This window comes from Streptomyces kunmingensis, from assembly GCF_039533535.1.
Classification (GTDB): Bacteria; Actinomycetota; Actinomycetes; order Streptomycetales; family Streptomycetaceae; genus Streptomyces; species Streptomyces kunmingensis.
The window spans coordinates 66,814-158,936 of the sequence record NZ_BAAATS010000001.1; the positions used below are offsets into that span (position 1 = coordinate 66,814).

Here is a 92,123-nt window from a genome sequence, read left to right on the forward strand (position 1 = left end):
GGGGGGGCCCGACCCTTTGCGGGGGACTGCAGCGGGCGCCTGCTGTCACGGTGCCCCGGGCTGTGGGCTGTGCCCACGCGCTCCGCCGCGCGGGACGCCTGCCCACAGCGGGCGATCGAGCCGGCTACGCCTTGCGGAGGCGGAAGACCAGGCTCAGGCCCTCGTCCGTGAACGGGTCCCCGTACGTGTCGTCCGCCTCGCCCTGGGCGAAGTCCGGGCTGAGGACCTCGTCGGCGATCAGGCCGGAGTGCTCGGACAGGGCCGAGATCACCGCCGGGTCCGTCGACGTCCAGCGCAGGGCGATCCGGTCCGCGACGTCCAGGCCGCTGTTCTTGCGGGCCTCCTGGATCAGGCGGATCGCGTCACGGGCCAGGCCCGCCTGCCGCAGCTCCTCCGTCAGCTCCAGGTCCAGCGCCACGGTCGCACCCGAGTCGGAGGCCACCGACCAGCCCTCGCGCGGGGTCTCCGTGATGATGACCTCGTCCGGGGCGAGCGTGACGGTCTCGCCGTCGACCTCGACCGACGCCGTGCCCTCGCGCAGGGCGAGGGAGAGCGCTGCGGCGTCCGCGTCGGCGACCGCCTTCGCGACGTCCTGGACACGCTTGCCGAAGCGCTTGCCGAGCGCCCGGAAGTTCGCCTTCGCCGTCGTGTCGACCAGGGAGCCGCCGACCTCGGAGAGCGAGGCCAGCGAGGAAACGTTCAGCTCCTCGGTGATCTGCGAGTGCAGCTCCGGGTTGAGGGTCTCGAAGCCCGACGCCGCGACCAGCGCGCGCGAGAGCGGCTGGCGGGTCTTGACGCCCGACTCCGCGCGCGTGGCGCGGCCCAGCTCCACCAGGCGGCGCACGAGGTCCATCTGGACCGACAGGTTCGGGTCGATCGCCGAGCGGTCGGCCTCCGGCCACGACGACAGGTGCACCGACTCCGGGGCGTCCGGGGAGACCGGGACGACCAGGTCCTGCCAGACCCGCTCCGTGATGAACGGCGTGAGCGGCGCCATCAGCTGCGTGACCGTCACCACCACGTCGTGCAGGGTGCGCAGCGCGGCCTTGTCGCCCTGCCAGAAGCGGCGGCGCGAACGGCGCACGTACCAGTTCGACAGGTCGTCGACGAACGCCGAGAGGAGCTTGCCGGCGCGCTGGGTGTCGTACGTCTCCAGGGCCTTGGTGACCTCGTCCGTGAGCTGGTGCAGCTCGGACAGCAGCCAGCGGTCCAGGACCGTGCGCTCGGCCGGGGCCGGGTCCGCCGCGCTGGGCGCCCAGTCCGACGTACGCGCATACAGGGCCTGGAAGGCGACCGTGTTCCAGTACGTGAGGAGCGTCTTGCGGACGACCTCCTGGATCGTGCCGTGGCCCACGCGACGGGCCGCCCACGGGGAGCCGCCGGCCGCCATGAACCAGCGCACCGCGTCGGCGCCGTGCCGGTCCATCAGCGGGATCGGCTCCAGGGTGTTGCCCAGGTGCTTGGACATCTTGCGGCCGTCCTCGGCGAGGATGTGGCCCAGACAGACCACGTTCTCGTACGACGACTTGTCGAAGACCAGGGTGCCGACGGCCATCAGCGTGTAGAACCAGCCGCGGGTCTGGTCGATGGCCTCGGAGATGAACTGCGCGGGGTAGCGGGACTCGAACAGTTCCTTGTTCTTGTACGGGTAGCCCCACTGCGCGAACGGCATCGAACCCGAGTCGTACCAGGCGTCGATGACCTCCGGGACGCGCACCGCCGTCTCCGTGCAGCCCTCGTGGGTGCAGGTGAAGGTGAGGTCGTCGATGTAGGGGCGGTGCGGGTCGAGCGAGGACTGGTCCGTGCCCGTCAGCTCCGTCAGCTCCGCGCGGGAGCCGACGCACGTGAGGTGGTTCTCTTCGCAGCGCCAGATCGGCAGCGGGGTGCCCCAGTAGCGGTTGCGGGAGAGCGCCCAGTCGATGTTGTTGCTCAGCCAGTCGCCGAAACGGCCGTTCTTGACGGTCTCCGGGAACCAGTTCGTTTTCTCGTTCTCCTCGAGGAGACGGTCCTTGACGGCCGTGGTGCGGATGTACCAGGACGGCTGCGCGTAGTACAGCAGCGCCGTGTGGCAGCGCCAGCAGTGCGGGTAGCTGTGCTCGTACGGGAGGTGCTTGAAGAGGAGGCCGCGGTTGCCGAGGTCCTCGGTGAGCGCCTCGTCGGCCTTCTTGAAGAAGACGCCGCCGACGAGCGGGACGTCCTCCTCGAAGGTGCCGTCGGGACGGACCGGGTTCACGACCGGCAGACCGTACGCGCGGCAGACCTTGAGGTCGTCCTCACCGAACGCGGGGGACTGGTGGACCAGACCCGTACCGTCCTCGGTCGTCACGTACTCGGCGTTCACCACATAGTGCGCCTCGGCCGGGCTGGGCCCATTGGTTCCCTCGCTGACGCTCGGGAACTCAACCAGCTCGAACGGGCGCTGGTACTTCCAGCGCTCCATCTCGGCGCCCGAGAAGGACTCGCCGGTCGGCTCCCAGCCCTCGCCGAGCGACTTCTCGACGAGCGGCTCGGCGACGACGAGCTGCTCCTCGCCGTTCGTCACCACGACGTAGCGGACCTCGGGGTGCGCGGCGACCGCCGTGTTCGACACCAGGGTCCACGGTGTCGTCGTCCAGACCAGGAGCGCGGCCCGGCCCGCCAGCGGACCGGAGGTGAGCGGGAAACGGACGTAGACCGAGGGGTCGACGACCGTCTCGTACCCCTGCGCCAGCTCGTGGTCGGAGAGGCCGGTGCCGCAGCGCGGGCACCAGGGGGCGACGCGGTGGTCCTGGGTCAGCAGCCCCTTGTTGAAGATCTCCTTCAGCGACCACCAGACCGACTCGATGTACTCGGGGTCCATCGTGACGTAGGGGTCGTCGAGGTCGGTCCAGTACCCCATGCGGGTCGTCAGCTCGGCGAAGGCGTCGGTGTGCCGCAGCACGGACTCGCGGCACTTGTCGTTGAACGCGGCGATGCCGTACGCCTCGATGTCCTTCTTGCCGCTGAAGCCGAGCTCCTTCTCGACCGCCAGCTCCACCGGGAGGCCGTGGCAGTCCCAGCCCGCCTTACGCGCCACGTGGTAGCCGCGCATGGTGCGGAAGCGGGGGAAGACGTCCTTGAAGACGCGGGCCTCGATGTGGTGGGCGCCCGGCATGCCGTTGGCCGTGGGCGGGCCCTCGTAGAACACCCACTCGGGGCGCCCCTCGGACTGCTCCAGGGTCTTGGCGAAGATCTTCTGCTCGCGCCAGAAGTCGAGCACGGCGTGCTCGAGGGCGGGCAGATCGACCTGGGCGGGCACCTGGCGGTACTGCGTCATCAGTCTTCCTCCGGCGGACGTGCTTCTCTCCGTCGGAGGGACGAGAGGCTGCTGCGCCGTGTGCGGCGCGCTCCCGCGGTACCACCCTCCTTGGCCCTCCGGTGCGTGATGTGCTCCGGTGAGCCCCCTCATTGGGGTCGCGATGCCGGGTCTACTGACCGCTGCGTGCGCACTGCGGCGTTCTTCCGGCGGCTCCGGGGTGATCTTCGCGTCGCGCTCGCCTCCGGGCTTCCACCGACCCCGGATCGCTCTTGGCTGCGTACGCCGCTACTCGGCCCCATCCACGCTTCTCGCTGCGCCCAGTGTACGGCGCCCCGACGGGGGCGGCCGACCGGTTTTCCGTGGGGCGCGGGGCGCGGCGCGGAACTGCGCGCGGTGACCCGAATGGCGATACGTACGGTGACTGATCCGGACTGGTCGCCCGGCCGGCGCGGGGCAGGCGGACATCGGCCGGATTTGCCGGGCTTACCGGCCGGGGAGCTGGGCACGAACACCGCGGGTTCGTCGTACGGGAGGCCGCGGGACGGCCGGATCGTCCCGTGTGCCCCGTTGCCGCGGGCCTTGAGTCGATTTATCGTCCCAGCACGATTCGCGTGCAAGATCACACTTCGTGAAGGGGCCGCGGCCATGGTGGCGAAAAAGACCGCCGTTCAGCAGTCGGCGTCCGGCAGATCCACGGGCGCGGGTGCCTCCGGCGGGGCGGCCGAGGCCTCCGGCGGGGTAGCCAGGGCCTCTGATGAGGACGTGGCGCCCAAGACGACGGCGACCGGCAAGAAGAAGAGTGCGGCGAAGCCGGCCGCAAAACGTACGGCTGAGAAGACGACCGCTAAGAAGACGACCGCTAAGAAGACGACCGCTAAGAAGGCGACCGCCAAAAGCGCCGCCCCTTCGGGGGAGAGCGACAGTGCGGTCGTGGGTGCCGGAAAGGTCGCGGCGGGGAAACGTACGACCAAGAAGGCGACCGGGACGGCGAAGAAGGCCGACGCAGCCGAGAGCGGCGCCGGGGAGAAGCCCACCGGACGCAAGAGTGCGGTGAAGAAGTCGGTCGCCTCAGCGGCCGAGGGCGCGGCCGAGGCCGCGAAGACGACGGGAGCCACGACAGTGGTTGCGAAGAAGACTCAGGGCACGGCCACGGCGGCGCAGAAGCCCGGCGGGGTTCCCAAGGCGCGGGAGTCCGCCGTGGTCCCCGGGGAGCTGGCCGTGCGGCCCGGGGAGGACCCCTGGACCCCGGACGAGGTCGGAGAGGCGCGTGCGGAGCTGCAGAGCGAGGCGCTGCGGCTCGGCAGCGAGATCGAGGCGGCGGAGACCGGGCTCGCCGGTCTCATGCGGGACTCCGGGGACGGGGCCGGGGACGACGAGGCCGACACCGGGACGAAGAACATCACGCGCGAGCACGAGATGGCGCTGGCCGCCAACGCGCGGGAGATGCTGGAGCAGACGCAGCGGGCCCTGGAGCGGCTCGACGCCGGCACGTACGGGCTCTGCGAGAACTGCGGGAACCCCATCGGCAAGGCGCGGATGCAGGCCTTTCCCCGGGCGACGCTGTGTGTGGAGTGCAAGCAGAAGCAGGAGCGCCGCTACTGAGGTCACGGGCCGCACCGTCCCTGTGTGGCCGCGCGGGTGTGCCGTACTCTCGTCCTCAGTCAGGTACCTAGGTTGAGGGACTCACGTGGCAGAGGCGGAGAGCATCATCGGTACGCCGGATTCCCCCGAGGCGGGGGCAGCGGAGCCGGAGAAGGCCGACGGGGCCGATTCGCCGGCCGATGTGTCGGAGGAGTCGTCGCCCGACGAGGCCGTCGCCCCTGTGTCCCGGGGCAGGCGGCGCATCGCCGCGCTGTTCCTGGTGGCCGCTCTGGCGTACGGCCTGGACCTGATCAGCAAGCTGATCGTGGTCGCGAAGCTGGAGCACCGCGACTCCATCCGCGTCCTCGGGGACTGGCTGCAGCTCGAGGTGATCCGCAATCCCGGGGCCGCCTGGGGCATCGGCGAGGCCTTCACGATCGTCTTCACCCTGATCGCGGCGGCGGTGATCGTCGTCATCGCGAGGCTGGCGAAGAAGCTCTACAGCACGCCGTGGGCGATCGCGCTCGGCCTGCTGCTCGGCGGGGCGCTCGGCAACCTCACCGACCGGATCTTCCGCGCTCCGGGCGTCTTCGAGGGTGCCGTCGTCGACTTCATCGCGCCGAAGAACTACCCCGTCTTCAACCTCGCCGACTCCGCGATCGTGTGCGGCGGCATCCTGATCGTGCTGCTGTCGTTCCGCGGGATCGACCCGGACGGGACCGTCCACAAGGACTGAGGACCCGGGGCACAGCCCCTGGCGACAGGGGCTGTGGTGCGGGGCTGTCGGTGCCCTCCGGCATACTCGACGTGTGAGCACGATTCCCGAGATCCGAACCCTGCCCGTGCCCGACGGCCTGGAGGGCGAGCGCGTCGACGCCGCCATCTCCCGCATGTTCGGCTTCTCCCGCACCAAGGCCGCCGAGCTTGCCGCCGCCGGGAAGGTCACGGTGGACGGTTCGGTCGTGGGCAAGTCCGAGCGCGTGCACGGCGGGGCCTGGCTGGAAGTGGAGATGCCGCAGGCGCCCGCTCCGGTGCAGATCGTCGCCGAGCCCGTCGAGGGCATGGAGATCGTGCACGACGACGACGACATCGTGGTCATCGTGAAGCCGGTCGGCGTCGCCGCCCACCCGAGCCCGGGCTGGACCGGGACGACCGTCATCGGCGGGCTCGCCGCCGCCGGGTACCGGATCTCCACGTCCGGTGCCGCCGAGCGGCAGGGCATCGTGCACCGCCTCGACGTGGGCACCTCCGGCCTGATGGCCGTCGCCAAGTCCGAGCGTGCGTACACGTCGCTGAAGCGGCAGTTCAAGGAGCGTGTGCCGGACAAGCGCTACCACGCGCTCGTGCAGGGGCACCCCGACCCGATGAGCGGCACCATCGACGCGCCGATCGGGCGGCACCCGAACCACGACTACAAGTGGGCCGTGACGGCCGAGGGCAAGCCGTCGGTCACGCACTACGACCTCATCGAGGCGTTCCGGGCCGCTTCCCTGCTCGACATCAAGCTGGAGACCGGCCGTACGCACCAGATCCGGGTGCACATGTCCGCGCACCGGCACCCCTGCGTCGGCGACCTGACGTACGGCGCCGATCCGACGCTCGCCAAGCGGCTCGGGATCACAAGGCAGTGGCTGCACGCGGTGCGGCTCGGGTTCGAGCACCCGGCCGACGGGCAGTGGGTCGAGTTCTCGAGCGAGTACCCCGAGGACCTTCAGGTCGCGCTCGACCGGGTGCGGGCGGAGAGCGAGTGAGCTCCGCCGGGCAGGGGTACGTCGTGCGGGTCGCCGAGACCGACGCGGACCGCGAGTCCTGTTTCGCCGTGCGGCGGGAGGTCTTCGTCGACGAGCAGGGCGTGCCGGAGGAGTTGGAGTACGACGCGTACGACGCCGGGGCCGTGCATGTGCTGGCAGTCCGGGAGGACGGGTTGCCGCTCGGAGCGGGACGGCTGTTGACCGGTGAGGCCGCGGCGGTGAAGAACGGCGGGGCGGCGGATGTCGGGGCGCTCGGTCGGCTGGCCGTGCTGAAGGTGGCCCGAGGGCTTGGTGTCGGGGCGGCTCTCGTGGGGGCTGTCGAGGAGGCTGCCCGGGGGCGGGGGATGGCCGCGGTCGATCTTCATGCGCAGACGCATGCGCTGGGCTTTTATGAGCGGTTGGGGTATGTGGCGTACGGGGCGGAGTTCCCGGATGCGGGGATCCCTCATCTCGCGATGAGGAAGTCTCTGGGGTAGCCGGCTCGGCCGGGGTTCTTCGTGGTCGTGTGCCGGTCTCGTCGTGGCCGGTCGCGCAGTTCCCCGCGCCCCTGGCGGGGTGGCAGCCTGCGGTGTTGAAGTGTGCGGGGCGCTGGGGGGTAGGTGCGCAGTTCCCCGCGCCCCTGGCCGGGTTGGTGAGTGCGGGGCGCTGATAGGCGGGTGCGCGGTTCCTCGCGCCCCTGAGAGGGTGTTCAATCGCTGGGTGTGAGGCGGGCCGTAGGGGGGTTTGCCCGGTTACGCGTGGCACCCTTGAGGCCGGAACGTCTTGATCGTCGACTCTGGTCGGAGCACCCGTGGATCAATTGGCCCTGCTGTTCGTGCTGTTGCTCGGGGCCGTCCTGAGCGTGCCGCTCGGCGACCGGCTCAAGCTGCCGGCGCCCGTCCTGATGACGCTGCTCGGCATCGTCCTCGCCCTGATCCGGGCCGTACCGAACGTCGACATCTCGCCTGACCTGATCCTTCCGCTGGTCCTGCCGCCCCTGCTCTACGCGGCCGTGCACCGCACCTCATGGCGTCAGTTCGCGGCCAACAAGCGGCCCATCTTCCTGCTGGCCGTCGCCCTCGTCTTCGTCACCACCGCCGCCGTCGCCATCGTGGCGAACGCCGTCGTGCCGGGCCTGCCGATCGCCGCCGCCGTCGCGCTCGGCGCGCTCGTGGCGCCGCCCGACCCGGTCGCCGCGACCGCCGTCGCGGGGCAACTCGGTCTGCCCAGGCGTCTGGTGTCGATCCTGGAGGGCGAGGGCCTGTTCAACGACGTGACCGCGATCGTGCTCTACCACGTGGCGATCTCCGCCGCCGTCAGCGGCAGTTTCTCGGTGCCGCACGCCGCGCTCGAACTGGTCCTGTCCGCCGTCGTGGCCGTCGCCGTCGGCGTCGGGCTCGGCTGGGCCGCCAACCGGCTGATGGGCTACCTCGGCGACGCCACCCTCCAGATCGGCCTCACGCTCCTGGTCCCGTACGCCTCCTACGTGATGGCCGAGGAGCTCAGGGGCTCGGGTGTGCTCGCCGTCCTGACCGTCGCCATGTTCCTGGCCGAGCGCGCCTTCGACGCCGACGACGTGCTGACGCGGCTGACCGGCCGCGCCTTCTGGGACGTCGTCGACACCCTCGTCACCGGTGTCGCCTTCGGGCTCATCGGCCTGGAGGTCCACAACGTCGTCCGCACCGCGGAGGGCCACTGGGGCGAGATGCTCGGCTGGGCGGCCGCCGTCGTCGGCGTCGTCATCGTCGTACGTCTGCTGTGGCTGATGCCGATGACCTGGGTGACGCAGCGGTTGCACGCGCGGCGCGACGTCGCCGAGGAGATCCCGGTGAGCTGGCGCGAGACCGTCATCATGTGGTGGTCGGGGATGCGCGGCGTGGCCTCCGTGGCGCTGGCCCTCGCCATCCCGCTGACCATGGACGACAACTCCCCCTTCCCGAAGCGGGACGAGATCGTCTTCATCGCCTTCGGGGTCATCATGGCGACCCTGATCCTCCAGGGGCTCAGCCTGCCCTGGCTCGTGAAGAAGCTCGGGGTGCAGGCCGACACCGCGCTGGAGCAGGAGTACGAGAAGGAGCTCGCCCTGCGGGCCGCGAAGGCCGCGAAGCGGCGGCTCAAGGAGATCGAGGACGTCGAGGAGCTGCCGGAGGACGTGCAGGAGCAGATGCTGCGGCGGGCCTACGACATCGGGCTGCGCATCAACCCGGAGATGGGGGCGGAGGAGCGGCGCGCGACGCAGGCCAAGCGCTACGCCCGGATCAAGCGGGTCCGGCGGATCCAGAACGAGATGATGTCGGCGGCCCGGCACGAGGTGCTGGCCGCGCGCAGCGAACCCGGCGCCGACCCCGAGGTCGTCGACCGGGTGCTGCGGCATCTGGATGTGCGGAGTCTGCGGTAGAGCGGTCCGGTTCGCCCGAGGAGGGCGGCGGGGTCAGCCGCGGCCCGTGCGCGGCGCCCGGCCGTCCCGCATGAGGTCGAAGGTCGGCAGGGACGTGCCGATCTCGTCCGGGGGGATCAGGGCCGTCGCCGTGTTGATCCGCGGCAGCGCGTACGGGTGCTGCTCGGTCAGCCAGCGGAGCAGCTGCTCGCGGACCCGGACCCGTACCGTCCAGATGTCGTCCGCGTCCTTGGCCGTGACCACGGCGCGGACCTGCATCGTGCTGGGCGTGGTGTCGGTGACGGCCAGGCTCCAGTCGCGGCCGTCCCAGGCGGCGCAGTCCAGCAGGATGTCGTGCAGCTTCTCGCGCATCAGCGGCACAGGCGCGCTGTGGTCGAGGTGGAAGAAGACGGTGCCGGTCATCTGGGAGCCGCCGCGCGACCAGTTCTCGAACGGCTTCGATGTGAAGTACGACACCGGCATCGTGATCCGGCGCTCGTCCCAGGTGCGGACGGCGAGGAAGGTGAGGGTGATCTCCTCGATGGTGCCCCACTCGCCGTCCACCACGACGGTGTCGCCTATGCGCACCATGTCGCCGAACGCGATCTGGAACCCCGCGAAGAGGTTGCCGAGCGTCGACTGGGCGGCGACACCGGCGACGATGCCCAGGATGCCGGCCGAGGCCAGCAGTGAGGCGCCGGCGGCCTTGAACGCGGGGAAGGTCAGCAGCATCGCGGCGACCGCCACGACGCCGACGACCGCGGTGACGATGCGCTGGATCAGCGTGACCTGGGTGCGCACCCGGCGGACCCGGGCCGCGTCGCGGTGGCTGGTGGCGTAGCGGGCGTAGGACGATTCGACGACGGCGGTGGCGATCCGCACGATCAGCCAGGCGGTGGCGCCGATCAGGACCAGACTCAGGGTCTGGCCGATTCCGGCGGAGTGTTCCTTGGCGATCTGTGCGTGGTCGTAGAACCCTCGCAACAGTGCCGCGCAGAGGACGAATTGAAGTGGCAGGCGGCAGCGGCGCAGCAGTCCCCACAGCGGAGTCTCGTGATGGCGTCGGTCGGTGCGTTGCAGCAGCTGGTCGACGGCCCACCCGAGGAGGAGTGTGAGCACGACCGAGCCACCGACAACGATCAGCGGGCGCAGTACGTTCTCCATCCCTCGACGGTAACCGGGATCGACCACCTCTAACCTGTGGCGTTCCTGGCACCATGGGCCACATGAACATCATGCTTTTCCACTCCACGTACGGACTGCGGCCCGCCGTGGAGGCCGCGGCCGACCGGCTGCGCGGCGCCGGGCACGAGGTGTGGACCCCGGATCTCTTCGAGGGGCGCACCTTCGACACCGTCGAGGAGGGCATGGCCCACCGGGACGAGATCGGCAAGGACGAGCTGCTCAAGCGCGCCGTGCTGGCGGCCGCGCCCTACTCCGACCGCGGGCTCGTGTACGCGGGCTTCTCGTTCGGCGCCGCGACCGCCCAGACCCTCGCCCTCGGTGACGAGAAGGCGAAGGGGCTGCTGCTACTGCACGGCACGTCCGACCTCGCGGCGAACGCCTCGGTGGACGAGCTGCCGGTCCAGCTGCACGTCGCCGAGCCCGACCCCTTCGAGACGGACGACTGGCTGACCGCCTGGTATCTGCAGATGGGGCGCGCGGGGGCGGACGTCGAGGTCTACCGGTACGCCGGGGCCGGCCACCTCTACACCGACCCCGATCTGCCCGACTACGACGAGGAGGCCGCCGAGGCCACCTGGCGGGTGGCGCTGGGCTTCCTGGAGTCGCTCTAGATCACAACGGAGGCTTCCTCCGGAGCGCTCAGATCATGACAGGGCCCGGCGCGTGCGCCGGGCCCTGTTCAGTGAGGTGCGAGGTGGGGGGTCAGCCCTTGAGGGCCTTGTCCACCGCGGTGTTCCACTCGTCGACCGAGCCGGGCGCGTTGTCGCCGTCGGAGCCGGTCAGCTTCTTGCCGTCGAGGACGAAGGACGGGGTGCCCTGGACCCCGTACTTGTTGTCGTCGAACTGCTTCGACATCTCCAGGGCCCACCTGTCGAAGGTGCCGTCCTTGACGTCCTTCTGGAAGGCCTTGTCGTTCTTCAGCTCGGGGACGGTGTTCGCGATCTTGATGAGGTACGCGTCGTCCTTGAACTTGTCGGTGGTCTCCTCCGGGTGCCACTTCGTGGAGTAGAGCGCTTCCTTGTAGTCCCAGAAAGCGTCCTTCGACACGTTCAGAGCGGCGCCGAGCGCGCTCAGCGCGTTCTTCGAGCCCTCGCCCTGGAGGTTGTTGTCGAGGAAGGTGGCACCGACGAACTGGATCTTGTACTTGCCGGCGTCCATGTCCTTCTTGATCGTCGGGCCGACGGCCTGCTCGAAGGCGGCGCAGACCGGGCAGCGCGAGTCCTCGTACGCGATGATCGTCTTCTTGGCCGAGTCCTCGCCGAGGATCACCGTGGTGTTGTTCTTGCCGCTGGTGTTCTTCGGGGCGACCAGGGCGTCCTCCTTGGCGGCCTCCCAGTGGGAGGGCTTGTTGCCCTGCACCACCAGGTAGCTGACCACGCCGGCTATCGCGAGGACACCGACGATGGAGCCGGCGACGACCGCCGTCCGCTTCGCCTTGTCCTTCTTGGCCTGGCGCTCCCGCTCGATCCGCAGCCGCTCGCGGGCCGCCGACTTCGCCTGCTGGCTGTTGCGCTTGCTCATGATCTGTTGCTCCGTGGGTTCGTGAAAGCGGTTGGGGGACTGTCGTGCTCAGGCTCGGGTTCAGGCAGCCGGGCACGGCGGTCCGCGCCGTCCTACGGAGTGCAACCGGATCGACGGGCGGGCGACCCGCACGCGAGCGGCGGGGAGCGGTCGCTTCGGGGCCGGCTCCAGGTGGCCGGTGACCGCGGCGAAGGCGATCAGCAGCGGGCGGAACGCGAACGCGGCGATCGCGCGCAGCAGCTGCGCCAGGGCCTGCTCACCGCGGCGCAGCCAGCCGGCCGCGAGCAGGCCGACCGTGACGTGCGCGCCGAGCAGCAGCCAGGACGCCGCCGGGTCGCTGTGGGCGAGCAGGGCGGCGGCCTCGTCGGTGGTGCCGCCGGTCATCCGGGCCAGCGGCGTGCCGACGGTCCCGCCGCACAGCACGTCGAAGCCGAACGAGCGCAGAGGGCCGGCGACCGGGCCGCCCGCCTCGCCGTAACAGACGTGCTGGCCGGTGGTGAAGACCGTGTCGGCGGCCAGCTCCAGCGGGACGAGCAGCGCCGCGATGCGGCCGAAGCCGCGCTCCCGGCCGGCCAGCGCGTACGCGATCACGAAGACGGCGACGGCGGTCGCGGCGACCGTCGTGAGCGGCAGCGGGGCCCGGGACAGCAGGACGTGCGACGCGGCGGAGAGCGTCACGACGAGCGCCGTGAAGAGCGCCGCGCGCACGGCTCTGAGCTGGGTCCCGGAAACGGCCCCGGATATGTCGTCCATCGCGGAGGAGTGTGTCATGTCCGGCTGTAGGCGATGCCTAAAGGGTGGCTGTGTGTTATCGAATCGTGCGGGCGCGGAAGCCGCCCCGGGGGCTAGGCGGGCAGCCCCGGAATGCGGCCGTTGCGGAACAGGTCCACGAAGATCTGGTGGTCCGCACGCGCGCGTGCCCCGTACGTGTGCGCGAAGTCGACGAGCAGCTTCGCGAGACCGTCCTCGTCGGCGGCGATCGCCGCGTCGATGGCGCGCTCCGTGGAGAACGGCACCAGGGACTGGCCGGAGAGGTCGTCCGCCGCCGCGTGCATCGCCGCCGTGGCCCGGCCGAGGTCGGCGACGACCGCCGCGATCTCCTCCGGGTCGTCGATGTCGCCCCAGTCCAGGTCCACCGCGTACGGCGACACCTCGGCGACGAGCTGGCCCGATCCGTCGAGCTCGGTCCAGCCCAGCCACGGGTCCGCGTGCGCCTGGAGGGCGCGCTGCGAGATGACGGTGCGGTGGCCCTCGTGCTGGAAGTAGTCGCGGATCGCCGCGTCCGTGATGTGCCGGGAGGCCGCCGGGGTCTGGCCCTGCTTCATGTAGATCACGACGTCGTTCTCGAGCGCGTCGCTGTTGCCCTCCAGAAGGATGTTGTACGAGGGCAGGCCCGCGGAGCCGATCCCGATGCCGCGGCGCCCGACCACGTCCTTCACGCGGTACGAGTCCGGGCGGGTCAGGGACGACTCCGGCAGCGTCTCCAGATAGCCGTCGAACGCCGCGAGCACCTTGTAGCGCGTCGCCGCGTCCAGCTCGATGGAGCCGCCGTCCTCGGCGAAACGGCGCTCGAAGTCGCGGATCACCGTCATGGAGTCGAGGAGTCCGAAGCGGGTCAGCGAGCGGGCGTCGCGCAGCGCGTCCAGGAGCGGGCCCTCGGCCGTGTCCAGCGTGAAGGGCGGCACCTCGTCGCTCTTGGCGCCCGTGGCCAGCGCGTGGATGCGCTCGCGGTAGGCCGCCGTGTACGTGCGCACCAGGTCGCTGATCTGGTCGTCGCCCAGCGCCTTGGAGTAGCCGATCAGCGCCACGGAGGCGGCGAACCGCTTGAGGTCCCAGGTGAACGGGCCGACGTACGCCTCGTCGAAGTCGTTCACGTTGAAGATCAGCCGGCCGGTCGCGTCCATGTACGTGCCGAAGTTCTCCGCGTGCAGGTCTCCGTGGATCCACACCCGGCTGGTGCGGTCGTCCAGGTAGGGGCCGCCGTGCTGCTCGCGCTCCATGTCGCGGTAGAAGAGGCAGGCCGTGCCGCGGTAGAACGCGAACGCCGAGGCGGCCATCTTGCGGAACTTGACCCGGAACGCGGCGGGGTCCGCGGCCAGGAGTTCGCCGAAGGCGGTGTCGAAGACGGCGAGGATCTCCTCGCCGCGCTGCTCAGCGGTGGGCTGCGGGACCGACATCGCCGGGTGCCTCCTGGTACAGGTGGTGCGTGGGCTCGTGTGACACGCAGGACGGGTGTTCTGCCCTGTCCAACGCCCGACCGTACTCCGGAGTGCCCGTCGCTTGTCACCCCGCGGTCGTAGACTTCCAAGCTGTCCCCACCGCGTCGCCGCATGTTCGTCCTTTGGAGCTCCAGCCGTGTCAAAGCCGCCCTTCACGCACCTGCACGTCCACACCCAGTACTCGCTGCTGGACGGTGCCGCGCGGCTGAAGGACATGTTCAACGCGTGCAACGAGATGGGCATGACGCACATCGCGATGTCCGACCACGGGAACCTGCACGGGGCGTACGACTTCTTCCACTCGGCCGAGAAGGCGGGCGTCACCCCGATCATCGGCATCGAGGCGTACGTCGCCCCCGAGTCGCGGCGCAACAAGCGGAAGATCCAGTGGGGCCAGCCGCACCAGAAGCGCGACGACGTGTCCGGTTCGGGTGGGTACACGCACAAAACGATCTGGGCGGCGAACAAGACGGGCCTGCACAACCTCTTCAAGCTGTCCTCGGACGCGTACGCCGAGGGCTGGCTGCAGAAGTGGCCCCGGATGGACAAGGAGACGATCTCCCAGTGGTCGGAGGGGCTCATCGCCTCCACCGGCTGCCCCTCCGGTGAGCTCCAGACCCGTCTTCGCCTCGGCCAGTTCGACGAGGCGCTGAAAGCCGCCTCCGAGTACCAGGACATCTTCGGCAAGGACCGGTACTTCCTGGAGCTGATGGACCACGGCATCGAGATCGAGCGCCGGGTCCGTGACGGCCTCCTGGAGATCGGCAAGAAGCTCGGCATCCCGCCACTGGTGACGAACGACTCGCACTACACGTACGCGCACGAGGCGACCGCGCACGACGCCCTGCTCTGCATCCAGACCGGCAAGAACCTCTCCGACCCGGACCGCTTCCGGTTCGACGGGACGGGCTACTACCTGAAGTCCACGGACGAGATGTACGCCATCGACTCCTCGGACGCCTGGCAGGAGGGCTGCCGCAACACGCTCCTGGTGGCCGAGCAGATCGACACCACCGGCATGTTCGAGAAGCGCGACCTCATGCCGAAGTTCGAGATCCCGGACGGTTTCACCGAGGTCACCTGGTTCCAGGAGGAGGTCCGGGTCGGCATGGACCGCCGCTACCCGGGCGGCGTCCCCGAGGACCGGCAGAAGCAGGCCGAGTACGAGATGGACATCATCATCCAGATGGGGTTCCCGGGGTACTTCCTGGTCGTCGCCGACTTCATCATGTGGGCCAAGAACAACGGCATCGCGGTGGGCCCCGGCCGCGGTTCCGCGGCGGGTTCGATCGTCGCGTACGCCATGGGCATCACCGACCTCGACCCGATCACGCACGGCCTGATCTTCGAGCGGTTCCTCAACCCCGAGCGCGTCTCCATGCCCGACGTCGACATCGACTTCGACGAGCGCAGGCGCGTCGAGGTGATCAGGTACGTGACCGAGAAGTACGGCGCCGACAAGGTCGCCATGATCGGCACCTACGGAAAGATCAAGGCCAAGAACGCGATCAAGGACTCCGCGCGCGTGCTCGGCTACCCGTACGCGATGGGCGACCGGCTCACCAAGGCGATGCCCGCCGACGTCCTCGGCAAGGGCATCGACCTCTCCGGCATCACCGACCCGCAGCACCCGCGCTACAGCGAGGCGGGCGAGATCCGCGGGATGTACGAGAACGAGCCGGACGTGAAGAAGGTCATCGACACCGCCAAGGGCGTCGAGGGCCTGGTCCGGCAGATGGGCGTGCACGCGGCCGGCGTGATCATGTCCAGCGAGCCGATCGTCGACCACGCCCCGCTGTGGACCCGGCACACCGACGGCGTCACCATCACGCAGTGGGACTACCCGCAGTGCGAGTCGCTCGGCCTGCTCAAGATGGACTTCCTGGGCCTGCGCAACCTGACCATCATGGACGACGCCGTCAAGATGGTGCGGGCGGGCAAGGGCATCGACCTGGAGATGCTCTCCCTCCCGCTCGACGACCCGAAGACCTTCGAACTGCTCTGCCGCGGTGACACGCTCGGCGTCTTCCAGTTCGACGGCGGCCCGATGCGCTCCCTGCTGCGCCAGATGCAGCCCGACAACTTCGAGGACATCTCCGCCGTCTCGGCCCTGTACCGGCCGGGCCCGATGGGCATGAACTCGCACACGAACTACGCGGAGCGCAAGAACGGCCGCCAGGAGATCACGCCGATCCACCCGGAGCTCGAAGAGCCCCTGAAGGAGACGCTCGGCCTGACCTACGGCCTCATCGTGTACCAGGAGCAGGTGCAGAAGGCCGCGCAGATCATCGCCGGTTACTCGCTGGGCGAGGCCGACATCCTGCGCCGCGTGATGGGCAAGAAGAAGCCCGAGGAGCTGGCGAAGAACTTCGTCCTGTTCCAGGAGGGCGCGAAGAAGAACGGCTACTCGGACGCGGCGATCCAGGCCCTGTGGGACGTCCTGGTGCCGTTCGCCGGCTACGCGTTCAACAAGGCGCACTCCTCCGCGTACGGACTGGTCACCTACTGGACCGCCTACCTGAAGGCGAACTATCCGGCCGAGTACATGGCGGCGCTGCTCACGTCCGTCAAGGACGACAAGGACAAGTCGGCGGTCTACCTCAACGAGTGCCGTCGCATGGGCATCAAGGTGCTCCCGCCGAACGTGAACGAGTCGGTCCACAACTTCGCGGCGCAGGGCGACGACACGATCCTCTTCGGCCTGGAAGCCGTCCGTAACGTCGGTACGAACGTGGTGGACTCGATCATCCGCTCGCGCAAGGCGAAGGGGAAGTTCGACTCGTTCCCCGACTACCTCGACAAGGTCGAGGCCGCCGCCTGCAACAAGCGCACCACCGAATCGCTGATCAAGGCGGGCGCGTTCGACACGATGGGGCACACCCGCAAGGGCCTCACCGCACAGTACGAGCCGATGATCGACAACGTGGTCGCGGTGAAGCGCAAGGAGGCCGAGGGCCAGTTCGACCTCTTCGGCGGCATGGGCGAGGAGGACAGCAGCGAACCGGGCTTCGGGCTCGACGTCGAGTTCTCCGCCGACGAGTGGGAGAAGACGTATCTGCTCGCCCAGGAGCGGGAGATGCTCGGCCTGTACGTCTCCGACCACCCGCTGTTCGGCCTGGAGCATGTCCTGTCCGACAAGGCGGACGCCGGCATCGGCCAGCTGACCGGCGGCGACTTCTCCGACGGCGCCGTCGTCACCGTGGGCGGCATCATCTCCGGCCTCCAGCGCAAGATGACCAAGCAGGGCAACGCCTGGGCGATCGCGACCGTCGAGGACCTCGCCGGCTCCATCGAGTGCATGTTCTTCCCGGCGACCTACCAGCTGGTCTCGACGCAACTCGTGGAAGACGCCGTGGTGTTCGTGAAGGGACGCCTCGACAAGCGCGAGGACGTGCCGCGCCTGGTCGCCATGGAGATGCAGGTCCCCGACCTGTCGAACGCGGGCACCAACGCTCCGGTGATCGTCACCATCCCGGCGCTGCGGGTCACCCCGCCGATGATCAGCCGCCTCGGCGAGATCCTCAGCAACCACCGGGGCGACAGCGAGGTGCGGATCAAGCTCCAGGGACCGCGCAAGACCACCGTGCTCCGCCTCGACCGGCACCGCGTGAAGCCGGACCCGGCGCTCTTCGGCGACCTGAAGGTACTGCTCGGCCCGGCCTGCCTGGCGGGCTGATCCCGTAGGGTCACGTGCCCACGTACGTCGAGGGGCGCACCCCGGATCCTGGAGTGCGCCCCTCGCTACGTGCCAATTGCTTTAAGCGGTGCGTCAGTTGTGACCGAAGCGCTTCTGGTGCTTACGGGCGACGTCCGACGGGTTGCCCATGATCTGCGGCTCCATCGTCGCCTGCGCCTGCGGCTGGGACTCCGGGAGCGCCGACTTGGACTGCTCCTGCGACAGCTCGGCCTGGGACGCGCGGTTCTGCTGGCCGCCCTGCTTGCGGTTCTTGTTCTTGGCCATATTGATCTGCCTCCTATGGGGGGAGATTGGGAGATCTCGGGGCCAGGTTCGCGTTCAGATTCACATAGCCTGATAAAGATCGCATATCGGGCAATTACCGTGTGTAACACGGGGGATAGGGGCGCACGCCTCCCGCGTTCACCGCATCCGCCACGCCGAAGATCGAGTTCGGGCCGTTAACCCCAGCGCGGTCGGGCAGACTCGAAGGAAACCCGAAGCGAATACGCGGGCGCCGCCCCGTGAGCGCGTCCGGACTGTCGTAAGTCGGCGAAAGAGGGTGGATCGCGTGGACCGCTGCATCGTCCTGGTGGATGCCGGATATCTTCTGGGGGCCGCCGCCAGCCTCCTCGCGGGCGAGCCCTCCCGCTCCCGGATCCACGTCGATCACACCGCCCTCATCCAGGGCCTGCGCGACCGCGCCGAGACCGAGACCGAGCGCCAGCTCCTGCGCATCTACTGGTTCGACGGCGCCCCCGACCGCGTCCCGCAGCCCGAGCACCGCAGGCTGCGCGTCATGCCCCGGGTCACCGTCCGGCTCGGCGCCCTGACCCGCAGCGACGGCCGCTGGGCACAGAAGGGCGTCGACGCGGCCATGCACGCCGAGCTGACCGAGCTCGCCCGCAACCGGGCCTGCTCGGACGTGGTCCTCGTGACCGGCGACGGCGATCTGCTGCCCGGCATGATGGCCGCCAAGGAGCACGGCGTCGCCGTCCACCTGTGGGCCGTGCAGGCCGCCGACGGCGATTACAACCAGTCCGAGGACCTCGTCGCCGAGGCCGACGAGCGCCGCGTGCTCGACCGGACCTGGATCACCAAGGCCGTCCGCGCCAAGGAGCTCGGCGGCATCTGCGCCCCGCAGTCCGTGCCGCGCCCCGAGATCGCCGCGATCCTCTCCGCGCCCCTGCCCGAGTCCGCCCCCGCCCCGGCCGGACGCCCTGTCGACGACGGCGTGGACACCCCGCCCGCACAGCACGCGCCCGCCGCCCGGCCCGAGAGCGACGCGGAGGACCGGTCCGGCGCCGCCAAGGGCGTCCCCACCCCGAAGGACCTGGCCGCGCTGCGCGGACCCGGCACAGGGACCGCGCCGGCGGCCGCGCAGCACCCCACGAGCGCGACCCTGCGCTGGTCCTCCGACAAGGGCTGGGTGGAGCGCCCCGGCGGCCCCGGAAGCGGCGGCGAGCCCCCGGAGGCGGCCTCCCTGCCCACCCTCGCCCAGCTCACCACCGCCGAGCAGCGGTGGGCCGACCGCGAGGAGGACATCACCGCGGTCAGCGGCGACCCCTACGAGGTGGGCCAGGTCTTCGCCCGCCGGTGGATGGCACGCCTCGCCGACACCGTGCAGTTCTCGAAGCTGGCGACCATGTACCCGCGGGTGCCCCACCGCATCGACGGGGAGCTGCTCAGGTACGCGGCGCGGTTCGGGCTCCTCGCCCACAAGGACGACCAGATCGACGAGCACGACCGGTACGCGATCCGGGCCGGATTCTGGCGCGAGATCGACGTGCGCACCGCGGAGCACGCGACCGCGGGAGAGTGACGTCCCCCGCACGTCGGACCGGCCGTCGGCTGCCGTCCGCGCCGCCGCGACGCCGACGCCCGCCTCATTTGTCCGGCCCCGCGCGCAATGGGGCGGGCCGGACCCCGTACTCTCGTTCCTCGTGAGTACGCGCACCGATGGAGCCGCCCCGGACCATAAACGGGACGCTGTGGTGTGCGCGGTGCGGGGCCTCAGCAAGACCTATCCCGCCGTGCGCGGGCGGCGCGGGGCGCCCGGCATCCCCCCGGTGCGCGCCACCGACGACGTACGGCTCACCATCCGGCGCGGCGAGATCTTCGGGCTGCTCGGGCCGAACGGCGCCGGTAAGTCCACTCTCGTACGGCAGCTGACCGGGCTGATGCGGCCCGACGCCGGCAGCGTGGAGATCCTCGGGCACGACATCGTGCGCCACCCGGAGCGGGCCGCGCGGATCCTCGCCTACCTCGGCCAGGAGTCGACCGCCCTCGACGAGCTGACCGTCTCGCTCGCCGCCGAGACCACCGGGCGGCTGCGCGGCCTCGCCCTCAAGGACGCCCGGGCCGAGCGGGACGACGTACTGGAGGAGCTGGGGCTCACCCCGCTCGCCGCGCGTCCGCTCAAGAAGCTCTCGGGCGGGCAGCGGCGCCTCGCCTGTTTCGCCGCCGCGCTGGTCGGCGAGCGGCCCCTGCTCGTGCTCGACGAGCCGACGACCGGCATGGACCCCGTCGCGCGGCGGGCCGTATGGGCCGCGGTGGACCGGCGCCGGGCACAGCGCGGGACGACCGTCCTGCTGGTCACGCACAACGTCATCGAGGCCGAGACCGTCCTCGACCGCGTCGCCGTGCTCGACGCGGGACGGGTCATCGCCTGCGACTCCCCGGCCGGGCTCAAGGACCGCGTCGCCGGTGAGGTGCGGGTCGAGCTGGTGTGGCGCCAGGAGGCGCCGGTGCATCTGCCGGAGGTCGCCGGGCTGCGCGAGCACGCGGTGGAGTCCGGACGGCGCTGGTCGCTCCGGCTCGCCCCGGACGCGGCCCGCGCCGCCGTCGCCGCCGTCACCGGCGGCCCGGCCTTCGACCACCTCGACGACTTCACGCTCGCCACCCCGAGCCTGGAGGACGTGTATCTGGCACTCGGCGGCAGCCGCAGCAGCGTGAAGGGCCTGGTGAAGGCATGACCGCCGTATCCGCCGAAGCCGTGCGGGAGCGCACCGGCGGGCAGCAGCCGCCGGCCGTGACCGTCGACGACGGGCTCGCGCCCCGGGCCAGATTCCTGCCGTCGCTCGCCGCGGTCTACCGCGCCCAGCTCTCCCGGGCCCGGGTGGCCCGCATCCCGCTGCTGTTCGTGGCGACCTTCCAGTCCATCGGCATCATGATCCTCATGCGCGGCGTCGTCGACCAGGGCGGCACCGAGGCCCGCGCCGTCGTCGCGGGCTCCGCGGTCCTGGTCGTCGCGTTCGTCGCGCTCAACCTCCTCGCCCAGTACTTCGGGCAGCTGCGCGCGGCCGGCGGGCTCGACCACTACGCGACGCTGCCCGTGCCGCCCGCCTCCGTGGTCCTCGGCGCCGCGGGCGCGTACGCCTCGTTCACCGTGCCCGGCACCGTGGTCACCGCGGTCGCCGGCTGCGCCATGTTCGACCTGCCGCTGACCCATCTCTGGGTGCTCGTCGCCGTGATCCCGCTGGCCGGCGCCGCCCTGGCCGGACTCGGCGCCGCCCTCGGACTGCTCGCGCCACGGCCGGAGCTGGCCACGCTGCTCGGCCAGTTGGGCATGTCGGCGGCGCTGCTGCTCGGCGTGCTGCCCGCCGACCGGATGCCGCAGGTCGTGCAGTACGCGCGGGATCTGCTGCCCTCGACGTACGGCGTCGAGGCCTTCGCGCGGACCTTCGGGGACCGTCCCGACTGGCCCACCGTCCTGCTCGACCTGGGTGTCTGCGCCGCGGTCGGCGTCGCCTCGCTGGCCGTCGCCACATGGGCCTATCGCCGGGCTGCCGTCCGGTGACGCGCCCGCCAGGTACGCCTGGCACGATGGCAGGGTGACCGCACCGCTGACGCCGCCGCCCCATCAGCCCCCGCACAACAACGGGCACAGTGACCCGTGGCAGGCCCCCGACCCCATGACGGGACATCTGCCCCCCGCGCCGCCCGCTCCCGAGAAGGACGGGCCCGGGCTGCGGGCCGAGCTGCGTGAGGCCGCATCGGTGACGTTGGGTGTCGCGCTCGTCGGGCTGCTGCTCGGGGCGCTGTGGCTGTGGCTCGCGCCGCGGATCCCGCTGGTGTCGGACAGCACGGCGGTCTACCTCAAGGACACCGAGGGGGAGCAGGCCGTCGGGGTCGACGGGACGTTCACCCTGCTCGGGCTCGCGTTCGGTGCGGTGAGCGGGCTCGTGGTCTTCCTGTGGCGCAAGCGCGGAGGCATCCCCCTGGTCGTGGGGCTCGCCCTGGGAAGCCTGCTCGGCGGCCTGCTCGCCTGGCGGTTCGGGATCTGGCTCGGCCCCGCGCAGGACGTGGCCGCGCATGCCAAGGAGGTCGGCAAGGGCGTGGTGTTCGACGCGCCTCTCGAACTCAAGGCCAAGGGGGCGCTGCTCGCGTGGCCGCTGGCCGCGCTGGTGGTCCACCTCGGACTCACGGGGCTGTTCGGGCCCCGGGACCCCGATCCGTACGCCGGTTACTACGACCACGCTCCGCGGGCCGCCGAGGAACCGCCGGGCAGCACCCAGGCCTGAAGGACCGAGGGTCACGCCCCTTCGGGGAGCAGCCCCGCCTCGCCGAGCCGGCTCCGTACGTGCGCGAACTCGGCCTCGCCCAGCGGGACCTGCGGCGCCGCCGTGGCCGGGCAGTCGATGATTCCCCGGAGGTGGACGGCCGCCTTGAACGCGCCGAGCGCCGAGGACGAGCCGCCCATCCGGGCCGGGTCCCCGGCGTCGACGATCGCGAACAGCGCGGCGAGGCGGTCCTGTTCGCGCCGGGCGGTGTCCCAGTCGCCGGCGCGGGCGGCCTCGTAGAGACGTACGTAGCCGTGGGCGTCCACATTGCCGAGGCCCGGGACGACGCCGTCGACGCCGGCGAGCAGGGCGCCGTCCACCGTGAGTTCGGCGCCGGTGAGCACCGAGAAGGCGGGGGCGGCCGCGCGCAGTGCGGGGAGCAGGCGGCGCAGGGAGCCCTCGTCGCCGCTGGAGTCCTTGAGCCCGGCGAGCGTGCCGTCGGCGGCCAGGGCCAGGACCGTGTCGCGGCTCAGCTTGGTGTGTACGGCGGCCGGGATGTCGTAGGCGAACACCGGCAGGTCCGCGCCGGCCCGGAGCCGCCGGAAGTGGTCGGCGATCTCGGCGGGGTGCGTGCGCGTGTAGAACGGCGCGGTCGCCACGAGCGCGTCCGCGCCGGCCTTCACCGCGTCCTTCGCCCGGTCGAGGACCCGTGCGGTCGTCGTCTCGATGACGCCCGCGAGCACCGGGACCCGGCCGGCCGCCGCCTCCACCGCGGCCTCCAGCGCGGTGCGCCGCTGGATGTCCGTGAGGTAGGCGGCCTCGCCGCTGGAGCCCAGCAGGAACAGGCCGTGCACCCCGGCGTCGAGGAGATGTCCGGCCAGCCGCCGCACCGAGTCGACGTCCACCTCGCCCTCCGGCGTGAGCGGCGTGACCAGCGGGGGGACGACGCCGCGGAAGGGGGCGGGGAACGGGGCGCGGAGAGTCATGGCGGTGGTCTCCCTGAGCAGGTCGGCGGGCGGGCAGGGCGGGGATCCGTCGGGACGTAGGACGTCCCATGTTTAGGGTGACAGTGCGGTACCGGCCTCGGCGGTGTCAAGGGTGCGCCAGGAGAGCGGCCCGGCCCGGGAACGCGGCGGCCGCGGACGGCCGCGGAGACCGTCGCGCCTCGGCGCGTCCGGCGTCTCCGCGGCCGGTCGTACTCGCGCTGCTCGTCAGGGGCAGGCTCTCAGGCGGGCCGACGCCCGTGGTTGGCCTTGCCCTTCTTGATCCGCCACTTGCGCTTGCGCGTCTTCTTCGACATGTCCTTGGTGCTTAGCCGAAGCGGCCCGGCACGTCGAGGGGTCACGCGCGTCCGACGGGAGCGAGCACGGCGTCGGTGAGCGCGGCCAGGTCGCCCGGGGCGAGCTCGACCTCGAGGCCCCTGCGGCCCGCGGAGACACAGATCGTCGCGTGCTGCCCGGCCGAGGAGTCGACGACCGTACGCAGCTTCTTGCGCTGGCCGAGCGGGGAGATCCCGCCCCGGACGTAACCGGTGGTGCGCTCGGCGAGCGCCGGGTCGGCCATCGCGGCCCGCTTGCCGCCGACCGCGGCCGCCAGGGCTTTGAGGTCGAGCTGGCCCGCCACCGGCACGACCGCCACGGTCAGCTGTCCGTCGACGTCCGCGACGAGCGTCTTGAAGACCCGGTCGGGGGAGACGCCCATCGCCTCGGCGGCCTCCTCGCCGTACGAGGGGTGCGACGGGTCGTGGTCGTAGGCGTGCACCGTGAACGCCGTGCCCGCGGCGGTCAGCGCCACCGTGGCGGGGGTGCCCGCGGACTGCTGCTGCTTCTTGGCCTTCTTCGCCAACGTGCTGGTCCCCTACGTCAGTTGAGGCTGGTCGCCTGTCTCGTCAGGTCCGTCGCGGGCAGCGACGGGAGATGCCGGATGATCGCCGTCTCGCCGCGCAGCAGCTTCAGCTCGTCGCGCAGCCGGGACGCCGCGTCCGGAGCCTGGAGCAACCGCTGCTTGGTCGGTACGTCGAGCACCGCGGCCGCGGCCACCAGGTACGACACCACCGACGGGTCGTCGGGCAGCTCGGCGCCCGTCGCCAGGGACCGCTCGCGGGCCCCCGCCAGCCGCTTCTGGTACGAGCGGAACGCGCGCAGCACGCCCTCCGCCAGGGCGCCCGCCTCGTCGCCGTCCTCCTCGGGCAGCTCCTCGACCTCGGCGGTCAGATAGGCGCCCGAGGCGTCCACCGAGAGCAGCTTCACCCGGCGGGTGCCGGTGGCCAGGACCTCGAAGCTGCCGTCGGCGCGCTCGCGGATCGTCGCCGCGTCCGCGACGCAGCCCGTGCCGTGGAACGACGACAGCGGGTCGTCGCCGAAACCGGCCGCGGGGCCCGCGCCGGCCTCCTTGGTGGTGATGTCGTCCGGCATGCCGGAGGCGCTCGGCGCGACCTCGTGGCCGTCACGGATCGCGACGACGGCGAACCGGCGCGGCTCGTCGGAGACGGCCGGATCGGCGTCGATGTCGTCGGGGGCGGCGGTCGGGTCATCGGGGGACGCCTTCAACAGGTCGCGCATCAGGGCGCGATAACGCTCCTCGAAGACGTTCAGCGGGAGCACGAGCCCCGGGAACAGCACCGAGTTGAGCGGGAAGAGCGGAAGCCGGACGGTGGTCACGACACTCAAGCCTAATGGGCGCCCGGGCGGGCCGGTCCGCCGCGCAGCGGGAGCGTGGCCGCGACCTCCAGGCGGACCCCGTCGCGCAGCTCCAGGAACCGGTCCAGCGGATCCTCCGCCAGCCGGTCCCAGGGGAACGACGTCGCGTACGGGCCGAGCAGCCGCAACTGCTCCAGGGCGTCCGGCCAGCGCTCCAGCTCGATGAGGACGCAGACCACCAGATTGCGGACCTCCGCGGGCCAGGGGTCGGCCGCGCCGTACGTACGGGACAGCTCGATCGCGAGGTCGGCGGCGGCGTCGAGGCGGGCCCGCGGAACGCCCTGCGGGGAGCGCGCCGTCAGGTACGCGAAGGCCGCGCGCGCGGGCAGGGCGTGCAGCAGGGAGCCGGGCAGGGCGTCCTGCGCGGCGCGCTCGGCGAAGTCGAAGCACTCGGCGTGCGAGCCGTACCAGGCCGCAGACAAATACCGCAGCGCCGCGACGTGACAGCCGTAGTGGTGCGGGGAGCGGCGTACCGCCTGGGCCCACACGTCCTCGAAGTCGGTGTGCGGGGCGTTCGTGCCGCGCGCGTGGTCCAGGGCCACCCGCCAGGGCACCGGGTCGCCGGGCTCGGCCTCGGCTGCGGCCACGATCAGCGGGCCGACCTCGCGCAGCAGCTCGGCGCGGGCGGGAGAGCCGAAGGCGCGGTCCACGGCCAGCTCGGCCTTGACGAGGAGCAGGTCGGGGTCGTGCGGGGAGGCATCCTGCCAGGCGTCGAACCATTCGGTGCGGGACGCGGCGAACGCGGCGAGGCGCCGCACGTAGCGGTCGCGGTTCTCCCACTCGGCCGCCTCGCGCGTGTGGGCGAGGACCTTGGCGGCCGGGCCGTACTCGCCGCCGCCCGCGGCGACCAGGGCGGGCGCGAGGCGCTCGTCCGGGGCGTCGAGGAGGACCTCCTCGTCCGGTGGCAGGCCCGCGGCCAGGACACCGGTGTGACGGATCATGCGGGCGGTCCGTACGAAGGCACGCAGGAACGGCACGGCTGCCTCCTCTACGCGCGTACGGAACGGGTGATCGCGCTGGGATGACGGCCGGGAAGGGCCGATGGTTGCTCACGCGGCGGTAACGGTTTCGGCAGGCCCGCCCTCACCGGCGCCCTAGTTGCGGCGCAGCAGCCGCGTCGTGCCCGCCGCCACCGTCGTCGCCAGGATCCAGCCGAGCAGCACCATGGCCGCCGCCGCCCACTGCCAGCCGCCGCGCAGTTGCCAGCTGCTGGACTGGCCGAGGTCGATCACCGGCAACAGGAGGTCGAGGGCGAACAGGGTCGCGTTCCACTGCGGGCCCTCGCCCGCCTTGATCGGCGGATGGGAGGCACGGCTGAACGCGAACGCGCCGACCGCCCAGAGCACCGCCATCCAGACCGCGGCCCGGCCCGGCCGGTAGCCGTAGGCCACCGTCCAGTCCTGGAGGTAGCCCCACACCTTCGCGGCGGGCGGCAGCGTCTCGCGGCGGCGCCGCTGCTTGGCGAGCAGCACCTCGCGGGCGTCGGAGTCCTCGCCGCTGTTGCGCAGCACCGCGGCGAACCGTTCGTACGGTTCCGGGTTGTACTCGGGGGTCGAGGCGGCGAGCCACTCCAGCCGCCGCACGAGCGGGAAGGGGCCGAGCGGGATGAGGTTCTCGTATGTGAATCCGCCCATCCGCAGCTGCCCCGGGCCGGGCCAGGCCGCCCACTTGTCGACCAGGTTGACGATCTTCGCGCCGGACAGCACGACCCGCCCGCGCTGCGGCCGCTCACCCAGGAAGCGCAGCTCGGGCGTCTGGAGGCGGCGCATCGAGATCTCCTGGTCGTTCTCCAGGACGAAGAGTGCCGAGTCCAGGTCGACCGCGTCGCCGAACCGCCCGTCGTCGAGCCGGACGCCGCCCACGCAACTGAAGCGCTGCACGCGGGTGCCGCGCGCGGGGGTGACGCCACCGGCCAGCAGCGGAGTGCCGAGCCCCGCGGGAGTCAGGTACAGCGTGCGCTCGACGGTCATCTGCGGGGCGTTCAGGGCGTTGCGGCCCTGCGTGTTGCTGAGCCGGCTGCCGCGCAGCGAGAGCGAGACGCCGACCGTGGCGCCGCGCAGGCTGACCTCTCCGTGCGTCTCCACCATCTCGGCCTGGAGGTCCTGCCCCACCGTCAGCCCGTCCGCCATGACCGACTTGCCGCGCCGGTCGCGGAAGACGACGGCCTGGTTGAGCAGCAGGTCCGTGCCGATGTGGGCGTCGGTCAGCCGGATGCCGTGGTGGAAGCGGCAGCGCGGCAGGTGCAGATCGCCCTGGGTGCGCACCCGGGCGCCCTCGAGCCGCGGCACCGAGCAGTCGATGAGCCGGACCGTCGTGAACTGCGCCTCGGGCAGCAGCACCTCCTTCTCGAAGCGGCACTGCTTCAGCTCCAGGTACGGATCGATCGTGCCGCCCGCGAGGTCCAGCACGTCCGTGATCTGGATGCCGTACAGCTTCAGGGACGAGACGCGGCCGGAGAGGGCGGGCGGCCCGTCGAGCAGCAGCCAGGCCACGATCCGCGCCCGCACGCTGCGCTCGGGGCCCCAGGCGTGCCCGCCGTGCGGGTCGTCCTCGGCCGAGACCCCGCTGCGCAGGTCGTAGACGGTGCCGTTGCGAAAGGCCAGCCACATGCCCGCTTCCGCGGCGGTCAGCCCGTCCGGCACATCCCCTTCGCCACTGTCGGTCGTCACATCGACCACGCATGCCCTTCTTCCCCGTGCACCCCTCGGTCACCTACTACTCGCGGGTTTCGTACAACCGTTCATGCCCGCTGGGTGACCGTCTGAACGCTAGCGGTGAAGGTCCCTGGTCCCGCGCCGGTACAACGGCCGAAACAGGTCGTGTATCAGCCATTGATACGGGCCGCCGGTGCCGATCCGGCGTCTGAGAGAATTGCCATGTGATCTCTCGAATCGATCTGCGCGGCGCCGCCCTCCCCGAGGGTCAGGCCCTGCGCTCGCTGCTGCCCCGTGCCGACTTCGACGTCACGGCCGCCCTGAAAAAGGTGCGGCCGATCTGCGAGGACGTACATCATCGTGGCGACGCGGCGCTGATCGACTTCGCGCAGAAGTTCGACGGGGTCGCGCTGAAGAACGTGCGGGTCCCGGCCGAGGCGATCGCCGAGGCCCTGACGACCCTGGACCCGGATGTCCGGGCCGCCCTGGAGGAATCGATCCGGCGCGCCAGGATCGTGCACCGCGCCCAGCGCCGCACGACCGAGACCACGCAGGTCGTGCCGGGTGGCACGGTCACCGAGAAGTGGGTCCCGGTGGACCGCGTCGGGCTGTACGCGCCCGGTGGCCGCGCCGTCTACCCGTCCTCGGTGATCATGGACGTGGTCCCGGCGCAGGAGGCCGAGGTCCCCTCGATCGCCCTCGCCTCACCGGCCCAGAAGGAGTTCGGCGGCCTGCCGCACCCGACGATCCTGGCCGCCTGCGCGCTGCTCGGCGTCGACGAGGTGTACGCGGCCGGCGGCGCCACCGCCGTCGCGATGTTCGCGTACGGCACCGAGTCCTGCCCGCCCGCCCCGATGGTGATGGGCCCCGGCAACATCTGGGTGGCCGCCGCCAAGCGCTTCTTCACCGGCGTCATCGGCATCGACTCCGAGGCGGGACCCACCGAGATCGCCGTCCTCGCCGACGCCACCGCCGACCCCGTGCACGTCGCCGCCGACCTGATCAGCCAGGCCGAGCACGACCCGCTCGCCGCCTCCGTCCTGGTCACCGACAGCGAGGAGCTGGCGACCGGGGTGGCCAAGGAGCTTCAGGCGCAGGTCGCGGTCGCCAAGCACCGCGAGGAGCGGATCGAGCCCGCGCTCGCCGGCAAGCAGTCCGCGATCGTCCTCGTCGACTCCATCGACGACGGCCTCGCGGTCGTCAACGCCTACGGGGCCGAGCACCTGGAGATCCAGACCGCCGACGCGGCCGCCGTGGCCGAAAAGGTGCGCAACGCCGGCGCCGTGTTCGTCGGCCCGTACTCCCCGGTCTCGCTGGGCGACTACGCGGCGGGGTCGAACCACGTCCTGCCCACGGGTGGCTGCGCCTGCCACTCCTCGGGCCTGTCCGTGCAGTCCTTCCTGCGCGGCATCCACGTCGTGGACTACACCCGCGACGCCCTCGCCGAGATCACCCAGCACGTGGTGACCCTCTCCGAGGCCGAGGACCTGCCCGCGCACGGAGCCGCGCTCAAGGCCCGCTTCGGCTGGAAGGTGCCCACGGCGTGACCCGCATCGACGACCTCCCCGTACGGGACGAGCTGCGCGGCAAGTCCCCGTACGGCGCACCCCAGCTGGACGTGCCCGTCCGGCTGAACACGAACGAGAACCCCTACCCGCTGCCCGAGCCGCTCGTCGCGCGGATCGCCGAGCGCGTCGCCGACGCCGCCCGCAGCCTCAACCGCTACCCGGACCGGGACGCGGTCGAGCTCCGTACCGAGCTGGCGAAGTACCTCACCCGCACCACCGGGCACGAGGTCACCACCGAGCAGGTCTGGGCGGCCAACGGGTCGAACGAGGTGCTCCAGCAGCTGCTCCAGGCGTTCGGCGGCCCCGGCCGCACCGCCCTCGGCTTCGAGCCCTCGTACTCCATGCACCCGCTGCTCGCCCGCGGCACGAACACCGGCTGGATCTCCGCCCCGCGCACCGCCGACTACTCCCTCGACGTGCCCGGCGCGATCGAGGCGATCCGGACGCACCGGCCGCACGTCGTCTTCATCACCAGCCCGAACAACCCCACCGGTAACGCGGTCGCGGCCGAGGACGTCCTCGCCCTGTACGAGGCCGCCGGCCGGGACGCGATAGTGATCGTCGACGAGGCGTACACCGAGTTCAGCCACGGCGACTCGCTGCTCCCGCTGATCGAGGGCCGCCCGAACCTCGTCATCTCGCGGACCATGTCGAAGGCGTTCGGCGCGGCCGGACTCCGGCTCGGCTACCTCGCCGCCGACCCGGCCGTGGTCGACGCCGTCCAACTGGTGCGCCTGCCCTACCACTTGTCGGCCGTCAACCAGGCCACGGCGCTCGCCGCCCTGGAGTACACCGACACCCTGCTCGGCTATGTGGAGCAGCTCAAGGGCGAACGCGACCGCATCGTCGAGGAGCTGCGGGGCCTCGGCTTCGACGTGACGGTCGCCGACGCCAATTTCATCCAGTTCGGTGTCTTCCAGGACCCGCACGCCGTCTGGCAGTTCATCCTCGACCGCGGCGTCCTCATCCGTGACAACGGGGTGCCGGGACGACTGCGGGTCTCCGTCGGCACACCCGAGGAGAACGACGCGTTCCTGGACGCGGCCCGCGAAGTGAAGAAGGCCCAAATGAACACTCAGGAGCGTGGCGCATGAGCCGCATCGGACGCGTGGAACGGACGACGAAGGAGACCTCGGTCCTCGTCGAGATCGACCTGGACGGCACGGGCAAGGTCGAGGTGGCGACCGGCGTCGGCTTCTACGACCACATGCTCGACCAGCTCGGCCGGCACGGCCTCTTCGACCTCACCGTCAAGACCGAGGGCGACCTGCACATCGACTCGCACCACACCATCGAGGACACCGCCCTCGCCCTCGGCGCCGCCTTCAAGCAGGCGCTCGGCGACAAGGTCGGCATCTACCGCTTCGGCAACTGCACCGTCCCGCTGGACGAGTCCCTTGCACAGGTCACCGTCGACCTCTCCGGCCGCCCCTACCTCGTGCACACCGAGCCCGAGAAGATGGCGCCGATGATCGGCGAGTACGACACGACGATGACCCGGCACATCCTGGAGTCCTTCGTCGCGCAGGCGCAGATCGCCCTCCACGTCCACGTGCCGTACGGGCGCAACGCCCACCACATCGTGGAGTGCCAGTTCAAGGCCCTCGCGCGCGCCCTGCGCTACGCCAGCGAGCGGGACCCGCGCGCCGCCGGCATCCTTCCTTCGACGAAGGGCGCCCTCTAGCCATGAACGGCCTCGCGACCGTCCTCATCGTCATCGGCCTGTTCCTGCTCGGCGGCGTCTACTCGTTCGCCAAGCAGGGCATGGGCAAGAGCCTCATCACCCTGCTCTCGATCAGCGCCGCCATGTGCCTGGTCGCCGGTGTGCTGCGACTCGACTACTGGAACTGACAGCTGCCATGACCTCTCCCTCGAATCCCGCGAGTCCCGCGAATTCCTCGAGTCCCGCGAGTAAAAAAGTCGTCGTCTTCGACTACGGCTTCGGGAACGTCCGGTCCGCCGAGCGCGCCCTCGCCCGCGCGGGCGCCGACGTCGAGATCACCCGCGACTACGACACGGCCATGAACGCGGACGGGCTGCTCGTGCCCGGCGTCGGCGCGTTCGCCGCCTGCATGAAGGGCCTCAAAGAGGCCCGCGGCGACTGGATCGTCGGCCGCCGCCTGTCCGGCGGACGCCCCGTCATGGGCATCTGCGTCGGCATGCAGATCCTCTTCGCGCGCGGCATCGAGCACGGCGTCGAGACCGAGGGCCTCGACGAGTGGCCCGGCGCCGTCGAGCCGCTCAAGGCCGACATCGTCCCGCACATGGGCTGGAACACCGTCCGCGCGCCCGAGGACAGCACCCTCTTCGCCGGCCTCGACGCCGACGAGCGGTACTACTTCGTGCACTCCTACGCCGTCCAGGACTGGCAGCTGGAAGTGCACAACCCGCATCTGCGCGCCCCGCAGGTCACCTGGGCCACGCACGGCGAGCCCTTCGTCGCCGCCGTGGAGAACGGCGCACTGTGGGCGACACAGTTCCACCCCGAGAAGTCCGGCGATGCCGGAGCCCAGCTGCTGAAGAACTGGATCGGAACCCTCTGATGGCTCCCAAGCTCGAACTCCTCCCCGCCGTCGACGTCCGCGACGGGCAGGCCGTCCGCCTCGTGCACGGCGAGTCCGGCAGCGAGACCTCCTACGGCTCCCCGCTGGAGGCCGCCCTCGCCTGGCAGTCCTCCGGCGCCGAGTGGCTGCACCTGGTCGACCTGGACGCCGCGTTCGGCACCGGCGACAACCGCGCCCTGATCCGCGACGTCACCGACGCCATGGACATCAAGGTGGAGCTGTCCGGCGGCATCCGCGACGACGACACCCTCGCCGCCGCCCTCGCCACCGGCTGCACCCGCGTCAACCTCGGCACCGCCGCCCTGGAGACCCCCGAGTGGGTCGCCAAGGTCATCGCCGAGCACGGCGACAAGATCGCCGTCGGCCTCGACGTCCGCGGTACGACGCTGCGCGGCCGCGGCTGGACCCGCGACGGCGGCGACCTCTACGAGACCCTCGAGCGCCTCAACGCCGAGGGCTGCGCCCGCTACGTCGTCACGGACATCGCCAAGGACGGCACGCTGCAGGGCCCGAACCTGGAACTGCTGCGCACCGTCTGCGCGGCCACCGACCGCCCTGTCGTGGCCTCGGGCGGCGTGTCCTCGCTCGACGACCTGCGCGCCATCGCCGAGCTCGTCCCGCTGGGCGTCGAGGGCTCGATCGTCGGCAAGGCGCTGTACGCCAAGGCGTTCACCCTGGAGGCCGCGCTGGAGGCGGTCTCCTCATGAGCGACGCCGTACGCCGGGTGCAGTCCGGAGCCCCCTGGGAGGAGGACTTCGGGTACGCGCGCGCCGTCGAGCTGCCGACCGGTCTCGTCCTCGTCTCCGGCTGCACGTCCGTAGTCGACGGGGAGATCGCCGAGGGCGGCCCCTACGAGCAGGCCGTGAACGCCTTCAACGTGGCGATCCAGGCACTCGGGCAGCTCGGCCTCGGCCGCGACGACATCGTGCGCACCCGCATGTACCTCACGCACGCGCGGGACGTGGACGAGGTCGGCCGGGCCCACAAGGAGCTGTTCGACACCGTCCGCCCGGCCGCGTCCATGCTGATCGTCTCCGGCTTCGTCGACCCGTCGCTGGTCGTCGAGGTCGAGGTGGAGGCGTTCCGCCCCGCAGGAGAAACCAAGTGAGTCTCGCCGTACGCGTCATCCCCTGCCTCGACGTCGACAACGGCCGCGTCGTCAAGGGCGTCAACTTCCAGAACCTGCGCGACGCGGGCGACCCCGTCGAGATGGCGAAGGTCTACGACGCCGAAGGCGCGGACGAGCTGACGTTCCTGGACATCACGGCGTCCTCCGGCAACCGCGAGACCACGTACGACGTGGTGCGCCGCACCGCCGAGCAGGTCTTCATCCCGCTCACGGTCGGCGGCGGCGTCCGCACCGCCGACGACGTGGACAAGCTGCTGCGCGCCGGAGCCGACAAGGTCGGGGTGAACACCGCCGCCATCGCCCGGCCCGAGCTGATCCGGGAGATCGCGGAGCGGTTCGGGCGGCAGGTGCTCGTGCTCTCCGTCGACGCGCGGCGCACCGAGTCGGGCTCCTTCGGGGTCACGACCCACGGCGGACGCCGCTCCGCCGGCATCGACGCGGTCGAATGGGCGCACCGGGCCGCGGAGTTGGGGGCGGGGGAGATCCTGCTCAACTCGATGGACGCGGACGGGACGAAGGACGGCTACGACATCGAGATGATCGAGGCGGTTCGTCGACACGTGTCCGTGCCGGTGATCGCGTCCGGTGGGGCGGGGGCGTTGGGGCACTTCGCCCCGGCGGTGGGGGCGGGGGCCGATGCGGTGCTCGCGGCGTCGGTCTTCCACTTCGGGGATCTGCGGATCGGTGAGGTCAAGGGGTCGTTGCGCTCTGCGGGGTATCCGGTCCGGTAGCGCGGGCCCGTCTGCCGGGGGCTGTCTCGTCACCGGCCGCGGATCGCGTCGTGGCTGGTCGCGCAGTTCCCCGCGCCCCTGGAGCATGCGGCTCCGCCGCAGCCCCATGAGGCGCGCTGCACGCGCCCTCCGAGATGGCGCACGCAGTGCGCATCTCAGGGGCGCGGGGAACGGCGCGAGAAGCCCCACCGGGCCCGCGGTCGCAAACGAGACAGCCCCCGGCAGACGGGCCGGCGTACACCCAATGGGCGGAACCGGTGATTTCGCCGATGCGCAACACACGGGTCACCCCCCACCGTGGTCGCAGTCAGTGACCACGGTGGCCTCCCGGGACGGATGCCACCTCATCCCCCCGAGAGGACCCGCATCGTGCAGAAGATGCGAACCCGCATGATCCGTACGGGACTTGCCACCCTGCTGGCCCTGGGCGGCCTCGCCACCTCGCAGGCCGTGACAGCCCAGGCCGCCGACAACCCCTACGAGCGCGGCCCCGCCCCCACCGTGTCCAGCATCGAGGCGCTGCGCGGCTCGTACTCCGTATCGCAGACGACCGTGTCGTCCCTGAGCGTCTCCGGGTTCGGCGGCGGCACGATCTACTACCCGTCGTCCACGGCCGACGGCACGTTCGGGGCCATCGCGATCTCCCCGGGCTTCACCGCGTACCAGTCGTCCATCGCCTGGCTGGGCCCGCGTCTCGCCTCGCAGGGGTTCGTCGTCTTCACCATCGACACGAACACGACGGTCGACCAGCCCGACAGCCGCGGGCGTCAACTCCTCAGCGCACTCGACTACTTGACGCAGCAGAGCTCGGTGCGCAGCCGTATCGACACCAGCAGACTCGGGGTCATGGGGCACTCCATGGGCGGCGGCGGCACGCTCGAAGCCGCCAAGAGCCGGCCCTCGTTGCAGGCCGCGATCCCGCTGACCGGCTGGAACACCGACAAGACCTGGCCGGAGGTGAAGACGCCGACGCTGGTCGTGGGCGCGGACGGTGACACCATCGCGCCGGTCGCCACCCATTCCGAGCCGTTCTACGGGAGTCTGCCGAGCTCGCTCGACAAGGCGTACCTGGAGCTGCGCGGAGCCACCCACTTCACCCCGAACTCGTCCAACACCACGATCGCGAAGTACAGCATCTCGTGGCTGAAGCGGTTCATCGACAACGACACCCGCTACGAGCAGTTCCTCTGCCCGCTGCCCTCGGCGAGTCTGACCATCGCCGAGTACCGCGGCAACTGCCCGCACACGTCCTGATGTTCTGGACGGCTGTGCGTGAGCACAGTGTCGGCCGGCGCCGGTTGGGTTCGTTCCCAACCGGCGTCGCGGGTGCGGCGGTTCGTCCGTACGGTGACGTAAGTGAGCGCCAGACGTGTCCTGTTGCTGACCGCGGCCGCCTACGAGAGCGATCCCGAGGGGCCGCGCGTGGACGGCGGCCTCGTGCTGCGGGCCGCGGCGGCCGCCGGGCTCGACGCCGACGCCCTGGACGCCGCCGAGCGCGCGGGCCTGGAGCGGAGCCCGGACGGACGGCTGCGGCTCCCCGGCCGCCGGGCGGTGTACGAAGCGGCGCGGCCCGCTCACCGCAGGGCCGCCCACCGGCTGCTGGCCGAGGCCGCCGCGGGGGAGCGGCACCGGTCGGCGGCGCTGCTGCACCGGGCGCTCGCGGCGCCCTACCCGGACAGCGGCATCGGCGACGAACTGGCCGCGGCGGCACGGGCGTCGGGCCCGTCGCACGGCGAGCGCGCCACTGCCCTCGCCCATGCGGCGGCCCTCGCCACGGAGCCGGCCGTCCGGGCGGAGCGGCTCGTCGCCGCGGCGGACCAGGCCCGCCTCGCGGGCCGCCCGCACCGCGCACGCGAACTGCTCGACCGGGCAGCCGCGTTGACGCCGCCGGACGAGGTGCGCGGGAGCGCCGCGCTCGTGCGCGGCCTGCTGACGTTGCGCGACGGGCCCGTCGCCGACGCCCGCGCCTCCCTGCTGCTGGCCGCCCGGCTCTGTCCCCGGGACCGGGCGCTCGACGCCCGCCTCGCCGCGGCGGAGGCGGCGTGGGCGCTCGGCGACGCGGAGGCGTACCGGGAGGCGGTGGGGGAGCCGCGGGCCCCGGGCGCCAGTGCCCGCTTCTACGGGTTCGCGATGGCCGCCGCCCTCGACGACCGCTACGCGGCCGGGCGGGCCGCGCTGCGCCGCGTCGTCGCCGAGGCCGCCGACGCGGGCGACCCGGACGCCCTGCTGCGGGCCGGGTCCGCCGCCCTGGTCGCCGGGGACGTCGAGGCCGCCTGCCGCCTCGGCAGCCTCGCCCTCGCCGCCGCCCGCGCCCTCGACGCGGGGCCCGAGCTGCCGCGCGCCCTGGAACTGCTCGCGTACGGCGAACTGCGTGCCGGGCGCCATGCCCGCGCCCGGGCCCACGCCGAGGAGGGACTGCGAGCCGCGCGCGCCACCGGGCAGCGCAACGTCCTCGCCCACCAGCACGCGATTCTGGCCCTGGTCGCCTCCCTCGACAGCGACGCCGTCACCGTCGCCCGGCACGCGGCGGCCGCGCAGGACATCGCCGCCCGGCACGGCCTCGTCCAGGCGGCCACCCTCGCCCAATGGGCGCTGGCCCGTGCCGATCTGGCCCGCGGTCGCGCGTGCGAGGCGGCGGCCCGGCTCGGACCGCTCGTCCGGCCCGGGCCGCGCCGCGGGCACTTCGCGGTCCGGATGCTCGCCGTGCCGTGCTTCGTGGAGGCGGCGGTGTCGGCCGGTGATCTGGAGGGGGCCCGGGCCGCCGTCGCGGAGTTCACGGTGTGGGCCGACCGCGGCTACGACCGGCAGGCGAAGGCCCAACTGGCGCGCTGCCACGCCCTGTTGGCGGCCGGTGATCCCGTCCGTGCGGAGGCCCGCTTCACCGAGGCGCTGGCCCGGCACGAGCGGACCGGCGGCGACTTCGAACGGGCCCGCACCGCCGACCTGCACGGTCAGTGGCTCCGCCGCGCCCGCCGGCCCGCCCGCGCCCGGGTGCTGCTGCGCGACGCCCTGGTCGCCTTCGAGCGGTGCGGCGCCACGGTCTGGGCCGCCCGGACGGCCGCCGAACTGCGCGCCACCGGAGACGCCCCGGCGTACGAGGAGCCCCCGGGCAGACTGGCCGAGCTGACGCCGCAGCAGTTGCGGATCGCGCACTGCGTGGCCGAGGGCGCCACCAACCGTGAGGTCGCCTCGCGCCTGTCGGTGAGCCCGCGCACCGTCGACCACCACCTGCGCAACGTCTTCGCCCTGCTGGGCGTGCGCTCGCGCGTCGAACTGGCCCGCCTGGTGGACCGCGCGGAACGGCCCGTCGCCCACTCCTGAGGACCCGCCCTCGCGCCCCGCCCGGCCCCGCGCGCCCCCTTACGCCCGCATCACGGTTTGTGCGCGGCACCGTGTCGTTATCACCAGGGGCTGGAGACCGACCAGACGGTATGTCATTCTTCGGGCCCAGGGCGGCTCCGGCACGCCCCGGCACGAGCCGAGCCGAGGAGGACCGTGACCGTGATGCCCGCGCACCTCGTACGTCCCCGACCCCGCCCCCGGACCGGAGCCGCCCCCGCCGGGTCCGACGCGGTCGCCGTGCTGCGCCGCGCAGCGCTGCCCCTCATGGGCCAACTCCCCTCCCTCACCGATCGGTTGACAGCCGAACTGCACGCCAGAGAACCGGCCTACCGCGCCGCGATCGACGCCGACCCCGGCGACATCCGGCGGGAGGTGCAGCGCTCGCTCCGGCACAGCGTCGCCTCCCTGCTCGACCCCGGCCGCTCCCGCGAGGCCGCCCGCGTCTGCTCCGCCAGGATCGGCGCCGAGCGTGCGGCCCGCGGCCTCCCGCTCGACGCCCTCCTGCACGCCTTCCGGCTCGGCGGCGCCCTGGTCTGGCAGGCGCTCGTCGACGAGGTGACCCGCCACCACCCGCGCGACGCGCATCTGCTCGTCCACCTCGCCGCCGACGTGCGCACCTACGTCGACGAGCACTGCGCCTGCGTCGCCGAGGCCTACCACCGGGCGGAGCACGAACTGACCTGGCGCCGCGAGAACCGGCGCCGCCTGATGGCCGCGGCCCTGCTCGACGGCGCCACCCGCATCGCCGACCTGCCCGACGCCGCCGCCGCCCTCGGCCTGCCCGAACGCGGCCGGTACGCCGTCGTCCTCGTCGCCGGCGGCCGGGGCGCGGCGCCCGCGCCCGCCGGGACCCGGACCGTGTGGCACCCGGGACCCGACGCCGAGCGCGGCATCATCGCCCTCGGGGAGTGCGACGTACGCGAACTCGCCGCGCGGTGGCGCGCGTCGACGGACCGCGCGGCCGGCGTCCGGGTCGGCGTCAGCTCAGCCGTCGAAGGCCTCGCCGCCGTCGGGGGCGCCCGGCGCCTGGCCGAGACCGCCCTGCGGATCTGCCCCGCGGGCGGCGGCACCGTCCTCCTCGACGACGAACTGCCCGCCGCCCTCGTGGCCGGGGCCCCCGCGCTCGGCGGCCTCCTCGTCGACCGGGTACTCGGCCCGCTGCGCGCCCTGCCGCCGGCCGACGGGGCGCTGCTCCTCGACACCCTGACCGCCTGGCTGGACTGCGACGGCTCGGCGCAGCGCGCCGCGTCCCGCCTCTACTGCCACCGCAACACGGTCCTGAACCGCCTGCGCCGCTACGAATCCCTCACGGGCCGCAGCCTGACCCGCCCCGCCGACCTCGTAGAACTCGCCCTGGCCCTGAACGCACACCGCCTGCGCCCATAGAGGCTCTACAACCCCAGCGCCTTCGTCTCGCTCAGCTGGGTGATGGCCGCCTTGTCGCCCTCGAGGTCCACGTTCGCCGCGTCCTGGCGGCCGAAGGTGTACATCAGCAGCTCCGAGGGTTCGCCGGTGACCGTCACCACCGGCGCGCCGCGGTGCGCGACCGCCGTCCGGCCGTCCGGGCGGCGCAGCACGACCCCGACGGGGGCCTTGCGGCCCATCACCCGGGCCATCCGCTCCAGGCGGGACCACAGCACCTCGCTGAAGACCGGATCGAGCTCGCGCGGCGACCAGTCCTCCTGCGCGCGGCGCACGTCCTCCGCATGGATGTAGAACTCGACCACGTTCGCCGCCTCGTCGAGCTGCTTCAGGGCGAACGGCGAGAAGCGCGGCGGCCCCGTCCGGATCAGCTGGATCAGTTCCTCGTACGGCTTCTCCGCGAACTCGTGCTGCACCCGCTCCAGGCGGGAGGCGAGCTGCTTGACGAGGGTGCCGCCGGCGGCATCGGGGCGGCGCTCGCGCACCACGACGTGCGCCGCGAGGTCGCGGGCGGTCCAGCCCTCGCACAGAGTGGGGGCCTCCGGGCCCGCCGCCTCCAACAGATCGGCGAGGAGAAGTCGTTCACGCTTGGCATGGGTCGACATGCCCGCAAGCCTACGACCGCCCGCACCGTCCGGACAGTGGACTCCCCACGGAGACGCGCCACGAGCGCGGCACAATGGCACGTATGACCGCCGAGCCCCAGCCCAGTGACCTCGACCCGGCCATCGCCGCCCGCCTCAAGCGCAGCGCCGACGGCCTGGTCCCCGCCATCGCCCAGCAGTACGACACCGGCGAGGTGCTGATGCTCGGCTGGATGGACGACGAGGCGCTGCACCGCACCCTGACCACGGGCCGCTGCACGTACTGGTCGCGCAGCCGCCGCGAGTACTGGGTCAAGGGCGACACCTCGGGCCACTTCCAGCACGTGAAGTCCGTCGCCCTGGACTGCGACGCGGACACGATCCTCGTCAAGGTCGACCAGGTGGGAGCCGCCTGCCACACCGGCGCCCGCACCTGCTTCGACGCCGACGAACTGCCGGTCACAGCCCCTTCCGCTTAAGACCTAAGCTCCTCCCATGGATCTCGAGACCTTCCGCAAGCTCGCGACCGACCGCCGAGTGATCCCCGTCAGCCGCAAGCTCCTCGCGGACGGCGACACGCCCGTCGGTCTCTATCGCAAGCTCGCCGCAGAGCGCCCCGGCACGTTCCTCCTGGAGTCCGCGGAGAACGGCCGGTCCTGGTCCCGGTACTCGTTCGTCGGCGTGCGCTCCGCCGCCACGCTGACCTCGCGCGACGGACAGGCCCACTGGCTCGGCACCCCGCCCGTCGGCGTCCCCACAGGCGGCGACCCCCTCGCCGCCCTGCGCGCCACCATCGAGACCCTGCACACACCGCGCTACGAGGGACTCCCGCCGTTCACCGGCGGCATGGTCGGCTACCTCGGCTACGACATCGTGCGCCGCCTGGAGAAGATCGGCCCCGGCGAGCGGGACGACCTGAACCTGCCCGAGCTGACGATGCTGCTCACCAGCGACCTCGCCGTGCTCGACCACTGGGACGGCTCCGTCCTGCTCATCGCCAACGCGATCAACCACAACGACCTCGACACGGGTGTCGACGAGGCCTACGCCGACGCCGTGGCCCGCCTCGACGCCATGGAGGCCGACCTCGGCAAGCCGGTGCACACCGCCCCCGCCGCGCTCCCGGCCTCCGAGCTTCCCGAGTTCACCGCGCTGTGGGGCGGAGAGCAGTACCAGGAGGCCGTCGAGGACATCAAGGAGCGGATCCGCGCGGGCGAGGCCTTCCAGGTCGTGCCCTCCCAGCGCTTCGAAACCCCTTGCACGGCAAGCGCGTTGGACGTGTACCGCGTCCTGCGGGCCACGAACCCGTCCCCGTACATGTACCTCTTCCGCTTCGACGGATTCGACGTCGTCGGCTCCTCCCCGGAGGCCCTCGTCAAGGTCGAGGACGGCCGCGCCATGGTCCACCCCATCGCCGGGACCCGGCCGCGCGGCACCACCCCCCAGCACGACCAGGCGCTCGCCGACGAACTGCTCGCCGACCCCAAGGAGCGCGCCGAGCACCTCATGCTCGTCGACCTCGGCCGCAACGACCTCGGCCGGGTCTGCGAACCCGGCTCCGTCGAGGTCGTCGACTTCATGTCCGTCGAGAAGTACTCGCACGTCATGCACATCGTCTCGACCGTGACCGGCCGGGTCACCGGCGACCGCACCGCCTTCGACGTCCTCACCGCCTGTTTCCCCGCCGGCACCCTCTCCGGCGCCCCCAAGCCCCGCGCCATGCAGATCATCGACGAACTGGAGCCGTCCCGGCGCGGCCTGTACGGCGGCTGCGTCGGCTACCTCGACTTCGCCGGCGACTCCGACACCGCCATCGCCATCCGCACGGCGCTGCTCCGCGACGGCACCGCGTACGTGCAGGCGGGCGCGGGCGTCGTCGCCGACTCGGACCCCGTCGCCGAGGACACCGAGTGCCGCAACAAGGCCGCCGCGGTGCTCCGCGCCGTCCACACGGCGAACCGGCTCGGCGCCCCGAGCGCCGGTGTGAAGTGACCCACGCCTCGCGCCCCTGGGGCACACACACCTGTACGGACAGGCGATAGTGGAATACGTGACTGCCGTACCGCACCCCCGAACCGAAGCCGCCGAGACCACCGGGCCGAGCAAGAACGGCCGGCGCAGTCTCGGCGTCGCCCTGCTCTTCGGTGCCGCGGGCGCCGCGGTCGCGCTGCTCGCGTCCCGGCAGGAATGGTGCTCGGGCGTCGCCGCCGTCGCGGGCGGCAAGCTGCCGCTGACCGCCAAGGGCAGCGACGTCACGGGCCTGCCCGCCTCCCTCGCCATCGTGGGCCTCGCCGCCCTCGTCGCCGTGTTCGCGGTGCGCCGCGCGGGCCGCGTCCTGGTCGCCGTGCTGCTCGCGCTCAGCGGCGCGGGCGCCGTCGCCGCCGCGATGCTGGGCGCCGGCGACAGCTCCGCGCTCGACGAGAAGGCCGCCGCGGCCTCCGGCGACGCGTCGTCCACCATCCACGCCCTCAGCCACACCGCCTGGCCCTACGTCGCGGCCGCAGGCGGCGCCCTCCTCCTGATCGCCGGCATCCTCGCCGTCGTCTACGGCGCGGCCTGGCCCTCCATGGGCGGCCGCTACGAGCGCGACGGCGCCCCGCGCGCCCGCAGGCAGAAGCCCGTCGACCCGGACCGCCCCGAGGAACTGTGGAAAGCCCTCGACCGCGGCGAGGACCCGACGGGCACGGCCTGAGAGCCCGACCCCGCGTTCGTCCCGTACGCGCCGGTACGGGACAATGGACCTGTACGACTTGATCGCGGTACGCCCCATCGCCCCGGGCGAGGACCGGGCGCGGCCGCATAGGCCATAAGCAACGAGGAGCAAGCCATGGCGGACAGCAGCCACGGACACACCCCGGCCGCCTGGACCGGTGTCATCATCGCCTTCATCGGGTTCATCGTCGCGGGCACCTTCATGGTGATGGTGCAGCCGGTCGGCTTCTGGGTCGGCATGGCTCTGCTGGTCATCGCCCCGATCGTCGGCGGCGTGATGAGCATGGCCGGCATGGGCAAGCCCAGGCGCGCCGAGCTGGTACTGCCGGCCAGGACGACCGGCAGCACCGCCGGCTCGGAGGCCTGACACTTCCGGTACGTGACAGGGGCGGGGCGGCGACCAGTTCGCCGCCCCGCCCCTGACGTATGTCCGGGGGAGCCGGGCACGGCAGACGGGTGTCCGGGGGAGCGGAGCGCGGGTCGCCGGGGGACAATCCCCGGGTGACCGTCGATGCGACCCACACCGCCCGCCCCGGCCCGCTGCGCCGGGTCGCCGTCCCGCTGGGCATCCTCGGCGGTGTCGCGGCCGCCTTCGCCTATGTCGGCGCCGTCGACCCGAACGAGGCGGGCCACTACCCCGCCTGCCCGCTCCTGCGCGCCACCGGCGTCTTCTGCCCCGGCTGCGGCGGCCTGCGCGGCGCCCACGCGCTCGTCCACGGCGACCTGACGGGCTCCCTGGGCGCCAACGCCCTGGCGGTCGCCGGGTACGTGCTGTTCGCGGTGGTGTGGGCCGTATGGGTGGTACGGGCGGCCCGCGGACGGCCGACGAGCCTCGGTCTCGGGCGCGTACACCTGTGGACGCTCGGCGGACTCGTGCTGGCCTTCACCGTTGTCCGGAACCTGCCCTTCGGTGGCTTCCTACACCCTTGATCAACAACATTTGTCCAGGTAGTGGGACCGCCATCAACCGGATGCAGAGCCTTCGCCCTCCTCCGGATACCATCGCAGTGACCACTCGGTTGCTCAGAGAACCGAATTGCAAGAAAGGAAGTCCGCTCGCGTGAGTGTGCTCGACGAGATCATCGACGGAGTCCGTGCCGACCTCGCGGAACGGCAGGCGCGCGTCAGCCTCGACGAACTCAAGGAGCGCGCGGCGAAGGCTCCCGCGGCCAAGGACGGAGTCGCGGCCCTGCGCGGCGACGGCGTCAAGGTCATCTGCGAGGTCAAGCGGTCCAGCCCCTCCAAGGGCGCCCTTGCCGCGATCGCCGACCCGGCGGCCCTCGCCGCCGACTACGAGGCGGGTGGCGCGGCCGTCATCTCCGTCCTCACCGAGCAGCGGCGCTTCGGCGGCTCCCTCGCCGACCTCGAAGCGGTCCGCGCCAAGGTGGACATCCCGGTCCTGCGCAAGGACTTCATCGTCACCTCCTACCAGCTGTGGGAGGCCCGCGCGTACGGGGCCGACCTCGCCCTGCTGATCGTCGCAGCCCTCGACCAGCCCGCCCTGGAGTCCCTCATCGAGCGCGCCGAGTCCATCGGTCTCACGCCGATCGTCGAGGCGCACGACGAGGACGAGGTCGAGCGGGCCGTCGACGCCGGGGCGAAGATCATCGGCATCAACACGCGCAACCTCAAGGACCTCTCGGTCGACCGCGGCACCTTCGAGCGCGTCGCCCCGGACATCCCGGACCACATCGTCAAGGTCGCCGAGTCCGGCGTGCGCGGCCCGCACGACCTGATTGCGTACGCCAACGCCGGCGCGGACGCCGTCCTCGTGGGCGAGTCCCTGGTGACCGGCCGCGACCCGCGCTCCGCCGTCTCCGACCTCGTCGCCGCCGGCGCGCACCCCGCGCTGCGCCACGGACGGGGCTGACCCCGCGCCATGCCCATTGCCGCCCGCCTCGCACCCGGCTGCCGCCCCCGCGGCTGCCGGGCGCCTGCGCGGCGCGTGCATGGTCGCAGGGTGCGGTATGTCATCGGCGATGAGCCGGGCCAGGTGAACGGCATGCGATGGCAGAGCGCCCCGTCAGGGGCGCGGGGAACGGCGCGATCAGCCACGATGTCGCGCCGGCCGGACGATTCGTCTGCCCACTACGGCGCGTAGCCGTCCTCACCTCGGTGGGGCTCGCCCGCGCAGTTCCCCGCGCCCCTGGCGGGGTCGATCGCATCGCAGATCACCCATTCACGCCACGTGAGGTATAGGCATGCCCAGCGAGTACTTCCACCCGGACCCAGAGGGTCAAGTCCCCAGCGCAGAAGGCTACTTCGGCGCGTACGGCGGCAAGTTCATCCCGGAGGCCCTCGTCGCCGCCGTGGACGAGGTCGCCGTCGAGTACGAGAAGGCCAAGAACGATCCCGAGTTCGCCCGCGAGCTCGACGACCTCCTCGTCAACTACACCGGCCGCCCCAGCAGCCTCACCGAGGTGCCCCGGTTCGCCGAGCACGCCGGCGGAGCCCAGATCTTCCTCAAGCGCGAGGACCTCAACCACACCGGCTCGCACAAGATCAACAACGTGCTCGGCCAGGCCCTGCTCACCAAGCGCATGGGCAAGACCCGCGTCATCGCCGAGACCGGCGCGGGCCAGCACGGCGTCGCGACAGCCACCGCCTGCGCGCTGTTCGGCCTCGAATGCACCATCTACATGGGCGAGATCGACACCGAGCGCCAGGCCCTGAACGTGGCCCGCATGCGCATGCTCGGCGCCGAGGTCATCGCCGTGAAGTCCGGCAGCCGCACCCTCAAGGACGCCATCAACGAGGCGTTCCGCGACTGGGTCGCCAACGTCGACCGCACGCACTACCTCTTCGGCACGGTCGCGGGCCCGCACCCCTTCCCGGCGATGGTCCGCGACTTCCACCGCGTCATCGGTGTCGAGGCCCGCCGCCAGATCCTGGAGCGCGCCGGACGCCTTCCCGACGCCGCCATCGCCTGCGTCGGCGGCGGCTCGAACGCCATCGGCCTCTTCCACGCCTTCATCCCGGACACCGGCGTCCGCCTCGTCGGCTGTGAGCCGGCCGGCCACGGCGTCGAGACCGGCGAGCACGCGGCGACCCTGACCGCCGGCGAACCCGGCATCCTGCACGGCTCCCGCTCCTACGTCCTCCAGGACGAGGAGGGCCAGATCACCGAGCCGTACTCGATCTCGGCCGGCCTGGACTACCCGGGCATCGGCCCCGAGCACGCCTTCCTCAAGGACAGCGGCCGCGGCGAGTACCGCGCCGTCACCGACGACGCCGCGATGCAGGCACTGCGCCTGCTGTCGCGGACCGAGGGCATCATCCCGGCCATCGAGTCCGCGCACGCCCTCGCCGGCGCCCTCGAGGTCGGCAGGGAGCTCGGCCCGGACGCGCTGATCATCGTCAACCTCTCGGGCCGCGGCGACAAGGACATGGACACCGCAGCCCGGTACTTCGGTCTCTACGACGAGGGTGCCGACGCCGAAGTCGCGGCCGACGCCGCCGACACCGCCGAGATCGAGGGGGACGCCAAGTGAGCGGGAACATCCAGCTGTTGAACGACACCCTGGCCGGCGCCAGGGCCGAGGGCCGCTCCGCCCTCATCGCCTACCTGCCCGCCGGGTTCCCGACGGTCGACGGCGGCATCGAGGCCATCAAGGCCGCCTTCGACGGCGGCGCCGACGTGGTCGAGGTGGGCCTGCCCCACTCCGACCCGGTGCTCGACGGACCGGTCATCCAGACCGCCGACGACATCGCGCTGCGCGGCGGCCTCAAGATCAAGGACGTCATGCGCACGGTGCGCGAGACCTACGAGGCCACCGGCAAGCCGGTCCTCGTCATGACGTACTGGAACCCCATCGACCGCTACGGCATCGAGCGGTTCACCGCCGAACTCGCCGAGGCGGGCGGCGCCGGCTGCATCCTGCCCGACCTTCCCGTGCAGGAGTCGGCGACCTGGCGCGAGCACGCGGAGAAGCACGGTCTCGGCACCGTCTTCGTCGTCGCGCCCAGCAGCCAGGACGAGCGCCTCGCCACCATCACGGCCGCCGGTTCCGGCTTCGTCTACGCCGCCTCGCTGATGGGCGTCACCGGCACCCGCGAGTCCGTCGGCAACCAGGCGCAGGACCTCGTGCGCCGCACCAAGGCCACCACCGACCTGCCGGTCTGTGTCGGCCTCGGCGTCTCCGACGCCAAGCAGGCCAAGGAGGTCGCCACCTTCGCCGACGGCGTCATCGTCGGCTCGGCGTTCGTGAAGCGGATGCTCGAAGCCGAGGCCGTCGGCGACACCGCCGCGGGCCTCGCGGCGGTCCGGGCCCTCGCCGCGGAGCTCGCCGCGGGCGTACGGGGCAACGCCTAGCCAGGTCACCCATATGGGTGGAAGTGGGTCGGGGAGGCACGCTCGTGCCTCCCCGGTTCGTTGGCGCAGGTGTGAGCGAGAAGAACCGTGAGGGAAAGCGCGTGGCCCGGGACCGGCTGGCCGCGGAGCGCGAGAAGCAGAGAACCGCGGAGAAGCGGCGCCGGACGCTGATCGTGGGCGCCGCCGTCGTCTGCGTGCTCGGCCTGGCCGCCGTGATCGGGGTGGTCGCCGCGAACTCCGGCGACGACAGTTCGAGTGACACGTCCGGATCCGCGGCCGCGCCGAAGGGAGCCGGGGGCAAGGACGATCTGGCGGTGCCGGTGGGCAAGGACAGCGCGAAGTCGACGCTCACGGTGTGGGAGGACTTCCGCTGCCCCGCCTGCAAGTCCTTCGAGGACGGGTTCCGTTCGACGATCCACGAGCTGACCGACGCAGGCCAGCTGAAGGCCGAGTACCACACGGTCACGCTCATCGACTCGAACATGGGCGGCAGCGGCTCCCTGCGCGCGGGGAACGCGGCGGCGTGCGCGCAGGACGCGGGCAAGTTCACCGAGTACCACGACGTGCTGTACGAGAACCAGCCGAAGGAGACCGACGACACCTTCGCGGACAACGGCAAGCTGATCGACCTGGCCGGGAAGGTCGACGGGCTCGTCACCGACTCCTTCAAGTCCTGTGTGAAGGACGGCACGCACGACGGCTGGATCAGCAAGTCCTACAAGGCGTTCCAGGACGGCGGCCACAAAGGCACCCCGACGGTGCTGCTCAACGGCAAGAACCTCATGGACGACCAGAGCATGACTCCGGCCAAGCTGAAGCAGATGGTGCAGGACGCCGACAAGTAGCGCGCCGGTAGGTCCTGTTAACAGGTCTTGTAAACAGCACGTATGAGCAAGCCTTGTTATGGAGACGTAGCCGGGCTGCCGGACGAGTCCGCGGCCCGGCACGGTAGCGTCGACCCTGCCATGGAACTTGCCTACATCCCCAGTCCGTCGCAGGGCGTGGTCCACCTCGGGCCCATCCCGCTGCGCGGCTACGCGTTCTGCATCATCATCGGCGTCTTCGTGGCCGTCTGGCTCGGCAACAAGCGCTGGGTCGCCCGCGGCGGGCGCCCCGGCACGGTCGCCGACATCGCGGTCTGGGCGGTGCCGTTCGGCCTGGTCGGCGGGCGTCTCTACCACGTCATCACGGACTACGAGCTGTACTTCAGCGAGGGCCGGGACTGGGTCGACGCCTTCAAGATCTGGGAGGGCGGCCTCGGCATCTGGGGCGCCATCGCGCTCGGCGCGGTCGGCGCCTGGATCGGCTGCCGCCGCCGGGGCATCCCGCTCCCGGCCTGGGCCGACGCCCTCGCACCCGGCATCGCCCTCGCGCAGGCCATCGGCCGCTGGGGCAACTGGTTCAACCAGGAGCTGTACGGCCGGGCGACCGACCTGCCCTGGGCCCTGAAGATCACGTCGGACACGGACGGGCGGGTGCCCGGCACGTACCACCCGACGTTCCTGTACGAGTCCCTGTGGTGCATCGGCGTCGCGCTGCTCGTCATCTGGGCCGACCGCAAGTTCAAGCTGGGCCACGGCCGGGCGTTCGCGCTGTACGTGGCCTCGTACTGTGTCGGCCGCTTCTGGATCGAGTACATGCGCGTGGACGACGCGCACCACATCCTCGGTCTGCGCCTCAACAACTGGACGGCGCTCTTCGTCTTCCTGCTCGCCGTCGTCTACCTGGTCGTGTCGGCGAAGACGCGCCCGGGACGCGAGGAGATCGTCGAACCGGGGGCGGAGGGAACCGGCGAGGCCGGTAAGGATGAGGCCGGTAAGGATGAGGCCGGTAAGGATGAGGCCGGTAAGGATGAGGCCGGTAAGGACGAGGCCGGCAAGGATGGGGACGGCAAGGACGAGGCCGGTGAGTCCGTGAAGCTGGACAAGTCCGAGGAGCCCGGCCCAGCCAAGGACACCGCCGAGGCCGAGAAGGCCTGAGAGTTCGCGGCTGTACGTCGAAGAGGGCGCCGGACCTGGGGGTTCGGCGCCCTCTCGCGTTGAGCCGAGGCGGAGTGCGGTGAGGCCTCGTCCTCAGACGCCGGACCGGCTTGCGCGGCGTTCCGCCAGCGCCAGCGTGCGGCGCGCCCCCGCCACCACCGCCGCGTCGACGAAACGGCCGTCCGGGAGAGCCAGCGCGCCGGCGTCCGTGGCCGCCGCCCGCACGACCTCCTCGGCCGCCGCCACCTCCGCCTCCGTCGGACGGAACGCCTCCTCGATCACCGGGAGCTGACGCGGATGGATCGCCGTGCGGCCGAAGAAGCCCAGCTTGCGGCCCTGCGCGCACGAACGGGCCAGGCCCTCCGTGTCGCGGATGTCCGGGTGGACGGACTGCGGCGGAGGCGGCAGATGTGCCGCCCGGGCGGCGACCACCGCACGGCCGCGCACCCAGGACAGGCCCGCCGCGTCCGCGACACCCAGATCGGCCCGGAGGTCCGCCTCACCGAGCGCGATGCCTCGTACGGAAGGGTGGGACGCGATGTCATAGGCGTGCTCCACGCCCAGCGCCGACTCCAACAAGGCGTACAGCGGCGGGACCTCGACCGCCCAGTCGGCGACCCTCGCCACGTCGGCCGCGTCGTGCACCTTGGGCAGGCGCAGCGCGTCCAGGCCCGGAAGCGGGGTGAGACGACGTACCTCGTGCTCGGCGAGCGGCCCGTCCAGCGCGTTCACCCGCACATGCACCGGCACCTTGTGCTTGTCGGCGAGCAGCTCCGCCGTCGCATCGAGTGCGTACCCCTTGCGGTCGGGGGCGACCGCGTCCTCCAGATCGACCAGGACCACGTCGGCGCCCGAACCGAGGGCCTTCGCGACGACGTCGGGGCGGTCCCCGGGGACGTACAGCCAGGTCAGGTACACGTTGGCGCTCATACCGCACCAGCTTCGCGCAGTTCCGCGATCTCCGCCTGCGACAGGCCCAGGCCGCCCAGGAGCTCGTCCGTGTCGGCTCCGTGCGGGCGGCCCGCCCACCGGATGGCACCCGGCGTCTCGGAGAGGCGGAACAGGACGTTCTGCATCTTCACCGTGCCGAGCTCCGGATCGGGGAGCTCCGTGATGGAGTTCAGCGCCTGGTACTGCTCGTCCCGGAGCACGTCGCGGATGTCGTAGATCGGGGCGATCGCCGCTTCCGCCCTCTCGAACGCCGTCACCACCTCGTCGCGGGTATGGCCCCCGATCCAGCCGCCGACCGCCTCGTCCAGCTCGTCCGCGTGCCCGGCCCGGCCCGCACCCGTCGCGAACCAGTCCTCGGCGATGAACTCCGGCCTGCCGACCAGCCGCATCACACGCTCCGCGATCGACTGCGCGGAGGTCGACACCGCGACCCACTTGCCGTCGCTCGTGCGGTACGTGTTGCGCGGCGCGTTGTTCGTCGAACGGTTGCCGGTGCGCGGCTGGACGTAACCGAGCTGGTCGAACCACGTGGCCTGCGGGCCGAGGATCGCCAGCATCGGCTCGATGATCGCCATGTCGACGACCTGCCCGCGGCCCGTGGCGTCCCGGCCGCGCAGCGCCGCCATCACCGCGTACGACGTGGCCAGCGCGGCGATGGAATCGGCCAGGCCGAACGGGGGCAGCGTCGGCGGGCCGTCCGGCTGGCCCGTGATCGCCGCGAAGCCGCTCATCGCCTCCGCCAGCGTGCCGAAACCGGGGCGGCGCGCGTACGGGCCGAACTGGCCGAAGCCGGTGACACGGGCCAGGACCAGACCGGGGTTGGCCGCGCTCAGCTCCTCCCAGCCCAGGTTCCACTTCTCCAGCGTGCCCGGGCGGAAGTTCTCGATGATGACGTCCGACTCGGCCGCCAGCTTGAGGAGGACCTCACGGCCACCGGGGGAGGAGAGGTCCAGGGTGAGGTTCCGCTTGTTGCGGCCCAGGTGCTTCCACCACAGGCCGACGCCGTCCTTCGACGGCCCGTGGCCCCGGGACGGGTCCGGCCTGCGCGGGTGCTCGATCTTGACGACCTCGGCACCGAAGTCGCCGAGCATCGTGGCGCAGAGCGGGCCCGCGAAGAGAGTGGCCAGATCCAGGACCCGGAGGCCCTTGAGGGGGCCCTCGGGGGTGGTGGGTCGTTCTGTGCGGGGGGTCGTAGTCATGCGGCTGCCTCCAGCGTGAGCCCGGCCAGTTCGTCGAAGCCGATACCGTTGAATCCCCCCACCGTGGTGGCCAGCCGGTTCCTCAGCGGCGCCGTCCACCTCTCGCCCAGCGCCCCCGGCTCCCTCGCCAGCAGGCCCGCGATCGAACCCGCCGTCGCGCCGTTGGAGTCCGTGTCCCAGCCGCCCGCCACCGCCCGGCAGATCGAACCCTCGAAGTCGCCGTCCGCGTGCGTCAGCGCCGCGGCCAAGAGCGCCGCGTTCGGCAGCACATGCACCCAGTGATGCGCCGGAGCCGCGTACACGCGGTGCAGCTCGTCCACCACCGTGTCGAAATCCCGGTGCGTGCGGGCCAGATCCATCCCCAGGCGGATCGCCTGCGCGTATCGGGAGTTCGGGGGGACCACACCGAGGCCCGTGCGGAGCGCTTCGTGGATGTCTGTGGCGTGCGATGACGCCGCCGCCACCGCCGCCGTGAACATCTCCCCGTACACACCGTTCGCCGTGTGCGTCAGCACCGCGTCCCGGTGCGCCTGCTCCGCCGCCCGCGCCGGATCACCCGGATTCGTCCAGCCGAAGACATCCGCCCGGATCTGCGCGCCGATCCACTCCCGGAACGGGTTGCGGCGGACAGCTGTGGCCGGCGGTTCGATGCCGTCCAGCAGATTGCGGTACGCGACCCGCTCCGCCGTGAACGTGCGGCCCGCCGGCAGCTCGTCCAGCCACAGCCTCGCCACGTCCTCGGTCGTGAACTCCGCACCGTGGCGCTGGAGCAGCATCAGGTTCAGCAACGGGTAGTTGAGGTCGTCGTCCTCCGGCATCCCGTCGATGTTCTCGGCCAGCGAGGTCGGTGCGCTGCGACGGTTCCACGGGTGCGCGGCGGCGATCTCCGGCGCCAGGCCCACCCCCGTGAACCAGGAGCGCAGCGGCCAGTTGCCCGTGGACTTCGCGATCGCCCGGATCCCCGCCAGAGGCAGCTTCTCGACCGGCTTGCCCAGCAGGCAGCCCGCCGCCCTGCCCAGCCATGCCGCGTGCAACGCCTCGTGCGAGGCCTTGTACGAGCTTCCGTGAGCGGCGGTTTCCGAGCGTGGCCAGGCCGGGCACGCCGCCTTGATCCCCGCCAGATCCGTGGGCTCGTCCGCCTCGCGGGGCGAGGGGATCGTCGCCAGTTCGTCCAGCAGCTCTGCCGCCAGATCGCGCAGCGCCGGGTCGGCGGGCGCGGATGACGCCCCGGCCCGCTCCGGAGCCAGATGGCCGCCCGCCGCGACCCAGCGCCGCTCGGTCCCCGACACCTCACGGCCGTCCTGCGCCGCCTGACGCAGTTCATGGCCGATCAAGTCCTCGGGCTGTACCCAGGTCAGCCGCAACATCGCACCCCTCACCGTCCCGCGATCGTCGCGAACGCCGACTCATGAGCGCGGCGGCGCTCCAGATCCCGCGCATGTACCTCGCGCGTGACCTGGGTCAGCGCCCGGGCCGGCGCGTGCAGGTCCAGCCTGCTGGCCCGCGCCACCTCCGTGCTCCACTCCTTGGGGACCGCGCCCTCCCCGTACAGCGCGCCCACGATCGAGCCGCTCATCGTCGCGATCGAATCGCAGTCCCTGCCGTAGTTGACCGAACCCAGCACCGTCTGCCGGAAATCGCCGCCACCGATGAGCAACATGCCCAGCGCGATGGGGAGTTCCTCGATCGCATGCAGGCGGGAAGGGCGGCGGGCGCCCAGCGACGGCTTACGGTAGTCCGGGCCCACCGTGTCGAACGGGGTGACCGTGTGTCGTAGGGGAGCCAACGCCTCTTCGAAGTCGTCGTAGCGCGACGCCACCTCGCAGACCGCCTCGATCGCCGACCTCGTCCCGTCCTTGGCCAGAGCCAGCGCTTCCTCGACGACCGTGGTGGGCGTCGCGTCCGGCTTGTACGCCGCCGCCACCGCCGCCGCGAAGACCCCGGCCGCCTCCCGGCCGTACGAACTCTGGTGCGCGCCCGCCACATCCAGCGCCTCGTTGTACGCCTTCAACGGGTTGCCCGCGTTGACCGCGCCCACCGGCGCCATGTACATCGCCGCGCCGCAGTTCACGATGTTGCCCACGCCCGCCTCCCGCGGGTCGATGTGCCCGTAGTGGATCCGCGCCACGATCCACTTCTCCGCCAGGAAAATGCGCTGGAGCGGCAGCGCCTCCGCCTCCAGCTCCGGGATCCAGCGCGGCGTCGTGATCAGATCCGGCACCAAGTGGTCCGCCACCGCGTACGCGTCCAAGTGGTCGCGGACCTTCTCGTACACGCGGATCAGCGCGTGCGTCATGAGGGTGTCGTCCGTCACGTGGCCGTCGCCCTTGTGGTACGGGGCGATCGGGCGCGCCGTCTTCCAGTCGTCCTTGTAGAACGGCTCCACGATGCCGCGTACCCGGCCGCCGTGCCGCTCCTCGATCGCCTCCGGCGTCCAGCCCTCTACCGGGCCGCCGAGCGCGTCGCCCACCGCCGCGCCTACCAGGGCGCCGGTGGTGCGGTCCTCCAGGGACGGGTGAGTGAGGGTGCTGCTCATGCCGAAGTTCCTTCCGGGAGCTGTGAGTTGGAGGAAGAGGAGGAAGAGGAGGAGTGGGAAGAGTGGGGGGAGAGGTGTGCCTGTGTTTCAGCCAGGCGCGCTGCCAGATCCGTGAGGTCCGTGCCCGCCAAGTGCGGCAGCGCACAGCCCGCCAGCGTGCGGCACGCCTGACGCCACGTCTGCGGGAGCGCCTCCGCTCCGCCCAGCGCGCCCGTCAGCGCACCGGCCAGAGCCGGCGCCGAGTCCGCGACCCTGGACAGGCAGGCCGTCGTCGGGACCGCCTCGGATACGGCACCGGCCGCCGCCGTTGCCACGGCCAGGGCGACCGGCACCGTCTCCGCCGCCGCGATGCCGTAGCTGTACACGTGATCGACGATCTCGTGCTCCAGCACAGGTACGAGCGCGAACGCGTTGCCCGGCAGGCCCGGGCGGGCGGCCGCCGTGGCGCGGCCCAGGTCCACCGCTCGGTGCGCGTTGCGGTGGATCTCCGTACCCTCCGGCAGCTGGGCCAGCGCCGCGTCCACGCACGTCTCCACCTGCGCGCCGCCCAGAGCCGCCGCCACGGCCGCCGCCATCGCGCGGGCGCCGTGCACGCCGTCGCCGTCCTGCGTGTAGCGGGCGTCGAACTCGGCCAGGTCCGCGGCGCGTTCGGGCTCACCGGGGTGGACCACGGCCAGGACCGCGGCGCGTACGCAGGCGGCGTCGTCGAAGTAGTGCGGGTTGTCGTGGCCCGTCGCGGGCGGGCGGAGTCCTGCGGCCAGGTTGCCCAGGCCCGCGCGGACGGAGATGCGGGCGCGGAGCGGGATCTCTGCCGACTCGATCTCGTCGGCGCGGGCCGCTGCCGCGGCGATCTCGTCGGCGAGGGTGTTCCAGGCCAGGGAGAGCGCCGAGCGGACTCGGTGGTCCGGGGGGAGGTCGCCCAGGCCGTCGGCGTACGCGTCCAGGATGGCGGTGGCCGTGAACGCGGCCCATTCGGCGTCGTCGGAGGGGCCCAGGCGCAGGGGCTCGGGCGGTTGGTTCAGGGCGATCGGGACGGGGAGCGTCGTCGTGGCGTTCTGTTCCGCGAAGGTGTCGAGTTCGCGGGTGAGACGGCGGGTCCAGTCGGGTAGGCGGGCCGCGCGGTGTCGTCCCGACGGCCAGCCGGCTGCGTCTCCCGCGGCGATGCCCAGCAGAAGGCCCTCGATTCGGGACGCTGTGTCTGTCGGGGTGGTCGTCATGGGGTGGGCCGGCCTTTCGGTGCTGGTTGTTGTTGTTGTTGTTGTGGTGGTGGTGGGGGTGGGGGGCGGCGCGTGTGTGGGTGGGTTGGGTGGGGCCGGGTTGGTGTACCTCCTCGGCCGGTTCGGTCTCCACCCCCGTTGTCCGCCGTTGGCGGGTGGGCCGGGACTGGGTTCCCGCGGAGTCCTGCGGGGGCACACCAACCCGTCCCCACCCGTACGTCTCGTACCTGTCTGACCGCCGTCCCGACCATGAACAACCCATCGCAACCCCACTCCCACCCCGCCCCGCCTTGGGCGACCTGTGGCTCCGCGCCGTTCCCACCCCGCTCCGTCTTGGGTACTCCGCCGACGCCGCAACCCCGCCCGCCTTGGGCAATCTGCCGCCTGGGGCGGCAGGGTGGGCAAGGCGGCACCCCAGCGCCGGGTGCGTCGTGGCAACTGGCCCCCGCCGTGGCGCCGGTGGTGGGAGCCGAGTGCCGGGTGCGTCGTGGCAACTGGACCCCGCCGTGGCGCCGGTGGTGGGAGCCGAGTGCCGGGTGCGTTGTGGCCGCAGCGTTGGGGGACCCCGTGGGGCGGGGTCATGCTGCTGCTCCCTTGGGTGGGGGCGGGGTCAGGCGGTCTGCCACGTCCAGGATGTGGCGGCCCGCCATGGAAGGGAGGCAACTGCCCCGGACCGGGCCGATCGCCGCCGACCAGGACCCCGGGATCGAGGACTCCCCGCCCAGCGCCCCCGCCAACGCCCCGGCCACCGCCGCCGTCGTATCCGCATCGCGCCCCATGTTCACCGCCGTGAGGACGGATTCACGGAAGTCCCCGCGGGCCACCGCGAACGCCCCGAACGCCAGACCGACCGCCTCGGGCGCCAGATCCGTCCACGGGTAACCGCCGATGACGACGGCCTTGCGCACCGCCCGTTCCATGGACAGCTGCGTGGCGTCCGGGTCGCGTCGGGCCCGGCGCGCCGCCTGCACGGCTCGGTGCAGGGAGCGCGCCGTCCAGGAGTCGTCCGGCACCACGGAGAGCGCCGCCTGGACCACCGCGTCCGGGTTGTGGCTGACCATGGCCGCCGCCACCCCGGCCGCTACCGCCCGCCCGCCGTGAATGCCCTCACCGTCGTGCGACACCGTGCCGTCGATGGAGACCAGGCGCGCCGCTTCGGCCGGGCGGCCCGCAGCGTAGACGCCGAACGGTGCCGCCCGCATCGCCAGCCCGTCGCTCCACGCATGCCGGTGCTGCGCCGAGATGGGCGCCGCGAGGCCCCTGCGCAGGTTCTCCAGCGTGCCGCGCTCGCTGAAGCCCGCCCCTTTGAACGGGCCCTCGTCCCGGTCCGCGATCCACGTGTGCCAGGCCGCCTCGACATCCGCGATCGTGAGGGCCGCCCCGTGCTCCGCGAGGAGGAGGCCGGAGAATATCGCGTACTCGGTGTCGTCCGTCCCGGCTGGATTGTCCGCGACGAAGTCCTCGATGCGGCCCCAGCGTTCGCGGATCTGGGACGGTTTCATGTTCTCGGCGGGCGCGCCCAGCGCGTCGCCGATCGCGAGGCCGAGGAGCGCGCCCCGCGCCCGGTCCCGCGAGGAGATCGCGCCGGACGGTGGAGCGTGCGGGATCGTGCGCAGCCTGCGGGGGTTCGCGGTGCCGTCCGCGGGGGGATCCGGGTCGACGCTGACGCTCATGGTGTGTTCGTGCTCTTTTCTGGGGTCGTGCTCGGTTCAGCGTTGGTAGCGGTCGAGGATGCGGTTGCCGTCGGCCGCCAGGCGCTTGCGGAGTTCGTCGATGCCGAACGCGCCGTTGTAGTACTCCTGGTAGGCGGGCGTGGCGATCTTGTCCTTCCACTCCGCGTAGCCGCGCACCCCCAGGACCGGGGACGGGCGCAGGGCCGTGGCGATGTCCGCGCCCGTCTTCCATCCGTTCGCGTCGGTGTTCAGGGACGGGGCTTTGAGTGCCTCTGTGCTCGTGGGCAACAGCCAGTCACCTTGCGCCAGTTGGACCTGGTGCTTCGGCTGTGTGAGGTACGCGACGAAGTCCGCCGCCGCTTGTTTGTGCTGGCTGTCCTGCGAGACCGAGAGGGTCTGCGGGGCCGTGCCCTGCGCCATGCCGCCGGCGCCCGACGGCATGGGCAGCACCGTCCAGTCGAAGTCCTTCGGTGCCTGTTGCTGGACCTGCTGGCGATAGGAGAAATTGAGCGGCAGCATCGCGTAGCGGCCCGCGAAGAAGCCGGGCAGCGTGTCCGAACCCGACATGCCGAGGCCCGACTTGGGCGCGGTGTGGTCCTTGTTGACCTGCCGGTTGATCAGCTGTGCGACGGCCGAGTCCTTGGCGTCGTAGCGGATCTCGTTCTTGCCGTCCTCGTCCTTGTAGAACGTCTTGCCGTCCGTGGACAGGGAGAGGTTGACCGACTGGCTGACCGGCTCCTTCATCGACCACGCCACCCCGTAGCGATTCGGCTTCCCGTTGTCGCCTTTGCCGTGCGTGAGTTTTTTGCTCGCTGACTCGAACTCCCGCCACGTCCACGGGTGTTGCGCCGTGGGGATGCGGACGCCCGACTGCTTCAGCAGCTTGGTGTTCGCGATGAGTACGCGGGGTTCCTGGAGGAACGGGACGCCGTACGTCGCGTGCTCGTAGGTGGTCGTCTCCCAGGAAGCCTCGGGGATGTCCTCGCGCAGGGACTTCGGGAGGTACTTCGTCAGGTCGGCCAGATAGCCGCCGTTCGCGAAGTCCGTCAGGTCCGAGGCGTCGTCGTGGAAGATGTCCGGCGCCTCGCCGCCCTCGAAGGAGGTGAGGAGCTGGTCATGGATGTTGTCCCAACTCCCTTGGACGTATTTGATTTTGGTGTGGGCGTGCGTTTTGTTCCAGTGGCTTACCAGAGCTTTGTTGGCGTCCACCGATTCCTTCTGCCAGGCCAGGCTCAGGAATTCGAGTGTGACCGTGCCGTTCGCCTCGTCCGCGTTTCCGCCGCAGCCGGCCAGGAGCGCGATCGTGAGCGCCGCGGTCGCCGATGCCGTCAGCTTGCGTGCGCGCATCAGCCCTTCACCGCCCCGCTGAGCATGCCGCCCACCAGGCGGCGCTGGAGCAGTGCGAAGAAGACCAGGCTGGGGATCGTGGCGAGGACCGAGGCCGCCGCCAGCGGGCCCAGGTCCGCTACGCCCTCGGCGCCGAGGAAGCGGGTGAGGATGACCGACATCGTCTGGTTCTCCGGGGACTTGAGGAGTACGAGCGCGAAGAAGAATTCGTTCCAGGCCGTCACGAAGCTGAACATCAGCGTCGCGACGAGGCCGGGGGCGAGGAGGGGGAGGACCACGCTCGTGAGCGTGCGCAGGCGGCCCGCTCCGTCCATCGCGGCCGCCTCTTCGAGGGAGGCCGGCACCGACTTCACGTAGCCCTGGAGCATCCAGAGCGAGAAGGGCAGGTTCCAGACGACGTAGACGATGATCAGGCCGGGGATGCTGTCGATCATGTGCAGGTTCTTCAGGACCAGGAACAGCGGGATGATGACGAGTACGAAGGGGAACATCTGGCTGACCAGGATCCAGATGGTGCCTGCCTGGCTGACGCGCGTCTTGTAGCGGACCATCACGTACGCCGCCGGGACCGCGATCGCCACCGAGATCAGTGAGGCGCTCACCGCGACGATCAGGCTGTTCAGCGCCGAGTGCAGGAGCGGTTGTGCTTCGAACGCCGCCCTGTAGTTGTCCAGGCTCGGGTGCTGGGGGAGCCATGTCGGGTCGATCGAGCCCAGCTCCTGCGGGGACTTGAACGAGGTCGACAGCAGCCAGAGGAGGGGGAACGCCAGGAAGACCAGGTAGCAGAGGAGGGCCAGGTACTGGCCTGTGCGGCCCGCCGCGCGCCGTGCTCGGAGCTTGGGGAACGTCGTCGTACTCATGCCGCGTCCTCCTTGAGCCGCTTGCGCAGGAACAGGGTGAGGAGGATGGCAATCACCGCGATCATGACCAGGCCCATCGCGGCCGCGTAGCCGAACTGGCCGTACTTGAATGCCTCTTCGTAGGCGAACAGCATGGGGAGTCTCGTCTGGCCTCCCGGGCCCCCTTGCGTCAGCACGTAGACCAGGCCGAAGGAATTGAAGTTCCAGATGAAGTTGAGGGCGGTGACCGCCAGGACCACCGGCTTGAGGGCCGGCCAGGTGACCGTGGTGAAGCGGCGCCACAGGCCCGCGCCGTCCAGCTGGGCCGCCTCGCGCAGCTCGAGCGGTACGTTCTGCAGGCCCGCCAGGAGGACGACGGTGGTCTGGGGCATGCCCGCCCATACGCCTACGACGATCACCGCGGGCAGCGCGTAGGAGAGGTCCGAGAGCCAGTCGACGTTCTCGTGGATCACGCCGAGTTGCGTGAGCGTCTTGTTCAGGATGCCCGCGTCCGAGTGGTAGAGGAGGCGCCACATGATGCCGACCACCACCTCCGGCATCGCCCAGGGGACCAGTGCGAGGGTGCGGGCCAGCCAGCGGAAACGCAGGTTCTGGTTGAGGAGGAGCGCCAGGCCCAGGGCCAGTACGAACTGGAGTGCCGTGACGCACACCGCCCAGATCAGGCCGATGCGGAACGACTCCCAGAAGAGGCTGTCGTGGCGCAGGTCCAGGAGGTTGTCCAGGCCGACGAACTGGGTGGGTGAGGTGCGGCCCGCCTGCGAGTCGGTGAACGCGAGCGAGAGGCCGTACAGGAGGGGGCCGACGCTGAGTATCAGGATCGGGATCAGCGCGGGGAGCAGCAGGAACCAGGCGCCCCGGTCCAGGCCGAGCGCTCTTTTGCGCTGGCCGGGAGTGCGGGGCGGCGGTGTGCCGCGGCTGCCCGGGACGGCACTGTCCCGGGAGGCGGTGAGACTCATGGCTCGAACCTCGTGACTCTCAAGCGTCGGGCGCCGCCCGGCCCGTGGAGGCGCGGACGACGAGGCGGGGAGGGGCGGTGGTGGTGTGCGGAGTGGGGGAGTCGGGGGCGCCGAGGCGTTCGAGGAGCAGTTCCGCGGCGCGTCGGCCGCGCTCGGTGGAGCCGAGGTCGACGCTGGTCAGCGGGGGCCAGCCGGCCTGGGCGAGCGCGCTGTCGTCCATGCCCGCGACCGCCACGTCCTCGGGTATGCGCAGGGCGCGGGCGTGCAGGGCGCGGGCCGCGCCCAGTGCCAGCTGGTCGTTGGCGCAGAAGACCGCGTCGGGGGAGCGGTGCAGGAGCGCCTCGGCCGCTTCGGCGCCCGACTCGATGCCGAAGTCGGTGTGCACGACGAGCGACGGGTCGTAGGTGAGGCCGCAGTCGGCGAGCGCCGCGCGGTAACCCTCGTGACGGTTGCGGCCGGGGACCGTGTCGGCAGGGCCGTTGACGAAGGCGATGCGGCGGCGGCCGGTCTCGTACAGGTGGTGTACGGCGAGCGAGGCGCCCGCGACGGAGTCGGCGCGCACGCTGTCCACCGGCACCTCATCGGGGAGGGACCCGATGACCACGACCGGGCCGGCCGCGGCGCGCAGCGCCTCGATATGGGCGTCGGTGATGCGGATGGGGCAGATGATCAGGCCGTCGCTGGTGCGGTCGCCGAGGCTGCGCAGGACGGCCAGTTCGTCGTCGACGACGGCGTCCGTGGAGTGCAGGAGCAGGCGGTAGCCGGCCGCCTTCGCCACCGACTGGATGGCGCGGACCATGGCCACGTACACCGGGTTGCCGATGTCGGGCATCGCGAAGGTGAGCTGGCGGGTGCGGCCGTCCTTGAGGGAGCGGGCCACCGCGTTCGGCACATAGCCGAGCTCGGCGGCGGCGCGCTCGACCCGTTCGACGGTGTCGCGGCGGGCGCCGAGGCCGTTGAGGACGCGCGAGACGGAGGCGATCGAGACTCCCGCGCGCTCGGCGATGGAGACGATCGTCGGCTGGCCCCGCTGCGGTGAGGCCGCTGTTCTCGGCATCCTTTGCCCCCTTGTGTCCCTGTCCTGTAAACGTTTCCCGTAGCTGGAAACGTTTACAGATGGTGCTGTCATGGTTCCCACTCCGTCAACGGAGCAGTCAGGTGATCCATCTCACGAGTGAGTCGGGGAAGAGGGAGGTCAGCGGCTGCCTCGTTCGTTGCACAGGGCGCAAAACCGCAGGTAAGTACGGCCTTCCTTGCTAGCGGGCGCCCGCTCTCGCGCGTACTTTCAGGACGTAGGAAGACCAGAGGGAGTGGGGATCACGAGCATGGCCATCATCGAGACCGAGGCGGCGCTGCACGACGCGCACCGGGACAATCACACCCACCGCGATGTCAGCGGCGGCTGGCTGCGCCCGGCGGTGTTCGGTGCGATGGACGGGCTCGTCTCCAACTTCGCGCTGATGGCCGGTGTCGCCGGCGGCGCCGTCTCGCAGCAGACCGTGATCATCACCGGTCTGTCAGGGCTTGCCGCCGGTGCCTTCTCCATGGCGGCCGGTGAGTACACCTCCGTCGCCTCCCAGCGCGAGCTGGTCGAGGCCGAGCTGGACGTCGAGCGCCGCGAACTGCGCAAGCACCCGGCCGACGAGGAGCGGGAGCTCGCCGAGCTGTACGTGTCCCGCGGCGTCGAGCCCGAGCTGGCCACGGAGGTCGCGCGGCAGCTCTCGAAGGACCCCGAGCAGGCCCTGGAGATCCACGCCCGCGAGGAGCTGGGCATCGATCCGGGCGATCTGCCCTCGCCGATGGTGGCCGCGGTGTCGTCGTTCGGCTCGTTCGCGCTGGGGGCCCTGCTGCCCGTACTGCCCTATCTGCTGGGAGCGAGTGACCTGTGGCCGGCCGTCGTGCTGGCGCTGATCGGGCTCTTCGCGTGCGGGGCCGTCGTGGCCAGGATGACGGCGCGCTCGTGGTGGTTCAGCGGGTTGCGGCAGCTGGCCCTGGGCGGTGCCGCGGCGGGTGTGACGTATCTCCTGGGCAGTCTTTTCGGTACTGCAATAGGTTGACGGTTCGCTGGTCACGGCCGGAAGATGGCTATACACAGCCTCGTATAACTAGTCGTTACTGGACTGTTTCGACTGTTTGACCACGGGGCATGAGCCGTAAGCGCTGTGGGCAATGAGGCCCGCGTCGCGCAACGGCGTACCGGCCCCCGGTCCACCCATCAGACCGCCGGGTCTCCTCCCGCCGCCACCCGCGGTGTCCGCATGTTGGAACGAAGTATCCAGTTTCCGAGATTCGCTCCATCATGTAACCTGCACGAAATTTTGCAGCAGCATGAACTTCAGCAGTACTTCAGAGGTACTGCGACAGCGCATCGGCAGAGCATCCATACGGCTCGGCGGCGCTTCAGCAGTACTTCAGCAGTACTCCAGCAGGAACTCGCAGAGGGCCAACGTCGTCCCTCGGCACACCAATGCCACGACGACGACGGGAGAGCCGATGCGTACGCCGCGCCAGCCGTCCCAGCACTCCAACAACGGCCGGGACACCATGAACCGGTCGCACATGGATGCTCGCCCTGCCGCCCAGGGCATGTACGACCCGCGCAACGAGCACGACGCCTGCGGCGTCGGCTTCGTGGCCACCCTCACCGGCGAGGCGAGCCACACGCTGGTCGAACAGGCGCTCACGGTTCTGCGCAACCTGGAGCACCGCGGTGCCACCGGCTCCGAGCCCGACTCGGGTGACGGCGCGGGCATCCTGTCCCAGGTTCCGGACGCTTTCCTGCGCGAGTCGGTCGACTTCGACCTGCCCGCGGCCGGTTCGTACGCCGTCGGTATCGCCTTCCTGCCCGAGCAGGGCACCGAGGAGTACGTCTCGCACATCGAGACGATCGCCGGCGAAGAGGGCCTGACCGTCCTCGGCTGGCGCGAGGTCCCGGTCGCCCCGCAGCTGCTCGGCGCCACCGCCCGCTCGACGATGCCCGCCTTCCGGCAGATCTTCGTCGCGGACGGTGTCAACAAGGACATCGCGCTCGACCGCAAGGCCTTCCTGCTGCGCAAGCGCGCCGAGCGCGAGGCCGACGTGTACTTCCCGTCGCTCTCCGCCCGCACCATCGTCTACAAGGGCATGCTGACCACCGGCCAGCTCGAGCCCTTCTTCCCGGACCTGTCCGACCGCCGGTTCGCCTCGGCCATCGCGCTCGTCCACTCGCGCTTCTCCACGAACACGTTCCCGTCGTGGCCGCTCGCGCACCCCTACCGCTTCGTCGCCCACAACGGTGAGATCAACACCGTCAAGGGCAACCGCAACTGGATGCGCGCCCGCGAGTCCCAGCTCGCCTCCGAGCTGTTCGGCACCGACGCCAACGGCACGCAGAAGCTGGAGCGGATCTTCCCGGTCTGTACGCCGGACGCCTCGGACTCCGCGTCCTTCGACGAGGTCCTGGAGCTGCTCCACCTCGGCGGGCGTTCGCTTCCGCACAGCGTCCTGATGATGATCCCGGAGGCGTGGGAGAACCACGACTCCATGGACGCCGACCGGCGCGCCTTCTACCAGTACCACTCCACGATGATGGAGCCCTGGGACGGCCCGGCCTGTGTCACCTTCACCGACGGCACCCAGGTCGGCGCCGTTCTCGACCGCAACGGTCTGCGTCCCGGCCGTTACTGGGTCACCGACGAAGGCCTCGTCGTCCTCGGCTCCGAGGTCGGCGTCCTCGACATCGACCCGGCGAAGGTCGTCAAGAAGGGCCGCCTCCAGCCCGGCCGGATGTTCCTCGTCGACACCGCCGAGCACCGCATCATCGAGGACGACGAGATCAAGGCCGGCCTCGCCGCCGAGAACCCGTACGGGGACTGGCTGGAGACCGGCGAGATCGAGCTCTCCGACCTGCCCGAGCGCGAGCACATCGTGCACACGCACGCCTCCGTCACGCGCCGCCAGCAGACCTTCGGCTACACCGAGGAAGAGCTGCGCATCCTCGTCGCGCCGATGGCCAGGACCGCCGCCGAGCCGATCGGCTCGATGGGCACGGACACCCCGATCGCCGCCCTCTCGGCGCGCCCGCGGCTCCTCTTCGACTACTTCACCCAGCTGTTCGCGCAGGTCACGAACCCGCCGCTGGACGCCATCCGCGAAGAGCTCGTCACCTCGCTGCGCTCCTCGCTGGGCCCGGCGGGCAACCTGCTCGAGCCCACGGCCGCCTCCTGCCGCTCGGTCACCCTGCCCTTCCCGGTGATCGACAACGACGAGCTGGCCAAGCTCATCCACATCAACGCCGACGGCGACATGCCCGGCATGAAGGCCGCGACCCTCTCCGGCCTGTACCGGGTCTCCGGCGGCGGCGACTCCCTCGCCGCCCGCATCGACGAGATCTGCGCCGAGGCCGACGCCGCCATCGAGGCCGGCGCCCGCCTGATCGTCCTCTCGGACCGGCACTCCGACGCCGAGCACGCGCCGATCCCGTCGCTGCTGCTCACCGCAGCCGTCCACCACCACCTCATCCGTACGAAGCAGCGCACCCAGGTGGGTCTGCTCGTCGAGGCCGGTGACGTCCGCGAGGTCCACCACGTCGCGCTGCTGATCGGCTTCGGCGCCGCCGCAGTCAACCCGTACCTGGCCATGGAGTCGGTCGAGGACCTGGTCCGCGCCGGCACGTTCCTGGCGGGCGACGAGAACGGCGACCCCGAGCAGGCCATCCGCAACCTGATCTACGCGCTCGGCAAGGGCGTCCTGAAGGTCATGTCCAAGATGGGCATCTCGACCGTCGCCTCCTACCGCGGCGCGCAGGTCTTCGAGGCCGTCGGCCTCGACGAGGCCTTCGTCGAGAAGTACTTCAACGGCACGGCCACCAAGATCGGCGGCGCCGGTCTCGACGTCATCGCCGAGGAGGTCGCCGCGCGCCACGCCAAGGCCTACCCGGCCTCCGGCATCGCCCCGGCGCACCGCGCGCTCGACATCGGCGGCGAGTACCAGTGGCGCCGCGAGGGCGAGCCGCACCTGTTCGACCCGGACACGGTCTTCCGTCTCCAGCACGCGACGCGCACGCGCCGCTACGACATCTTCAAGAAGTACACGGGCCGGGTGAACGAGCAGTCCGAGCGTCTGATGACGCTGCGCGGCCTGTTCGGCTTCAAGTCCGGCGAGCGGCAGCCGATCTCCATCGACGAGGTCGAGCCGGTCTCGGAGATCGTCAAGCGGTTCTCGACCGGTGCCATGTCGTACGGCTCCATCTCCAAGGAGGCGCACGAGACCCTCGCCATCGCCATGAACCAGCTGGGCGGCAAGTCCAACACCGGTGAGGGCGGCGAGGACCCGGACCGTCTCTACGACCCGGCGCGCCGCTCCAGCATCAAGCAGGTCGCCTCCGGCCGCTTCGGTGTGACGAGTGAGTACCTGGTCAACGCCGACGACATCCAGATCAAGATGGCGCAGGGCGCCAAGCCCGGCGAGGGCGGTCAGCTGCCCGGCCACAAGGTCTACCCGTGGGTCGCCAAGACGCGTCACTCGACGCCGGGCGTCGGGCTCATCTCGCCGCCGCCGCACCACGACATCTACTCCATCGAGGACCTGGCCCAGCTGATCCACGACCTGAAGAACGCGAACCCGCAGGCGCGGATTCACGTGAAGCTGGTGTCGGAGGTCGGCGTGGGTACGGTCGCCGCGGGTGTGTCCAAGGCGCACGCGGACGTCGTTCTCATCTCCGGCCACGACGGCGGTACGGGTGCTTCGCCGCTCACGTCGCTGAAGCACGCCGGTGGTCCCTGGGAGCTCGGTCTCGCCGAGACCCAGCAGACGCTGCTGCTCAACGGCCTGCGCGACCGCATCGTCGTCCAGACCGACGGCCAGCTGAAGACCGGCCGTGACGTGCTCATCGCCGCGCTCCTCGGCGCCGAGGAGTTCGGTTTCGCGACCGCGCCGCTCGTCGTCTCCGGCTGCGTCATGATGCGCGTCTGCCACCTGGACACCTGCCCGGTCGGCATCGCCACGCAGAACCCGGTGCTGCGCGAGCGGTTCTCCGGCAAGGCCGAGTACATCGTCAACTTCTTCGAGTTCATCGCCGAAGAGGTCCGCGAGCTGCTCGCCGAGATGGGCTTCCGCACCATCGAGGAGGCCGTCGGTCACGCCGAACTCCTCGACACCGAGCGGGCCGTGGACCACTGGAAGGCGCAGGGTCTCGACCTCGAGCCCCTCTTCCACGTCCCCGCGCTGCCGGACGGCGCCGTGCGCCACCAGCTGACCACGCAGGACCACGGCCTGGAGAAGGCGCTCGACAACGAGCTGATCAAGCTCGCCGCCGACGCCCTCGCCGCGAACGACCAGACGGACGCCCAGCCGGTCCGTGCCCAGGTCGCCATCCGCAACATCAACCGCACGGTCGGCACGATGCTCGGCCACGAGGTGACGAAGAAGTTCGGCGGCGCGGGTCTGCCCGACGACACCATCGACATCACCTTCACCGGCTCGGCGGGCCAGTCGTTCGGCGCGTTCGTGCCGCGCGGTGTGACGCTGCGCCTCGAAGGCGACGCCAACGACTACGTCGGCAAGGGCCTGTCCGGCGGCCGGATCATCGTCCGCCCGGACCGCGGCGCCGACCACCTCGCCGAGTACTCGACGATCGCCGGCAACACGATCGCGTACGGCGCGACCGGCGGCGAGCTGTTCCTGCGCGGCCGCACCGGCGAGCGCTTCTGCGTCCGCAACTCCGGTGCCACGGTCGTCTCGGAGGGCGTGGGCGACCACGGCTGCGAGTACATGACCGGCGGCCACGCGGTCGTCCTCGGTGAGACGGGCCGCAACTTCGCGGCCGGTATGTCGGGCGGTGTCGCCTACGTCATCGACCTGAACCCGGACAACGTCAACGTCACCAGCCAGGGCGCCGTCGAGGCCCTGGACGACACCGACAAGCAGTGGCTGCACGACGTCGTGCGCCGTCACGCGGAGGAGACCGGCTCGACGGTCGCCGAGAAGCTGCTCGCCGAGTGGACCGTGTCCGTGGAGCGCTTCAGCAAGATCATCCCCAGCACGTACAAGGCAGTGCTCGCCGCCAAGGACGCCGCCGAGCGAGCCGGTCTCACCGAGACCGAGATCACCGAGAAGATGATGGAGGCGGCGACCAATGGCTGATCCCAAGGGCTTTCTCAACCACGGGCGCGAAGTCGCCGAGACGCGCCCCGTCGACGAGCGCGTGCGTGACTGGAACGAGGTCTACGTTCCCGGCTCGCTGCTCCCCATCATCAGCAAGCAGGCGTCGCGCTGCATGGACTGCGGCATCCCGTTCTGCCACAACGGCTGCCCGCTGGGGAACCTGATCCCCGAGTGGAACGACTTCGCGTACCGCGAGGACTGGTCGGCGGCGCAGGAGCGGCTGCACGCCACGAACAACTTCCCGGAGTTCACGGGCCGCCTGTGCCCCGCTCCGTGCGAGTCGGCGTGTGTGCTCGGCATCAACCAGCCGCCCGTCACCATCAAGAACGTCGAGGTCTCGATCATCGACCAGGCGTGGGACCGCGGCGACGTCGCGCCCCAGGCCCCGGAGCGGCTCTCCGGCAAGACCGTCGCGGTCATCGGCTCGGGCCCGGCGGGTCTCGCCGCGGCCCAGCAGCTGACGCGGGCCGGTCACACGGTCGTCGTCTACGAGCGCGCGGACCGTATCGGCGGACTGCTCCGCTACGGCATCCCCGAGTTCAAGATGGAGAAGCGGCACATCAACCGCCGTATCGAGCAGATGCGCGCGGAGGGCACCAAGTTCCGTACCGGTGTGGAGATCGGCCGGGACATCGACGCCAAGAAGCTGCGCAAGCGGCACGACGCCGTGGTCATCGCCGCGGGCGCCACGATCTCCCGCGACCTGCCCGTCCCGGGCCGCGAGCTGAACGGCGTCCACTTCGCCATGGAGTACCTGCCGCTCTCCAACAAGGTGCAGGAGGGCGACTTCGTGCAGCCCCCCATCACCGCCGAGGGCAAGCACGTCGTCGTCATCGGCGGCGGTGACACCGGCGCGGACTGCGTGGGCACCGCCCACCGTCAGGGCGCGGCCTCGGTCACACAGCTGGAGATCATGCCGCGTCCGGGCGAGGACCGGAACGCGGGCCAGCCGTGGCCGACCTTCCCCATGCTCTACAAGGTCACCTCCGCGCACGAGGAGGGCGGCGAGCGGGTCTACTCCGTCTCGACGACCCACTTCGAGGGCGACGAGGACGGCAACGTCCAGGCGCTGCACCTCACCGAGGTCGAGTTCATCGACGGCAAGCTCACCCCGAAGCCCGGCACCGAGCGCAAGATCCCGGCCCAGCTGGTCACCCTTGCCATGGGCTTCACGGGTACGGACCAGGAGAACGGGCTCGTCTCGCAGTTCGGCCTGGACCTCGACGCCCGCGGCAACATCGAGCGCGACGCCGAGTTCCAGACCAACGTCCCCGGCGTCTTCGTCGCCGGTGACGCGGGCCGCGGTCAGTCGCTCATCGTCTGGGCCATCGCGGAGGGCCGCTCGGCCGCCCGCGGTGTGGACAGCTTCCTGTCCGGCGCCTCGGAGCTGCCCGCCCCGATCCGCCCGACGGACCGCTCCCTGACGGTCTGACCCCGACGGCCCTGACGGGCCGTCAACAAACGTCCCGTACAACGGCGTACGGAACTGAGCGCGACGCCTGCCCCACTGTCCCCGACCGGACGACCGGGTGGGCGTCGCGGTGCGTCCGGGGTCGGTGCGTCCGGGGGCCGGGCCCGCGGTCAGCCCGAACTCGCCTCCAAGTCCTCGAACTCCACCGCCGCGTCCTCCGTGTACGCGCCCACCCGCCCCTCGTTGTACGGCCGTTCGGGGTCCGTGTATTCCACGAGGGGTTTGTCGTCCACCGTGACCGACATGGTCGCGCCGTTCTGTTCCACCCGCACGTCGGACCAGTCGCCCACCGGGTACTGCTCGTGGCCCGTGGCCAGGAAGCGCTGGCCACCGGGGTAGGCGGGGTCGCGCTTGCCCAGTTCCCAGCCGTTCGGCTTGAGGGTGATGTAGTAGAAGTGCTCCGGGTCGGTGTACGCCCAGACCAGCCACGGCACTTCCCAGGGGTTCGGCGCGGGGACCCGCAGCTGCTTCTCCGTGCGCATCCGCGCCTCGTAGCGCACGTCCGTGTACGAGGCGGTGCTGACGACGAGGCCCGCGTGCGTGGTGCCGGGGTCCTCGGCGGGCATCGGGGAGAGCGAGAGGGAGCCGTCGTCGCCGACGTTCGTGCCGTGCCCGTTGAAGACCGAGAACCACCGGCCGTGCGTGGAGCCGTCCTGCCAGGGCGCGGGCGGCGGCTCGGACCCCCCGGAACCGCACCGGCTCAGGCTGACCGCGAGGACCGCGGTCAGCGCGACGGCCAGTGCGAGGCCGGTGAGCAGGCGCCCCCGCCGCTCCCGCAGAACCGGCGGGATCCGAGGACGGGCGCGCGGGAGTAACGGCGTCATGCGGTCGAGTATGGCCCTGATGCGGTGAGGCCGACGGGTACATCGGCAGCGAAGTCCTCGGCCAGCTGTCCGAGGATGCGCAAGGCGGCCTTGCCGTCGCCGAACGGATTGCCCGCGTGCGCCATCCTCTTGTACTCCGCCGGATCGTCGAGCAGCCGCTTCGCCCAGGTCACCAGGGCCTCGGGGTCGGTGCCGATCAGCCGGGCCGCGCCGGCCTCGACCGCCTCGGGCCGCTCCGTGGTGGTGCGCAGCACGAGCGCCGGCTTGCCCAGGCTCGGCGCCTCCTCCTGGATGCCGCCGGAGTCGGTCAGGACGAGGTCGCAGTCGGCGAGCGTCGCCGCGAAGTCGAGGTAGTCCAGCGGCTCGACGAGCGCGATGCCCGGGCGGTTCTCCAGATCGGGCAGCAGCGCGTCCCGCACGGCCGGGCTCTTGTGCAGCGGCAGCACGATCTCCACGTCACCGCGGACCGCGAGGCGGCACAGCGCCCGGCCCATGTCACGCATCTGCTCGCCCTGGTTCTCCCGGCGGTGCAGAGTCACCAGGATCCGCCGGGCACCGGTACGGAACGCGGAGGTGCCGCTGCCCTCGGCGAGCACCCACAGCAGATTGTCGATCACCGTGTTGCCGGTGGTGAACACCTGCTCCGCGGGGACCCCCTCGTCGGTCAGGTGCCGGGCCGCGGCCGTGGTCGGGGCGAAGTGCCAGCGGGCGATCCGGCCGATGAGACTGCGGTTGAGCTCCTCCGGGAACGGGTTGTCGATCACTCCGGTACGCAGCCCGGCCTCGACGTGGGCGACCGGGATCTTCTCGTAGAAGGCGGCCAGCGCCCCGGCGAGAGCGGTCGTCGTGTCGCCCTGCACCAGCACCAGATCGGGCCGCTGCTCGCGGATGGCCTGGCCCAGTTCCCGCACGAGCCGGGCGGTGAGGTCGGAGAGTTTCTGCCGGTTGCGCATGACATCGAGCGCGATCCGGGTGCCGGCGCCCAGCATGCCGAGCATCTGCTGGAGCATCTCGCGGTGCTGGCCGGTGGTGACGACGATCGGCTCGAACTGTGTGCCGGCCGCCATCTCCCGCGCCACCGGCGCCAGTTTGATGGCTTCGGGCCGCGTGCCGAGCACGAGCATGGCGCGTACGGGTACGGCTGAGGGACGAGTGGACATGCGAGCCCCCTTGGGCAGACGCGATCGCCACAGGGGTGACCGCGTGAGGGTGATGAGAGAGGTGAGGTGGGCGGCGGGACCGGCAGCGCGTGTGACGTGGGCGGGCAGTGCCCTCAGGTGCGTGCGGTCTTCAGCCAGGTCCGCTGACCGGTGAGCATGCGGTAGAAGCCCCACCAGCCGGCCGCGAACCAGATGTAGCCGTAGAAGACGAAGACGTGCGCGATGAGCACGGAACGGACCAGGCCGAGGTCGCGCTCACGCTTGGCGTAGACGAAGCCGTAGGCGTAGGCGGCCGTGAACGAGAGCACGTACGGACCGACCAGCCACATGGGCGAGACGAGCGGATACCCGGCGCGCAGCGAGGCCACGGTCATGGCGGCGAGCGCGACGAGGAAGGACAGCGGCAGCAGCGAGGTGAGCAGGATCAGCACCGGGCTGGAGAGGTGGTAGAGCAGATCGAGCGCGGCTCTCAGCGGCACGGACCGCAGGATGAGCGGGACGAGACCGGCCGACTGCAAATGGCCCTGGAACCACCGGGATCGCTGGCGGATCAGGCGCCGCAGGCTGAGTACCGCCTGCTGGGAGACCGCGGCCGCGGTGCAGTGCTGGTTGGTCCAGCCCTTGGCGATCAGCCGGACGCCGAGGTCGAGATCCTCGGTGAGGCTGTCGCTCCACGGGCCGTCGCCGTCCAGCGTGTCGAGCGCGGCGAGCCGCATGAACTGGCCGTTGCCGCCCATGCCGACGCTGCCGATGGAGCGGCGGGCGCTCTGGAACACATCGCCGTAGACCACGAACTCCATGTCCTGCATACGGGCGAGCAGGCTCAGATGCCGGTTGTACATACGGACGCAGACCTGCACCGCGCCGGTCCGCGGGTCGTCGAAGTACGGGTCGACGGACTGTACGACGTGCGGATCGAGCCGGCCGTCCGCGTCGACGACACAGACCACGACGTCCTCGGGGGCGTGCCCGTCGAGCAGGCCGGACTCCCGAAGGTGGCGCACCCCGTCGTTGAGGGCCGCTCCCTTGCCTCTTCGCGCGTTCGGCGGATTGCGCCGGTGCAGGTGGACGAGGGCCGGGTCGGCGGCCAGCGCTATTTCGGAGGTGCGGTCGTCCGACCCGTCGTCGATGACGAGCGCCATGAAATTCCGGGCGGGCAGTGCGGTGATACGAGCCAGGCTTTCCGCCAGCACTTTCTCTTCGTTGAGGCAGGCCAGGAGAAATACGTAGAACCGCTCTCTCCGCTTGTTCTTGGAATGGCGGATTCTGCGCCGTGAAAGCGTGAAGAGGGTCGTGTTGTAGCATCCGGCCATCGCGATCAACGTAATACTTGACCAGAGAAGCAACTCATTGATCATGGTTGCTCCCGGACGGTGCCCCCGGTGTCCGCGGTCGGTGACGCAGGTGTATCCGGGCCAGCAATATCAAACAGGCCGTAAGGCAATACAGAAGAAATCCAGCCCCGGCTGTGGCCTGTAACGCCCTGGCCAGAGGCAGTCCGGGCAGTGCTTCCGGCGCCGCCATCGCCCCTGCCAAGGGCAGCATTGCCCCCAGGGCGGGTCGTCCGTACATTGTCCCCCCATATTTCACAGCGCATCCCCAATGCGCGAAAGGAACGTAGCAGACATCCGGCCTCGTTCAGAAGCGGATCCGGAAAGGAGAGGCGCGCGCTTCTCCGGCGCGCATCGAGCGCCCCCGCACTTCACCGTTCGCCCCCTTGACAGCTTTCTTGATCGCTCACAAGAATCGCTGAATTCCTGCCCGTGAAAACCTTTGCTGTTGATGGCAGAGTGGAGAGAAAGAATGGTGAGGCCAGTGTTACGACGTCGTAGACGAGGATTCTCGAAGTTCTCCTTACTGTTCCTGCTCGTCGCCGCGCTTCTGAGCGGCCCTTTTATGGCCGCGGGCGCCGGCGCCGCCGACAATGACCGCCGCAGCGGCCACGAGACCGTCGGCAGCCGCGCCGGCCTCAGCGGCATCGACCTCAAGGGCTGGGCGAAGGCACAGGCCAAGGCCGACAAGGCCCGCAAGAAACAGCCCCGCGCGACAACCACGGCCACCGCACCGTCGCTCAAGGCGCTCCCCACCGCGGTCGCCGCCCCCGACGCCACCCCCACCACGCTCGTGCTCTACGACACGGCGGGCGCCTACGGTCACCTGGGCGAGCTGTACGCCATGGCCGCCGCCAACCTCGCGGGCCACTTCGGTTCCGTGACGACCAAACCGGTCAAGCAGTACACCGCCGGCATGGCCGCCACCTACAGCGCCGTGATCTACATCGGCTCGACGTACTACTGCTGCTCCACCCCCGACGAAGTGCCGGCCGCCTTCTACCAGGACGTCTCCACCACGACCACACCCGTGATCTGGATGGGTGCCAACATCTGGAACATGGCCAACTCGGTGGGCGTAGCGCAGTTCACGCAGAAGTACGGCTGGGATCCGACGACGTCGTACTACGAGGACGGCGGTTCCGTCGGAACCGTGACGCAGGTGACGTACAGGAATCAAGCACTGACCCGGAAGATCCCGGCGGGCCAGGACGGGGGCGTGCTGCGCCCCAACATCCTGACGGGCCCCGGTTATCCCGCGGTCACCACGCTCGCCCAGGGCCTCGACAGCTCCAACGGGCACACCTTCGGCTGGGCGGTCCGCTCGGCCAACCTCACCTACGTCGGCGAGATCCCCTTCGCCTACGTCTCCGAGACCGACCGCGTCATCGTCGTCGAGGACCTGCTCTTCGACGCCCTCGCGCCCGACACGCCCGAACGGCACCGCGCGATGTTCCGCCTGGAGGACATCAGCCCGGACTCGGACCCGGCCGAACTGCGCGCCATGGCCGACTCGTTGTTCGCGCAGGACGTCCCGTACGGCATCAACGTGATCCCCGTCTACAAGGACCCGAACGGCACCTACAACGACGGTGTCGCGCAGACGATCACGCTCGCGCAGCGGCCGCAGGTCGTCAGCGCCCTGAAGTACATGCTGGCCCGGGGCGCCGTCCTCATGAACCACGGCTACACCCACCAGTACGGCAACGCCGCCAACCCCTACAACGGCGTCACCGGGGACGACTTCGAGTTCTACCGCGCACACGTCGACACGGCGGACAACGTCGTCTACGACGGCCCGGTCGCCGAGGACTCCACCGCCTGGGCACAGGGGCGCGTGACCAGCGCACTCGCCGAGTTCACCGCCGCGGGCCTGCCCAAACCGACGCTGTGGACCACCCCGCACTACGCGGGCTCCGCCACCGACTACAAGGTCATCAGCGACAACTACGCGGCACGCCTCGAGCGTTCGCTGTACTTCTCCGGCACGCTCGGCGGCACGTCCGCCGGACCCAACACCTTCATCGGGCAGTTCTTCCCCTACGTGGTGAAGGACGTGTACGGCACCAAGGTGCTGCCCGAGAACATCGGCAACTACGAGCCGGACCCCTACAACAACCATCCACCGCGACTGCCCGCCGACCTGATCGCCGCGGCCAAGTCCAACCTGGCCGTCCGTGACGGCGTCGCCAGCTTCTTCTACCACCCGTACTTCCCGACCCAGCCGCTGAAGGACACGATCGACGGCATCAAGGCGCTGGGATACACCTTCGTCAGCCCGACGAGCCTGTGAGGATCACCGCCATGAAGAGGGCCGCCGCCGTCGCCACGGCGGCGGCCCTGCTCGCCGTCGCCGCGTGCACCTCGGACAGCGGCCCGCGGCCCGACACCCCCCAGAGCCCGAGCAGTTCCGGAACCGGCTCCAAGACCGGCGCCGACCTGCGCGGCATCACCCTGCCCTCCTGGTACCGCAGCGACTACGACAGCCCGGCAGCCGACCGCTACCTGCGCGGCATCCGCGCCACCGGCGCCCGCTGGATCACCCTCACCCCGACCTGGTACCAGCGCGGCCGCACCGACGCCACCATGCGGCCCACCGAGGAGAGCGCGAGCGACGCGAGCCTGCGCCACATCACACGACGTGCCCACACCCTCGGACTCAAGGTGATGATCAAGCCGCACGTCGACCTGACCGGCGGCGGGGACCGCGCCGGGATCCGGCCCCGCGACCGCCGCGCCTGGTTCGCCGCCTACCGGCACTTCATCGGCCACTACGCGGAACTCGCCACGGACATCCGGGCCGAACAGTTCGCGGTGGGCACCGAACTCGCCGGCGTCTCCGGCGACCGCGCCGCCTGGCACACCGTCATCGAAGCGGTCCACGACCACTACGACGGGCCGCTCACCTACGCCGCCAACTACGACGAGTACCAGAAGATCCACTTCTGGAAGGAGCTCGACCTCATCGGCATCGACGCCTACTGGCCCCTGTCCGACCGGCCCACCCGCTCCCTCACCCGCCTGCGACGCGCCTGGGCCCCCATCCGCGAGGACCTCGCCGCGTACGCGCACGAACAGGGCCGGCGCATCCTGTTCACCGAAGCCGGATACGTCAGCCAGCAGGGCGCCACCACCGCCCCTTACTCCTGGACCGTCAGCCGCGTCCCCGCCCCCGCCGAACAGGCCGCCGCCTACCGGGCGTTGCTGGACAGCTTCGACGGCCAGAGCTGGTGGGCCGGCGTCTGCTGGTGGATGTGGGACGACTGGCCCGACAGCGGCGAGACCCCGGAACGCCTCGCGTACAGCCCACGCGGCAAACCCGCGGAGGAGGTGCTGCGCCAGAAATGGTCGGGCTGAGACCCACCGACGCTTCGGCCGGCCCTCAGCCGACGTGGTACGTCTCGCCGTACATCCGCCACGTCAGCGGCGTCTCCAGCGACAGGTTCCCGTCGTACAGGAACTGCCGCTGGGCGGTGTCGACCCGGCTCGTGTCCCGGTGCGCCTTCTGCGACTTCATCAGCGAGCGCCGCTCGTCCAGGAAGATGTCGAGGTACGCCTTCTCGGCGCCGCCCTCCGACGGGGTGTCGGCCTCCTTCATGGCCCGCTCGCGCAGTCCGTGGAAGCTGTCCGGGCCGGCCCCGGGGCCGTGCATGACCATCGCGTCGTAGTAGATGAACTGGCCGAGCGCCCCGAGCCCGTCGCGCTCGGCCAGACGGACCGCCGGATCGAAGTAGACGCGGTCGCGCTCCTCGTCCTGCGCCTCGCGGAACGCCGCCACCTTCGCCTCCGCCTTCCAAGCCGCCCGGAAACCGGGGTCGAGACCCTCGTGGGAATCCGTACCGTCGACCGCGCGCAGGGCGGGGAGATAGCGGGCCAGACCGTTGTCCGGACGGCCCTCGGTGTACCGCTCGACCAGGGTCAGCAGATCGTGGGTGCCGGTGCAGAAACCGATGATGCCCGCCGTGTAGCCCTGACCGTCCCCGATGTCCTCGACGTAGCCGTACTGTCCGCGCCAGTCCAGCGTGGAGTTCTCGGCACTGGCGACGAGCTTCTGCGCCAGCTCCTTCTTGTCCGGGGCGTCGAGACCGGACGGCGCAGCGGTCGCCGACGCACCGGCGCGGGCGGGCGGCGCGTCGTTCCCGCCGTCGGACGGCAGGACGAGGACCGCCGCCGTGACGGCGGACGCCACAGCGAGGAACGAGAGGACCAGGCAGCCTGCGCGTTTCATGCGGGAAAGCGTATGCGGGAGCCCCCGGGCGCCCTCTACAGCGCCGCCACCTTCAGGGCGGCCGCCACCACGAGCAGCACCACGACCGCCCCGCACACCACCCCTTGCACCAGCCCCCTGCGCTCCCGCGGCGCGTACACGAGCCCCGCCGTCAGCAGAGCGCCGGTCAGCAGACCGCCCAGATGCCCCTGCCACGACGCGAACGTCGCGGAGACCAGCAGCCACAGCAGCAGAAACGCCATGAACCGATTGACCTGCCGCATCTGCGCCCCGAGCCGCCGCGCGATCACGTAGTACGCCGCCCCCAGCCCGAAGATCGCGCCGGACGCTCCCACCGTCGAGGTCTCCGGCACGATCAGCAGCACCACGACCGAACCGCCGAGCGCGGACACGAGGTAGACGACGAGATAGCGCAGGCGGCCCAGCTGGGCCTCGACGATCCGGCCGAGGTTCCACAGCGACGCCATGTTCAGCACGATGTGCAGGAGTGCGAACGCGCCGTCGGTGGGCGGCAGATGGAGGAACGCGCCGGTCAGCAGCCGGTACCATTCCCCGCCGGCCACCCCGCCCGTGTGCCAGCCCGCCGGATAGTGCTCCTGGTACACATAGAGCCCGCCGTCCGGACCGACCAGGCCGAGCCCCAGCATCTGCAGCCGCTCGACGATGCCCGGCCAGATCACCTCACCGAGATACACGAGCACGTTCACGGCCATCAGCGCGTACGTCACCAGGGGCACGGCCGATATCCGGCCGCCCGCCACCGTGCGGCCCTGCCGCACCGAGGCAGCCCCCTCGCTCACGCATCGCGGGCACTGGAACCCGACGGACGCCTCCCGCATACAGGCAGGACATATGGGCCGCTCGCAGCGGACACAGCTGACATATGTCCCGACATCGGCGTGGCGGTAACACGTCGGCGTCGCGGCGGACTGAGGTGTGGGCTCCACGGCCGGCTCCTGAGGTCATCAACGTCGGGCGGCGAACAACATAGCCAACCCCGCGCGCCTGGTCGGAGCGGGTGCGCCCGGCGTACCCTCGGCGTTCATGATCGACGCCGTCGTACGCTCCCTGCCCGCCGCCGACCGCGCCGCCGTCGCCTGGAAGAACGGGGGCGGAACCACCCGCGAGATCGTCTGCTCACCGCCGGGCGCGGGCATGGCCGACTTCCGGTGGCGGGTCAGCCTCGCCGACGTGGCCGCGGACGGGCCGTTCTCCACGTTCCCCGGCGTCGACCGCACGCTCACCATGGTCGAGGGCGACGGCATGGAACTGACCGTCGAAGACACCGTCACCCTCGTCAACTCCCCTTACGCACCAAGGAACTTCGCAGGCGACGTGGCCACCGACTGCCGGCTGCTCGGCGGACCCGTCGTCAACTTCAACGTGATGTGGCGGCGCGACGCCCTCACCGTCCCCCCGGCCGTCGCCGTCGTCCGCGGCCGGCTGCCCCTCGCGCCGGGCACCACGCTCGTCGTCGCCCTCACCGAGGACGGCGCCGAGACCGCCGGACTGACACTCGGCCCCTACGACGCCGCGCTCGTGGAAGGAACGGGCGAACTGCACGCGAAAGGGCCCGTCGCCCTCGTCACCGGGCTGCGCGCCCCGCACGCCGACGGCCCCGAGGCCACCCGGTGACCGCCCGCGCGGACCACAATGGGGACGTGCCTACGAAGAAGCAGCCCCAGGTGAAGAAGGTCCAGGCCACCCCGGACGAGCGGCGCCGCGAACTCCTCGCGACCGCCGCCGAGGTCTTCGCCGCCCAGGGCTACAACGCCACCACCGTCCGCAGGATCGCCGACGAGGCGGGCCTGCTCGCCGGCAGCCTCTACTACCACTTCGACTCCAAGGAATCGATGCTGGAAGAGATCCTGCGGACCTTCCTCGACGAGCTGTGGGCCGGCTACGACACCGTGCTCGACGCACAGCTCGGCCCCCGGCAGACCCTGGAGGCCCTCGTCACCGAATCCTTCCGGGAGATCGACCGGCACCGCCCCGCCGTCGCGATCTACCAGAAGGAGGCCAGGCAGCTCGCCGGCCTCGAGCGCTTCGAGTTCCTCGCCGAGTCCCAGCGCCGCTTCGAGGAGACATGGCTCACCACACTGGAGCGCGGGGTCGCCGGCCAGGTGTTCCGCGCGGACCTCGACCTCCGCCTCGCCTACCGGTTCGTACGCGACACCGTATGGGTCGCCGCGTCCTGGTACCGGCCCGGCGGACACCACAGCCCGGAGGAGATCGCGCGCCAGTATCTGGCCATGGTCCTGGACGGACTCGCGGCCCGGTGAGTACGCGTGCTAAGATCAGCGTGTTGCAGTTTTGGTACCCATAGACTTTATGTGCGCCTGACGGAAACCTCCTCAGGCGCATTATTGTTTTGCCGGGGCGTTCTCGGAATGGGGGGCTGCTACCTGTTTCAAGGAGAATTACATGGCCACCGGTACCGTGAAGTGGTTCAACTCGGAAAAGGGCTTCGGCTTCATCGAGCAGGACGGCGGCGGCGCTGATGTCTTCGCTCACTACTCGAACATCGCCACCTCGGGCTTCCGCGAGCTCCAGGAAGGCCAGAAGGTGACCTTCGACGTCACCCAGGGCCAGAAGGGCCCGCAGGCGGAGAACATCCTCCCCGCCTGATCCAGCATCACCGGGCCGGGGCCCGCACCTTCACGGTGCGGGCCCCGGCTCATGCTGTCCCCACCCCCCGGAGTCCCCGGAAGGCATGCCGCATGGCCAGCTCAGCCCGCCCGTCCCGCCGTCGCAGTCCCCGCCCCGCAGCAGCAGGAGCGCGGCGCGCCCCCGAGCAGCAGCGCAGGCAACAGCCCACGCCGCCACGCGAGTTCACCATGCCGGAGAACACCACTCCCGCGCTGCCCCCGGTCGAGACCTTCGACGAACTCGACATGCCCGCCGCCCTGCTGAAGACCCTCGGCGCGCAGGGCGTCACCGCGCCGTTCCCGATCCAGGCCGCGACGCTGCCCAACTCGCTCGCCGGACGTGACCTCCTCGGCCGCGGCCGCACCGGCTCCGGCAAGACCCTCGCCTTCGGCCTCTCGATGCTCGCCCGCACCGCCGGTGCCAAGGCCGAGCCGCGCACCCCGCTGGCCCTCGTGCTCGTCCCCACGCGCGAACTCGCCCAGCAGGTCACCGACGCCCTCACCCCGTACGCCACCTCGCTGCACCTGCGGATGGCCACCGTCGTCGGCGGCATGTCGATCTCCCGCCAGGCCGGCCAGCTGCGCCGTGGCGCCGAGGTCGTCGTCGCCACCCCCGGCCGACTGAAGGACCTCATCGAGCGCGGCGACTGCGCCCTCGGCCAGGTCCGGATCACCGTCCTCGACGAGGCCGACCAGATGGCCGACATGGGCTTCATGCCGCAGGTCACCGCGCTGCTCAAGCAGGTCGCGCCCGGCGGTCAGACCATGCTCTTCTCGGCGACGCTCGACCGGAACGTGGACCGGCTCGTCAAGCAGTTCCTCACCGACCCCGTCGTGCACTCCGTCGACCCGTCCGCGGGCGCCGTCACCACGATGGAGCACCACGTCCTGCACGTCCTCGACGAGACCGAGAAGAAGGCCGTCACCGCGCGCATCGCCGCCCGCGAAGGCCGCGTCATCCTCTTCGTCGACACCAAGCGCTCCGCCGACCGGCTCGCCAAGCGGCTCCTCGCGAGCGGCGTGCTCGCCGCGCCGCTGCACGGCGGCCGCAGCCAGCCGCAGCGCAACCGCACCCTGGAGCAGTTCAAGGACGGCCGGGTCACCGCACTCGTCGCCACGAACGTCGCGGCGCGCGGCATCCACGTCGACGACCTCGGCCTGGTCGTCAACGTCGACCCGCCCACCGAGCACAAGGACTACCTGCACCGCGGCGGCCGTACCGCCCGCGCCGGCGAGTCCGGCAGCGTCGTCACGCTCGTGCTCCCCGAGCAGAAGCGTGACGTGCAGCGGCTCATGCGGGACGCCAAGGTGCAGCCCCGCACCACCCAGGTCCGCTCCACCGACGAGGAACTGGTGACGATCACCGGGGCGCGCGAGCCCTCCGGCGTGGCCGTCACCATCTCCGTCCCCGAGCAGGCCGCACCGGCCGCCGCCGCCAAGCCGCGCCGTTCGCGCCGCTCGCGCGGCAGCGGCCCGGGCTCCGGTGGCGCAGGGCGCGCCGCGGGTGGCGAGGGCCAGCGCTCCTCGCAGGGCGGTCAGCGCTCTTCGCAAGGTGGCCAGCGCTCGGCCCAGGGTGGTCAGCGTTCCGCGCAGGGTGGTCAGCGTTCTTCGCAGGGCGCGGGTGCGGGTGCGGCCGGCGGCCGACGTCGCTCGGGCACCGGCGCGGCGAACGGTGCCGCGACCGGCGGCAACCGACGCGGCCACGGCCCGCGGGGCCCGCGCCAGGCTGCGGCCTAGCCACTTCGCGCAACTTCCAGGAGCCTGCGTCCCGTCCCCGGTGGGGGAGGGACGCAGGCTCTTTGCGTATCGGCTCGGTGGTCGGTGGTCGGTGGTCGGTGGCCGGTCGGCCGGTCGGCCGGTCGACTACCGAGCACCGACCCGTGCTGTGCGCGGGTGGTGGCGGTGGGCGGAGGCGTCCGTTACCGTGATCCTTCACCAAACGTTTGTTTGGTGGTGTTGGGCGGGCGTCGCCGGGAGCCACCGGGAGTCGCCGGGCATGGTCGGACATCGTCAGGCATGGTCAGGCGTGGTCGGGCATCGTCGGGAGGAGGCCTCGTGAGTCACGGGCCGGACCTGAGCGGGAGGGTCGCCGTCGTCACGGGTGGGACCAGGGGAGTGGGCGCCGGGATCGCGGCCGGGTTCGCCCGGGCCGGCGCGCGGGTCGTGGTGTGTGCCCGACGGCCCCCCGAAGTCCCCCTGCACGGCTGCGAGTTCATGCCCCTGGACCTGCGGGACGCGACAGCCGTGCGCGAGCTGTTCGCGGGGCTCGACCGGGTGGACGTACTGGTGAACAACGCCGGCGGTACCCCGTACCGGCTGCTCGGCGGCACGGACGCCGAACGGCACGCGCGCGTGATCGAACTGAATCTGACGGCACCGCTGACCGCCTCCCTCGCCGCCCGCGGACAACTCGCCGCAGCGCGCGGCTCGATCGTGATGATCGGCAGCGTCAGCGGGACACGCCCCTCGCCCGGCTCGGCGGCGTACGGGGCCGCGAAGGCCGGCCTGGAGAACCTGGCACGGTCCATGGCAGTGGAGTGGGCGCCGGACATCCGGGTCAATACCCTCGTGCTCGGCATGGTCCGCACGGAACTCTCCGCCCTGCACTACGGCGACGACGACGGCATCGCGGCGGTCGGCGCGACGGTGCCGCTGGGCCGCCTCGCCGAACCCCGCGAGATCGGCGAGGCCGCCGTGTTCCTGGCATCGGACGCGGCGTCGTACATCACCGGGGCGAGCCTGCTCGTGCACGGCGGCGGCGAGCGCCCCGCGTTCCTGGACGCGGCAACGGCCAACAAGGAGGCATGAGATGAAGCGGACGGCGGAGTCGGAGCCCGGTGGCGGCGGGGGATTGTGCGAGGGACGGGTGGTGGCCGTCACCGGCGCCGGCCGCGGACTGGGGCGCGCCCACGCCCTCGCCTACGCCGCCGAAGGCGCGAAGGTCGTCGTGAACGACCTCGGGGTGGGCCTCGACGGCGCGCCCGCACCCGACAGCCCCGCGGCTCAAGTCGTGCGAGAGATAAGGCAGTCGGGCGGCGAGGCCGTGGCCCACGGGGGCGACATCGCCACCTCGGACGGCGCCGCGTCCCTCGTCGACACGGCCGTCGACACCTTCGGGCGGCTCGACACGCTGGTCAACAACGCGGGATTCCTGCGCGACCGGATGCTGGTGAACCTGGCCGAGGACGACTGGGACGCCGTGATGCGGGTGCACCTCAAAGGCCACTTCCTGCCGCTGAAGCATGCCGCGGCGTACTGGCGGGCGGAGGCGAAGGCGGGGCGTACGGTGACGGCCCGGGTCGTCAACACCACATCCGGGGCAGGCCTGTTGGGCTCCGTCGGGCAGGGCAACTACAGCGCCGCGAAGGCCGGGATCCTGGGTCTGACGCTGGTGGCCGCGGCGGAACTGGCGCGCTACGGGGTGCAGGTCAACGCGATCGCGCCGGCCGCGCGGACCCGGATGACCGAGGCCACGTTCGCCGAGACGATGGCGGCCCCGACGAGCGGCGGATTCGACGCGATGGCACCGGAGAACGTGTCGCCGCTGGTCGTCTGGCTCGGATCCGGAGCAGCCTGCGCCGGGGCCACGGGACGGGTCTTCGAGGTCGAGGGCGGCCGGATCACGGTGATGGCGGGCTGGCGGCCCGGCCCGACCGTCGACAAGGCGGAACGGTGGACTCCGGAGGGGGCGGGCAGCGCGGTACGGGAGTTGCTGGAGCGGGCCGAGGCGCCCGGGGGTGTCTACGGGGCGTAAGCGACTATGGGGCGTGTGCGTCTACGGGCGTAAGCGTCTGCGGGGCGTAAGCGACTACGACGTGTGTGCGACTACGGGGCATGTGCGTCTACGGGACGCAAGCGTCTACGGGCGTAAGCGTCTACGGGCGTAAGCGTTTACGGGACGTAAGCGTTTACGGGACGTAAGCGTTTACGGGACGTAAGCGTCTCGGGGCGCAGGAGAGGGGGCCGGCGCCGGATCTACGTATCGCACTCCAGAACCGTGCGGCACAGCCCGCACCGCGCGCGCACCCGCCCGCGCACGGGCACCCGGATCCGCTGATGGCACGTCGGGCAGGGGAACGCCACCCGTAGCCCCGACCGCCCCTGCGGCCCGTCCGCCGAGAACGAGTACGGGCCCGCCGGCGCGGGTCCGCGCGCCCCGTGGTCCTGCGCGTATCGGCGGTCCTTCGCATACCGGCGCCGGCCCGCCCAGCCCGCCGCCGTGAGCGGCGGCTGCTGCTCGTCGCGGCGCGCCTGCGCAAGGCCCTTGGTGTACGCCGTGTACGCCTGCGCGCTGGTGAACCACGTCTCCGGCGCCTCCCCGAACGCCAGCGACCGCTTCGCCAGTACGTACCCGAACTCCTCCGGCGTCAGATACCCCAGCTTCTGCGACGACGCCGCGTCCTCCCGGTACGCGTCGAGCAGCAGCCAGCCCGCGCCCAGATACGTCGCGGCGGTGTCGGTCAGGATCTCGTTGTCCCGCGTCCCCGGGAACGACAGGTCGAGGCGGTGCAGATACACATGCATGACCTCGTGCGCGAGAGCCGCCCCGATGTCCCGGCGATGCGTACGGAACCGGTCGTTCAGCTCGATGAAGTACTCGGGCCCCGCGGCCAGTTCCACGCTCGCCGCGTGCTCCATCTCCCGGAACCCGATGATCATGCGGGCGTCCGGCAGGTGGTAGTGCCGCACCAGTTCACGCGCCACGCGCTGCGCTCCCAGGTGCAGGTCGTCCTGGTCGCCGAAAGCCACGTCGGCCGGGGCGACACTCGTCGCGAACGTGTGCACCGTGTCGTACGAGAGACGCCTGTACAGCGCGGTGATCGCCGACCGCACGGTCTCCAGATGCGGATAGCCGTGCACCACCGGTCCGCCGTTCGCCACGCGCGCACCCCCTGGGGCCGCCGGGCCGCGTACTCCCGGGGCCCGCCCCCGGTCCCGGCGCCTCCAGAGTAAGGCCGTCGCCCGCCCTCGGCGCCAGTCCCCTTCCGGTGGGACGCGACGGCCGCCCCGCGTCCGTTAGTCCAACACCTGTCCCTTCTTTGTCCATGGGCTCCCTCGCCCCACGCGGCGCATCGTGATCGACACCCCGAACCGCCGTGAGAAGGAGTGCGCCGTGCCCCCCAAAGGCCAGCCGATGCCGCCCACCGGCCACCCGATGTCCGCGACCGGCAGGGCGCTGCCGCCCGCCGACCCGTCGACGGAGCCCAAGGGCCCCAGCCGCAGGACCGTCGTCGCCGCCGCCGGGGCCGCGGCGGGCACGACCATGACGCTCGGCCTCACCGGCGCCGCCACCGCCGCCAACACCCCGGGCACCGCCGTGCTCCGCTCCCCGGACCTCGAGGTCCGCGTCGCCACCGGCTTCCCGGCCGTCGTCTCCTACACCGACCGTGCCACCGGCGCCGTCCTGCACGCCCAGCCCGACCCGGTCACCACCGTCCTCGTCGACGGCGTCGCGCACACCCCGAAGGTGACGGCCACGACCGGCACCGGCCACGCCGACTACCGGCTCACCCTTACCGGCCCCGGTGCCACGACAACCGACCTGCCCTCCACCATCGACGTACGCATCACCGTCGAAGGCGACCGCGTCCACTGGCGCGTCACCCGCATCCGCGACACGGCCGCCCTGCGCGTCGGCACCCTGCGCATCCCCGGACTCGCACTGCTTTCCGTGCGCAGCGACCAGCCCGGCGCCGCGCTGCTCGCCGCGAAGGTGCAGCTCGACAAGGCCAAGAGCGGCGACACCCTCGTCCGGCCGAAGGCCGACAGCCCCGCCGAGACCCCCTCCGGCTGCGCCTACGCCGTCGTCGCCCACGACACGCTCGGCGGCGCCGTCGAGACCAACACCGTCTACGACAAGCCGGACAGCGCCAGCAGCTGGGAGAACGGCCGGCTCTGGCGCGAGACCGTCCGCGCTGCCGACGGCCGCACCGAGGCCCGCCTCGTCCCCGGCCAATGGACCCACCGGGCGGCCACCGCCCCCGTCGACGCCACCGAACCCCTCCCGTACGCCACGGTGATCATCACCGGGGACCGGAACGGTGACGGCGTCGTCGACTGGCAGGACGCCGCGATCGCCTTCAGGGACATCGCCGTCACCCCGCGCGGCGCCGACGAACAGCACCTGCGGGTCGTCCCGCACATCCCGTTCAACTTCGCCTCACAGGCCACCAACCCGTTCCTCGCCACCCTCGACGAGGTCAAACGCATCCACCTCGCCACCGACGGCCTGCGCCAGTACACGCTCCTCAAGGGCTACCAGTCCGAGGGCCACGACTCCGCGCACCCCGACTACGCCGGGAACTACAACACGCGCGCGGGCGGCCTCGACGACCTCAACACCCTGGTCCGCGAAGGCAGCAAGTGGAACAGCGACTTCGGCGTGCACGTCAACGCCACCGAGTCCTACCCCGTCGCGAACGCCTTCTCAGAGACCCTCGTCGACAAGACGAACAAACAATGGGACTGGCTCGACCAGAGCTACCGCATCGACCAGCGCCGCGACCTGGTCTCCGGTGACATCATCAAGCGCTTCGCCGACCTGCGCCGCGACGCCCACCCCGCCCTGAACACGCTCTACATCGACGTGTTCCGCGAGTCGGGCTGGACCTCCGACCGCCTCCAGCGCACCTTCCGCGACCAGGGCTGGAACGTCACGTCCGAATGGGGCCACGGCTTCGAACGGTCCTCGCTCTGGTCACACTGGGCCACCGAGACCGACTACGGCCCCGACACCTCCCGCGGCATCAACTCCCGCCTGATCCGCTTCGTCCGGCACCACCAGAAGGACGTCTTCGCCGACAAATGGCCCACCCTCCTCGGCGTCGCCCGCATGGGCAACTACGAAGGCTGGACCGGAAAGACCGACTGGACCACCTTCTACCGCCTCATCTGGACCCACTCGCTGCCCGCCAAATACCTCCAGGCACAGCCGATCACGACGTGGGACGAGCACGAGATCACCTTCTCCGGCGCCACCCGCACCAGCGTCAGCGACGCCACCGGCACCCGGCGCATCACCACCGACGGCCGCCTCGTCTACGACGACGGCGCCTACCTGCTGCCCTGGGAGCCCCGCAAGGCCACCGACCCGGCGAAGCTGTACCACTACAACCCGGCCGGTGGCACCAGCAGTTGGCGCCTCCCACGCGCGTGGGCGGGCCTCTCCCGCGTCGCCCTGTACCGGCTCACCGACCAGGGCCGCGTCTTCGTCACCCACGTACCCGTCTCCAGCGGGCAGGTCACGCTCGAGGCCGACGCCGACCAGCCGTACGTCCTCTACCGGCGCCGCACCGACCTGGACCGCGACCCCGGCTGGGGGCAGGGCACCGCGCTGCGCGACCCCGGCTTCCACTCCGGTTCATTGCGCAGCTGGCAGGTCGCGGGCCCCGCGTCCGTCGAACGAAGCGACCTCGGCGACCACGAACTCGTCATCGCCCCCGGCGCCGCCGCCACCGTCGCGCAACGCCTCACCCGACTCGCGCCCGGCACCTACGCCGCCTCCGTCCAGGTCGAGGTCGGCGCCACGGCCGGCCAGCGCCGCAAAGCCTCCCTGGAAGTACGTACCGCCGACGGCGTCACCGCTACCAACTGGACGGACACCTCGACCGCCGTCAACTACGTGGCCGCCGACCGCAAGCACGGCACCCGCTTCCAACGCATGTTCACGTACTTCACCGTCCCCGAGGGCGGCGGCCCCACCACCCTCACCCTGCGCGCCGCCGCCGGACCGGCCCGCGTCCGCTTCGACAACGTACGCATCGTGCGGGCCACCCGCCCGGCCCTTCCCCAAGGCGTTCTCGCCGCCGAGGACTTCGAGCACGTGCCGCAGGGCTGGGGCCCCTTCGTGAAGGGCGACGCGGGCGGCTCCACCGACCCCCGCACCCACATCGCCCAGCGCCACGCCCCCTTCACGCAGCGCGGCTGGAACGGCAAGACGATCGATGACGTCATCGACGGCACCCAGTCCCTGAAGTCACGCGGCGAGAACACCGGCCTCGTCCACCGTACGGTCCCGCACACCGTCCGCTTCGTCCCCGGCAAGCGGTATCGCGTGCGCTTGCGGTACGAGTGTGAGCTCGCGGGCCAGTACGCCTGGATCACCGGGGTCGACGACCCCGCGCCCCGGGAACTCGGCCGCCAGGACCTGCCCGTGGCCGTGGCCCCCACGCTGCTGGAGTACGAGTTCGCGGCGCCCGTGCGGGGGGATGTGTGGGTGGGGTTGCGGAAGGTGGGCGACGACGGCACCGCGGAGTTCACCCTCGACGCGTTCGAAGTGACCGAGGTGGCCATGCCCTGACCGCCTGGGCCCTGGACCTGGGCCCGGGTGGCTTGGCGCTGCGTTGTTCGTCTGCGGGTCCGGTGGGGGCTGGTCGCGCAGTTCCCCGCGCCCCTGAGATGCGCACTGCGTGCGCCATCTCGGGGGCGCGCGGGTGCGGCCCGCGGGGCTGCGGGAGGCGCACCCTCGCAAGCCTGCGCGAGACGGGCTCTCACAGGGCTTTGGGAGACGCGCCCTCACAGGCTGGCCCGATACGCGCCCTCACAGGCTGTCGCGAGAGGGGCCCTCGCAGGGCTGCGTGAGCGGGGCCCTCAGGAGACGCGCCCTCTGAAGCTGCGGCGGAGCCGCATGCTTCAGGGGCGCGGGGAACTGCGCGAGAAGCCCCACCGTGCCGCACCCGCCACCGCACAGCCACCCGGCACACGATCCGGCACCCGGCCGACACCCAGCCACCCCGCACAAAACCCGCCCCCCGGGCCGACGCCAAGTCACCCCGCACAAGCCCCCCGGGCCGACGCCAAGTCACCCCGCATAAGACCCCCCGGGCCGACGCCAAGTCACCCCGCACAAGATCTCCCAGGCCGACGCCAAGTCACCCCTTGCAAGATTGCGCGCCGCCGCCCGAGGCGAGCCGTACGGGGGAGGGGCCGGGGCGGTCCAGCTCCAGGACCCAGATCTCGTTGGCGCCGCGCCGCAACACCGGCCCGGGTACATACAGCGAACCCTGCGGCCCAGCAGCCCAGTACCGGCCCAGGCAGAAGCCGTTCACCCACACGAACCCCCGCCCCCACCCGGGCAGTTCGAGACCCGCGTCCCCGACCCCGGCCACCTCGAACGAACCCCGGTACAGACCGGGCCCCGCCCCGCCCGGCTCCCCGGACGACAACCCCGCCACCGCCGCAGGCGTGAACGCGTCCAGGCGCAACCCCCGCGCCCGCACCCCGTGCAGATACTGCCGCTCGTGCAGCAGCCCGCCCGTGATCCCCTTCGGCTCACCCGTACGCGGCCCGTAGTTGACCCGGCCGAGCGACTCCACCCACAGCTCCACGCGCGCGTGCCCGCCCACCGGCTCCGCCAGCACCGGCTCCTCCTCCGTGAGGACCCCGGCCCGCTCCCCGTCGACGTACACGACGGCGAGGTCCCGCAACCCGCTCGCCCGCAGTGGATACGGCGCCCGCGGCCCCGGCACGGTCACCGCGTACCGCACCAGACCCCGGTCCACGTCCAGCTCCTCGAACGACGGCGGCACCGCATGCTCCGACTCCGGCCCGCCCAGCGCCTCCAGCACACCCTCCAGCGGCGTGAAAGCGCTCAGCCGGGCCGTCACCGGCCCGGACAGGACCGCCGGCGGCTCCGGCACCTCGGGCAGCGGCTGACGCGCGTACCCGCCGAGAACCTCCCGGAAGAGCCAGAACTTCTCCGTGGGGCGCCCGAACTCGTCGATCGGCGCGTCATAGTCGTACGACGTGACATCCGGCTCCAACGGCCCGTCATGCAACGGCCCGCCCCGGTTCGCCCCCGCCCAGCCCCCGAAACTCGTCCCGCCGTGCGCCATGTACAGGTTGACCGACGCCCCGCACTCCAGGATCTCCCGCAGCGCCCGCGCCGCGTCCCGCGGATCCCGTACGACATGCTCGGCGCCCCAGTGGTCGAACCAGCCGCACCAGAACTCCATGCACATCAGCGGCCCCTTCGGGCGGTGCTCGCGCAGCGTCGCGAACGCCTCACGCGCGTGGGAGCCGAAATTCGCCGTCGCCAGGATGCCCGGAATCGAGCCGCCCGTCAGCATGTGGTCCTCCGGGCCGTCCGACGTGAACAGCGGCACTGTCACACCGAGCTCGACAAGAAGGTCGGCAACAGCCCGCAAGTAGACCGCGTCCGAGCCGTAACTCCCGTACTCGTTCTCCACCTGCACCATGATCACGGGACCGCCCCGGTCGATCTGCCGCTCCACAATGTGCGGCATCAACACCCGGAACCAGCGCTCCACACACCCCAGAAACTCCGCATCCCGCGTACGGATCCGCGCCCCCAAGGGACCCGTCACCCAGTGCGGCAGCCCCCCGTTCTCCCACTCCGCACACATGTAAGGGCCGGGCCGGGCGATCACCCAGAGCCCCGCCTCCCGCGCCGCGTCCAGGAAACGGCCCACCGCCGCCACATCCCGCACCTCACCGGGACGCGGCTCATGCAGGTTCCACGGGACGTACGTCTCCACACAGTTCAGGCCCATCGCCCTCAGCATCCGCAACCGGTGCGCCCACTGCTCCTCGTGCACCCGGAAGTAATGCAAGGCCCCCGACAGCAGCCGCACAGGCCGCCCGTCCACCTCGAAGTCGTCCTCGCCCACCCTGAACTCGGCCATCCCGTGCTCCTCCGTGCCTGATAGGCGCCTCACCTACCGGCCGCCACCTTCACCTCTGGCGGGCGACGGGGTCCATGGACAAAGATCGGCTGATGTTGGACGGGGACGCCCGCACGAAACACCACGGGAGGGGACACATGTCCACGTACCACACCTGGATGCGGTACTTCACACCCAGCCCGGTCCACCACCGCCTCGGCCTGGTCTGCCTCGGCGTGGGACTCCAGCACGGACTGCTGCCGACCGTCGGCCCCCGCACCCTCGACCACCACGTCGCCGTCGTCATCACCGCCGGCAGCGGCTGGTTCCAGGACGACGACGGCCGCCGGACCCCCGTCACCGCCCCCGCCCTCCTCTGGCTCACCCCCGGCCGCCCCCACCACTACGGAGCCGACCCCGACACCGGCTGGGACGAATGCTTCGTCGACTTCACCGGCCCCGCCACCACCACGTACACCGAACTCGGCTACATCGAACCCGACCGGCCCCTCGTCGCCCTCTCCGACGCCGCCCCGGCCCGCGCCGCCGTCGGCCGCATCGCCCGCGCCGCCCGCCGCGGCAACCCCCTCCTCGAAGTGGAGACCGGCGCCGCCGTCCACGAACTCCTCGTCGCCCTGCGCCGCGCCCGCGCCGACATGGCCCCCGACGGCGACCCCGTCCTGCACGCCCTCGCCCGCGACGCCTTCCGGCCCCTGTCCGTCGCCGAACACGCCGCCCGGCACGGCATGACCCCCGCCGAACTGCGCACCGCCGTCCGTAGAGGCGCCGGCTGCAGCCCCAAGGACTACCTCCTCGGCATCCGCCTGGGCCGCGCCAAAGAGCTCCTCGCCGCCACCGAACTCCCCGTCGCCGCCGTCGCCCGCCGCGTCGGCTACGACGACCCCGCCTACTTCTCCCGCCTGTTCACCCGCCGCGTCGGCACCGCACCCGTCCGCTTCCGCGAACAACAGGGCCGCGCCGTACCCGGCGGCTGGTCCGACCGGATCCCCGACCCTGACGACCCACCCATGCTCCACGTAGGGTGACCTGTCATGACCAACAGCACGTCCGCCCCCCAGCCGGCCGTCGACCCGGCGGTCCGCGCCGAACTCGGCCGGCTCCGCGACAGCATCGACAACATCGACGCCGCCGTCGTCCACATGCTCGCCGAACGCTTCAAATGCACCCAGCAGGTCGGCCACCTCAAGGCCCAGCACGCGCTGCCCCCGGCGGACCCGGCCCGCGAGTCCCGCCAGATCGAACGCCTGCGCCAGCTCGCCGAGAACGCCAAACTGGACCCCGCGTTCGCGGAGAAGCTCCTGAACTTCATCATCAGCGAAGTGATCCGCCACCACGAGCAGATCGCCGAGGACAGCAAGCGCTGACCCTCCGGGGGCGGGTCCGGCAAATTCAGCCCCTCCGGCGATTGAGGAGCGGGGGCCGGGGCGGAGCCCCGAGACCCGCGCGCCCACGCAGGTAGCGCTGTCGCCCGCGGGCCGGCGGGGCTTCTCGCGCAGTTCCCCGCGCCCCCGGCAGGGCACAAGGCATCCGGCAACATAGGGCCATGCCCGTACTGACACGCGACGAAGCGCAGACCCGAGCCCGGCTCATCGACGTCCAGCGATACACCGTCGACCTCGACCTGACCACCGGCGCCGACACCTTCGACTCCCACGCCGAGATCCGGTTCACCGCCCACACCCCGGGCGACACCTTCGTCGAGCTCAAACCCGCCGAACTGCGCTCCGTCACCCTCGACGGACAGCCGCTGGACCCCGCCGCCCTCGACGGCAACCGGCTGCCCCTCACCGGCCTCACCGAAGGCCCGCACGAGCTGCGCGTCGACGCCACCATGCGCTACTCGCACACCGGCGAGGGCATGCACCGCTTCACCGACCCCACCGACGGCGAAGCGTACGTATACACACAGCTGTTCATGGAAGACGTACAGCGCGTCTTCGCCGCCTTCGACCAGCCCGACCTGAAGGCCCTCTTCGACCTCACGGTCACCGCCCCACAAGGCTGGACCGTCCTCGCCAACAGCGTCACCGAGCACCTCGGAGAGGGAAAGTGGCAGGCCGCCACCACCCCGCTGATCTCCACCTACCTCGTCGCCGTCGCCGCCGGCCCCTGGCACTCCGTGCGCACCGAGCACCGCGGCCTGCCCTTCGGCCTGCACTGCCGCCGCTCGCTCGCACCCCACCTGGACGCCGACGCCGACGAAATCCTCGACGTCACGCGCGCGTGCTTCGACCGCTACCACGAGAAGTTCGACGAGCCCTACCCCTTCGACTCCTACGACCAGGCGTTCGTCCCCGAGTTCAACGCCGGAGCGATGGAGAACCCCGGCCTCGTCACCTTCCGCGACGAGTTCGTCTACCGCTCCGCCGTCACCGACACCGAGCGCCAGACCCGCGCCATGGTCATCTCCCACGAAATGGCCCACATGTGGTTCGGCGACCTCGTCACCCTCCAATGGTGGGACGACATCTGGCTGAACGAGTCGTTCGCCGAATACATGGGCTACCAGACCCTCACCGAAGCCACCCGCTTCACCGACACCTGGGTCGACTTCGGCGTCACCCGCAAATCCTGGGGATACGACGCCGACCAGCGCCCCTCCACCCACCCCGTCGCCCCCGAAGCCGTCGAGGACACCGCCTCCGCCCTCCTCAACTTCGACGGAATCTCCTACGCCAAGGGCGCCAGCGCCCTGCGCCAACTCGTCACCTGGCTCGGCGAGAAGGACTTCCTCACCGGGATCAACACACACTTCACCCGCCACAAGTTCGCCAACGCCACCCTCGCCGACTTCATCGACTCCCTGTCTTCAGGAGCCTCCGGCACCGACCGCGACGTCCACGCATGGGCCGACGCCTGGCTGCGCACCACCGGCATCGACACCCTCACCACCCAGGTCACCGACGCCACCGACGACACGACCTTCCACCTCGACCTGCGCAACGCCGGCAGCCCGGGCCAGTGGAGCGGCCCCGACCCGACCAAGGACCGCGACGGCCGAAAGCACCTGACCACCCTCACCTCCCCGCCATCGAGGCGCCCGCACCGCATCGCCATCGGCCTCTACGACACGGACCCCGGCGACCCGCACCGACTGACCCGGCGCAAGCTCCTGGAAGCCGACGTCCACGCCTCCGGCGGCACATCGATCTCCGGCCCCGGCCCCCGCCCCGCCCTCATCGTCCCCAACGACCAGGACCTCACCTACGCCAAGATCCGCCTCGACCCCGCCTCCGAGAAAACCGCCCTGCGCCACCTCTCCGGCGTCCCCGACCCCCTCACCCGCGCCGTCCTGTGGAACACCCTGCGCGACATGGTCCGCGACGGCGAACTCCCGCCCGCCACCTACCTGGAGACCGTCGGCGCCCACCTCGCCGCCGAGACCGACCTCGCCCTCGTACAAGGCGTCCTCGCCTTCGCCCGCACCCAGGTCGCCGACCGCTTCAGCACCCCCGCCGACCGGCCCGCCGCCCTCGCCCTCCTCACCACCCTCTGCGAAGACCTGCTGCGCCGCACCGAGGACGGCACCGACCCCGGCCTGCGCCTCACCGCCGTACGCAACCTCATCGACACCGCCCAGCACGCCGACACCATCCGCGGCTGGCTCGACTCGGGCGCCGTCCCCGGCGGCCCCGAACTCGACCCCGAGCTGCGCTGGCGCATCCTCGGCCGCCTCAGCGTCCTCGGCACCATCGACGACGCCGTCATCGAGGCCGAACTCGCCCACGACCCCAGCGCCACCGGCCAGGAAGGCGCCGCCCGCTGCCGCGCCGCCCTGCCCGACCCCCAGGCCAAGGAAGCCGCCTGGAACGCCCTGTTCACCACCGACCCCGACCGAGAACTCTCCAACTACCTGTTCACCGCCACCGCCCAGGGCTTCTGGCAACCCGAACAGACCGATCTCGTGCGCCGCTACGTACCCCGCTACTTCACCGACGCCACCGCCCTCGCCGAACGCCGCGGCCCCGCCATCGCCGAGGCCGCCGGCCGCCACGCCTTCCCCGCACACGCCATCGACGAGGACACCCTGCGCCTCGGCGACCAGTGCCTCACCGAAGGCACCCCCACCCCGGCCCTGCGCCGCAAACTCACCGACCAGCTCGACGACCTGTCCCGCGCACTGAAGGTCCGGGCCGCCCAGCAGTCCTGACCCGCGGGCGCCCCCGGACCCC

At 71.3% G+C, this 92,123-nt stretch carries 78 protein-coding genes; 48 read left to right on the plus strand and 30 right to left on the minus strand.

All coding sequences use genetic code 11. From position 1 onward, the window contains the following. Positions 1-124: 124 nt before the first annotated feature. The gene (gene ileS, locus ABD366_RS00305; protein WP_324768335.1) at positions 125-3,295 is read right to left on the minus strand and encodes an isoleucine--tRNA ligase; all 3,171 of its coding nucleotides are present in this window, start codon (positions 3,293-3,295) and stop codon (positions 125-127) included. A 627-nt stretch (positions 3,296-3,922) separates the two neighbouring features. Between ileS and ABD366_RS00310 the strand changes: the two genes are divergently transcribed. From ABD366_RS00310 to ABD366_RS00330, 5 genes are all read left to right on the plus strand, one after another. Next, entirely contained in the window at positions 3,923-4,879 is a 957-nt protein-coding gene (locus ABD366_RS00310; protein ID WP_324768334.1) for a TraR/DksA family transcriptional regulator, read from the plus strand. Positions 4,880-4,964: 85 nt separating this feature from the next. After that, positions 4,965-5,594 (plus strand): signal peptidase II, encoded by a 630-nt coding sequence (gene lspA / locus ABD366_RS00315; protein ID WP_324768332.1) that lies wholly within the window; start codon positions 4,965-4,967, stop codon positions 5,592-5,594. A 73-nt stretch (positions 5,595-5,667) separates the two neighbouring features. Beyond that, positions 5,668-6,609, plus strand: coding sequence for an RluA family pseudouridine synthase (locus ABD366_RS00320; RefSeq protein WP_324768331.1), 942 nt, complete (start codon positions 5,668-5,670; stop codon positions 6,607-6,609). Positions 6,610-6,632: 23 nt separating this feature from the next. Further along, positions 6,633-7,085 (plus strand): GNAT family N-acetyltransferase, encoded by a 453-nt coding sequence (locus tag ABD366_RS00325; RefSeq protein WP_324768330.1) that lies wholly within the window; start codon positions 6,633-6,635, stop codon positions 7,083-7,085. A 314-nt stretch (positions 7,086-7,399) separates the two neighbouring features. Further along, the gene (locus ABD366_RS00330) at positions 7,400-8,986 is read left to right on the plus strand and encodes a Na+/H+ antiporter (protein WP_324768328.1); all 1,587 of its coding nucleotides are present in this window, start codon (positions 7,400-7,402) and stop codon (positions 8,984-8,986) included. Between the two features lie 33 nt (positions 8,987-9,019). Here the strand turns inward: ABD366_RS00330 and ABD366_RS00335 are convergent, their stop codons facing one another. Continuing rightward, entirely contained in the window at positions 9,020-10,129 is a 1,110-nt protein-coding gene (locus tag ABD366_RS00335) for a mechanosensitive ion channel family protein (protein ID WP_324768327.1), read from the minus strand. A 62-nt stretch (positions 10,130-10,191) separates the two neighbouring features. Between ABD366_RS00335 and ABD366_RS00340 the strand changes: the two genes are divergently transcribed. Beyond that, the gene (locus ABD366_RS00340) at positions 10,192-10,761 is read left to right on the plus strand and encodes a dienelactone hydrolase family protein (RefSeq protein ID WP_324768326.1); all 570 of its coding nucleotides are present in this window, start codon (positions 10,192-10,194) and stop codon (positions 10,759-10,761) included. A gap of 91 nt (positions 10,762-10,852) precedes the next feature. Here ABD366_RS00340 and ABD366_RS00345 read toward each other — a convergent pair whose 3' ends face one another. From ABD366_RS00345 to ABD366_RS00355, 3 genes are all read right to left on the minus strand, one after another. Beyond that, entirely contained in the window at positions 10,853-11,671 is an 819-nt protein-coding gene (locus ABD366_RS00345) for a thioredoxin domain-containing protein (protein WP_324768325.1), read from the minus strand. Positions 11,672-11,731: 60 nt separating this feature from the next. Further along, positions 11,732-12,424 (minus strand): hypothetical protein, encoded by a 693-nt coding sequence (locus ABD366_RS00350; RefSeq protein ID WP_324768324.1) that lies wholly within the window; start codon positions 12,422-12,424, stop codon positions 11,732-11,734. A gap of 92 nt (positions 12,425-12,516) precedes the next feature. Beyond that, entirely contained in the window at positions 12,517-13,848 is a 1,332-nt protein-coding gene (locus tag ABD366_RS00355; protein WP_324768323.1) for a DUF2252 domain-containing protein, read from the minus strand. Between the two features lie 178 nt (positions 13,849-14,026). Here ABD366_RS00355 and dnaE point away from each other — a divergent pair, with 178 nt between their 5' ends. Next, positions 14,027-17,566, plus strand: coding sequence for a DNA polymerase III subunit alpha (gene dnaE, locus ABD366_RS00360; RefSeq protein WP_324768322.1), 3,540 nt, complete (start codon positions 14,027-14,029; stop codon positions 17,564-17,566). Between the two features lie 93 nt (positions 17,567-17,659). Here the strand turns inward: dnaE and ABD366_RS00365 are convergent, their stop codons facing one another. Further along, a complete protein-coding gene (locus tag ABD366_RS00365; RefSeq protein WP_324768321.1) occupies positions 17,660-17,851 on the minus strand; it encodes a hypothetical protein in 192 nt (63 codons plus the stop codon). 286 nt (positions 17,852-18,137) lie between these two features. Between ABD366_RS00365 and ABD366_RS00370 the strand changes: the two genes are divergently transcribed. From ABD366_RS00370 to ABD366_RS00385, 4 genes are all read left to right on the plus strand, one after another. Then, positions 18,138-19,388, plus strand: coding sequence for an NYN domain-containing protein (locus ABD366_RS00370; RefSeq protein ID WP_324768319.1), 1,251 nt, complete (start codon positions 18,138-18,140; stop codon positions 19,386-19,388). A 172-nt stretch (positions 19,389-19,560) separates the two neighbouring features. Further along, positions 19,561-20,541 (plus strand): ABC transporter ATP-binding protein, encoded by a 981-nt coding sequence (locus ABD366_RS00375; protein ID WP_324768414.1) that lies wholly within the window; start codon positions 19,561-19,563, stop codon positions 20,539-20,541. Continuing rightward, the gene (locus ABD366_RS00380) at positions 20,538-21,365 is read left to right on the plus strand and encodes an ABC transporter permease (RefSeq protein WP_324768318.1); all 828 of its coding nucleotides are present in this window, start codon (positions 20,538-20,540) and stop codon (positions 21,363-21,365) included. Before ABD366_RS00375 ends, ABD366_RS00380 begins: the two co-directional genes overlap by 4 nt. A 34-nt stretch (positions 21,366-21,399) precedes the next feature. Continuing rightward, the gene (locus tag ABD366_RS00385) at positions 21,400-22,089 is read left to right on the plus strand and encodes a DUF2567 domain-containing protein (RefSeq protein WP_324768316.1); all 690 of its coding nucleotides are present in this window, start codon (positions 21,400-21,402) and stop codon (positions 22,087-22,089) included. 11 nt (positions 22,090-22,100) lie between these two features. Here the strand turns inward: ABD366_RS00385 and ABD366_RS00390 are convergent, their stop codons facing one another. The 6 genes from ABD366_RS00390 to ABD366_RS00410 form a co-directional block, all read right to left on the minus strand. After that, positions 22,101-23,054 carry a dihydrodipicolinate synthase family protein gene (locus tag ABD366_RS00390; protein WP_324768315.1) on the minus strand — a complete coding sequence of 318 codons (954 nt, stop codon included), beginning with the start codon at positions 23,052-23,054 and terminating at the stop codon, positions 22,101-22,103. 239 nt (positions 23,055-23,293) lie between these two features. After that, positions 23,294-23,413, minus strand: coding sequence for a hypothetical protein (locus ABD366_RS43725; RefSeq protein ID WP_486388814.1), 120 nt, complete (start codon positions 23,411-23,413; stop codon positions 23,294-23,296). Beyond that, complete coding sequence (gene ybaK / locus ABD366_RS00395) at positions 23,410-23,913, minus strand: Cys-tRNA(Pro) deacylase (protein ID WP_324768314.1); 504 nt, start codon at positions 23,911-23,913, stop codon at positions 23,410-23,412. The genes ABD366_RS43725 and ybaK overlap by 4 nt, the downstream gene beginning before the upstream one ends. A 17-nt stretch (positions 23,914-23,930) precedes the next feature. Further along, positions 23,931-24,728, minus strand: a complete 798-nt coding sequence (locus tag ABD366_RS00400) for an LON peptidase substrate-binding domain-containing protein (protein ID WP_324768313.1) — start codon at positions 24,726-24,728, stop codon at positions 23,931-23,933. Between the two features lie 11 nt (positions 24,729-24,739). Then, positions 24,740-25,708, minus strand: a complete 969-nt coding sequence (locus ABD366_RS00405) for a hypothetical protein (protein ID WP_411293686.1) — start codon at positions 25,706-25,708, stop codon at positions 24,740-24,742. 153 nt (positions 25,709-25,861) lie between these two features. Then, complete coding sequence (locus tag ABD366_RS00410) at positions 25,862-27,376, minus strand: oxidoreductase (protein WP_324768413.1); 1,515 nt, start codon at positions 27,374-27,376, stop codon at positions 25,862-25,864. A gap of 269 nt (positions 27,377-27,645) precedes the next feature. On the opposite strand from ABD366_RS00410, the gene hisD reads away from it, so the two are divergent. The 11 genes from hisD (at position 27,646) to ABD366_RS00465 (ending at position 38,141) form a co-directional block, all read left to right on the plus strand. Next, positions 27,646-28,968 carry a histidinol dehydrogenase gene (gene hisD, locus ABD366_RS00415; RefSeq protein WP_324768311.1) on the plus strand — a complete coding sequence of 441 codons (1,323 nt, stop codon included), beginning with the start codon at positions 27,646-27,648 and terminating at the stop codon, positions 28,966-28,968. Continuing rightward, positions 28,965-30,083 carry a histidinol-phosphate transaminase gene (locus tag ABD366_RS00420; protein ID WP_324768310.1) on the plus strand — a complete coding sequence of 373 codons (1,119 nt, stop codon included), beginning with the start codon at positions 28,965-28,967 and terminating at the stop codon, positions 30,081-30,083. The genes hisD and ABD366_RS00420 overlap by 4 nt, the downstream gene beginning before the upstream one ends. After that, entirely contained in the window at positions 30,080-30,673 is a 594-nt protein-coding gene (hisB, locus tag ABD366_RS00425) for an imidazoleglycerol-phosphate dehydratase HisB (RefSeq protein ID WP_324768309.1), read from the plus strand. Before ABD366_RS00420 ends, hisB begins: the two co-directional genes overlap by 4 nt. A 2-nt stretch (positions 30,674-30,675) precedes the next feature. After that, positions 30,676-30,840 (plus strand): hypothetical protein, encoded by a 165-nt coding sequence (locus ABD366_RS00430; protein WP_324768308.1) that lies wholly within the window; start codon positions 30,676-30,678, stop codon positions 30,838-30,840. Between the two features lie 8 nt (positions 30,841-30,848). Further along, on the plus strand, positions 30,849-31,532 hold the full coding sequence (gene hisH, locus ABD366_RS00435) for an imidazole glycerol phosphate synthase subunit HisH (RefSeq protein ID WP_324768306.1): 684 nt from the start codon (positions 30,849-30,851) through the stop codon (positions 31,530-31,532). Continuing rightward, positions 31,532-32,260, plus strand: a complete 729-nt coding sequence (priA, locus tag ABD366_RS00440; RefSeq protein ID WP_324768305.1) for a bifunctional 1-(5-phosphoribosyl)-5-((5-phosphoribosylamino)methylideneamino)imidazole-4-carboxamide isomerase/phosphoribosylanthranilate isomerase PriA — start codon at positions 31,532-31,534, stop codon at positions 32,258-32,260. The genes hisH and priA overlap by 1 nt, the downstream gene beginning before the upstream one ends. Beyond that, positions 32,257-32,661, plus strand: a complete 405-nt coding sequence (locus tag ABD366_RS00445; protein ID WP_324768303.1) for a RidA family protein — start codon at positions 32,257-32,259, stop codon at positions 32,659-32,661. The genes priA and ABD366_RS00445 overlap by 4 nt, the downstream gene beginning before the upstream one ends. After that, positions 32,658-33,413 carry an imidazole glycerol phosphate synthase subunit HisF gene (gene hisF, locus ABD366_RS00450; protein ID WP_324768302.1) on the plus strand — a complete coding sequence of 252 codons (756 nt, stop codon included), beginning with the start codon at positions 32,658-32,660 and terminating at the stop codon, positions 33,411-33,413. Before ABD366_RS00445 ends, hisF begins: the two co-directional genes overlap by 4 nt. A 336-nt stretch (positions 33,414-33,749) precedes the next feature. After that, positions 33,750-34,667 (plus strand): bis(hydroxyethyl) terephthalate hydrolase, encoded by a 918-nt coding sequence (gene bdeA, locus ABD366_RS00455; RefSeq protein ID WP_411293682.1) that lies wholly within the window; start codon positions 33,750-33,752, stop codon positions 34,665-34,667. A gap of 102 nt (positions 34,668-34,769) precedes the next feature. Then, complete coding sequence (locus ABD366_RS00460; RefSeq protein ID WP_344440830.1) at positions 34,770-36,734, plus strand: helix-turn-helix transcriptional regulator; 1,965 nt, start codon at positions 34,770-34,772, stop codon at positions 36,732-36,734. Positions 36,735-36,917: 183 nt separating this feature from the next. Continuing rightward, the gene (locus ABD366_RS00465) at positions 36,918-38,141 is read left to right on the plus strand and encodes a PucR family transcriptional regulator (RefSeq protein ID WP_344440948.1); all 1,224 of its coding nucleotides are present in this window, start codon (positions 36,918-36,920) and stop codon (positions 38,139-38,141) included. Between the two features lie 5 nt (positions 38,142-38,146). Here ABD366_RS00465 and ABD366_RS00470 read toward each other — a convergent pair whose 3' ends face one another. Then, positions 38,147-38,782, minus strand: a complete 636-nt coding sequence (locus tag ABD366_RS00470) for a TIGR03085 family metal-binding protein (RefSeq protein WP_324771955.1) — start codon at positions 38,780-38,782, stop codon at positions 38,147-38,149. A gap of 83 nt (positions 38,783-38,865) precedes the next feature. Between ABD366_RS00470 and hisI the strand changes: the two genes are divergently transcribed. The 11 genes from hisI to lgt all read left to right on the plus strand — a co-directional run bounded on the left by hisI (position 38,866) and on the right by lgt (position 47,764). Beyond that, on the plus strand, positions 38,866-39,240 hold the full coding sequence (gene hisI / locus ABD366_RS00475) for a phosphoribosyl-AMP cyclohydrolase (RefSeq protein ID WP_411293796.1): 375 nt from the start codon (positions 38,866-38,868) through the stop codon (positions 39,238-39,240). A gap of 16 nt (positions 39,241-39,256) precedes the next feature. Next, complete coding sequence (locus tag ABD366_RS00480) at positions 39,257-40,753, plus strand: anthranilate synthase component I (protein ID WP_324771953.1); 1,497 nt, start codon at positions 39,257-39,259, stop codon at positions 40,751-40,753. 49 nt (positions 40,754-40,802) lie between these two features. Continuing rightward, positions 40,803-41,453 (plus strand): TIGR02234 family membrane protein, encoded by a 651-nt coding sequence (locus tag ABD366_RS00485; RefSeq protein ID WP_324771952.1) that lies wholly within the window; start codon positions 40,803-40,805, stop codon positions 41,451-41,453. Positions 41,454-41,588: 135 nt separating this feature from the next. After that, on the plus strand, positions 41,589-41,840 hold the full coding sequence (locus tag ABD366_RS00490) for an HGxxPAAW family protein (protein WP_324771951.1): 252 nt from the start codon (positions 41,589-41,591) through the stop codon (positions 41,838-41,840). 134 nt (positions 41,841-41,974) lie between these two features. Then, the gene (locus ABD366_RS00495) at positions 41,975-42,403 is read left to right on the plus strand and encodes a DUF2752 domain-containing protein (RefSeq protein WP_324771950.1); all 429 of its coding nucleotides are present in this window, start codon (positions 41,975-41,977) and stop codon (positions 42,401-42,403) included. Positions 42,404-42,533: 130 nt separating this feature from the next. Beyond that, complete coding sequence (gene trpC, locus ABD366_RS00500; protein ID WP_324771949.1) at positions 42,534-43,343, plus strand: indole-3-glycerol phosphate synthase TrpC; 810 nt, start codon at positions 42,534-42,536, stop codon at positions 43,341-43,343. 9 nt (positions 43,344-43,352) lie between these two features. Continuing rightward, positions 43,353-43,574 carry a tryptophan biosynthesis modulator TrpM gene (trpM, locus tag ABD366_RS43420; protein WP_411293795.1) on the plus strand — a complete coding sequence of 74 codons (222 nt, stop codon included), beginning with the start codon at positions 43,353-43,355 and terminating at the stop codon, positions 43,572-43,574. Between the two features lie 100 nt (positions 43,575-43,674). Continuing rightward, positions 43,675-44,964 (plus strand): tryptophan synthase subunit beta, encoded by a 1,290-nt coding sequence (gene trpB / locus ABD366_RS00505; RefSeq protein WP_324771948.1) that lies wholly within the window; start codon positions 43,675-43,677, stop codon positions 44,962-44,964. Next, complete coding sequence (gene trpA / locus ABD366_RS00510; RefSeq protein ID WP_324771947.1) at positions 44,961-45,785, plus strand: tryptophan synthase subunit alpha; 825 nt, start codon at positions 44,961-44,963, stop codon at positions 45,783-45,785. The genes trpB and trpA overlap by 4 nt, the downstream gene beginning before the upstream one ends. 71 nt (positions 45,786-45,856) lie before the next feature. Then, the gene (locus tag ABD366_RS00515; protein ID WP_324771946.1) at positions 45,857-46,630 is read left to right on the plus strand and encodes a DsbA family protein; all 774 of its coding nucleotides are present in this window, start codon (positions 45,857-45,859) and stop codon (positions 46,628-46,630) included. Between the two features lie 120 nt (positions 46,631-46,750). Continuing rightward, on the plus strand, positions 46,751-47,764 hold the full coding sequence (gene lgt / locus ABD366_RS00520; protein ID WP_324771992.1) for a prolipoprotein diacylglyceryl transferase: 1,014 nt from the start codon (positions 46,751-46,753) through the stop codon (positions 47,762-47,764). Between the two features lie 93 nt (positions 47,765-47,857). On the opposite strand, the gene ABD366_RS00525 is transcribed toward lgt, so the two are convergent. The 10 genes from ABD366_RS00525 to ABD366_RS00570 form a co-directional block, all read right to left on the minus strand. Continuing rightward, positions 47,858-48,694, minus strand: coding sequence for an HpcH/HpaI aldolase/citrate lyase family protein (locus tag ABD366_RS00525; RefSeq protein WP_324771945.1), 837 nt, complete (start codon positions 48,692-48,694; stop codon positions 47,858-47,860). Then, positions 48,691-49,914, minus strand: a complete 1,224-nt coding sequence (locus tag ABD366_RS00530) for a CaiB/BaiF CoA transferase family protein (RefSeq protein WP_324771944.1) — start codon at positions 49,912-49,914, stop codon at positions 48,691-48,693. Before ABD366_RS00530 ends, ABD366_RS00525 begins: the two co-directional genes overlap by 4 nt. Beyond that, positions 49,911-51,281, minus strand: a complete 1,371-nt coding sequence (locus ABD366_RS00535; protein ID WP_324771943.1) for an ADP-ribosylglycohydrolase family protein — start codon at positions 51,279-51,281, stop codon at positions 49,911-49,913. Before ABD366_RS00535 ends, ABD366_RS00530 begins: the two co-directional genes overlap by 4 nt. A gap of 8 nt (positions 51,282-51,289) precedes the next feature. Continuing rightward, entirely contained in the window at positions 51,290-52,450 is a 1,161-nt protein-coding gene (locus ABD366_RS00540) for an ADP-ribosylglycohydrolase family protein (protein ID WP_324771942.1), read from the minus strand. Continuing rightward, on the minus strand, positions 52,447-53,667 hold the full coding sequence (locus tag ABD366_RS00545) for an ADP-ribosylglycohydrolase family protein (protein WP_324771941.1): 1,221 nt from the start codon (positions 53,665-53,667) through the stop codon (positions 52,447-52,449). The genes ABD366_RS00540 and ABD366_RS00545 overlap by 4 nt, the downstream gene beginning before the upstream one ends. A 578-nt stretch (positions 53,668-54,245) precedes the next feature. Continuing rightward, complete coding sequence (locus ABD366_RS00550; RefSeq protein ID WP_324766894.1) at positions 54,246-55,340, minus strand: ADP-ribosylglycohydrolase family protein; 1,095 nt, start codon at positions 55,338-55,340, stop codon at positions 54,246-54,248. Between the two features lie 36 nt (positions 55,341-55,376). Continuing rightward, positions 55,377-56,687: an ABC transporter substrate-binding protein gene (locus tag ABD366_RS00555; protein ID WP_324766893.1), complete on the minus strand. Its 1,311-nt coding sequence runs from the start codon at positions 56,685-56,687 to the stop codon at positions 55,377-55,379. Continuing rightward, positions 56,687-57,547 carry a carbohydrate ABC transporter permease gene (locus ABD366_RS00560; protein ID WP_324766891.1) on the minus strand — a complete coding sequence of 287 codons (861 nt, stop codon included), beginning with the start codon at positions 57,545-57,547 and terminating at the stop codon, positions 56,687-56,689. Before ABD366_RS00560 ends, ABD366_RS00555 begins: the two co-directional genes overlap by 1 nt. Continuing rightward, a complete protein-coding gene (locus tag ABD366_RS00565; protein WP_324766890.1) occupies positions 57,544-58,503 on the minus strand; it encodes a carbohydrate ABC transporter permease in 960 nt (319 codons plus the stop codon). Before ABD366_RS00565 ends, ABD366_RS00560 begins: the two co-directional genes overlap by 4 nt. A gap of 19 nt (positions 58,504-58,522) precedes the next feature. Further along, positions 58,523-59,560 (minus strand): LacI family DNA-binding transcriptional regulator, encoded by a 1,038-nt coding sequence (locus tag ABD366_RS00570; RefSeq protein ID WP_324766888.1) that lies wholly within the window; start codon positions 59,558-59,560, stop codon positions 58,523-58,525. A gap of 268 nt (positions 59,561-59,828) precedes the next feature. Here ABD366_RS00570 and ABD366_RS00575 point away from each other — a divergent pair, with 268 nt between their 5' ends. The 3 genes from ABD366_RS00575 to ABD366_RS00585 all read left to right on the plus strand — a co-directional run bounded on the left by ABD366_RS00575 (position 59,829) and on the right by ABD366_RS00585 (position 67,078). Then, positions 59,829-60,560 (plus strand): VIT1/CCC1 transporter family protein, encoded by a 732-nt coding sequence (locus ABD366_RS00575; RefSeq protein WP_324766887.1) that lies wholly within the window; start codon positions 59,829-59,831, stop codon positions 60,558-60,560. A gap of 436 nt (positions 60,561-60,996) precedes the next feature. Beyond that, positions 60,997-65,625 carry a glutamate synthase large subunit gene (gene gltB, locus ABD366_RS00580; RefSeq protein ID WP_324766886.1) on the plus strand — a complete coding sequence of 1,543 codons (4,629 nt, stop codon included), beginning with the start codon at positions 60,997-60,999 and terminating at the stop codon, positions 65,623-65,625. Next, positions 65,618-67,078, plus strand: a complete 1,461-nt coding sequence (locus ABD366_RS00585) for a glutamate synthase subunit beta (protein ID WP_324766885.1) — start codon at positions 65,618-65,620, stop codon at positions 67,076-67,078. Before gltB ends, ABD366_RS00585 begins: the two co-directional genes overlap by 8 nt. Positions 67,079-67,227: 149 nt before the next feature. On the opposite strand, the gene ABD366_RS00590 is transcribed toward ABD366_RS00585, so the two are convergent. From ABD366_RS00590 to ABD366_RS00600, 3 genes are all read right to left on the minus strand, one after another. Continuing rightward, on the minus strand, positions 67,228-67,941 hold the full coding sequence (locus ABD366_RS00590) for a 3-keto-alpha-glucoside-1,2-lyase-like domain-containing protein (RefSeq protein WP_324766884.1): 714 nt from the start codon (positions 67,939-67,941) through the stop codon (positions 67,228-67,230). Next, the gene (wecB, locus tag ABD366_RS00595) at positions 67,938-69,101 is read right to left on the minus strand and encodes a non-hydrolyzing UDP-N-acetylglucosamine 2-epimerase (protein ID WP_324766883.1); all 1,164 of its coding nucleotides are present in this window, start codon (positions 69,099-69,101) and stop codon (positions 67,938-67,940) included. Before wecB ends, ABD366_RS00590 begins: the two co-directional genes overlap by 4 nt. A gap of 113 nt (positions 69,102-69,214) precedes the next feature. After that, a complete protein-coding gene (locus tag ABD366_RS00600; RefSeq protein ID WP_324766882.1) occupies positions 69,215-70,414 on the minus strand; it encodes a glycosyltransferase family 2 protein in 1,200 nt (399 codons plus the stop codon). A gap of 583 nt (positions 70,415-70,997) precedes the next feature. Between ABD366_RS00600 and ABD366_RS00605 the strand changes: the two genes are divergently transcribed. Next, positions 70,998-72,725, plus strand: coding sequence for a polysaccharide deacetylase family protein (locus ABD366_RS00605; protein WP_324766881.1), 1,728 nt, complete (start codon positions 70,998-71,000; stop codon positions 72,723-72,725). A gap of 11 nt (positions 72,726-72,736) precedes the next feature. After that, the gene (locus tag ABD366_RS00610) at positions 72,737-73,789 is read left to right on the plus strand and encodes a glycoside hydrolase family 113 (RefSeq protein WP_324766880.1); all 1,053 of its coding nucleotides are present in this window, start codon (positions 72,737-72,739) and stop codon (positions 73,787-73,789) included. Between the two features lie 25 nt (positions 73,790-73,814). Here the strand turns inward: ABD366_RS00610 and ABD366_RS00615 are convergent, their stop codons facing one another. Further along, positions 73,815-74,660 carry a chitosanase gene (locus tag ABD366_RS00615; RefSeq protein WP_324766878.1) on the minus strand — a complete coding sequence of 282 codons (846 nt, stop codon included), beginning with the start codon at positions 74,658-74,660 and terminating at the stop codon, positions 73,815-73,817. A gap of 35 nt (positions 74,661-74,695) precedes the next feature. Then, positions 74,696-75,607: a rhomboid family intramembrane serine protease gene (locus ABD366_RS00620; RefSeq protein ID WP_324766877.1), complete on the minus strand. Its 912-nt coding sequence runs from the start codon at positions 75,605-75,607 to the stop codon at positions 74,696-74,698. Between the two features lie 97 nt (positions 75,608-75,704). On the opposite strand from ABD366_RS00620, the gene ABD366_RS00625 reads away from it, so the two are divergent. The 6 genes from ABD366_RS00625 to ABD366_RS00650 all read left to right on the plus strand — a co-directional run bounded on the left by ABD366_RS00625 (position 75,705) and on the right by ABD366_RS00650 (position 81,062). After that, positions 75,705-76,295, plus strand: coding sequence for a HutD/Ves family protein (locus tag ABD366_RS00625; protein WP_324766876.1), 591 nt, complete (start codon positions 75,705-75,707; stop codon positions 76,293-76,295). 26 nt (positions 76,296-76,321) lie between these two features. Beyond that, positions 76,322-76,942: a TetR/AcrR family transcriptional regulator gene (locus tag ABD366_RS00630; protein ID WP_324766875.1), complete on the plus strand. Its 621-nt coding sequence runs from the start codon at positions 76,322-76,324 to the stop codon at positions 76,940-76,942. A 142-nt stretch (positions 76,943-77,084) separates the two neighbouring features. Next, positions 77,085-77,288 (plus strand): cold-shock protein, encoded by a 204-nt coding sequence (locus ABD366_RS00635; protein WP_005318814.1) that lies wholly within the window; start codon positions 77,085-77,087, stop codon positions 77,286-77,288. A 92-nt stretch (positions 77,289-77,380) separates the two neighbouring features. Next, on the plus strand, positions 77,381-79,045 hold the full coding sequence (locus ABD366_RS00640) for a DEAD/DEAH box helicase (protein ID WP_344440844.1): 1,665 nt from the start codon (positions 77,381-77,383) through the stop codon (positions 79,043-79,045). 318 nt (positions 79,046-79,363) lie between these two features. Continuing rightward, positions 79,364-80,116, plus strand: coding sequence for an SDR family oxidoreductase (locus tag ABD366_RS00645; RefSeq protein ID WP_324773967.1), 753 nt, complete (start codon positions 79,364-79,366; stop codon positions 80,114-80,116). Between the two features lies 1 nt (position 80,117). Continuing rightward, the gene (locus tag ABD366_RS00650; RefSeq protein WP_324773969.1) at positions 80,118-81,062 is read left to right on the plus strand and encodes an SDR family oxidoreductase; all 945 of its coding nucleotides are present in this window, start codon (positions 80,118-80,120) and stop codon (positions 81,060-81,062) included. A gap of 221 nt (positions 81,063-81,283) precedes the next feature. Here the strand turns inward: ABD366_RS00650 and ABD366_RS00655 are convergent, their stop codons facing one another. Continuing rightward, positions 81,284-82,189 (minus strand): hypothetical protein, encoded by a 906-nt coding sequence (locus ABD366_RS00655; RefSeq protein ID WP_324773971.1) that lies wholly within the window; start codon positions 82,187-82,189, stop codon positions 81,284-81,286. 274 nt (positions 82,190-82,463) lie between these two features. Between ABD366_RS00655 and ABD366_RS00660 the strand changes: the two genes are divergently transcribed. After that, positions 82,464-85,607, plus strand: a complete 3,144-nt coding sequence (locus tag ABD366_RS00660; RefSeq protein ID WP_411293845.1) for an endo-alpha-N-acetylgalactosaminidase family protein — start codon at positions 82,464-82,466, stop codon at positions 85,605-85,607. A gap of 571 nt (positions 85,608-86,178) precedes the next feature. Here the strand turns inward: ABD366_RS00660 and ABD366_RS00665 are convergent. After that, positions 86,179-87,951 (minus strand): glycoside hydrolase family 35 protein, encoded by a 1,773-nt coding sequence (locus tag ABD366_RS00665; RefSeq protein WP_324773973.1) that lies wholly within the window; start codon positions 87,949-87,951, stop codon positions 86,179-86,181. A gap of 137 nt (positions 87,952-88,088) precedes the next feature. On the opposite strand from ABD366_RS00665, the gene ABD366_RS00670 reads away from it, so the two are divergent. From ABD366_RS00670 to pepN, 3 genes are all read left to right on the plus strand, one after another. Continuing rightward, the gene (locus tag ABD366_RS00670; RefSeq protein ID WP_324773975.1) at positions 88,089-88,976 is read left to right on the plus strand and encodes a helix-turn-helix domain-containing protein; all 888 of its coding nucleotides are present in this window, start codon (positions 88,089-88,091) and stop codon (positions 88,974-88,976) included. A gap of 6 nt (positions 88,977-88,982) precedes the next feature. Further along, the gene (locus ABD366_RS00675; protein WP_324773977.1) at positions 88,983-89,315 is read left to right on the plus strand and encodes a chorismate mutase; all 333 of its coding nucleotides are present in this window, start codon (positions 88,983-88,985) and stop codon (positions 89,313-89,315) included. Between the two features lie 179 nt (positions 89,316-89,494). After that, the gene (gene pepN / locus ABD366_RS00680; protein ID WP_324773979.1) at positions 89,495-92,101 is read left to right on the plus strand and encodes an aminopeptidase N; all 2,607 of its coding nucleotides are present in this window, start codon (positions 89,495-89,497) and stop codon (positions 92,099-92,101) included. Positions 92,102-92,123: the final 22 nt, after the last annotated feature.

Coding starts and splice junctions, on each gene's coding strand:
- trpM (WP_411293795.1), top strand. CDS start 43,353: ATGCCCATTGCCGCCCGCCTCGCACCCGGCTGCCGCCCCCGCGGCTGC.
- ABD366_RS00350 (WP_324768324.1), bottom strand. CDS start 12,424: ATGGACGACATATCCGGGGCCGTTTCCGGGACCCAGCTCAGAGCCGTG.
- ABD366_RS00635 (WP_005318814.1), top strand. CDS start 77,085: ATGGCCACCGGTACCGTGAAGTGGTTCAACTCGGAAAAGGGCTTCGGC.
- hisB (WP_324768309.1), top strand. CDS start 30,080: ATGAGCCGCATCGGACGCGTGGAACGGACGACGAAGGAGACCTCGGTC.
- ileS (WP_324768335.1), bottom strand. CDS start 3,295: ATGACGCAGTACCGCCAGGTGCCCGCCCAGGTCGATCTGCCCGCCCTC.
- ABD366_RS00565 (WP_324766890.1), bottom strand. CDS start 58,503: ATGAGTCTCACCGCCTCCCGGGACAGTGCCGTCCCGGGCAGCCGCGGC.
- ABD366_RS00550 (WP_324766894.1), bottom strand. CDS start 55,340: ATGAGCGTCAGCGTCGACCCGGATCCCCCCGCGGACGGCACCGCGAAC.
- ABD366_RS00390 (WP_324768315.1), bottom strand. CDS start 23,054: ATGACTCTCCGCGCCCCGTTCCCCGCCCCCTTCCGCGGCGTCGTCCCC.
- ABD366_RS00490 (WP_324771951.1), top strand. CDS start 41,589: ATGGCGGACAGCAGCCACGGACACACCCCGGCCGCCTGGACCGGTGTC.
- ABD366_RS00310 (WP_324768334.1), top strand. CDS start 3,923: ATGGTGGCGAAAAAGACCGCCGTTCAGCAGTCGGCGTCCGGCAGATCC.
- ABD366_RS00365 (WP_324768321.1), bottom strand. CDS start 17,851: ATGGCCAAGAACAAGAACCGCAAGCAGGGCGGCCAGCAGAACCGCGCG.
- priA (WP_324768305.1), top strand. CDS start 31,532: ATGGCTCCCAAGCTCGAACTCCTCCCCGCCGTCGACGTCCGCGACGGG.
- ABD366_RS00380 (WP_324768318.1), top strand. CDS start 20,538: ATGACCGCCGTATCCGCCGAAGCCGTGCGGGAGCGCACCGGCGGGCAG.
- bdeA (WP_411293682.1), top strand. CDS start 33,750: ATGCCACCTCATCCCCCCGAGAGGACCCGCATCGTGCAGAAGATGCGA.
- ABD366_RS00670 (WP_324773975.1), top strand. CDS start 88,089: ATGTCCACGTACCACACCTGGATGCGGTACTTCACACCCAGCCCGGTC.
- ABD366_RS00650 (WP_324773969.1), top strand. CDS start 80,118: ATGAAGCGGACGGCGGAGTCGGAGCCCGGTGGCGGCGGGGGATTGTGC.
- gltB (WP_324766886.1), top strand. CDS start 60,997: ATGCGTACGCCGCGCCAGCCGTCCCAGCACTCCAACAACGGCCGGGAC.
- ABD366_RS00535 (WP_324771943.1), bottom strand. CDS start 51,281: ATGTTGCGGCTGACCTGGGTACAGCCCGAGGACTTGATCGGCCATGAA.
- ABD366_RS00470 (WP_324771955.1), bottom strand. CDS start 38,782: ATGTCGACCCATGCCAAGCGTGAACGACTTCTCCTCGCCGATCTGTTG.
- wecB (WP_324766883.1), bottom strand. CDS start 69,101: ATGTCCACTCGTCCCTCAGCCGTACCCGTACGCGCCATGCTCGTGCTC.
- ABD366_RS00340 (WP_324768326.1), top strand. CDS start 10,192: ATGAACATCATGCTTTTCCACTCCACGTACGGACTGCGGCCCGCCGTG.
- ABD366_RS00625 (WP_324766876.1), top strand. CDS start 75,705: ATGATCGACGCCGTCGTACGCTCCCTGCCCGCCGCCGACCGCGCCGCC.
- ABD366_RS00575 (WP_324766887.1), top strand. CDS start 59,829: ATGGCCATCATCGAGACCGAGGCGGCGCTGCACGACGCGCACCGGGAC.
- lgt (WP_324771992.1), top strand. CDS start 46,751: ATGGAACTTGCCTACATCCCCAGTCCGTCGCAGGGCGTGGTCCACCTC.
- ABD366_RS00610 (WP_324766880.1), top strand. CDS start 72,737: ATGAAGAGGGCCGCCGCCGTCGCCACGGCGGCGGCCCTGCTCGCCGTC.
- ABD366_RS00660 (WP_411293845.1), top strand. CDS start 82,464: ATGTCCGCGACCGGCAGGGCGCTGCCGCCCGCCGACCCGTCGACGGAG.
- hisI (WP_411293796.1), top strand. CDS start 38,866: ATGACCGCCGAGCCCCAGCCCAGTGACCTCGACCCGGCCATCGCCGCC.
- ABD366_RS00345 (WP_324768325.1), bottom strand. CDS start 11,671: ATGAGCAAGCGCAACAGCCAGCAGGCGAAGTCGGCGGCCCGCGAGCGG.
- ABD366_RS00640 (WP_344440844.1), top strand. CDS start 77,381: ATGGCCAGCTCAGCCCGCCCGTCCCGCCGTCGCAGTCCCCGCCCCGCA.
- ABD366_RS00600 (WP_324766882.1), bottom strand. CDS start 70,414: ATGGCCGGATGCTACAACACGACCCTCTTCACGCTTTCACGGCGCAGA.
- ABD366_RS00540 (WP_324771942.1), bottom strand. CDS start 52,450: ATGAGCAGCACCCTCACTCACCCGTCCCTGGAGGACCGCACCACCGGC.
- ABD366_RS00560 (WP_324766891.1), bottom strand. CDS start 57,547: ATGAGTACGACGACGTTCCCCAAGCTCCGAGCACGGCGCGCGGCGGGC.
- ABD366_RS00665 (WP_324773973.1), bottom strand. CDS start 87,951: ATGGCCGAGTTCAGGGTGGGCGAGGACGACTTCGAGGTGGACGGGCGG.
- ABD366_RS00465 (WP_344440948.1), top strand. CDS start 36,918: ATGCCCGCGCACCTCGTACGTCCCCGACCCCGCCCCCGGACCGGAGCC.
- trpB (WP_324771948.1), top strand. CDS start 43,675: ATGCCCAGCGAGTACTTCCACCCGGACCCAGAGGGTCAAGTCCCCAGC.
- hisH (WP_324768306.1), top strand. CDS start 30,849: ATGACCTCTCCCTCGAATCCCGCGAGTCCCGCGAATTCCTCGAGTCCC.
- ABD366_RS00335 (WP_324768327.1), bottom strand. CDS start 10,129: ATGGAGAACGTACTGCGCCCGCTGATCGTTGTCGGTGGCTCGGTCGTG.
- ABD366_RS00530 (WP_324771944.1), bottom strand. CDS start 49,914: ATGACTACGACCCCCCGCACAGAACGACCCACCACCCCCGAGGGCCCC.
- ABD366_RS00545 (WP_324771941.1), bottom strand. CDS start 53,667: ATGACGACCACCCCGACAGACACAGCGTCCCGAATCGAGGGCCTTCTG.
- ABD366_RS00445 (WP_324768303.1), top strand. CDS start 32,257: ATGAGCGACGCCGTACGCCGGGTGCAGTCCGGAGCCCCCTGGGAGGAG.
- ABD366_RS00405 (WP_411293686.1), bottom strand. CDS start 25,708: ATGATCCGTCACACCGGTGTCCTGGCCGCGGGCCTGCCACCGGACGAG.
- pepN (WP_324773979.1), top strand. CDS start 89,495: ATGCCCGTACTGACACGCGACGAAGCGCAGACCCGAGCCCGGCTCATC.
- ABD366_RS00430 (WP_324768308.1), top strand. CDS start 30,676: ATGAACGGCCTCGCGACCGTCCTCATCGTCATCGGCCTGTTCCTGCTC.
- ABD366_RS00355 (WP_324768323.1), bottom strand. CDS start 13,848: ATGTCGGTCCCGCAGCCCACCGCTGAGCAGCGCGGCGAGGAGATCCTC.
- ABD366_RS00570 (WP_324766888.1), bottom strand. CDS start 59,560: ATGCCGAGAACAGCGGCCTCACCGCAGCGGGGCCAGCCGACGATCGTC.
- ABD366_RS00410 (WP_324768413.1), bottom strand. CDS start 27,376: ATGTGGCTGGCCTTTCGCAACGGCACCGTCTACGACCTGCGCAGCGGG.
- ABD366_RS00590 (WP_324766884.1), bottom strand. CDS start 67,941: ATGACGCCGTTACTCCCGCGCGCCCGTCCTCGGATCCCGCCGGTTCTG.
- ABD366_RS00555 (WP_324766893.1), bottom strand. CDS start 56,687: ATGCGCGCACGCAAGCTGACGGCATCGGCGACCGCGGCGCTCACGATC.
- ABD366_RS00525 (WP_324771945.1), bottom strand. CDS start 48,694: ATGAGCGCCAACGTGTACCTGACCTGGCTGTACGTCCCCGGGGACCGC.
- ABD366_RS00675 (WP_324773977.1), top strand. CDS start 88,983: ATGACCAACAGCACGTCCGCCCCCCAGCCGGCCGTCGACCCGGCGGTC.
- ABD366_RS00605 (WP_324766881.1), top strand. CDS start 70,998: ATGGCCGCGGGCGCCGGCGCCGCCGACAATGACCGCCGCAGCGGCCAC.
- ABD366_RS00480 (WP_324771953.1), top strand. CDS start 39,257: ATGGATCTCGAGACCTTCCGCAAGCTCGCGACCGACCGCCGAGTGATC.
- ABD366_RS00585 (WP_324766885.1), top strand. CDS start 65,618: ATGGCTGATCCCAAGGGCTTTCTCAACCACGGGCGCGAAGTCGCCGAG.
- ABD366_RS00615 (WP_324766878.1), bottom strand. CDS start 74,660: ATGAAACGCGCAGGCTGCCTGGTCCTCTCGTTCCTCGCTGTGGCGTCC.